89 protein-coding genes and 1 pseudogene are annotated in these 108,193 nt (G+C 63.4%); 43 read left to right on the forward strand and 47 right to left on the reverse strand.

Going from position 1 to position 108,193, the window contains the following annotated elements; all coding sequences use genetic code 11:
• The 3 genes from AC3G88_RS25915 to AC3G88_RS25925 all read left to right on the forward strand — a co-directional run.
• The coding region (locus tag AC3G88_RS25915; RefSeq protein WP_488894106.1) for a hypothetical protein at positions 1–206 on the forward strand (206 nt) is incomplete at its 5' end.
• Positions 207–404: 198 nt separating this feature from the next.
• Positions 405–2,453 (forward strand): elongation factor G, encoded by a 2,049-nt coding sequence (gene fusA / locus AC3G88_RS25920; RefSeq protein WP_488894186.1) that lies wholly within the window; start codon positions 405–407, stop codon positions 2,451–2,453.
• 278 nt (positions 2,454–2,731) lie between these two features.
• Positions 2,732–3,712 (forward strand): Bug family tripartite tricarboxylate transporter substrate binding protein, encoded by a 981-nt coding sequence (locus AC3G88_RS25925; protein ID WP_487524050.1) that lies wholly within the window; start codon positions 2,732–2,734, stop codon positions 3,710–3,712.
• 535 nt (positions 3,713–4,247) lie between these two features.
• Here the strand turns inward: AC3G88_RS25925 and AC3G88_RS25930 are convergent.
• The gene (locus AC3G88_RS25930) at positions 4,248–5,513 is read right to left on the reverse strand and encodes an MFS transporter (RefSeq protein ID WP_488894107.1); all 1,266 of its coding nucleotides are present in this window, start codon (positions 5,511–5,513) and stop codon (positions 4,248–4,250) included.
• A gap of 308 nt (positions 5,514–5,821) precedes the next feature.
• Between AC3G88_RS25930 and AC3G88_RS25935 the strand changes: the two genes are divergently transcribed.
• From AC3G88_RS25935 to AC3G88_RS25950, 4 genes are all read left to right on the forward strand, one after another.
• On the forward strand, positions 5,822–8,467 hold the full coding sequence (locus AC3G88_RS25935; RefSeq protein ID WP_488894108.1) for a bifunctional diguanylate cyclase/phosphodiesterase: 2,646 nt from the start codon (positions 5,822–5,824) through the stop codon (positions 8,465–8,467).
• Between the two features lie 233 nt (positions 8,468–8,700).
• Positions 8,701–9,072: a single-stranded DNA-binding protein gene (locus AC3G88_RS25940; RefSeq protein WP_488894109.1), complete on the forward strand. Its 372-nt coding sequence runs from the start codon at positions 8,701–8,703 to the stop codon at positions 9,070–9,072.
• A gap of 294 nt (positions 9,073–9,366) precedes the next feature.
• Complete coding sequence (locus AC3G88_RS25945) at positions 9,367–13,257, forward strand: chemotaxis protein CheB (protein WP_488894110.1); 3,891 nt, start codon at positions 9,367–9,369, stop codon at positions 13,255–13,257.
• A gap of 422 nt (positions 13,258–13,679) precedes the next feature.
• On the forward strand, positions 13,680–14,840 hold the full coding sequence (locus AC3G88_RS25950) for a right-handed parallel beta-helix repeat-containing protein (protein WP_488894111.1): 1,161 nt from the start codon (positions 13,680–13,682) through the stop codon (positions 14,838–14,840).
• A 64-nt stretch (positions 14,841–14,904) separates the two neighbouring features.
• On the opposite strand, the gene rfbA is transcribed toward AC3G88_RS25950, so the two are convergent.
• The 11 genes and pseudogenes from rfbA to AC3G88_RS26005 form a co-directional block, all read right to left on the reverse strand.
• Positions 14,905–15,792, reverse strand: coding sequence for a glucose-1-phosphate thymidylyltransferase RfbA (gene rfbA / locus AC3G88_RS25955; protein ID WP_488894112.1), 888 nt, complete (start codon positions 15,790–15,792; stop codon positions 14,905–14,907).
• The gene (locus AC3G88_RS25960) at positions 15,789–17,081 is read right to left on the reverse strand and encodes an oligosaccharide flippase family protein (RefSeq protein WP_488894113.1); all 1,293 of its coding nucleotides are present in this window, start codon (positions 17,079–17,081) and stop codon (positions 15,789–15,791) included. Before AC3G88_RS25960 ends, rfbA begins: the two co-directional genes overlap by 4 nt.
• Before the next feature lie 18 nt (positions 17,082–17,099).
• Entirely contained in the window at positions 17,100–18,401 is a 1,302-nt protein-coding gene (locus tag AC3G88_RS25965) for an oligosaccharide repeat unit polymerase (RefSeq protein WP_488894114.1), read from the reverse strand.
• A gap of 9 nt (positions 18,402–18,410) precedes the next feature.
• Complete coding sequence (locus AC3G88_RS25970) at positions 18,411–19,664, reverse strand: glycosyltransferase family 4 protein (RefSeq protein WP_488894115.1); 1,254 nt, start codon at positions 19,662–19,664, stop codon at positions 18,411–18,413.
• A complete protein-coding gene (locus AC3G88_RS25975; protein ID WP_488894116.1) occupies positions 19,646–20,755 on the reverse strand; it encodes a glycosyltransferase family 4 protein in 1,110 nt (369 codons plus the stop codon). The genes AC3G88_RS25970 and AC3G88_RS25975 overlap by 19 nt, the downstream gene beginning before the upstream one ends.
• A gap of 11 nt (positions 20,756–20,766) precedes the next feature.
• Positions 20,767–21,798: a glycosyltransferase family 2 protein gene (locus tag AC3G88_RS25980; protein WP_488894117.1), complete on the reverse strand. Its 1,032-nt coding sequence runs from the start codon at positions 21,796–21,798 to the stop codon at positions 20,767–20,769.
• Between the two features lie 22 nt (positions 21,799–21,820).
• The gene (locus tag AC3G88_RS25985) at positions 21,821–22,834 is read right to left on the reverse strand and encodes a glycosyltransferase family protein (protein ID WP_488894118.1); all 1,014 of its coding nucleotides are present in this window, start codon (positions 22,832–22,834) and stop codon (positions 21,821–21,823) included.
• A gap of 14 nt (positions 22,835–22,848) precedes the next feature.
• Positions 22,849–25,050: a polysaccharide biosynthesis tyrosine autokinase gene (locus AC3G88_RS25990; protein WP_488894119.1), complete on the reverse strand. Its 2,202-nt coding sequence runs from the start codon at positions 25,048–25,050 to the stop codon at positions 22,849–22,851.
• A gap of 28 nt (positions 25,051–25,078) precedes the next feature.
• Positions 25,079–26,278, reverse strand: a complete 1,200-nt coding sequence (locus tag AC3G88_RS25995) for a polysaccharide biosynthesis/export family protein (RefSeq protein ID WP_488894120.1) — start codon at positions 26,276–26,278, stop codon at positions 25,079–25,081.
• Positions 26,259–26,882: pseudogene (locus AC3G88_RS26000) on the reverse strand (sugar transferase); the annotation flags it as partial. The pseudogene AC3G88_RS26000 and the gene AC3G88_RS25995, both read right to left, overlap by 20 nt.
• A gap of 150 nt (positions 26,883–27,032) precedes the next feature.
• Positions 27,033–28,541: a mannose-1-phosphate guanylyltransferase/mannose-6-phosphate isomerase gene (locus tag AC3G88_RS26005; protein ID WP_488894121.1), complete on the reverse strand. Its 1,509-nt coding sequence runs from the start codon at positions 28,539–28,541 to the stop codon at positions 27,033–27,035.
• Between the two features lie 535 nt (positions 28,542–29,076).
• Here AC3G88_RS26005 and AC3G88_RS26010 point away from each other — a divergent pair.
• The 6 genes from AC3G88_RS26010 (at position 29,077) to AC3G88_RS26035 (ending at position 34,626) form a co-directional block, all read left to right on the forward strand.
• Positions 29,077–30,108 (forward strand): GlxA family transcriptional regulator, encoded by a 1,032-nt coding sequence (locus tag AC3G88_RS26010; protein WP_488894122.1) that lies wholly within the window; start codon positions 29,077–29,079, stop codon positions 30,106–30,108.
• A gap of 12 nt (positions 30,109–30,120) precedes the next feature.
• Positions 30,121–30,924, forward strand: a complete 804-nt coding sequence (locus tag AC3G88_RS26015; RefSeq protein ID WP_153949667.1) for a 2OG-Fe(II) oxygenase — start codon at positions 30,121–30,123, stop codon at positions 30,922–30,924.
• Between the two features lie 20 nt (positions 30,925–30,944).
• Positions 30,945–32,024 (forward strand): dTDP-glucose 4,6-dehydratase, encoded by a 1,080-nt coding sequence (gene rfbB, locus AC3G88_RS26020; protein WP_488894123.1) that lies wholly within the window; start codon positions 30,945–30,947, stop codon positions 32,022–32,024.
• Entirely contained in the window at positions 32,014–32,943 is a 930-nt protein-coding gene (gene rfbD, locus AC3G88_RS26025; RefSeq protein WP_488894124.1) for a dTDP-4-dehydrorhamnose reductase, read from the forward strand. The genes rfbB and rfbD overlap by 11 nt, the downstream gene beginning before the upstream one ends.
• Positions 32,944–32,952: 9 nt before the next feature.
• The gene (rfbC, locus tag AC3G88_RS26030) at positions 32,953–33,504 is read left to right on the forward strand and encodes a dTDP-4-dehydrorhamnose 3,5-epimerase (protein ID WP_488894125.1); all 552 of its coding nucleotides are present in this window, start codon (positions 32,953–32,955) and stop codon (positions 33,502–33,504) included.
• 141 nt (positions 33,505–33,645) lie between these two features.
• Positions 33,646–34,626, forward strand: a complete 981-nt coding sequence (locus AC3G88_RS26035; protein WP_488894126.1) for a Bug family tripartite tricarboxylate transporter substrate binding protein — start codon at positions 33,646–33,648, stop codon at positions 34,624–34,626.
• 56 nt (positions 34,627–34,682) lie between these two features.
• On the opposite strand, the gene glsA is transcribed toward AC3G88_RS26035, so the two are convergent.
• A complete protein-coding gene (glsA, locus tag AC3G88_RS26040; protein ID WP_488894127.1) occupies positions 34,683–35,672 on the reverse strand; it encodes a glutaminase A in 990 nt (329 codons plus the stop codon).
• A 298-nt stretch (positions 35,673–35,970) separates the two neighbouring features.
• Here glsA and AC3G88_RS26045 point away from each other — a divergent pair, with 298 nt between their 5' ends.
• Positions 35,971–36,918 (forward strand): lactate/malate family dehydrogenase, encoded by a 948-nt coding sequence (locus AC3G88_RS26045; RefSeq protein WP_488894128.1) that lies wholly within the window; start codon positions 35,971–35,973, stop codon positions 36,916–36,918.
• Positions 36,919–36,973: 55 nt separating this feature from the next.
• On the forward strand, positions 36,974–38,452 hold the full coding sequence (locus AC3G88_RS26050; RefSeq protein WP_488894129.1) for a DASS family sodium-coupled anion symporter: 1,479 nt from the start codon (positions 36,974–36,976) through the stop codon (positions 38,450–38,452).
• Positions 38,453–38,557: 105 nt separating this feature from the next.
• On the opposite strand, the gene AC3G88_RS26055 is transcribed toward AC3G88_RS26050, so the two are convergent.
• Positions 38,558–39,583, reverse strand: a complete 1,026-nt coding sequence (locus tag AC3G88_RS26055; protein ID WP_488894130.1) for a GlxA family transcriptional regulator — start codon at positions 39,581–39,583, stop codon at positions 38,558–38,560.
• 49 nt (positions 39,584–39,632) lie between these two features.
• Between AC3G88_RS26055 and AC3G88_RS26060 the strand changes: the two genes are divergently transcribed.
• From AC3G88_RS26060 to AC3G88_RS26095, 8 genes are all read left to right on the forward strand, one after another.
• Positions 39,633–40,724: a DJ-1/PfpI family protein gene (locus AC3G88_RS26060; RefSeq protein WP_488894131.1), complete on the forward strand. Its 1,092-nt coding sequence runs from the start codon at positions 39,633–39,635 to the stop codon at positions 40,722–40,724.
• A gap of 165 nt (positions 40,725–40,889) precedes the next feature.
• Positions 40,890–41,696, forward strand: coding sequence for a phosphodiesterase (locus AC3G88_RS26065; RefSeq protein ID WP_488894132.1), 807 nt, complete (start codon positions 40,890–40,892; stop codon positions 41,694–41,696).
• 525 nt (positions 41,697–42,221) lie between these two features.
• Entirely contained in the window at positions 42,222–43,430 is a 1,209-nt protein-coding gene (locus AC3G88_RS26070) for a ParA family protein (protein WP_488894133.1), read from the forward strand.
• Positions 43,427–44,401 (forward strand): ParB/RepB/Spo0J family partition protein, encoded by a 975-nt coding sequence (locus tag AC3G88_RS26075; RefSeq protein ID WP_488894134.1) that lies wholly within the window; start codon positions 43,427–43,429, stop codon positions 44,399–44,401. Before AC3G88_RS26070 ends, AC3G88_RS26075 begins: the two co-directional genes overlap by 4 nt.
• A gap of 296 nt (positions 44,402–44,697) precedes the next feature.
• On the forward strand, positions 44,698–45,684 hold the full coding sequence (locus AC3G88_RS26080) for a hypothetical protein (protein WP_488894135.1): 987 nt from the start codon (positions 44,698–44,700) through the stop codon (positions 45,682–45,684).
• Positions 45,685–47,067: 1,383 nt separating this feature from the next.
• The gene (gene aspA, locus AC3G88_RS26085) at positions 47,068–48,495 is read left to right on the forward strand and encodes an aspartate ammonia-lyase (protein WP_488894136.1); all 1,428 of its coding nucleotides are present in this window, start codon (positions 47,068–47,070) and stop codon (positions 48,493–48,495) included.
• Positions 48,496–49,121: 626 nt separating this feature from the next.
• The gene (locus AC3G88_RS26090) at positions 49,122–49,406 is read left to right on the forward strand and encodes a hypothetical protein (protein WP_488894137.1); all 285 of its coding nucleotides are present in this window, start codon (positions 49,122–49,124) and stop codon (positions 49,404–49,406) included.
• Positions 49,407–49,614: 208 nt separating this feature from the next.
• On the forward strand, positions 49,615–51,195 hold the full coding sequence (locus tag AC3G88_RS26095) for a M20/M25/M40 family metallo-hydrolase (protein ID WP_488894138.1): 1,581 nt from the start codon (positions 49,615–49,617) through the stop codon (positions 51,193–51,195).
• A 156-nt stretch (positions 51,196–51,351) separates the two neighbouring features.
• Here the strand turns inward: AC3G88_RS26095 and AC3G88_RS26100 are convergent, their stop codons facing one another.
• Positions 51,352–52,593, reverse strand: a complete 1,242-nt coding sequence (locus AC3G88_RS26100; protein ID WP_488894139.1) for a cystathionine gamma-synthase family protein — start codon at positions 52,591–52,593, stop codon at positions 51,352–51,354.
• An 877-nt stretch (positions 52,594–53,470) separates the two neighbouring features.
• Here AC3G88_RS26100 and cqsA point away from each other — a divergent pair.
• The 3 genes from cqsA to AC3G88_RS26115 all read left to right on the forward strand — a co-directional run bounded on the left by cqsA (position 53,471) and on the right by AC3G88_RS26115 (position 57,161).
• Entirely contained in the window at positions 53,471–54,982 is a 1,512-nt protein-coding gene (cqsA, locus tag AC3G88_RS26105) for an alpha-hydroxyketone-type quorum-sensing autoinducer synthase (RefSeq protein ID WP_488894140.1), read from the forward strand.
• Between the two features lie 24 nt (positions 54,983–55,006).
• Positions 55,007–56,311 (forward strand): sensor histidine kinase, encoded by a 1,305-nt coding sequence (locus AC3G88_RS26110; RefSeq protein ID WP_488894141.1) that lies wholly within the window; start codon positions 55,007–55,009, stop codon positions 56,309–56,311.
• Positions 56,312–56,648: 337 nt separating this feature from the next.
• Positions 56,649–57,161, forward strand: a complete 513-nt coding sequence (locus tag AC3G88_RS26115; protein WP_488894142.1) for a nucleoside deaminase — start codon at positions 56,649–56,651, stop codon at positions 57,159–57,161.
• A 65-nt stretch (positions 57,162–57,226) separates the two neighbouring features.
• On the opposite strand, the gene AC3G88_RS26120 is transcribed toward AC3G88_RS26115, so the two are convergent.
• From AC3G88_RS26120 to gtdA, 5 genes are all read right to left on the reverse strand, one after another.
• On the reverse strand, positions 57,227–58,573 hold the full coding sequence (locus tag AC3G88_RS26120) for an aromatic acid/H+ symport family MFS transporter (RefSeq protein ID WP_488894143.1): 1,347 nt from the start codon (positions 58,571–58,573) through the stop codon (positions 57,227–57,229).
• 88 nt (positions 58,574–58,661) lie between these two features.
• A complete protein-coding gene (locus tag AC3G88_RS26125) occupies positions 58,662–59,888 on the reverse strand; it encodes a 3-hydroxybenzoate 6-monooxygenase (RefSeq protein ID WP_488894144.1) in 1,227 nt (408 codons plus the stop codon).
• 32 nt (positions 59,889–59,920) lie between these two features.
• Positions 59,921–60,562 (reverse strand): maleylacetoacetate isomerase, encoded by a 642-nt coding sequence (gene maiA, locus AC3G88_RS26130; RefSeq protein WP_488894145.1) that lies wholly within the window; start codon positions 60,560–60,562, stop codon positions 59,921–59,923.
• A gap of 17 nt (positions 60,563–60,579) precedes the next feature.
• Positions 60,580–61,278, reverse strand: a complete 699-nt coding sequence (locus tag AC3G88_RS26135; protein ID WP_488894146.1) for a fumarylacetoacetate hydrolase family protein — start codon at positions 61,276–61,278, stop codon at positions 60,580–60,582.
• A gap of 86 nt (positions 61,279–61,364) precedes the next feature.
• On the reverse strand, positions 61,365–62,411 hold the full coding sequence (gene gtdA / locus AC3G88_RS26140; RefSeq protein ID WP_488894147.1) for a gentisate 1,2-dioxygenase: 1,047 nt from the start codon (positions 62,409–62,411) through the stop codon (positions 61,365–61,367).
• Between the two features lie 137 nt (positions 62,412–62,548).
• On the opposite strand from gtdA, the gene AC3G88_RS26145 reads away from it, so the two are divergent.
• Together AC3G88_RS26145 and AC3G88_RS26150 are read left to right on the forward strand one after the other, a co-directional pair.
• Positions 62,549–63,469, forward strand: a complete 921-nt coding sequence (locus AC3G88_RS26145) for a LysR family transcriptional regulator (protein ID WP_488894148.1) — start codon at positions 62,549–62,551, stop codon at positions 63,467–63,469.
• A gap of 186 nt (positions 63,470–63,655) precedes the next feature.
• Positions 63,656–65,689 (forward strand): lactonase family protein, encoded by a 2,034-nt coding sequence (locus AC3G88_RS26150; protein ID WP_488894149.1) that lies wholly within the window; start codon positions 63,656–63,658, stop codon positions 65,687–65,689.
• 153 nt (positions 65,690–65,842) lie between these two features.
• Here AC3G88_RS26150 and AC3G88_RS26155 read toward each other — a convergent pair whose 3' ends face one another.
• On the reverse strand, positions 65,843–66,778 hold the full coding sequence (locus AC3G88_RS26155) for a LysR family transcriptional regulator (RefSeq protein ID WP_488894150.1): 936 nt from the start codon (positions 66,776–66,778) through the stop codon (positions 65,843–65,845).
• Between the two features lie 104 nt (positions 66,779–66,882).
• On the opposite strand from AC3G88_RS26155, the gene pcp reads away from it, so the two are divergent.
• Positions 66,883–67,530: a pyroglutamyl-peptidase I gene (gene pcp, locus AC3G88_RS26160; protein WP_488894151.1), complete on the forward strand. Its 648-nt coding sequence runs from the start codon at positions 66,883–66,885 to the stop codon at positions 67,528–67,530.
• Between the two features lie 59 nt (positions 67,531–67,589).
• Here pcp and AC3G88_RS26165 read toward each other — a convergent pair whose 3' ends face one another.
• From AC3G88_RS26165 to AC3G88_RS26180, 4 genes are all read right to left on the reverse strand, one after another.
• Positions 67,590–68,528 (reverse strand): tripartite tricarboxylate transporter substrate binding protein, encoded by a 939-nt coding sequence (locus AC3G88_RS26165; RefSeq protein WP_488894187.1) that lies wholly within the window; start codon positions 68,526–68,528, stop codon positions 67,590–67,592.
• 129 nt (positions 68,529–68,657) lie between these two features.
• A complete protein-coding gene (locus AC3G88_RS26170) occupies positions 68,658–69,716 on the reverse strand; it encodes a hydroxyacid dehydrogenase (protein ID WP_488894152.1) in 1,059 nt (352 codons plus the stop codon).
• Positions 69,713–70,390 carry an RraA family protein gene (locus AC3G88_RS26175; RefSeq protein ID WP_488894188.1) on the reverse strand — a complete coding sequence of 226 codons (678 nt, stop codon included), beginning with the start codon at positions 70,388–70,390 and terminating at the stop codon, positions 69,713–69,715. Before AC3G88_RS26175 ends, AC3G88_RS26170 begins: the two co-directional genes overlap by 4 nt.
• A gap of 58 nt (positions 70,391–70,448) precedes the next feature.
• A complete protein-coding gene (locus AC3G88_RS26180) occupies positions 70,449–71,714 on the reverse strand; it encodes an alpha-hydroxy acid oxidase (protein ID WP_488894153.1) in 1,266 nt (421 codons plus the stop codon).
• 124 nt (positions 71,715–71,838) lie between these two features.
• Between AC3G88_RS26180 and AC3G88_RS26185 the strand changes: the two genes are divergently transcribed.
• Positions 71,839–72,741: a LysR family transcriptional regulator gene (locus AC3G88_RS26185; protein ID WP_488894154.1), complete on the forward strand. Its 903-nt coding sequence runs from the start codon at positions 71,839–71,841 to the stop codon at positions 72,739–72,741.
• Between the two features lie 38 nt (positions 72,742–72,779).
• On the opposite strand, the gene AC3G88_RS26190 is transcribed toward AC3G88_RS26185, so the two are convergent.
• The 3 genes from AC3G88_RS26190 to AC3G88_RS26200 form a co-directional block, all read right to left on the reverse strand.
• Entirely contained in the window at positions 72,780–73,175 is a 396-nt protein-coding gene (locus tag AC3G88_RS26190) for a hypothetical protein (protein ID WP_488894155.1), read from the reverse strand.
• A gap of 185 nt (positions 73,176–73,360) precedes the next feature.
• Complete coding sequence (locus AC3G88_RS26195) at positions 73,361–74,410, reverse strand: alpha/beta fold hydrolase (protein ID WP_488894156.1); 1,050 nt, start codon at positions 74,408–74,410, stop codon at positions 73,361–73,363.
• Between the two features lie 186 nt (positions 74,411–74,596).
• The gene (locus tag AC3G88_RS26200; RefSeq protein WP_488894157.1) at positions 74,597–75,052 is read right to left on the reverse strand and encodes a MarR family winged helix-turn-helix transcriptional regulator; all 456 of its coding nucleotides are present in this window, start codon (positions 75,050–75,052) and stop codon (positions 74,597–74,599) included.
• Between the two features lie 361 nt (positions 75,053–75,413).
• Between AC3G88_RS26200 and AC3G88_RS26205 the strand changes: the two genes are divergently transcribed.
• Entirely contained in the window at positions 75,414–76,508 is a 1,095-nt protein-coding gene (locus tag AC3G88_RS26205; protein ID WP_488894158.1) for an alpha/beta fold hydrolase, read from the forward strand.
• 53 nt (positions 76,509–76,561) lie between these two features.
• Positions 76,562–76,960: a cupin domain-containing protein gene (locus AC3G88_RS26210; protein ID WP_488894159.1), complete on the forward strand. Its 399-nt coding sequence runs from the start codon at positions 76,562–76,564 to the stop codon at positions 76,958–76,960.
• 141 nt (positions 76,961–77,101) lie between these two features.
• Here AC3G88_RS26210 and AC3G88_RS26215 read toward each other — a convergent pair whose 3' ends face one another.
• The 3 genes from AC3G88_RS26215 to AC3G88_RS26225 form a co-directional block, all read right to left on the reverse strand.
• Positions 77,102–80,203 carry an efflux RND transporter permease subunit gene (locus AC3G88_RS26215; protein WP_488894160.1) on the reverse strand — a complete coding sequence of 1,034 codons (3,102 nt, stop codon included), beginning with the start codon at positions 80,201–80,203 and terminating at the stop codon, positions 77,102–77,104.
• Positions 80,200–81,402 (reverse strand): efflux RND transporter periplasmic adaptor subunit, encoded by a 1,203-nt coding sequence (locus AC3G88_RS26220; protein WP_488894161.1) that lies wholly within the window; start codon positions 81,400–81,402, stop codon positions 80,200–80,202. The genes AC3G88_RS26215 and AC3G88_RS26220 overlap by 4 nt, the downstream gene beginning before the upstream one ends.
• 102 nt (positions 81,403–81,504) lie before the next feature.
• Positions 81,505–82,134: a TetR/AcrR family transcriptional regulator gene (locus AC3G88_RS26225; protein ID WP_488894162.1), complete on the reverse strand. Its 630-nt coding sequence runs from the start codon at positions 82,132–82,134 to the stop codon at positions 81,505–81,507.
• An 83-nt stretch (positions 82,135–82,217) separates the two neighbouring features.
• Between AC3G88_RS26225 and AC3G88_RS26230 the strand changes: the two genes are divergently transcribed.
• Positions 82,218–83,726, forward strand: coding sequence for an efflux transporter outer membrane subunit (locus AC3G88_RS26230; protein ID WP_488894163.1), 1,509 nt, complete (start codon positions 82,218–82,220; stop codon positions 83,724–83,726).
• Positions 83,727–83,907: 181 nt separating this feature from the next.
• Here AC3G88_RS26230 and AC3G88_RS26235 read toward each other — a convergent pair whose 3' ends face one another.
• The 4 genes from AC3G88_RS26235 to AC3G88_RS26250 all read right to left on the reverse strand — a co-directional run bounded on the left by AC3G88_RS26235 (position 83,908) and on the right by AC3G88_RS26250 (position 88,857).
• A complete protein-coding gene (locus tag AC3G88_RS26235) occupies positions 83,908–85,188 on the reverse strand; it encodes an LLM class flavin-dependent oxidoreductase (RefSeq protein ID WP_488894164.1) in 1,281 nt (426 codons plus the stop codon).
• A gap of 12 nt (positions 85,189–85,200) precedes the next feature.
• Entirely contained in the window at positions 85,201–86,199 is a 999-nt protein-coding gene (locus AC3G88_RS26240; RefSeq protein WP_488894165.1) for a Bug family tripartite tricarboxylate transporter substrate binding protein, read from the reverse strand.
• 153 nt (positions 86,200–86,352) lie between these two features.
• Positions 86,353–87,462, reverse strand: a complete 1,110-nt coding sequence (locus AC3G88_RS26245) for an LLM class flavin-dependent oxidoreductase (RefSeq protein WP_488894166.1) — start codon at positions 87,460–87,462, stop codon at positions 86,353–86,355.
• 24 nt (positions 87,463–87,486) lie between these two features.
• The gene (locus AC3G88_RS26250) at positions 87,487–88,857 is read right to left on the reverse strand and encodes an LLM class flavin-dependent oxidoreductase (RefSeq protein ID WP_488894167.1); all 1,371 of its coding nucleotides are present in this window, start codon (positions 88,855–88,857) and stop codon (positions 87,487–87,489) included.
• Positions 88,858–89,155: 298 nt separating this feature from the next.
• On the opposite strand from AC3G88_RS26250, the gene AC3G88_RS26255 reads away from it, so the two are divergent.
• From AC3G88_RS26255 to AC3G88_RS26270, 4 genes are all read left to right on the forward strand, one after another.
• Positions 89,156–90,136: a taurine ABC transporter substrate-binding protein gene (locus AC3G88_RS26255; RefSeq protein ID WP_488894168.1), complete on the forward strand. Its 981-nt coding sequence runs from the start codon at positions 89,156–89,158 to the stop codon at positions 90,134–90,136.
• Between the two features lie 17 nt (positions 90,137–90,153).
• Positions 90,154–90,915, forward strand: a complete 762-nt coding sequence (locus AC3G88_RS26260; protein ID WP_488894169.1) for an ABC transporter permease — start codon at positions 90,154–90,156, stop codon at positions 90,913–90,915.
• A gap of 1 nt (position 90,916) precedes the next feature.
• On the forward strand, positions 90,917–91,705 hold the full coding sequence (locus tag AC3G88_RS26265; RefSeq protein ID WP_488894170.1) for an ABC transporter ATP-binding protein: 789 nt from the start codon (positions 90,917–90,919) through the stop codon (positions 91,703–91,705).
• A gap of 192 nt (positions 91,706–91,897) precedes the next feature.
• Positions 91,898–92,182, forward strand: a complete 285-nt coding sequence (locus AC3G88_RS26270) for a hypothetical protein (protein ID WP_488894171.1) — start codon at positions 91,898–91,900, stop codon at positions 92,180–92,182.
• 44 nt (positions 92,183–92,226) lie between these two features.
• On the opposite strand, the gene AC3G88_RS26275 is transcribed toward AC3G88_RS26270, so the two are convergent.
• The 6 genes from AC3G88_RS26275 to AC3G88_RS26300 form a co-directional block, all read right to left on the reverse strand.
• Complete coding sequence (locus AC3G88_RS26275) at positions 92,227–92,505, reverse strand: translation initiation factor 1 (protein WP_488894172.1); 279 nt, start codon at positions 92,503–92,505, stop codon at positions 92,227–92,229.
• Positions 92,502–92,723, reverse strand: coding sequence for a translation initiation factor IF-1 (gene infA / locus AC3G88_RS26280; RefSeq protein ID WP_474226665.1), 222 nt, complete (start codon positions 92,721–92,723; stop codon positions 92,502–92,504). The genes AC3G88_RS26275 and infA overlap by 4 nt, the downstream gene beginning before the upstream one ends.
• A 27-nt stretch (positions 92,724–92,750) precedes the next feature.
• Positions 92,751–93,014, reverse strand: a complete 264-nt coding sequence (locus AC3G88_RS26285) for an isochorismatase (RefSeq protein WP_488894173.1) — start codon at positions 93,012–93,014, stop codon at positions 92,751–92,753.
• 537 nt (positions 93,015–93,551) lie between these two features.
• Positions 93,552–93,761, reverse strand: coding sequence for a hypothetical protein (locus AC3G88_RS26290; protein WP_488894174.1), 210 nt, complete (start codon positions 93,759–93,761; stop codon positions 93,552–93,554).
• Positions 93,749–93,997 carry a helix-turn-helix domain-containing protein gene (locus tag AC3G88_RS26295; protein ID WP_488894175.1) on the reverse strand — a complete coding sequence of 83 codons (249 nt, stop codon included), beginning with the start codon at positions 93,995–93,997 and terminating at the stop codon, positions 93,749–93,751. The genes AC3G88_RS26290 and AC3G88_RS26295 overlap by 13 nt, the downstream gene beginning before the upstream one ends.
• Positions 93,998–94,219: 222 nt before the next feature.
• On the reverse strand, positions 94,220–94,477 hold the full coding sequence (locus AC3G88_RS26300) for a hypothetical protein (RefSeq protein WP_487524063.1): 258 nt from the start codon (positions 94,475–94,477) through the stop codon (positions 94,220–94,222).
• Between the two features lie 479 nt (positions 94,478–94,956).
• On the opposite strand from AC3G88_RS26300, the gene AC3G88_RS26305 reads away from it, so the two are divergent.
• From AC3G88_RS26305 to AC3G88_RS26320, 4 genes are all read left to right on the forward strand, one after another.
• Positions 94,957–96,417, forward strand: a complete 1,461-nt coding sequence (locus AC3G88_RS26305; protein ID WP_488894176.1) for a PQQ-dependent sugar dehydrogenase — start codon at positions 94,957–94,959, stop codon at positions 96,415–96,417.
• Positions 96,418–96,623: 206 nt separating this feature from the next.
• Complete coding sequence (locus AC3G88_RS26310; protein WP_488894177.1) at positions 96,624–97,187, forward strand: histone H1; 564 nt, start codon at positions 96,624–96,626, stop codon at positions 97,185–97,187.
• Between the two features lie 342 nt (positions 97,188–97,529).
• Positions 97,530–98,822, forward strand: a complete 1,293-nt coding sequence (locus AC3G88_RS26315; RefSeq protein WP_488894178.1) for a phospholipase D-like domain-containing protein — start codon at positions 97,530–97,532, stop codon at positions 98,820–98,822.
• A gap of 135 nt (positions 98,823–98,957) precedes the next feature.
• Entirely contained in the window at positions 98,958–100,034 is a 1,077-nt protein-coding gene (locus AC3G88_RS26320) for an AraC family transcriptional regulator (RefSeq protein WP_488894179.1), read from the forward strand.
• Here the strand turns inward: AC3G88_RS26320 and AC3G88_RS26325 are convergent.
• The 4 genes from AC3G88_RS26325 to AC3G88_RS26340 form a co-directional block, all read right to left on the reverse strand.
• Entirely contained in the window at positions 100,021–100,995 is a 975-nt protein-coding gene (locus tag AC3G88_RS26325; protein ID WP_488894180.1) for a quinone oxidoreductase family protein, read from the reverse strand. The two genes, AC3G88_RS26320 and AC3G88_RS26325, sit on opposite strands and share 14 nt — an antisense overlap.
• Positions 100,996–101,011: 16 nt before the next feature.
• On the reverse strand, positions 101,012–102,007 hold the full coding sequence (locus AC3G88_RS26330; RefSeq protein ID WP_488894181.1) for a tripartite tricarboxylate transporter substrate binding protein: 996 nt from the start codon (positions 102,005–102,007) through the stop codon (positions 101,012–101,014).
• 57 nt (positions 102,008–102,064) lie between these two features.
• Positions 102,065–103,123 carry a beta-keto acid cleavage family enzyme gene (locus AC3G88_RS26335; protein WP_488894182.1) on the reverse strand — a complete coding sequence of 353 codons (1,059 nt, stop codon included), beginning with the start codon at positions 103,121–103,123 and terminating at the stop codon, positions 102,065–102,067.
• 67 nt (positions 103,124–103,190) lie between these two features.
• The gene (locus tag AC3G88_RS26340) at positions 103,191–104,036 is read right to left on the reverse strand and encodes a TauD/TfdA dioxygenase family protein (RefSeq protein WP_488894183.1); all 846 of its coding nucleotides are present in this window, start codon (positions 104,034–104,036) and stop codon (positions 103,191–103,193) included.
• Positions 104,037–104,631: 595 nt separating this feature from the next.
• On the opposite strand from AC3G88_RS26340, the gene rpoD reads away from it, so the two are divergent.
• Together rpoD and AC3G88_RS26350 are read left to right on the forward strand one after the other, a co-directional pair.
• Positions 104,632–106,491 carry an RNA polymerase sigma factor RpoD gene (gene rpoD / locus AC3G88_RS26345; protein ID WP_488894189.1) on the forward strand — a complete coding sequence of 620 codons (1,860 nt, stop codon included), beginning with the start codon at positions 104,632–104,634 and terminating at the stop codon, positions 106,489–106,491.
• 144 nt (positions 106,492–106,635) lie between these two features.
• Positions 106,636–107,040 (forward strand): hypothetical protein, encoded by a 405-nt coding sequence (locus tag AC3G88_RS26350; RefSeq protein WP_488894184.1) that lies wholly within the window; start codon positions 106,636–106,638, stop codon positions 107,038–107,040.
• 18 nt (positions 107,041–107,058) lie between these two features.
• Here AC3G88_RS26350 and AC3G88_RS26355 read toward each other — a convergent pair whose 3' ends face one another.
• Together AC3G88_RS26355 and AC3G88_RS26360 are read right to left on the reverse strand one after the other, a co-directional pair.
• Positions 107,059–107,529, reverse strand: a complete 471-nt coding sequence (locus AC3G88_RS26355; RefSeq protein WP_488894190.1) for an RES family NAD+ phosphorylase — start codon at positions 107,527–107,529, stop codon at positions 107,059–107,061.
• Positions 107,526–107,981, reverse strand: a complete 456-nt coding sequence (locus tag AC3G88_RS26360) for an Xre family toxin-antitoxin system antitoxin (RefSeq protein WP_488894185.1) — start codon at positions 107,979–107,981, stop codon at positions 107,526–107,528. Before AC3G88_RS26360 ends, AC3G88_RS26355 begins: the two co-directional genes overlap by 4 nt.
• Between the last annotated feature and the right edge of the window lie 212 nt (positions 107,982–108,193).

The following is a 108,193-nucleotide window of genomic DNA, read 5'->3' on the forward strand; positions in this document are numbered from 1 at the left end:
GAGCGACCGGCTTTGCCGTTCGCTGTCGCTGCGTCTTTCGTCGCAGCGGAGAAACGAGATTATTAAGGGTTTTCCCTAATTCGTCAAGCGTTTCGGAGAATTTCTTTTTTGCTGCCGCCGGTTGTTACTTGGCAGAAAACCTGCAGATATTCTCCCCCGCCGCCGTCAGGTTTTCACCTGCACCGGCAGCGGGGAGCGAATATTAATGCCTCCGCGCCGCGCTTGCAAGCAATTTTGAAAAGAAGCGCATGGGACACTCCGCGGACGAGAAACTGTGCCTGACAATCCACCTGCATCCGAACGTCAGACGGCGAAGAGGGATTGCGGACGTCGCGCCGTACATGGTGTTTGCGACCCATCTCGCCAATAATGGGGAAACACCGACGGCCACACGGGGGGCGCCCATGCTATATGGTCCCGACGCTATTCGTACGATCGCCCTGCTGGGGCACGCGGGAGGCGGCAAGACCTCGATAATCGAATCGCTGCTTCACAAGGGCGGCGCGCTGCACAACCCCGGCAGCGTCGAGCGCGGCACGACCGTCTGCGACTTCGATCCGCTCGAACACAAATACCGACATTCGCTTACCAGCGCGATCGCTCACCTCGATTATCGCGACACCCGCATCTATCTGGTCGACACGCCCGGTTATCCCGATTTCTCTGGCCTGTCGATGAGCGGCATGGCGGCGGTGGAGACTGCCGCCATCGTCGTCAACGCGCAGACCGGCATCGATATGACGACGCGTCGCATGATGGCGTGGGCACAGTCGCGCAACCTGTGCCGGATGATCATCGTCAACGGCATCGACAAGGAAAAAGTCGATCTTCCCGCGCTGCTGATCGACATTCAGGAAGCGTTCGGTAAGGAATGCCTGCCCATCAATCTCCCGGCCGGGCGAGCCACCCAGGTCGTCGATTGCTTCTTCAACCCGGCGGGCGACGCCGATTTCCTGTCAGTGGCATCGGCTCATGAGGCGCTGGTCGATCAGGTCGTCGAGATGGATCCGGAACTGATGGAGCTGTATCTCGAGCAAGGCCAGCAGATCGCTCCGGAGCAATTGCACGCACCATTCGAGCGGGCACTCCGCGAGGGCCACCTGGTACCGATCTGCTTCGCCTCGGCAACCAACGGTATCGGCATCGCCGAACTGCTGGAGGTATTTTTGCGGTTGCTGCCCAATCCGACCGAAGGGAACCCCCCGCTGTTTTTCCGTGAGGAGGGAGAGCACAAGGTAACGGTTCAAGCCGAGCCCGTGCCCCACAAACACGTGCTGGCGCATGTCTTCAAGATCACGATAGACCCGTACCTCGGAAAAATGGCGGTGTTTCGCATCCACCAGGGCACGGTCACGCGCGACAGTCAGCTTTATATCGGTGATGGGCGGCAGCCGTTCAAGGTGGCACATCTGTTGATGCTGCAGGGCAAGGAGCGCGTGGAAGTGCCACACGCGGGGCCCGGGGACATTTGCGCCGTGGCGAGAATCGACGAGATCGGTTTCGATGCCGTGCTGCATGATGCCACCGAGGACGGCAACATCCATCTGCTTCCGCTTGATTTTCCGACGCCTATCTATGGCTTGGCGATTGAGCCTGCGCGGCGGGGCAATGAGCAGCGCCTGTCGGAACTGTTGCAGAAGCTCACGGCGGCCGACCCGTGCCTGCGCATCGAGCATCCCGCCGGCACCAATGAAACGGTCATGCTTGGCTTGGGCGAATTCCAGCTGCGCTGTGCGCTGGAGCGCCTGACCGATCATTACAAGCTCGATGTCGTGACACGACCGCCGAAGATTGCCTATCGCGAAACCATCGACGGCAAGGCCGAGGGCCACCACCGCCACAAGAAACAAACCGGTGGCGCCGGGCAGTTCGGCGAGGTGTTTCTGCGCGTCGAGCCGCTGGCGCGTGGCAAGGGCTTCGAATTCGTCGATGCGGTCAAGGGCGGCGCCATTCCGGGCCAGTTCATTCCCGCCGTCGAAAAAGGCATCCGCCAGGTGCTCGATAGCGGCCCGCTGGCAGGCTTTCCCATGCAGGACGTACGCGTCACCGTGTTCGACGGCAAGAGTCATTCCGTCGATTCGAAGGAAGTGGCCTTTGCGGTGGCGGGGCGCAAGGCCTTCATCGACGCCGTGCTCAAGGCAAGGCCGAGCGTACTCGAACCGATCGTGGATATCGAAGTGACGACACCAGAAGCGGCAATGGGCGACATCATCAGTGACCTGTCGACCAAACGCGGACAGGTCCGCGGCACGCGAAGCGCAGCTGGCAACAACGTCACCGTGATGGGACAGGTGCCGCTATCCGAACTGAACGAATACCAATCGCGTGTGAACAGCATTACGGGCGGCCACGGCCACTACGCGATGCAATTCAGCCACTACGAGCCCGTGCCGCCCGCCCAGCAGGAACAGATGGCAGCCCAGCATCAGTCACGGGAGGACAACACCCCCTGACCGAATACATTTCAGGCCAAACAGGCGGGCACCTCGGCCGCAGGCCCTTCCCCCCGCTGCGCGTTTGGGAGACCGGGGCCGCGCCGCCGGTATAATTCCGGCCGCATCTATTTATCCGAATTCCTGTTGTCTGAAGTGATGTCTCGAACCTTCGCGCCTGTGCCACCCGCAGCGTGAAATGAACGCGTGAGCAGCGGCGTCATCACCTACACCCCATCAGCCCGCGCCAGAAGACGGCGAACGTTCGGCTCAGGATTCGCTTCACAAGGATCCTTGCAATGCTGAAGGCAATGCTGGCCGCCATGCTGGTGGCCTGTGGTCTCACCACCACGCCCGTACACGCTCAATCCGCCCAGGCCCAATGGCCCACCAAGCCCATCCGCCTGGTGATTCCGTTCCCGCCGGGCGGCGGTACCGATATCCTCGCCCGCCTGGTGGCCAACCAGGTGTCCCAGGATACGAAATGGACCTTTGTCCCCGATAACAAGCCTGGGGCCGGCGGCACGCTCGGCATCGCCGAAATCGTCCGTGCCGCGCCGACCGGCTACGAACTCGTCATGGGCCAGAAGGACAACCTGGTGGTGGCGCCGTGGCTCTATAAGTCGGTGTCCTATGTGCCGGGCCGCGACCTGATTGCGATTAGCCACGTCGCCTACACGCCCATCGCCATCGTCACGTCGGCCAACTCGCGCTTCAAGACGCTGGCCGACGTGGTAGCCGCAGCGAAGGCGCATCCGGAATCCATCAAGTATGGATCGCCCGGCAACGGGACGACCATCCATCTGGCTGCCGAGATCTTCAGCCAGGCGGCCGGCATCAAGTTGCTGCATGTTCCCTACAAGGGGTCCAACGCGGCAATGATGGACGCCATGGCAGGCAATGTCGACCTGATGGTGGCCTCCGTGCCGTCCGCGCTGGCCCAGGTCAAGGCTGGAAAGCTGCGCGCGTTGGCGGTAACGTCGGCCACCCGCAGCACATCGCTGCCCAATGTTCCGACTGTTGCGGAAAGCGGCTACAAGAACGTGGACGTCAGCACCTGGTACGGCATCTTTGCCCCGGCCAAAACGCCCGCCGATGTCGTCGAGCGCATTGGGACAGAGGTCAACAAGGTGCTCGCCAAGCCCGACGTCATCCGTGCCATCCACGAGCAAGGTGCCGAGCCCAAGCTAATGACCGCCCAGCAGTTTTCCGATCTCGTGACGTCAGAATACAAGGCGTGGAAACCCATCGTGGAGCGGTCGGGCGCCAAGCTCGAGTAAGCGCGCGGCTTGTCGTATCCGCAGGGCGGCTTGCATTCGGACGCAGGACAAGCAGGTTGGACTGGTTGCTGAACCAGTCCAAGCCACATTCCAGCGGTCAAGGCGTGAGAGCGGCGCGACTGGCACGCTGCGAAGGCGGTCGCCTCAGCTAGCTTGCATGCTCTTCGACAGCGATGGGTTGCACGTTGCCAACCGACACGCCCGCTGACCCACCCGCGGCACCGCGGTAGCTCCGCGGTTCCAACGCTCGCGTGGGAACATGGGTGCGCGCCCCGGCCCCTTCGAATTCCACAATGACGGCGGTGGGGCTGGCAATGCGGGTGATGGTCACCGGTGCCCCCCGAAACGTCCACGTCGTCTCGATCTGAAAGGGACTATTTCGGTATGCCTTGCGGCGCTGCTTGCTGTTCATATCGGAAACCGCTTGGTCAATTGCCACCGCCCGGTGCGCGGGCGGCTGGGGTAAAGGTGACGTTGCCTGAGAGTTCGTTCGGCTCGGAAGGTTCCTGCCGGACTCGCCGCGCCGACGGGAGGTTCACGAGACCGCCTCCCCCGCTCCTGCCTCCGAGATGGCATGCGCCAGCTCCTCGGTGACACGGATTTCCGCCCCAATGGGGGTCATCTGCGCCGTTGCCGCGAATGGTGCCGCCGATGTCGGTGAAGGATGACGATTGCGTCGCCAGAGGAAGAAGGAGGCCAGGCCCGCGTGCAGGACGAGAAACGCCCAGAAGAGCCCGCTCGCGCCTAGCGCATTCATCAGCGGCGAGATAATCATAGGACTGATGGCCGCGCCTACCGAGTTGATCAGGAGCATGCCCTGGATGACCCGTACGAGTTCGCTCGCCTCTGCACGGTCGGCCGAGTGACTCACCGCCACCGGATAGATCGCGAAAATTCCGCCGCCGATGAGGAACATCAGCACCATGAGCAGCGGTGGATAACTCGGCAGTAGCAGGACGGCCAGCGAGACGGCCGCGCATCCCGCACTAAGCGCAAGCAGCACAGTCTGCCTGTCCTGCCTGTCGGACCACCGGCCCACCGGGTATTGCAGTGCCATGGCGCCGCAAATGGCACAGGCCATCAATTGGCCGACCTGGGCCACGCTCATGCCCTCTCGTTGCAGGTAAATCGGCAACAACGTGTAGACCGCCGCGATGCCTACGCCAGATCCAAAGCTGCCGATCGCGCCTGCGGGCGTCATGCGAACGAGATGCTGCGGCATCAGGGGTTCGGCATGCGCCACGTCTGGCGCAGTCTTCGGTAGCACGGCCATGGGCAGCACCGCCATCGAGCCCAGTACGCCGGCCACCATGAACGGTACGCTCTCGGCCACCGATCCAATGGCGCCCAGACTCATCTGCGCGAGCATGATCGATCCGTAGAGGGCGATCATATAGATCGCCAGCAGCCGCCCCCTGGACTTCGTATCCCCCACCAGCAACAGCCAGCTCTCCACGACGAGGTAGATGCCCACCATGGCCCAGCCGTTCACGAGCCGCAGAACGAGCCAAATCCATGGATCGACAATCAAGCCCTGTAGCAGATAGGTAATCGCGACCAGGGAGGCGAAGCTGCTGTACGAGCGAATGTGGCCGATCCGCGAAATCAGGCGGTCGCTGGTCACCGCGCCCAGCGTCAGCCCAACGAAATACGCCGACGAAATGGCGCCGATCATCGTGGCGGAAACACTGGCGGCATCGAGCCGGAGAGACGTCAGGGAAGCCATGAACCCACTTCCCAAGCTAACTATGAACAACCCTAAAAGTGGCCCAACCGCCACCGTCCAACCGCTGCGCGACACAACTTCCTCACAAAGCAACAAAATGCACCGCGGAGAATACCCGATGTCGGACAGGGCCCGCCTTTTGGGTGGCATCCGCTTGAACGGGTCGCTTCAGTCGCCACCACAATTGCCGTTATTGTCGGCACCGTGATCGCATCTGACCCAGGCGCAGCGCGTACGATAAATAAAACGTGATGCATTGGGCGCATCAATCGTCAAATCCCGAAGGCAAGTACAGGACCAGGAGCGTGCTGCTTGTGGGGTTCGCTGACCTCGATTAGCCTGCTATCGATGCCGATTCCTCGCTGCGCAGCGATATTCTTTTGATGCCAGAACGCTCGACCATTCGATATGGCAAGGCGCTGCAGCACTTGCGCCAAGTTCTTTCCCCATTGAACTTGGGGGCGGCAGCATGGCTGGTCGCAACATGGTCGTTCGCCACGTTTCAGCTCGTGACCGAGCGGGACCGGCTGCTCCATGACGCCGCAGAGCGCACCCAGGCGGAGGCCCGCGCGTTCGGTGCGTACTCCAAATCCAGCATCCTGCGGCTGTCCGAATTTCTTCTCGACCTGCGCGCCAGCTGGCTGGTCGGCCAGTCGGGATTCAACGAGTTGGTACGCGAGCGCGAAAACCTGGTGGTAGACCTGTCGTTCCAGGTGGCGGTGATCGACAAGAAGGGGTTGCTCGTCTACTCGTCCATCGGTTCGCCCCAAGCCGGCGAGAAGGTCGATCTGAGCAAGCGCGAGCATTTTCAGGTCCATCAGAACGCCGGCGGTCGCGACATGCTCTTCATCAGCGATCCAGTTAAGGGCAAGGTCTCGGGTAAATGGTCAATCCAGTTCACCCGCCCTATCCTCCGCGCAGGCAACTTCGATGGCGTCATCGTGGTCTCGGTCAGCCCGGAGCAGTTCGCCAGCTTTGCGCAGACCTTTACCTCTGTCGATGGCGAAGTGGCGTCGGTCATCAAGAATTCCGGCCAGGTCCTGGCGCGCGTGCCATCGCTGGAAGGCTCGCTGGCAAGGGCCGTCGCCAACCGACCCTACCTCGCCGGCGACGCGCCGCTGGCTGGCAGCTTTCGAGCGGTGTCGGGCTCCGAAGGCGTGGAGCGGATCTTCGGCTACTCCCGAATGCCGGAGTTTGGGCTGAACTTCGTGGTGGGTGAATCGGTGGATCTGGTGCTGGTGCCCTACGAGCGTTATCGCCGCGTTGCCTTGGCGAGTGCCATCGCTTCCACGCTGCTGCTGGGCTTGTTGTACTACAGCCTGCGCCGCTCCATGGCGGAGCGACGGCGTCATATCGAAGAAATGCGGCTGGCCTCGCTGGTCTATTCGTCCAGCAGCGAGGCGATGGTGGTGACGTCTCTCGACGGCACCATCATCGACGTCAATCCGGCTTTCTCCGCCGCCACCGGCTATACCATCGCGGACATCAAGGGCCGCTCCGGCTATAGCATCGGTGGGACAGACCATACGGCCGGGCTGGTGGCCGAACGATTGCGGCTCAGCGTGGATGCCACGGGCAAATGGAGCGGAGAAATCTCGATCCGTCGCAAGGACGGCAGCGAGTTTCCCGCCTACCTCACCGTGGATACCTACCTTGCCCACGCGCATGGCGAGCGCCGGCGCGTCGCGCTGATCCATGACATGACAGAGAAGCGGCGGGCGGAGGAAGTCATCCGGCACCAGGCCAATTTCGACGCGCTCACGGATCTGCCCAACCGCCGACTCTTCTTCGACCGGCTGGGGCAGGAGATCGAGCACGCAAGCGGCACCCGGGATGAGCTGGCGCTGTTGTTCATCGATCTGGATCGATTCAAGGAGGTCAACGATACCCTCGGCCACGATCAGGGCGACCTATTGCTGCTGGAGGTCGTGCGTCGCATCGCGGCATCGGTGCGCGCTTCGGATACCGTGGCACGGCTGGCCGGCGACGAATTCACGGTGATCCTTCCTGCGGTGGGCGATACCGACGTGGCCGCGGGCATTGCCGAGGCGATCCTGGAGCGGATCGCAGCCCCTTACACGCTGGCGGGCGAGCTGGTGGCAGTGTCGGCCAGCATCGGCGTGGCCATTTACCCCAGGGACGCGGACAACGCCGAGGCGCTGCTGGTGTGCGCCGACCAGGCGATGTTTGCGGCCAAGAAGGAGGGCCGCAATCGCTCGAAGGTCTTTACCAAGGCGCTGCTACAAGCGGAGAGAGAGCGCCTGCGCATCACGCAGGACTTGCGCACAGCGCTGGCGGCCGGCCAGTTTGCGCTGCACTACCAGCCCATTGTCGATCTGCGCACGGGCAAGGTTTGCAAGGCAGAGGCCCTGATTCGCTGGAACCATCCGGTACGCGGACCGATCCATCCGGCCGATTTCATTGCCGTTGCGGAGGAATCCGGCCTCATCATCGACATTGGTCGCTGGGTTCTCGCGGAAGCGCTGGAGCAGCTTGTACGCTGGCAGGCGCTAATGGGCAAGGGCTTCCAGATTTCGGTGAACAAATCCCCCATGGAATTTTGCGCGCCCGCGAGCGGGCCGGAATCCTGGTCCGGTATGATCGAGCGCATGAACGTGCCGGTTGGCAGCCTGGTCATCGAGATCACCGAAGGCTCGGTGATGGAGCAGAGCGCCGGCGTCATAGACCAGTTGTTCCGCTTCCAGGCGGCGGGCATCGAAATCGCACTCGATGACTTTGGGACTGGCTACTCCTCGTTGTCGTACCTGCGGCGCCTCGACATTGACTACATCAAGATCGACCGGTCCTTTATCCGATCGCTGACGCGGGGTCCCGACGACGTCGCCTTGTGCCGCGCCATCATCAGCATGGCGCATGCTCTGCGCATCAGTGTGATTGCAGAGGGTGTCGAGACCGAGTTGCAGCGCGACATCCTGCTGGCTGCCGGCTGTGACTACGGGCAAGGCTACTATTTCTGTCCGCCGGTGGACCCCAGCGCGTTCGAGGCCTTCGTGAGCGCCGTAACTTGAGGCGGCCGTTGCTTCTAACGCCGGCCGGCCGCGAAATTCCAGTGCGAAGGCGAGCCTGACCCGCACGGGATGGCGCTTGACCCGACATCGTTTGGGCGTGGTAGTCTGCCGCGGCATTCAGATGCAGCACCCTTGGGGCAGGCGGGGCGGTCGACAACTGCCACATGCCCAGGGGAGTGGTGAAGGTTCAACGGAAGTCTGGGCGGCAGTCGCCCGGGATAGAGAGGTCAAGAATGATTGATGGTCTGATCGGCGGCAGGATCTATGGAAAGTCCGCGGAGCGCCAAGGGCAAGGCGGCAAGGCCTATGTCACAACGAAGGTGCTCGCCCCCGCTGGCGACGGCGAATCGCTGTTCGTCAACGTCATCGCGTTTGGCGACAATGCGCGGGCGGCACTGCTGGCGCTGGATGACGGCGATTCCGTTGCCCTGTCTGGCACGCTGACACCGAAGGTATGGACCGACAAGAACGGCGATACGCGCCCCGCCCTCGACATGGTGGCCCATGCAGTGCTGACGCCCTATCACATCAACCGAAAGCGGCAAGCTGTCCAGCCGCCGTCAACACCGACTGGCGCGGAAGGCCTGGAGGACGGGTCTGAATAGAGCAGGATTCACGGCACGCGCCTGCCGCGCCTTTCCGCTGTAAGGCGTTCATCGCACCGCACATTTTCAGCGCCCAGTAAGGCACAGCACTCGTCTCGTGTCCTTCGTGTCTGGTGCGATCCCCATTCCTTTGCGTGGGAAGGCCGTTCAGCCGTATCGCGCCGACCGGCTTCCACAGCCGCGCCGTCCCCTCCGAAGATTGCCCGGTTTCTCCATTGGTGAGAGGCAAATCTGGACACGGCGCGTGCGTAGGCGCACCATTTCAGATGGTCACGTCACAGGGAGCCACCGCCCATGAACGCCGAGCACCCATCGACCTTCGATGTCCTTTGCCTCGTGGCATCGGCCGGCGGCCTTCCCGCAATCTCTACCGTCGTCGGCGACCTCGCACCCGACTTTCCGGTTGCTGTTGTGGTCGGGCAGCATCTGGGGAGTGCAAGCGACCTCGCCCGAATCCTGTCAAGGCGCACGGCATTGCAGGTGGTCTGGGCCACCGACGGCATGCTGCTTCAGCCCGGGCGTATCCACGTCGCGCCGCCAAGAACGGCCCTCGAGGTGAATCCCGATCGGACCTGCGCGCTGCGACGCACCAACGTCTCTCCACTCGATCACGCGCTAGACGCGCTTCTGCATTCGCTTGCCGAGAGTTTTGGCGAGCGAGGCATGGCAGTGGTCCTGACCGGCATGGGCAACGACGGTGCCGCCGGTGCAGCGGCAGTGCGGGCCGCAGGTGGCGCCGTGATCGCACAGAGCGAAGACACCGCCGACCATCCTGACATGCCGCGCGCGGCCGTCCAGGCCGGCGCAGTGGATCTTGTGCTGCCGCTGTACGACATCGGCCCGACAATCGCCCGCATCGTGGCCGGCGGACGGTTTCCGCACCCTCGCAATGAGCAGGAGGCGCGCGACGTTCTCTTTGCCGGACCCGGGCCCGCGCGCGCGGTCCTGCGTAGTATCAACTGGGATGAAAGCGTGTTGGGGCGCGTGATGTCCTGGCCCACTGCGCTGAAGGCAGCCTTGTCCAGCATGCTCGGCAGCGGGTTCGCGACCTGCATTGCCTGGGGTCCATCATTTGTCCAGTTCTACAACGACGCCTGGATCGGCGTGCTGGGCAGCAAGCACCCGGACGCAGCCGGGGCGCCGTCGCACGTCACCTGGCAGGAACACTGGCCCGGCCTCGCAAGCGTCTATCGGGAGGTGTGCGACACATCTCACACGAGCTTCACGCAGGACAGGCAGCTCGAACTGGCGCGCAACGGCCATCCCGAGGAAGCCTACTTCACCTGGTCGTGTAGCCCTCTCACGGACGAAGCCGGGATCGTGCGCGGGGTGATGACCATCGCGGCCGAGACGACGGAGCGGGTGCTGCTGGAGCGCAGACTCGTTGCGTTGCGGGCATTGACCTCGGCAACGTCGGGCGCCGCGACCGTGACCGATGCCTGCCGGCTCGCCGAGCAGGCACTCGCGGAGCAGGCGAAGGACTTGCCGTTCGTGCTGATCTACCGCGTAGATGAAACACGGCAGCGATGTAGCCTTTGTGCTGCCGCGGGCGTTCTCGCCGGCTCGCCTGCGGCGCCATACTCGGTCGAGCTGCATTCGGCGTCCACAGTCTGGCCACTCGGGCACGTGGCCAGACATTGCGAAGCCCTCAGCGTGATCGATCTCGCTTCCCGCCTGCGCGCCTTCCATGCAGGCCCGTGGCCCGAGCCGCCGACCAGCGCCCTTCTGCTTCCGGTACGCCTGGAAAACGACCCCGTAGGCGCCGTTCTGGTATTGGGTCTGAGTCCGCGACTCGAATTCGATCGCCTATACCAGGAATTCACAGAGCAATTGGCGCAACAGCTGGGTGCCAGCTTGACCGATGCGCGGCTGCGGGAGTCTGCACGGGATCGGCTGGAGCAACTCGCCGAACTCGATCGAACCAAAACCGAGTTCTTCTCCAACGTGAGCCACGAGTTTCGAACGCCGCTGACGCTGATTCTTGCCCCGCTCGAAGACATGCAGCTACGCGCGAACGTTGAAACCGACCTGCAAGGCGAGCTCGAAGTCGCTGCGCGCAACGCAAAGCGGCTGTTGAACCTGGTGGATACGCTGCTTGATTTCTCGAAAATCGAAGCGGGGCGGCTACGCGCACAGTTCGAACTCCTCGATCTGGCGGCATTGACGCGTGATGTGGCCAGCCTCTTCCGCAGCGCGGCAGAACGTGTAGGGCTCTCGCTTCACGTCGATTGCCCTCCCTTGCCCGCGTTCGTTTCTGTCGATCGCCAGATGTGGGAGCAGATTGTTTCAAACCTGCTGTCCAACGCCTTGAAGCATACCTTCGAAGGCAGCATCTCGGTGCGCCTGGCCGCCATCGATCAGCACGTGGAGCTCACCGTGTCAGACACCGGGGTCGGCATCCCCGAGGAAGAGCTTTCCAATATCTTCCTGAGATTTCATCGGGTGCGCGACGTGCGCTCCAGAACCGACGAAGGCGCCGGCATCGGCCTGGCAATGGTCTACGAGTTGGTTCGCCTGCATCATGGACGGGTACGGGCGCGCAGCGCCCCGGGGCAAGGCAGCACATTTACCCTCTGGATCCATCGGCACTATCGGCCGGAGTGGCCCCAAGCGTCTGGAACACGATCGCTTGCGCGGAGTATCGCGAAACAGCTTGCCGCCGAGGCGGACCAGTGGACGCAAGGCGGTCCAACGATAACGCCGGCGCCGACAGATGTCGTCGAGGGCGTCCTGGGACCTGCGCGCCCCAGCCAGCCGGGACGCGCACCCGATTCCTGCGTTCTGGTGGTCGATGACAACGCCGACATGCGTGATTACCTGACCCGCATGCTCGGCATGCACTGGAAAGTGTTGGCGACGAACGATGGAGAAGCCGCTTTGGCGCTTGCTCGACGTCATCGACCGGATCTCGTGCTCACCGACGTCATGATGCCGGGTCTGGACGGTTTCGGACTGCTGCGACTGCTGCGCGCGGACAACGAGCTCAAAGCCACGCCGGTGATCCCGGTCACTGCGCGCGCCCACGAGGAAGCAGCGATCGAAGGCCTGCTGGCCGGCGCCGACGACTATATTGCCAAGCCATTCGCATCCCGCGAGCTTGTCGCGCGTGTCGGCGCCCAACTGGAGTTGGCACGCATCCGTCGTCATGGCGAGGAGCGCGTGCGAGAACTGCTGACGCTGATGCCGGTGGCAGTCTATGCATGCGACCAGGACGGCCGCTTCGAGGTTGTCAACCGGAGGGCTATCGAGTTATGGGGTGCCGAGCCTCCGGTACAGGACCGCGAATGGGCGCTGCGCGGCGGACCTCATGTTCTGCATCCGGACGGGAGCATTGTCGAGCCGGAGGCCGCGCCGATGGCCAGAGTGCTGCGAAGCGGCAAAGTTGTGATGGATGAGGAGCTGGTCATCGTCCGACCAGATGGGAGCAGCCGACGCGACATCCTCGTCAACATCCGCCCACTGCACGACGCGGATGGACGACTGATGGGAGCCGTGAGCGCGTTTCTCGACGTCACAGACCGTAAGCGCGCCGAACGAGCGCTTCAGACCATGAACGAGGAGCTGGAACGTCGCGTTGCCGAACGGACTGCTGCGCTCGCCGCAAGCGAGGCCGCCCTGGCCGCCGACCTGCGCGACACGCTGCTGCTGCATCGCGTGAGCAGCCAACCCGATGGCGAAAGCGAGATGCACTCGCTTTACCTGGACATCCTCGACACGGCCATCGCCTTGATGCAGGCAGACGCGGGTACGGTCCAGATACTGGACGAAAGCACCGGCGAACTCGTGATCCTGGCGCAGCGCAATCTGGAAGGGGTGGCGCACCACTTCATGCGCGTGCCCGCCGGGTCCAGCACCCCCTGCGGCATTGCGTTGGCGCGCGGCAAGCGGGTCTTCCTTGATTTCGATAATCCCGATGGACCGGATGTCCACGATTCCAACGGCATTCACCTACGGGGCGGGCTGCTCTCCGCGCAATCCACGCCATTGGTCACGCGACGCGGACGTCCGATCGGCATGTTCTCCACGCACTGGCGACGTCACTATCGCCCCGGAGATCGCGAACTGCGATACCTTGACCTCCTTGCGCGACAAGCCGCCGACCTGATCGAGCGACAACAGGCAATGGAAGAGCTACGTGAGCGCGACACCGCTATCACGCGATTGCAAGGCGCGGCCGCAGAATAATGCGTTCACCTTCTCGCCGGCGGTTTGCTGGCAGATCACCGCTCCGTTCATCGACCCGGCCCTGAGCCCTATCCGCGCCAGGGGGCGATCGTCTCTGACGGGTCAGGTGCCGCCTTGCGTTTCCGCCAACCTATCGCCCTTTTCCGACAACATGCCTTCGGGCGCCTGTCGCACCACCTGCGCCCCTCGGCAGGCCGGTATGCTGCGGTGAACTCCGGCAGCACAACGCCCCGGGGCACGCAAAAGGTAGCAACGATGAAACATCATTGCGAAGCGGTCACCCATGCGGTAGCGGCCACGCCAGGTGGCCACGGATGAAGCCCGGCAGCCGCCCCAGGCGCCGCCGGCTCGGCATTGCGGCGGCAATCGTTGCCGGAGTCGCCGGCGGGATCGCGCTCCTGGCGCAATGGCCGCAAATGTCGATGCCGGTATCCCCCGCGACTGGCGCCCCAGCCGACGTGTTCGTGCAGCCAGGCGCCAGCGGCGTCGACCAGGCCGATGTCCTGCAGGCCGCGCTCGACAACCTCCAACCGGGACAACGGCTGGTGCTCGCCCCCGGCAGCTATCTGGTGGGCCGCGTGCTGGCGGTACGCCGCGAACAGGTCGCGGTATCGGGCTACGACGCCACGCTGGTTGCGTCCAATCCGGACCAGCAGGCCATCCAGATCACCGGGGCGAACTCGACGCTGGTGGGCGTGACGCTCAAGGGCACAGGCTCGCAGCGGCTTGAGTCCGCCACGTCGGCCAAGGTAATTGTCGATGGTACAGGCATACAGGTGCTGGACGTGACCATCGAAGGCGGCGCCAGTGCCGGCATCTTCGTGTCGCGCGGTGTGGGGATCGCCCTTGTTGGCGACAAGGTCAGTGGCACGCTGGCCGATGGCATCCACATCACAGGCGGCTCGCAGGACGTGCTCGTGCAGGATTCGTCCGTCACGGCCACCGGCGACGACATGGTGGGCATCGTCAGCTACCAGCGCGACAACGCGCAGACCCGGAACATCTACGTCACCAGCAACTACCTGGCTGGCAATGCCTGGGGGCGCGGCGTGGCTGTCGTCGGGGGTGCCGATGTCACCGTCGCCGGCAACTGGATCGAGGGCGTGCAGAAGGCGGCCGCCGTGATGGTCGCACAGGAAGACGGCTATCGCACCGCAGACGTCAGCAATGTGCTGATCGCCAGCAACACGATAGCCGATGACCAGAACGCCACGGCGCCCGGCAACAACCGCATGGCAACGGGGCATGCCGCCATCGATATCAATACCGGCAGCGGCAGCGTGACGCGCGTGCAGGTGACGGGCAACCAGGTCACGCGCACGCGCTTTGACGGCTATCGCGCACAGGGCAATATCTGCCAGGCCGACATCACCAACAACCGCTTCGCGGCCATCGGCGGCGCGGCCATTGCGCTGCAGTATCGCAATTGCACGGCGGATCAGTTCACCTGCGGCACCAATACGCTCGATGGCGCACCGCTGCCCCCACCGTCAGGATGCTCCGGCGCGGTATCGATCCAGGCCGCCGGCGCGGACGCGAGCCGCCTCCCTCAGGTGCGAACTTATCTGCGGCGCGCTCGGTAATACCTGCCAGACCCCTGCGGGCCTGGCAGCGCACTCCGTTTCGACACAGGCTGCCCATGCCGGCTCACCTGACGCGCGGCGATTCCGCCAGCAGCCGCTGCAGATACTTGCCGTAATGGCTCTTGCCCAGCGGCGCGGCCAGCCGCGCGACCTGCTCCGCGTCGATCCAGCGACGCCGGTAGGCAATTTCCTCGGGGCACGCCACCATCAGGCCCTGGCGCTTCTGCAGGGTCGCCACCATCTGCGCGGCATCGATCAGCGAGTCGTGCGTGCCGGTATCGAACCACGCGAAGCCACGCCCCATGATGTCGACGGCCAGCTTGCCGGCCTCCAGGTAACGGGCGTTGACCTCGGTGATTTCCAGTTCGCCACGGGCCGACGGTCGGATGTCGGCGGCAATATCGCAAACACGGTTGTCATAGAAGTAAAGCCCCGTCACCGCATAGTTCGATCGCGGCTGCGCCGGCTTCTCCTCGATGGACAGCGCACGAAAGTCTTCGTCGAATTCCACCACGCCATAGCGTTCGGGGTCGTGCACGTGATACGCGAACACGGTGGCGCCGTCCTCGCGACGGCTGGAGCGGGCCAGCATGCGCGCCAGGTCATGCCCATAGTAGATGTTGTCGCCCAGGATCAGCGCCGAGGGATCGCGCCCCACAAAGTCGCGGCCGATGAGGAACGCCTGCGCCAGGCCGTCTGGCGACGGCTGCTCCGCATACTGCAGGTTCAGCCCCCACTGGCGGCCGTCGCCGAGCAAGGCTGCAAAGCGCGAAGTGTCCTGCGGCGTGGAGATGACCAGCACGTCGCGGATGCCGGCCACCATCAGCGTGGAGAGCGGATAGTAGATCATCGGCTTGTCATAGACCGGCAGCAGCTGCTTGGAGACACAGTGCGTGACCGGATAGAGCCGCGTGCCGGAGCCTCCGGCGAGAATGATGCCTTTGCGCGTCATGCCTGCATCTCCTTGGCAGTGGGGGATTCCTGTGCGGCCAGCGGGGGCGCCGGCGCGCCGCGAGTGGACGCGCGCCGGTAGCAGAGATAGAAGGCGATGGCGCCGGCGGCCTCGGTGATCAGCACCGATATCACCGTGCCCCGGGCGCCCATGTGCATCACGAAGGGCACCGCGTAGATCAGGTGCATGACTGTCACGGCAGCATAGATGTTTCGCACGGCGCGGTGCCGCCCCGACGCCATCAGGCCGAGATTGCCGAAGATGAATGCCACGCTGGTCAGCGGCAGCAGCATGCCCTCCAGCCGCAGCAGCAGAATGGTGTCGTGGAACGGATCGCCCAGCCACAGGCGGATGCCGACGCCGGCAAACAGCTCCACGGCCACGAACATCGCGCCCGAACAGCCAAAGACAACCATCATCGCGCGACGCATCAGCGCACGCGCGGCCGGCGGATCCGTGACGTTGTACTGGCTGATGCGCGGATAGAACGCCGTGCCGATCACCGTAAAGATCGTTTGCCCGGCAATGCGGATCTTGTCGGCCATCGAAAACTGTCCCACCGCTACGGGACCATGGAAATGGTTCAGCAGGATCGCGTTGAAGTTGACGTAGAAGCTGACCAGCACCAGCGACAGGAACATCGGGAAGCCTTCGCGCAACGATGCCATCGCCGCACCCGCCGGCACCCCGACCAGCGTCGCCAGTCGCCTGCGCCATACGCCCCAAAGCGCCGCGACGGCCAGGATCAGCGTGCCGACACTGATGCCCAGCGCGGCCAGCGCAGCGTCGCCGGGCGATCTTACCCATGCCACCACGCATGCCAGGCTGATGGCCTTGGACGCGAAGTTCGGCAGTACCAGCACCTTCATCCGTTCCAGGCCCTGGTAGAGCCAGATCGGCGTCACCGCGTTGGCCACCACGCCCACGAAGGCCGCGGCCAGGATGGCCCGATGTTCGCGCAGGTCCGGCGCCCACCACAACGCGCCGGCCAGCAGCAACGCCGCGCCCAGCGTGAGCGGCAGCTTGGCCGCTATCGTGGCCGAGAACACCGCCGCGACCGCGGCCGGATCATCGCGTCTGAGCGATACCAGCCGTGTCGCGGACAAGTTGTGGCCGTAGTCCGTCAGCAGGATCAGGTACTGCGCCAACGCCTGGCAGTAGGCCAGCACGCCGAACTCGCGCACGCCGAGCTTATGACCGAGGAAAGGCAACAGCACCAGCGGGAACAGGTAGTTACTGCCCTGGATCAGCAGCAGATAGGTGGCGGTGGAGCGTATGGATGGCGGCATCGGGCGCGGGCCTCGGGTTTAGCGTGGCCCGGCGGCCGGCAGGTTCGGGCGGCCGTAGAGCGAGCGCACGCCCGCAGGCGGCGCGCTGGCGGCCGGCTTCCCCAGGCACCGGAACACCAGCCACAGCAGCGCCAGCGGCACGAAGTTGCGGCCGCTGAACAGGTTCGGCACGCGCAGGATTTCCATCAGCGACACCAGCAGTACAGCATGGGCGCAGCACCAGAAGCCGTGGCCGGCACGCCATCCCGCGTAGCTGCGGCCTAGCAGCCACCCCATCAGCGCGGCTTCCAGCAGGGCGAATCCGCCCCACTCGTAGAAATGCACGAAGATGCCCGACGGGTTGTTGAACTCCGGATCGCCGAAAGTGTTGAGGAACAGGCTGTACCCATCGTCCGCGCCGACCAGCGGACGGAAGCTTTCGCCGACGATCGGAAACCGGATCAGCCAGTCGAACGTAAACGTCGGTGCGCCGGTGCCCCATCCCATGATCGTCAGCAGGCCGGAACCGTTGTTGATCGCCGTCGAGTAGTACAGGCCCAACCGTTCCAGCGCGAAGTCGAAGATGTTGTCGTAGATGTTGACGTAGTACGTCTCCCACGACCGGTTGTACTCGTTTGCGATGAAGAACCCGATCAGCGGCGGGATGGCGGCAAATGGCCCGAGTACCAGCAGCGCCGCGCGCAGCGACCCGCGCGGCGGCCGCAGGCGGAAGCGCGCCATCATCAGCGCCCAGGGCAACACCACTTCCACCAACGCCAGCCGCTCGGCAAAGATGAAGCTGCGCAATAACGTCAGCACGAACAGCACGCCCAGGTAGACCTGGTAACGGTTCAGGCCGCGCGGCCCCGTGCGGAAGATGACGAAGTAAAGCGGCACGTAGGCCACCGAAGCCTGGGTCAGCGTGCTGATGCCTACCACACGCCCTTTCAGCTCCAGCACGTCGTAGGTACTGGCGGCCCCATTCAAATAGGAAAGCAGCATCGCCGGCCGGGCGATTACGCCGCCCATCATCACCACGTAGCCGATGCAGGCCAGCCAGAACAGCGCATCGAGCACCCGCACAGACAGCACCACCGGCGCGTCGGCCGCGCGCGGGGCCAGCACACGCTCCCCCAGCGCACCCGCCGCCACCGCGAGCAGGAACAGCGCGCCGGCCATCGCATAGGTGCCGCTGAAGTAGATATGGTCGATGGACTTCTGGTCACCGAGCAGTTCCACCGACACAAGCCCATACAGCGGCAGGATGAAGCCCAGGAGCAGCCGTGCAGGATCGTCCCACCAGTAGCCGTCGTACGCATTGCAGGCGCCAGGCATCGTCATCGTCGCGACTCAGTTCGACGCCACCACCATCGGTTCGGCCACCGGCAGGCCCGGTACCGAAGATGCCGAAGCTACCGCAGGCGACGCGGGTACCGCATCCCGAATCATGGCCGCATGCACCAGCGCCCGGAATTCCCGCCGAAACCGCTCGGGCGAGAATTGCAGCGCGTTGCGGCGGCACGCCGCCGGCTGGAAAGGTCCGCTTTCCTCGAACCGGCAAACCGCGCGAACGATATCCTCGACGGTCTGGCGCGGAAAGAACAAGCCGGTGCGCAAATCGCGATCGCGGCTGTCGATCACCGTCTCGCGCGCTCCGCCCTGCCCCAGCGCAATGACAGGCGTCCCGCAGGCCTGGGCCTCCACGGCGACGATCCCGAAATCCTCCTCCGCCGCAAACACAAAGGCCTTGGCGCGCTGCATGTGCGCCACCAGCACGTCGGCAGGCTGGTATCCCAGGATGCGCACGTTAGGGGTCGCCATCTCGCGGATACGGTCCAGGTCCGGGCCATCGCCGATCACCACCAGTTGCTTGTCCGGCATCGCCGCGAACGCCTCGACGATCAGGCTCACCCGCTTGTAGGGCACCAGCCGCGATGCGGTCAGGAAGAAGTCCTCGCGCTGCTCGCAGAGGCTGAACTGGTCGATATCGACGGGCGGATAGACCACCGCCGCATCGCGCCCATAGACCTTGCGGATACGCCGCGCCACATAGGCCGAGTTGGCGACAAATACGTCCACGCCATGCGCGGTGCGATGGTCCCACATCCGCATGTAGTGCAGGATGGCCCGGGCCACCCAGCTTTTCAGGCCCTGCGTCAGCTTCGACTCGCTCAGGTATTGATGCTGAAGGTCCCATGCATAGCGGATCGGGGAATGAACATAGCTGACATGCAGCTGCCCGGGGCCGGTAATCACTCCTTTGGCCACAGCATGGCTCGACGAAATCACGAGGTCGTAGGCGGACAGGTCCAGTTGCTCCACGGCCAGCGGCATCAGCGGCAGGTACGACCGGAACGACTTGCGGGCGCGGGGCAGCTTCTGGATAAAGGTCGTCGTCGCATGCTTGCCCTGCAGCGCCCCGCGCTGTGCATCGGGAAAGAAGTCCACCACGCTGAACAGGTCGGCCTGGGGCCATATCTTCAGGATCTGCTCGAGTACCCGCTCTGAACCGGCGTACGTGGCAAGCCATTCGTGGACGACCGCGACCTTGCCGTAGGCGGCGTCATCGGTGTCGTGTCGTGGGCTCATCGTTGTGGAAGGCATGGAGATATCTCGCCAAGTAGCCGCGCGGCGGTGTCGCGCCAGGAATACCGCTGCACATGCGCGTAGCCGCGCTGCCGCATCGCGTCACGCAACGTGCCGTCCTGCATCACGTACGTCAGCAGTTCGCCGAACTCGGCCGGGCTGGTCGGCCGGAAATAGAGCGCCGCAGTGCCACACGCCTCGCGCACCGAGGGCAGGTTCGACGCCAGCACCGGGCAGCCCAGCGTCATGGCCTCCACAGGCGGCAGGCCATAGCCTTCATACAACGACGGAAACACGAAACAGGCAGCGTCGCGGAATAGTGCCTTCAGGTCGGCATCGTCGACATAGCCAAGCCGCGTGACCGGCGCCGCGTCCTCGTCGTTCTGTGGCCGGAACACGCTTGCCGAGCCACCCACGATTACCACGTCGTAGTCGGCCCCGTGCAGCATGGCCACGGCCTCCACGACCAGCCGAAAGTTCTTGTGATAGCTGGCGCTGCTGACCGCCAGCACGTACGGCCGATCCGACAGTCCATACTTGCGCCGGATGCCGCTCACCTCCGGCAAGCGCAGCATATGGTCGCCACTGAGCGGCAGCACGCCGATCTTCCGGCCCGGGATGCGATAGGCGTCCGCAATTTCCCGCCGCGAAAACTCCGATACCGTCAGCACCCTGCGTGCCACACGCCCGACCCACGGCGCCATGATCCGATACCACGAGCGGAACGCGCGCGAATACGCCTGCGGCACGCGCACCGGCGCCGCATCGTGCATGACCGTCACCTGGTTCCGGTACAGCAGCGGCGCCGCATTGCACAGATTGAGCAACAGCGCCCCGCGCGCCGCCAGCGGCAGGCTGACCTGCTCCCAAAGCTGGCCGCTACGGCGCCCGATGACAGGCCCCACCGTACGCACCTGCAGGTGCGGGAACTCGCCCGGATCGACTTCCACGCCTGGCGGCACGAGCAGTTCGAACGACAGGCCTGCCGTAGTGCGATCGTTGTCGGCCACCAATCGGTCAATCGCGCGCACTACCTCGTGCGCAAAGCGGTCGACACCGGTGGCACGCCGCCCCAGGAAGCGCCCATTGATGGCGATGGTCTTTGGCATCGCGTGCGCGCCTAGTGGCCGGCCCGCGCGAGCGGGTTGGCGATGAATCGCACCACACGGTTGCTGAACGACGCCACCGGCAACAGGCAAAGCGTCGTCAGGCATCCCACCGCCACCTTCTTGCGCAGGCTCCAGAATGGATTGGCGGCGATAGTGTGGAAATACCGCCCCGATTCATGCTGGAACCAGTGCCACCGACGCGCCAGCGTCGCGCCATACACGTGCTGCGCGAAGCGGGCCTTCTCCAGCGAGAAATCGAGCACGCCCGGCGGCAGATCGATACCGAGGCGGTCCTTGGCGACGCCGCGCAGGATCTGCCAGCGCCGTGCCGACTGCCGGGCACCGGCCGTCGCGTCCTCGGCATTGGCAAGCGACAGGTCGCTGCCCTGTGCGTCGCCGCGCGTGTTCCGATGCACCCGGTAACCGCCCAGCGCCGTCTCCACCGCGCCAACGTCGCCGAGCAGCGCCACGCCATAGATGGCGTAGAAATCCGCGCCATGCATGTTGTCGGCGCCCACCGGCACCGGAAAGATGCGCCGCAGCGCATCCACGCGATACGCATTGCCCGAGCCGGGTGGGGACGGATACAGCCATCCGGCTCGCAGCATCCGTCCGCAACCGTCCACGCGGATCGACTGCGGGACCTGGACGCCGGTGGGCACGCCATCGGCCGTCATGACATCGAGCCGGTACTGCACTTTCACCGGGTCGCCCTTGGCGAAGGCCGCCAGGACCGTGGCAGCGGCTTCGGGATACAGCGTGTCGTCGGCATCCAGAAAGAGCACATACGGCGTGCGGACGCGTTCGAGCGCATGGTTGTACGCGGCTACCTGCCCGCCGTTGCGCTGGAACACGGCTTCCACGCGCGTGCCATAGCCCTCGATGATCGCGCGAGAGCCATCGGTGGAGCCGTCGTCGATCACCATGACATGCACCGGTGTGAACTGGCTTAGCGCCGATTCAATGGCGCCCGCCACGTACCGTGCATAGTTGTAGTTGGCAATCACAACGGTGAGCGCGGGCGATGCGACAGGGTCCGGCATGGTGGTCTCCGTGAGCGTGGCGCTACAGCGAGTAGTCAGCGTGGAAGCCGAGCCGGCTGGCCTCGCCATCCGCAATGGCGCGCTCCAGCAGCCGCAGCCGCGCCCCGGCGTTGCGGCGCTTGCCATACAGGCGCAGCAGTTGCAGGAACACGAAGCGGTTGAGTCGGTACATCAGTCCGGACGTGGACCAGTGGTTGCGGTCGAACCACGCCTGGTTGCGGCTGCTGTAGTAGGCGCGGAAATCCGAGCCGCTCAGCAGCATGCATTCGAAGTGGTTCTTCCAGTTGCGCTTGACGTTCCAGGAGCCTTCCAGATCTTCGAGCCGCGCAGCCGTTACCAGCGCGATACATCCGCCCCGCGCCGTCAGCCGCCACGTGTACTCGGTATCGTCGGCGTACAACACAAGCTCGGGCACCGGCAACCCCAGGTCCACGTACATCTCGCGATGTCCCAGCAGGCCCCCGTACGGCGCAAACGGCAGATGCACCACATCGGGAATCGCATCGGGCCGTGGCGCGCCCCACGGCGTACGCCGCCAGATCTTGTACGGGATGCGACCCACGTGAAAGCCGAAGTAACTGGAGCGCGGCGGCATCGCCAGACCCACCGGCACGCCCGCCGCGATGTCGCCCTGGTGATCGGGACGGAACCCCAGCACCGCCGCGCGACGACGTCCCAGCTTGCGCGTGAGCAGGTCCAGTTGATGGCAAAGCACGTCCATCGCGCCCTCGCATGGCGCGTTGTCGTCGTCCATCAGCCAGATGTAGTCGGTGGTATCGCGCTCCAGCGCCCGGGCGATGCCCACCGCATAGCCGTTGGCCGATCCCGTGTTGGCGGCGAGCCGCACGACGGTGACGCGCTTGCCCCAGGCAGCCTCCAGCGGCGACAGATCGGCGGTGGCGTTGTTGCTGACGACGATGGCATGCGACACGCCTTCGTGCTCGAAGCTGCGCCGCAGCAGTTCGGCGCAGTAGCGCAGGCGGTCACCGTAGGTGACGGTTACCAGCGTGATGCGCTTGTGGTGCAGATGCGCCATGACGGTTCTCCGTATCAGGCTGGCGTGCCAGGATGGCTTTCGGCAGCGCCGTAGGCGTAGCTGTAGCGATGCAGCGCGCCGGTGAAGTCGTTGAAGATCACACCGCGCACTGCAACACTGGCCTGAGCCAGCCGCCGCGTGCTTTCATCGATCTGTTCGACCGTGGTCACCCGGTGGCGCGCCACCATGAAGACCGTGCCGGCAAGGCGCCCCAGGACCAGCGCATCGGCCACCGGCAGCAGCGGCGGGCCGTCCAGCACCACCATGTCATATTGCGCGGCCACCCGCTGGACCAGTGCCGACAACTCGGGCTGCAGCAGCAATTCGCTTGGGCCGGCCGTGAGCGCGCCAGTTGACAGGAAGTCCAGGCCATGCGCCACGTCACGCCGGATCGCGTCGCCGGCGTCGCAGGTGCCGGCCAGCACTTCGGCCAGCCCGGGTCCGCGATCGACCCGGAAACGCTTGTGCAGCACGCCATTACGCAGGTCGGCATCGATCAGCAGCACACGCCGCTTCGACGCGCCGGCCAGTGTCGCCAGGTTAGCCGCCACGAACGACTTGCCCACGCCCGCTGTGGGCCCTGTGATCAGCACCACGCGATTTGGCGCATCGCTGAGCGCAAAATGCAGGGTCGTTCGCACCGCGCGCAGGCTTTCGATGGCTGCGTCGGGCAGTTGCGCGTGCCCGCCGCGCAGATGGGTCCGCGCCGTGCCCAGCGGCCCGGTCAGGCGGCTGCGCGGCACCGTCGCATAGACCGGAATGCCCGTGGCAATCTCGATCTCGTCGCGATCCTGCACGGTGCCCACGATACGGCGACGTGCCATCGCCAGCACGATGCCCGCGAACAGTCCCGTCAACAGCGACCCCGCCACGGCCACGCCGCGCCGGGGCTTGATCGGTGTCTCGGGCGGGGTGGCCGGATCGATAAGCCGCACGTTCGCCACCTTGCCGGCCCGGACCAGCGTCAGTTGCTGACGCGCGTTCAGCCGGTTGGTGTACAGCTCGGTATCCACCTGCATGTCGCGCTGCAGTTGCAGCACCTTCTGCTCGATCAGCGGCAACTGGCGCGTTCGCCCCTGCACGACGGAAAACGCGGCCTGCGCCTCGCGCAACTGGCCGTCAATGGCCAGCAATGCCGGATGCTTCTCGGTGTACTGGGTCAGCAGTTCCTGGCGCTTCTGGCGCAGGTCCACGAGCCGGGTCTCGGTCTCCACGCTTTGCTGCAGCAGCGCCCGGGCCTCCTGGCTGGTATCGACGGTGCCCTGCTGGGCGCGAAAGGCGTTGTAGCGGCTTTCGGATTCCCCCAGCTGCTTCTTCAGTTGCGGCAATTGCTCGTCCAGGAAGCGGATCGACTTGTCCGCTTCCTCGGACCGACGGCGCACGTTCTGATCGACATACTCGCGGCCGATCTCGTTGAGGATGCGCGACGCCTGGACGGGATCGACGCTGTCCAGCGATACGCCAATAATGTCCGACTGCTTGCCGCGTTCGCCAATCGCCAGGGTCTTCTGCAGCCACTCCGTCGTGGCGGTCTCGGAGTAACGCTTCAGCGTAAAGCTGGCGCCGGGTCGCCCGGCCGCCGTGCGTACGAGCAGCGCCAGCGGCCCGCGCGGCGTGGCGGCTCGCAGCAGTATGCCGACGCGGCCTTGCAGCGACACCACCGGGGCGCCGAACGTCGAGGACAACTCCAGGGTAAAGGCGCCATGCTCGCCCAGCGTAAGCGTGAATGGCTGGCCCTGATAGGCCGCAGGCACGTCGAAGGTCGTGACGTCGATACGTTCCTTGCCATAGACGTGTCCGCCGATCGGGCGCGAATAGCCTTCGGCGCGCTCGGCCAGCCACCAGCCGATCACCGGCAGGTAGCGCGGCGTGACGTCGAGATGGAGCCGGAGCGCATCTACCGCGCGGGATACCACCATGCGCGAACTGATCACCTGGATCTCGGACGTCGTGTCGGGCTTGATCTCGGGCGTAAGCTTCGGGTCCCCTGACGTGGAACGATTCTCGATGGTGCTCGGCTCTACCTGGATCAGCATGTCCGAGCGGTAGACCGGACGCGTGAACACCGCATAGGCAACCCCGGCCAGCAGGCAGGCCGATGTCGTGCCAACGATCAGCCATCGGCTTGCCGCCAACGTCGTCAGCGGGTTCATGGCACGCACCGTCGGGCGGGGCGCAGGCCCATACGCGGGATTTGCCAGGTACGAAGTGTTCATGACGGGTGTCTCCTGGAATTCGCAAGGCCTACGGCGCCAGCGCACGGCTTGCCGTCGCGGTCTGCGCGGTGGGCAGTAGCAGGCTGACCACCCGGCTCCAGCGCACGAGTGAAGAGGTGTCGACGAACACCACGTCGTTCGCCTGGAGCGCGAACCCGTCGGCCAGCGCCATCGCCGAAGGCGTGCTGGCATCCAGATGGAAGACCCGGGGCTGCGTGCCGCCGTTGCCGCGCACCACATACACCTGCTGCGCATCGCCCGAATACTGGCTCACTCCGCCGGCATCGCCGAGCGCCTGGTTCAGGCTCAACTTGCCATTGTTCATCGTCAGCGCGGCGTTGCGTGCCACCTCGCCAATCACATAGACCTTGCTGTCGTTCGCGGCATAGACACGCACGAGATCCCCATCGCGCAGCAGGATGTCGGACGGATTCGCGCCTTTCGCGATCAGGTCGGGCAGGTTCACGCGCGCCGTTTGCTCGCCGCGCGTGACGGCGATCCAGGAGCGGTCGGCCGCCGCGCTGAACCCGCCGGCGCGATTGATGGCCTCGGGCAGCGTCATCGGCACGTCGTTGATGATCTGCAGGCCGGCCTGTTGCACGGCGCCGTCCATGTACACGCGCTTGCTGCGATACGCCTGGATGCGTAGCGTCACCTGTGGATTACGCACGTATTCAGCCAGCCGCTGCGTGAGCCGGTCGCGCGCTTCGGCCTCGGTCAGACCCGCAACCGGCACCATGCCGACAAAGGCGTACTGAACATTGCCGCGTGCGTCGACGGTGTATCCCGTGACCACGGCATTCGATCCCGACGTATCGACGCCGCTGGTGACCTGCAGCGCGGGCAGGTTCAGCTCGGGATGCCCCCAGACCACGATGCTGAGCACATCGCCGGGGCCCAGCACGTAGGGCCGCGGCTTGTCGAACAGCGCGCGCACCTCCGGCGCCACGCCTTCGGGCTGCGCCGCACGCTGCGACGCAAGCAGCGCGCTGTCGATCTCCACCAGGCTGTCGCGCGACACGGACTGCACGCCCGGCATCGGCGGCAGACTGGTTGCCGGCGCGGCTGGCTGCGCCGATTCCCTGCCCGGCTGCGGCGCCGGCGTAGTGGCCTTGTAGGTCATGCCAGGCGCCATGGCGCAGCCGCCCAGGAAGTGCAGTACCACGCCCCACAGCAGGACGGCCGCCAGGCGCTTGCGCCAGGGCAGGTCAGTATGCGCCACGACCATGGATCACCACACCGATTGTCTTGAACAGGATCACGATATCGCCGGCAAAGGTCCAGTTGCGGACGTAGGCGACATCCAGCGTCACGCGCTTGTCGTAGTCGGCATCGTTTCGTCCGCTGACCTGCCAGAGGCCGGTGATGCCAGGCAGCACGCGCAGGTAGTACGACACCGATTCGCCGTAGCGTTCCAGCTCCTTTTCCACGACCGGACGCGGCCCCACCAGGCTCATGTCGCCGCGCACCACGTTCCATAGCTGGGGCAGTTCGTCGATACTGGTCTTGCGGATGAAGCGCCCCAACGCCGTGACGCGGACATCGTTGCGCAGCTTGAAGTCCTTTTCCCACTCGGCGCGTGCCACCGGATCGCTGGCGAGCAGCTCCTTGAGCACCGCATCGGCATTGCGCACCATCGAGCGAAACTTCAGGCAACGGAACTTCCGGCCATTCATCCCGACCCGGGTATGGCCAAACACGCACGGGCCGCCGTCGCGCATCACGAGCAGGGCCACCGTCAGCATCAGCGGCGACAGCAGCAGCAACAGCACCAGCGCCGCGCCAACATCGAACGCGCGCTTGGCGGCGTGGCCGTAAGCGCCGGCGTAACGCCGGCCGGCGTCGTGCGACGGTGTGTAGACATCGGCCACGGCCGGCGACATGGCCGGCGCTGCCGCAGTAAAGCGCGCCGGCAGGATGCCGGATCTGGCAAGCAGTGATTTGATGAATCGCATGGCCTTCTCCCGTAACCTGCGCGATGTTCAGGTGCAGCGCCCGTAGGTATCGGCGATGCGGACGATGTCGTCTTCGCCAAGGTAGGCGCCCGATTGCACCTCGATGACTTCGAGCGGCAGCTTCCCGGGGTTTTCCAGGCGGTGCGTGACGCCAATCGGGATATAGGTCGACTCGTTCTCGCTCAGCAGGAACTGCTCTTCGCCACGCGTGACGCGTGCCGTGCCCCGCACCACGGTCCAGTGTTCGGCGCGGTGGTGGTGTAGCTGCAGCGATAGCGATGCCCCGGGGTGCACGACGATGTGCTTGACCTGAAAGCGCTCGCCCTGATCGAGCGAGTCGTAGCAACCCCACGGCCGCTGCACCTTGCGATGGTTCTCGGCCTCGCTGCCGTGCTGCCTGGCAAGCCGTTCCACCAGCCCCTTGACGCCCTGCACCTGGGAACGGTCCACGACCAGCACGGCATCTGGCGTTTCCACGACGATCAGGTTCGTGGTGCCTACGCACGCCACCAGCCTGCCGTCGGCGTGGACATAGCACGAGGTAGCGCCTTCGTACATCACCCGGCCCCGCGCGGCATTGCCGTCGCCGTCCTTGTCGATGGCATCCCATACGGCGTCCCACGAGCCCAGGTCCGACCAGCCCGCCACCAGCGGCACCACCACGCCCTGCACGCCGTCGGTGCGCGCCAGGTGCTCCATGACGGCGTAGTCGATCGAGTCGGACGGGATTGCCGCGAACGCGGTGGCATCGGGGTGGAAGTACGGGCCGTCCTGACGACCCTGCGCGAAGGCACTGGCGCAAGCTGCGTGCATGTCTGGCTGCAGGCGCTGCAGCGTCGCCAGCCACGTGCTGGCGCGTACGACGAAGATGCCGCTGTTCCACCAGTACTCGCCAGACGCCACGTACTGCTGCGCAAGCTCGGCGGCAGGCTTTTCGACAAAGCTGTCGATGGCGCGCGCCACGCCGCCCAGCGCGGCGCCGATGCGGATATAGCCGTAGCCGGTATCGGGGCGGGTAGGCGGCACGCCAAGCGTCACGATGGCGCCCTGCTCCGCGTACCGGGCGGCATGCGCGATGGCGTAGCCGAATGCCTCCGTATCGGCGATGACATGATCGGCTGGCATGACGACGAGGATGCCGTCTTCACCCTGCGCCATCGCCAGCAGCGCAGCCAGTGTCAGCGCCGGCGCCGTGTTGCGCCCAGCCGGCTCCACCACGATCTGTGCCGCTGTGCCGGACGCGGCAAGCTGCTGCGCCGTCATGAACCGATGCGGCTCGCCACACACAATGATCGCAGCGGCATCGCCGTGACGACCATCGCGCAGCACCGCCATGCGCCGCACCGTGGACTGCAGCAGCGAGTCACGCCCGATCACATCGATCAGCTGCTTCGGATAGTGCTTGCGGGACAGCGGCCAAAGCCGTGTACCCGCCCCCCCGGCCAGTACCACGGGGCGGATCCGCAGCGCGCTCTGGACGCCGTTGGGCGTGACGGCGGCATGGGAAGGGAGATCGGCGGGGGCAGTGATAGGCATGCTGGGCTCCTGTTCGGGCAGCGCTTGCGGCATGAAACCGCTTTGCTGCACCGAAGCATAGATGCGCAGGAATGCACCATTTGTCCAATGGCCGATAATGCAGAGGATTTGACCGATGCAACTTGAAAACCGGCAATAAAACGTATTTTCGGTGATACAAGACCATTATGTCATCACGCGGTCTTACTGATATGCGTGCACGATTCCCGTCTGCGGTGCGCGAATGCACCGCAACGCATCCAAGCAGAATCCGCATTGCACAATGGCAGTGAAGTCTCTGATTTGGTTAATGTTATTCGCATATCCACATGCAGGGACGGCTGGACGTGGCGTAACAATTACTAAAATTGATTCATTTCTGATAATCGTGTTGCGGCGTATCGCGCATTTTCTTATTGATTTTCTATGGCGCCCGCACCAATCGGCCAACATCACGGAAAAATCGGCCACGGACCATTGTGCATTGCGGCAAGTTGGATATGATGCAATGCAATAGATTCGCCTTTGAATCGCCTTCGCAAAGGGTGGACACGCCATGGATCACCTTGCCGAGATGCCTGCGCCGACCCGGCCCCCGGGGCCTTATCCCGTCGTCGGACATGCCCACACGCAACGCATTGGCCTGCTGTTGTTCGACGGATGCTCGCTCCTGACGGCAGGCATCATTGCCGAGGCCTTCCGCGTGGCGAACGAGCTGGAACTGCAACGCAACGGCCGGCCGTTCTACCAGTTGTCATTGCTGTCGTATCGCGGCGGCAACATCGCGTGTTCGTCGTCGGTGCGCATCTGGACCCAGGGTCTCGATGCGGCGGGTCAGCGGGGCTTTGGGGCCGTGTTCATCGCCTGCAGCGAGCGCGAGCCAGCCAGCGAGCGTGATGCCCGTGTGACCAGCGCCATCATGGAAGTCAGTGCATCGGCGCTGGAGCGCAGCACGTGGGGCCGCGGGCTGCTGGCGCCACGGGTGTCGCGCGCCGAGGCGGCAAGCGGCCAGGACGGGAATGCCGCGGCGGCCGCGTCGGTCTTCTGGTGCCGGGGCGGCGCGGACCATGCGCCCGAAATCATGCCGTCGGCCATCGACATGGCGCTCGCCCAGATCGAGGCGGACCTGGGCCCCGAGGTGGCCGACGAAGTGGCCAGGCAGCTCGACCCGCGCCGCGAGACGATGGCCGAGATCGAGCCCTACGACACGGACGAGACGCCAGACCTCTCCACCGCCACGGCAAACAAGATCCTGGCCTCGGCGCGCTGGATCGCCGAGCACTACATGGAGCCCATCTCGGTTGCCGACGCCGCGCGCTTTGCCGCGATGAGCGAGCGCAATTACCTGCGCCGCTTCAAGTTCACGATGGGCATGACGCCGTCGGAATACCTGTTGCAGACGCGGCTCGACATGATCTGCCAGTTGCTGGTCAAGACAACGCTGCCGGTGGACAAGGTTGCCCGGCGCTGCGGCATGGGCAACGGCGACCGGCTCGGCAAGATCTTCCGCAAGCGGTTTGCATTGTCGCCCACCGAGTATCGGAACCAGGGGCCGGCGAGCCCAGGGTCGGACCCCACCGCAACCTGAGGAGTGCTGAGCATGCGTAACGAATTGCTTGACCTGGCCAAACTCGACTGGATGGCGCGCGAACTCGCCGAGCCGTACAAGACCGCCCCGCCCTTCCCGCATGCCTGTATCGACGACTTCCTTGACCCGGACATCTACCGCGAAGCCAGCGACGCGTTCCCCAGCCGGAAGGAAGGCAGCTGGTTCAAGTATCAGTCGGCTGCCGAAAACCTCAAGCTCCAGATCCAGGACTTCTACGCCATTCCGCCGGCGCTGCGCGCCTTGATCGTCGAACTGAACGGCCCCGGCTTCATCCGGTTCCTGGAGACGCTGACCGGCGTGCGCGGGCTGGTGCCGGACCCTCACCTGCATGGCGGCGGGCTACACCAGACCCTGCCCGGCGGCCACCTGGGCCTGCATATCGACTACAACTACCACCTGGAATGGAAGCTCGACCGACGGGTGAACGTACTGCTTTACCTGAACGACACCTGGGACGATAGCTGGGGCGGCCACCTGCAACTGTGGGACGAGGGCGTGCAGCATTGCGTGCAGAAGATCGCGCCCATCGGCAACCGGCTGGTCGTGTTCAATACGAACGAATGTTCCTGGCACGGGCACCCCGTGCCGCTGGCATGCCCGCAAGGTGTCTCGCGGCGGTCGATCGCGCTCTACTACTATTCAAACGGTCGCCCCGAGGACGAGGTGGCAGACGTCCACACGACGCGCTTCCAGGCGGCGCCCGGCGCCCGCTTTCCGCTGACGGCACGCGACATCCTGACCGGCATTACCCCGCCTTACGCCAAGGCCCTGGCGCGACGCATCGTAGGCCGCTGAACCGGCGCGAGGGGGGTCACATGTCATCCATACTCGTCACCGGCGGGGCCGGCTTCATCGGCGCAAACTTCGTGCTCGACTGGCTCCGAGGTCCGCCCGCGCGTCCGCCCGAGGCCGACCGCGTCATCAACGTCGACAAGCTCACCTACGCCGGAAACCGGCACAGCCTGGACGAACTCGATGGCGACGCGCGCCACATCTTCGTCCAGGCCGACATCGGCGATCGGGCAGCGATGGACAACCTGCTTGCCCGGTACCGCCCGCGCGCGGTCATCCACTTTGCGGCGGAGAGCCACGTCGACCGGTCCATCCGCGGGCCGGCGGCCTTCATCGATACCAATATCGGCGGCACCTATACGCTGCTGGAAGCCGTGCGCGGCTATTGGAGCGCATTGCCCGACGCCGAACAGGCGGGCTTTCGCTTCCTGCACGTCTCCACCGACGAAGTGTTCGGCTCCCTGGGGCCCGCTGACGACCCGTTTTCGGAGACCACCCGCTACGCGCCAAACAGCCCCTACTCGGCGTCGAAGGCGGCTTCCGACCATCTTGTGCGCGCCTGGCACCACACCTATGGCTTGCCCGTCCTGACGACAAACTGCTCGAACAACTACGGCCCGTACCAGTTTCCGGAAAAACTGGTACCGCTGATGATTGCCAGCGCGCTGGCGGGACAGCCGCTGCCGGTGTATGGCGACGGCGCTAACGTGCGCGACTGGCTCTATGTCGGCGACCACTGCGCGGCGATCCGCGAAGTGCTTGCGCGCGGGCGGGTCGGCGAGACCTATAACGTGGGCGGCTGGAACGAGAAAACGAATCTCGAAGTCGTCCACGCGCTGTGCGACCACCTCGACGCGCTGCAACCGCGCACCGCGGGCTCCTATCGCGACCTGATCCGCTTCGTGAAGGATCGCCCCGGCCACGACCGCCGCTACGCCATCGATGCCCGCAAGCTCGAACGCGAACTGGGCTGGCGCCCCGCCGAAACCTTCGAGACCGGCCTGGCCAGGACAGTCGCCTGGTACCTCGACAACCAGCCATGGGTACGTGACGTCATGTCGGGCGAGTACCGTAAGTGGGTGGAGACCCAATATGCCGCGTGACAACCTCGGCGTGCGCACGCTGCTCGTGACGGGCTGCAACGGCCAGATTGGCTTTGAACTGTGCCGCAGCCTTGCCCCGCTCGGTCGCGTGATCGCGCTGGACCACGCTGCATGCGACCTCGCCCATACCGCCCGGTTGCGCGACCTTGTGCGGGACATTGCGCCCAGCGTCATCGTCAATGCGGCAGCCTATACGGCCGTCGACAAGGCCGAACATGACGCCGATCTTGCATTTGCCATCAATGGCGATGCACCCGGCATCCTAGCCGAGGAGGCGAGCGTGCTTGGCGCGCTGCTCGTGCACTATTCCACCGACTACGTGTTCGATGGCACAGCGGATGGCCCGTATTCCGAAACGGATGTCCCCAATCCCTTATCGGTCTACGGAGAAAGCAAGCTGGCCGGCGAAGAAGCGGTGCTCGCAACCCAGGCGACATCGCTGGTCTTGCGCACCAGCTGGGTCTTCGGCGCGTATGGCCGCAACTTCGCGAAAACCATGCTGAAACTCGGTCGTGACCGCGACACGCTGCGCATCGTGTCGGACCAGTTTGGCGCGCCCACGCCTGCCAGCCTTGTGGCCGACGTCACGGCGCACATCGTGGCCCGACACTGGCTCTTCGGCGACCGTGCGGACTTCCCGGCGGGTCTCTATCACCTTGCCGCTGGCGGATACACGAACTGGCATGCTTATGCAGTGGAAGTGCTGAGGCAGGCCACCGCGCTCGGGGCACTGCTCAAAGCCGACCCCAGCAAGGTTCAGCCGATTGGCACGGCAGACTATCCATTGCCGGCCCATCGCCCCGCGAACTCCCGGCTTGCCACGGGAAAGCTGCGGGAGACGTTCGGCCTGCAGCTGCCGCACTGGCGAGACGGACTCAGCCTCGTCATGAGGCAAATGTTCTCCGAGACATCCTCCTAGAGGTGCGCCATGACCATGAACCTTGTTCCTACCCGGATCCCCGATGTGCTGATCGTCGAACCGAAGGTGTTTGGCGACGAGCGAGGATTCTTCTTCGAGAGCTTCAACGGCATCGAATTTGAAGCCGCTACCGGGTTGAAGCGCAATTTCGTCCAGGACAATCACTCCCGGTCGGCCCGCAACGTGCTGCGCGGACTGCACTACCAGATTCGACATCCGCAGGGCAAGCTCGTGCGCGTCGTGTCGGGCGCAGTGTTTGACGTGGCCGTGGACCTGCGCAGCAGTTCGCCAACATTCGGCGAGTGGGTCGGCGAGGTGTTGTCCGCCGAAAACAAGCGCCAGTTGTGGATTCCGGAAGGATTTGCGCACGGGTTCCTCGTGCTGTCGGACTCTGCGGAATTCCTCTACAAGACCACGGATACCTGGCACCCGGAACACGAACGCTCTTTGCGATGGAACGACGGGCGTGTCGCCATCGAATGGCCGCTGTCCGGCATGCCGATGGTGGCTGCCAAGGACGCCGCCGGGCGTACCCTTGACGAGGCCGAGGTGTTCGCCTGACCGCGCCGCGGCGGCGCCTGCCGTCGTTTTCGATAGGAACCTGTAGCCCGGCGCACGAAGCTGGCACGGACGTTGCTCCCTGATCCGCCACTGCATGTTGAACACAGACTCATTGGCATCGGGACATTCGGGGAGCGTTTGATGAAGAAAAAGATTGCGCACTGGGCAGCCTTGGCGCTGTCCTTTGGCGTGCTGGCTGTCGGTGCCGGCTGCGCACTGGCGCAGACATATCCGTCCAGGACGATCAGACTGGTGGTACCTTTTCCGCCGGCCGGTGCCACTGACGTCCTGGGCAGGGCCATTGCGCAGAAGCTATCCGAAGGCCTTGGACAGCCTGTGGTGGTCGAGAACCGGCCTGGTGCAGGCAGCACCATCGGATCGGACATCGTTGCGAAAGCGGCCCCGGATGGCTACACGCTATTGTTGGCGTCAGGCTCGCTTGCCATCGCATCGAACCTGTACCCCAGGCTGGGCTTCGATATTCTGAAAAGCTTCACGCCAATCTCACTGGTGGGCCATGTCCCCCATATGCTGGTCGTGAACCCCTCGATCCCGGCAAATTCGGTCAAGGAACTGATCGCATTGGCCAAGGCAAAGCCCGGACAAATCAGCGCCGCTTCGCAAGGAAACGGCACGCTGTCTCACCTTGAACTGGAAATGTTCAAGTTGTCCACTGGCGCCGACATGCTTCATGTCCCGTATAAAGGCAGCAATAACGTCATGCCCGATTTGCTTGCCGGCAATGTCTCGGTGTTCTTTGATAGCGTGCCGTCTTCCATGCCGCTGGTGAAGAGCGGCAAGCTAAAAGCACTTGGCGTCGTAGGGGCCAAGCGCCTGCCAATGAGCCCGGACATTCCGACACTGGCCGAAGCCGGACTTCCCGGGTTCGACGTGAAGAACTGGTTCGCGCTACTGGCACCTGCCGGCATATCGCCGGAGATCGTCGCGTTGCTCAACACCCAGGTCCAGAAGGCAGTGGCCGCGCCGGATCTTGCTGCGCGGCTGGCCGACCAGGGTGTGATCCTGGAAGCCAGCACGCCAAAGCAGTTGTCCATGCTGATGCAATCGGACGTCGCAAAGTGGGGCAAGATCGTCAAAAGTGCAAACGTGCACCTGAACTGAGCGTAGCGGCGCGGGGGATGTGCTACCGGGCGTGGCTCGCACCTGGCCGGACAGGGCTATCCGGACCTACGCGCCGCAGGCTCGGAAATGAACAGGTTCAGACCCAGGTGCTCGGACAGGAACCGCATGACTAGCTGACCCCGCACGCTGTTGCCGGCGGCATCCAGTGTGGGCGAATATGTCGCCACTGCGCCTTTGCCGGGTGCGATCGTCAGGATGCCCCCGCTGACGCCGCTCTTGCCTGGCAGGCCCACATCGTACAGCCAGCTCCCCGAGCGCTCGTACAGACCCGCTGTCGCCATGACCGCCAGTACACGCTGACATGTCGAGGCCCTGACGACCTGCTCGCCCGTCACTGGATGGACGCCCCCACTGGCCAAGGTAGCACCCATCAGCGCAAGGTCGCGCGCACTGACCAGCAGCGCACATTGCCGCGTGTAGACGTCCACGGCTTCATCCGGATCGCAATAAAGCCGGCCATGCCCGCGCAGGAGGTGCGCTAAGCCCGCGTTGCGTTGGTTGGTGGCCGCTTCTGAGGCGTAGACGCGCGCATCGCATTCCAGTTCCCGCCCAGCAAAGCGAGACAACCCATGGCGAACCCGATCCCAGCGGTCCGCGGCGTCAGTGCCTGGCACCAGGCTTGTCGCGGCAATCGCCCCGGCGTTGACAAGGGGATTACTGGTGCCATCGGCGCGCAGTTCCATTGCCATGATGGAGTTGAAGGGCAGGCCGGTAGCGTCTACGCCAAGCCGCGCCGCGGCCTCGTCGCATACCAGCGCGAATACGAAAGGCTTGGACACGCTCTGGATCGAAAACGGCTGTGTCGCGTCGCCGACCATGAACGTGTCCCCCTGCGTGTTGGCAACGCAAATGCCGAAGGCGGAGGCATCCGCTTCGGCCAGCGCCGGGATGTAGTCGGCCAGCTTGCCACCGGCTTCATCGCGGAAGCGCTCGTAAGCCGCTTCGACCAGCGACCGGACCGCGTCGTGCCCGGGCAGATTGCCAGTGGAAACAAAGGGGGATGTCAGCGCGGTCGACGAGGCCATCTTTGCGTTCCTCCTTCCGGTTCAAACCAACAGGCAGATCCAGAGCGCACGAATCGCTCTGGAGAGCCCGTCCGAATTGTCGGTCCGGTCATATCTCGGATACGCCCCTTTCCGGGCGGCCCTGCGTCTCATTATCGAGGCCCGAAAAGCAAACAGTGAGTACTTTCGACGGGATTAGCCCAAGGTCCAATGGCGAAAGCGGCATAGTCCGCCAAATTAGACGCAGATGTCGCGTCGTACGCTGCCTGGCCCCGACATGGAGCCGTGGGCGCGACGCTGGCCAGGAAGGAGAGCGGGCATGCGGCAACCCAAGATCGCTATCGTCGGGGCAGGCCTGGTTGGTGACTCGGCGGCCCTGTTTGCTGCCCTGGCGATCCCGAGCGCGGAGATCGTCCTGGTCGACATCGAGAGAGTTCGCGCCGAGGGACAGACGCTCGATCTCGTCCACGCCGCCGCATTCTGGGGTCACAACCGCTTCACTGCCGGTGATCTCGACGATGCACAAGACGCCGACATCATCGTGATTACCGCCGGCGCCGGGGTGAAGCCCGGTCAGACCCGCCTGGACCTGGCGAAAACCAATGCGGATGTGGCCCTCGAAATTGTCGGACGCACCGCGCCGCTTGCCCCGAATGCGATCTACCTGGTCGCTTCCAATCCTTGCGACGTCATAGCCGGGGTCGTACTTGACCGACTGCAATGCGCGCCGGAACGCGTCATCAGCACCGGTACCACGCTGGACACCGGCCGGCTGCGCGCATTGCTTTCAGAACGACTTGGGGTGGTCGCGCCTGCGATTCACGCCTATGTCATTGGCGAGCATGGCGAATCGGCGGTGATCGATTGGTCCGGGGCGACCGTATCCGGCATGCCTCTTGAAACCTTCCTGACCAGGACGGGCAAGGAGCTTGGCCCCGCCAGTCGCGACCTGGTGTTGCGCTCTGTACATGAGTCCGCCAAGCTCATCAAGGAAGGCAAGGGCGCCACGCACTACGGCATCGCCAGTTCGATTGGCCGAATCTGCGAGGCCATCGTTCACAACACCGATCAAGTTCTCACCGTCGCCATCGTGCACCCCGAGGTCGAGGGCGTCGCAACGGTATGTCTGTCGTTGCCGACCGTGGTCAACGGCAGCGGCGCACGGTTGCTGGCATATCCGGAACTCGGCCCCGACGAACGTGCGGCCCTGCAACGCAGTGCGCGCATCGTCAAAGAGGCGACTGACAGCGTGCTACGGGGCCGGTAGCCATTTTTTCAGTGCACCGGACCGGCCGCATCAGCAGCGAACCAGGAGGTTCATCATGGCCATCTCTCCCCCCAAGGACTCCCCGGCCGGAAGTTCCCCGACCAGCAAGGCATCGCCCCCGGCGGGACATTTGAGCAAGGCTTGGCGTTTGCTTGTGCCGGTGGGACTTGGCATCGTCCTGTGGTACCTGCCGTCACCGGATGGCCTCCAGCTCAAAGCCTGGCACATGTTCGCCGTGTTCGTGGCAACCATCGCCGGCATCATGACTGCGCCCTTGCCGATGTCGGCGGTGGCCCTTATTGGTTCCACGGTGGGCGTGCTCGTCGGCGTACTCGCCTTTTCCGACGTTACCAAATCGACGGGGACGGACCTGGTCTGGCTGGTGATGCTCGCCTTCTTCATCTCACGGGGCGTGATCAAGACCGGCCTCGGCCGCCGCATCGCGCTGATGTTCATGCGTCTATTGGGCAAGCGGACACTGGGACTCGGTTATGGCCTTGCGCTGACCGAGTTGATTATCTCGCCGGCAATGCCAAGTATCACCGCCCGCGCAGGCGGCGTGATGTTGCCGATTACGCGGGCCATTTCGGAAATCCTCGGCAGCCATGCGAATGATCCGGAATCCCGCGGCAAGGTCGGCACCTATCTGATCCTATGTGCCTTTCATGCCAACATCATCACAGCAGGCATGTTCATCACGGCCATGGCGGGTAACCCGCTTGCCGTCAAGCTTGCCGCCGATCAGGGTGTTTCCATCAGTTGGCTCGAATGGGCGGTGGCGGCTTCCGTCCCAGGCTTGCTGTGCCTGGCCATTATTCCCGTCGCCATGCTATGGATTGCGCAGCCGCGAATCCGCGAGACGCCGGACGCGACTAGCCTCGCTCAGCGGGAGCTCTCTGCCATGGGGCCGATCTCCATCAAGGAGATCATCATGGCCGTCATCTTTATCGGTCTGCTCATTCTCTGGATATTCGGAGAGGACATGAAGATCAGCGCGACACTTGCGGCGGCACTGGGTGTCTCGTTGCTCTTTCTCACCGGCGTGCTGACGTGGCAGGACGCCCTGGACGAGAAGGCGGCATGGGACACCATGATATGGATCGGCCTCCTGATCATGCTGGCTTCCAAGCTCAATGAATACGGCATGGTGAGCTGGTTCGGCAAGGAGTTCGGTGCCCATCTGGAGGGGTATCACAGGCTTGCCGTCTACATGCTTGTGGCTGCGATCTACTGCTACGTTCACTACTTCTTTGCCAGTGCAACGGCGCACATCAGCGCATTGTTTCCACTGTCGATGGCGCTGATGGTTGCCGCCGGCATTCCGCCGTTCACTGCGGCGGTCGCACTCGGCATTCTGAGCAACATCAACGGTTGCCTGACGCAATACGGCATTGGCTCCGGTCCGGTCATGTTCGGCGCCGGGTATGTGTCCCAGGGGCAATGGTGGAAAGCCGGCTTCCTGATGAGCCTGATCTACATGTTCGTCTGGCTCGTCGTCGGCCCGCTGTGGTGGAAGATGCTGGGCCATGTTTGATACGGAACCAGCGTTTTTTGCCGCCTGAAGTACGGGCGCGGACAGTAGTCAGGTAACAGGGGACAGTTGCTAACGTCACTGATCAAGAGGGCTGCCAGGAAGACCTCATGCAACCGACTTTCCGCCATTCGAGCGGTACAGGTCAGGCGTGCAGCCCTTCTCTCGACCGAAACTGCGCTGAAAGGCGTCCACTGACCGGAATCCACTCGCCGAGGCGATCTTCTCCTGCGGCCAATCCGTTTGCAGGAGTAGCGTCGTGGCCCGGTCCAATCGCTCGCGCATGACAAAGGCTGCAGGGGTGCTGCCGGTCTCCGCCACAAACGCCCTGGCCAGATTGCGGGGGCTCATGAGGACCCTACGCGCCATCGCTTCGACCGAAAGATCGCCTGACAGGTTGTTCATGACCCAGGTCACCAACCCTCGCACGCGCGGCGTTGCGCCGGCCTGTGCCGCCAACGTGCGACTGTCCTGCGATTCGGTGCTGCCGCGCAGCATGTAGACGGCCAGATTGCGGGCGATCTCTATCGCCACGGACTGACCCAGATCGGCCGCGATCATCGCGAGGGTCATGTCGAGTCCCGTGGTAACGCCAGCGGAAGTCCAGAGACCATCGTCACACACATAGATGGGGTCGTTCAGTACGTGGGCCTTCGGAAACATCGATTGCAGCATCGCGCACGCATTCCTGTGCGTCGTGCATTGCCTGCCGTCGAGGAGGCCGGCTGCCGCCAGCGCAAACGCACCTGTACAAACACTGGCCACGCGTCGAACCTCGGGGGCCATGCGCGCCACCCATTCGCCCACCCCTTGCTCGACAATGGCAGCACGCAAGGCAGGCTCATCGCCGCCTGCCACGACAAGGGTGTCGATGGGCGCCGCTACTGCGCTCAGGGCGTCGGTCGCGGCAATGGTCAGGCCAGCGTTGGTTCTGACATCCCCCCCGCTCGGCGAGGCAATCGTCAGTCGATACGCGCCTGGAACGTACTCGGCTGCCTTGCTCAGTGCACTGGCGGGCCCGGCGACATCGATGGCTTCGACCCCGTCGAATGCCACCAAAACAACGTGGCGGGTCGGCACCGCGCCTGTGCCAACGCTGGCAGAAAGTGCGGCAATGTTGTCCTTGCTCGCCATCAGCGTGCTCCGTACCCTGCGGGCATGTTCAGGATTTCGAGAAAATAGCGTGGCATTCCCGTTCAGGTTCGTCTCGATCGTTGTGATGGCCAGTCTGCAGATGGCCAGCGGGTCAGCACACGGCGGGGATTCTATCTCCGCCGGGGACATGCCGATCCCTTCCCCACGCCAGAAACAGCCCGTCATTGCCGTGCTTGCGCTTAACGAAGGTACGGAAACCACTGATTTTCTGGTGCCCTACGCCGTATTGCGCCGGGCAAACGTTGCCACAGTAGAGGCCGTGGCGTCAAAACCGGGACGCGTGAATCTGATGCCCGCCCTCGCCGTCCACCTGCCCAATGACGTGGCGGCTTTTGACAGCCGATATCCAAAGGGCGCGGACTACGTCATCGTGCCGGCGATGCATGCCGACAATGACCCCGTCATCATCGGCTGGATTCGCGCCCAAGCTGCCAAGGGTGCCGTAATCGTAGCGATATGCTCGGGCGCACTGGTGGTGGGCAACGCGGGGCTTCTCGATCATCGTCGGTTCGCCGGGCACTGGTATGACAGGGCCACACTGCTTGGCAGACATCCAGGGGCCATCCACGTGCCCGATCGCCGCTACGTTGCCGACCGCGGCATCATCTCGACAACGGGCGTCAGCGCATCCGTGCCGATCAGTGTGGCCATTGTCCACGCCATCGCCGGCCGGGCGCAGGCGAGATCGGTGGCCGCCTCGATTGGCGTGAGCGATTGGGGGACCACCCATGATGCCGCCCCATTCCGCATCGATGCGCGCAGCCTGCAGACGCTCGTCACCAATACCCTCACGTTCTGGCGACACGAAACCATAGCGATTCCCGTGATGGATGGCATCGATGACATTCAGCTCGCCCTGGCAGCGGACGCCTGGTCGCGGACCTACAGATCAACGGCCGTCGCCGTAGCGTCAGGTTCCGTACGGATGCGCAGCGGCTTGACGCTTGAGCCGGCAGCGCCCGCTTCCCACGGTAACGCCTATCGGGTTCGTTTGGAATCCGACACGTTGCCGGCCAGGCAACTGCGCAGCACGTTGATCGACATCGCGCATCGCTATGGTCACGCCACGCGCAGGCTGGTCGAACTGACTATGGAGTACGATGACCGCGGCGGCTTCTGACAACGTACCTGACCGACTCAGCCCGCTGACCAGTCATACCCTACGCAGGTGGGCGCCAGCCGGGATCACCATGAGCGCACGGTAACCGTCACTACGGCGGTTCGCGAGGCAATGAAAGCCGTCGGCTTCGTCTAGGACGCAGGGCAACAACAAGAGGGAAATCTCATGACCGTCGTTGCGCAACTCTCGGATGTCCATGTACGACCCAAAGGCTTGCTGTATCAAAGCCTCGTGGATTCCAATGCAATGCTGGTGTCGGCCGTAGAAGCCGTCAATCGCCTGCGGCCTGCCCCGGATGCCGTCCTGATTACCGGCGACTTGACTGACGACGGCTCGTCTGAGGCCTATGCCATGCTGAGAGAAATTCTTGGCAGGCTGGAACCCCGATACTTGCTGATGCCAGGCAACCACGACGACCGACGACATTTGCGAGAGGCATTTCACGATCAGCCTTGGCCATCGGCATCGGGAGACGGCCCTCTCAACTTCGCCTTTGACATCGGCGCCGTTCGCTTCCTTGCCCTCGACACCACCGTTCCAGGATTCCACCATGGCGAGCTGGATCGTTCGACGCTGGCGTGGCTTGGTCACGAACTTGGTTCGAACAAAGGCCGACGGTGTGTCGTTGCCATGCATCATCCGCCGTTCAGCACCGGCATCCCCTATCTCGACAAGTACGGATTGCGCGATCTGGCTCCCTTCCGCGATCTGATCTCTCGACACGACAATATCGACCGCATCATCGCTGGACATGTTCACCGTACGATGCAGACGCGCATCGGTGCAGTGCCAGTGTCAACGTGTCCGAGCACCACAACGCAGATTGCTTTGCGTGTCCATGAGGACGCCCTGCCGGCCTCTTATTTGGAACCCGCCGCCTTCCTGCTGCACCGTTGGGCGCCGGACACGGGCGAGGGTGTCACTCACCTCAGCTACGTGGGCCAGTTCGAAGGGCCCTTCCCGTTTGCTTGAGCGATCTGGCCGGCGCGACGCCCCCATCGAGCTTGAAGCGGGTCGTGTCGCTGCTGCAGTCGCCCTTGCTAGGCGGTGCGGCGCGCGATTAACGAGATCGCGAACCCAATCCATGTGGACTTGTGCCAGTCGCAGGTAGTGGCCCGATTTTGGCGCCGACGAGCGGCCGACCGCCCTCTTTCACGTTATATGTGAGCAGTCACTCTCGGTTTGCTACCGGCTTTATATTGGCCGCGGGTCCAGATCCGCGGCGCCCGAGCCGCCGGGCCCGCTGACCCCGATTGGGCGGGTCGCTACTTCTGGAAAACGCCATTCGCGCTTGCAGCCCCCCGCACGCGACATCTGCATCCATCACGGCTGACAAGTAATTGACGTGTATACGCCTCGGTGTGACGTAAACTTCTTGCGGTTTACGTATACGGTCGCTATTCTACGGCCAACCATTTAATTGACGGAAAGCGTCTAAGTTTTAGGTTCAGCGCCGTTCAGGCGCTTATGGGCCTTTCCTACGGATTCACGACTGTTATGGCACGCACGAGCTTACTCAAGGCAGAACTCCCGCGCCCAGACTTTTTAGACGACCACGGCCTGTCCATCGACGGGCTTGCGGCCGTTGCGGCGCAGGCTAACGACGTCTTTGGGCAAATTCGGGATGCCATGCTGGAACCTTATCCCCGTAAGATTCCGCCCTCGTTCACGAGCAGCCAGATTGCCACGCTTTGCGGGGTCGACAAGGCGCGCTTCCACTATCTTGCCACCAAAGGTGGGTTGCCGACGGGTACCTCACAGGGCAATGGCCGGGCGAAGGTCTTCAGCCTGGAAGATGCCATTACCTGGGTACGGCACGCTAACGGCAGAATGAAGCGGCCCGACGGCCAGCGCGGGCGGATCGTCACGGTCGGTAACTTCAAGGGCGGCGTCGCCAAGACCACGACCGCGGTCTGCCTCGCGCAAGCTTTGACGCTGCTCGGCAGACGGGTCCTGATCGTCGACTGCGATCCGCAGGGCACGACAACGCAGCTTTGCGGCTGGGCCCCGGATGCCGAGATTGCCGAAGAGCAGACGCTGCTGCCGCTGATCTATGGCGACCAGACGACGCTGGACTATGCCGTCCAGACGACCTATTGGCACAACCTGGATCTGATCCCGGCCTCGTCGGCACTGTTCGATGCGGAATTCGAGATTCCGTCGAAGGTGCTGTCCGAGTCGGGCTTCGAGTTCTGGGACATCCTGCGCAAGGCTCTGGTGCCGCTGTCCGAGCAGTACGACGTGATTGTCATCGACACGCCGCCTGCACTGAGCTACATCACGATCAATGCGCTGATTGCCTCGGACGGCATTCTGATGCCCTGCCCGCCTGACGGTCTGGACTTTGCCAGCTCGACGCAGTTCTGGCACCTGTTCTCGGATATCGCGAAGAAGCTGCCTGGGGTACTGGAATCCAAACGCTATGACTTCATCAACATCGTGCTCACCAAGGTGAAGCAGGATGCAGTGTCGCGGGTCGTGCGCGAGTGGATGGTCAAGGCCTACGGCAATCGTGTACTGAGCATCGAAATTCCCGAGTCATCGGTCCCCAAGGGCGCCTCGGCACAGCTGGCGACCGTCTATGACCTATCCAAGCCCGACGGCAGCGTCGAAGCGTATCAGCGTTTCCGCGATCCGCTGGACAAGCTCGCCCTGCATATCGACGACCAGTTCGTCAGGGCGTGGACAGAAAGGAAGGAAGTATGAGAATCGGCGACAAATTGTTGGCGAAGACCGCCAACATCGCAGTCAAATCCAATACGCCTAAATCCGAAGCCAACGAGCCCAAGACGTCGCCAGGCCGCATGTTGGCAGTGCAGTCTGCCGTCGCGGCGGCCGAACGCCGGGTTGCCGAGCTCGAAGCGAGCATCGGCAAGGCCGTCGAAGTCGCGCTCGACGAGATTACCGAAGTCCCCGGACGTCGGCGAAAGCTTACGCCTGAACAGTATGCCGAGCTACGGGAGAACCTGCGTAATAACAAGCTGGTTCACCCGATCACGCTCGTCGTGCGCGGGGACGGCAAGAAGGAACTCGTAGCCGGTCACAACCGGTTTTACGTCTTCAAGGAACTCGGCCGGGACGCGATCCCAGCGGTATTTGCCGATCTCGCGGATGTCGAGCAGATCGAGGAAGCGGCGTTCTATTCGAACCTGCTGTCCCCGTCGCTGCCCGACTTCGAAAAGTACCTTGGGTTTCGAAAGCACCTCGATCGTACGGGCCAGTCGCAACAGGATATTGCGGCGGCTGCGGGCATTTCCGCAGGGCACCTGAGCAAGCTCTTCTCGTATGCACGTTTGCCCGAACCCGCCATCGCGGCGCTGGACGCGGCAGAGGATCGTGGCCGCTTGGGCGTAAACGCGGCTTACGAGATGGCAACGTTTCTGGGCGAGCACCCGGACCAGGAAGCCGCGGTAACGGAGGTCGTAACGAAGCTTCTGAGCGACGAGAAAGTCACGCAGAAGCAAGCGATCGCCCTTCTCCATGCGCGCGTGCGGCAAAGAACTATCGCCCCGGCGGCGGGTGAAACGCATCGGATCAAGGTGGGAACGCGTGAACTGTGTGCAGTGACGACCCGTAACGGGACGGTCACGCTGAAGTTCAAGAAGGCCGAAGACGCCCAAGCCTGGGAAAAGCGGGTGCGGGAGTTTATCGAGGCCAACGCCCAGACGGACAACTAAAAAGCAGAACTTCTGCCTTTTACAAGTCATTGAGAGAGTGAAACGAATGAAGTAAACCGCGTTTTTGACACATCCCTCACCACAAAGACAAAGGCCTGGGCGGGAACCCAGGCCTCTGCTGAGATTCGGACGGGAATCCGAAACTCGGTTTGGTGGAGTTTGATAGCTCAAAACTCAACCTACACGTATCTACGGCGGGAACCGTGAACACGAGTCGCAACGAGTGTTCAGTGTAGCGAGTCATTTTGCCTAGTCAAGCTCCGGAGGGCCTTCGTCCTTGGAAAATCGGAGTCAGTATGACTATTGCGCAACGCTACGCGCCGGGCGAGGATATTGCTCGCCCTTCTACCCTACCCCTCGCGCTCATCGAAGCCCGAGCCGCCGTATTCGATCCGCTTAATTGCCTGGACCTCGGGACTACCGCCCGCCGGGTCCTTTTTGGCATTCTGCGATTCTTCAATTTGTCTCGCCCCTCCTCGTCCATCTGGCCGCGCCGGGATTTGCTGCGCGCCGAGTCTCTACTCAACAGCGAGTCGTCCCTCTATCGTGGCCTTGCCGATTTGGAGCGCCATGGTTACGTCGTTCGCGAGCAGATCCGCATTGCGCGCTCCGGGCGGTTCCACGTCTCGCCGGTTCGCCTTACAGAGAAGGCACGGATTCTTCTTGGCCTCGTCGGCAGGTCATCAAAAGAAGATAGGCGCCGAAAAGTTATCCACAAGGAACCGTCTCTCACAATGGAAGACGGCCAATATAAGGAACATACCAACAAGCAGAAGTCTTTACAGAATTCATTCGCAAGCGAGCCGCCGGTGGGAATTGATTCAGTTTCCAAGGTACCGCTTTCGTTGGCTTGGCTTCTCAAGCTCGGATTGACTGCGCGAGCCGTGTTTTCGCTCATGAGCATTGCCAAGCGTCATGGCAAGCGACTTGAGGCCATTGCCACGGCATTCCGCGAACGCCTGTCGACGCTTTCTGGCCGGGAGGCATACGCCTACATCCGGTCGCTTGCGGGGAAGGATCTGGACTTCGCTGCGATTGCCTCGGGCAAGGAAGCGACGATCCGTGCTGCCACTGAGGCGCAAAGCGCGAAGAACCTTTTGAATTCGATTCTCGCCAAGTCGCACGGGTTGACGGTCGTGAGACGCGACGGGACCAGCTTGGGACGGATCGATGCGCATGCCCAGGTCGTCATGGGGCAGGGTGGTTCGTTGCCGCTGAACCTGCGCTTCGCGCTGGCGGTGCAAAAGGGGCAGGTGAGCATCCGACGGTCATCGCTCGGCTAGCATGGGTATCGGGTATGGCTATCAATGGGTGTGGGCTTCTGCCGCCGTGTTTTCAATTACTTCGCTGTGAGACGAACCTGGCGTTTGCTCTTGCATTCGATTTTTTGGATCGGTATCTGTGGTCGCGACGGCAAGTGACTGTCCAATTTGGCGGACGGATGACAGCACTGAGAGGCTCTTGTTGGCTTTCTAGTAGAAAGTCAATTAAATCAACGAGTTACCGAGATCTACTTTCCCTGATGGGTGGTGTATATGTTCGAGACACGTCCGACGGGCGGTTGTAACAGCTTGATTTTCAAGGGTTTCTATTGGAAAGATGCCGCGCAGGTAGTGGGGAGCGCCGTTCCGGACCGGGGCCGCTGAGCAGAGCGCGGGGAAGAAGTATTGCGCCGCCCTCGGCTCGTTTCTGGCGATCCGGGCATTTTTGCTGGTATAGCAGACCGCGTTGGAAAGATGGCCGGGGCCGTGAAAGATGAGAGTGGCTCCCAGCCTAAACAGCCTCGGGTCGGCGGCAAAGCAGCTATGGTTGAATCTGCGCCGCGATTTGTGGAGCCCAGTGTAATCCTTGCACCATTCTGCGGTGAGCGCAGAGCTAGCCGGGTAACGGTCATCCCGCTCGGGATTCAGTACCACTTGGCGCCAACAGCGACAATCAACATATTCAAGTCGCACAACCCATACGCTGTCACTGAACGGCGGGGCTACAAATTGACCGGTGCAAAGCAACGCGCCGGAACCGCAGGGCAGGGCGCATGCTTCGTGTCCATACCGCAACACTGGCAAGAGCGGCGCTAACCTGTAGTTGCGCGTTGGGGATAAGACGTCGCCAGCCGCCCGCCGTCGCGCGCGATTTCGGAGAGTTCAACACCGGGGCCCCGAAAAACGGTGCGCAGAGCAGCGACACCATGGTCGATGCCCAGCCTGGCCGCATGCTGCTGTGCCGGTGTTGAGGACAATAGCCGTGCCAAGTTGGTGCCAGGTGATTTGCCGCGAAATCTTTGCCTTCGCCCAGCGCAAGGCGATAGCGACTATGCGGGGAAGCAAACTAGGGGATTTGCCCAACGCCATACAGCGATAATCGACGTAACCCATTGTTTTCATTCCGAAAAATGACATTCCCGAAATGCGCCGCCCCGTTTTGCGAGCTAAATAGCAATGTAAATTATTTTGGACCGATGCCGGCACTGCTGGCGCCGGCCATGACAGGCTTTCTTTGCATACTGCCTTCCGCTACTTCGGCCCACGGGCAACGTCTGACAACAGATGTTCCTGGCGCATAACCGTCACCATCGCGGTCGGCCTAATACTCTCTTTGCATAAGACCCACTCGGGCGGTGTAACTTCATACACTTCACGATACGCATGCTGCTGAGGGATCGAGCCATGGCCGCCACATCGTTTCGTACCGAACACGACCTCATCGGGGACAAAGACGTCCCTTCGGATGCCTACTATGGCGTACACACCCTGCGCGCCGTTGAGAATTTTCCGATCACCGGGACACCCATCTCCATCTACCCCGAGTTAATCAAGGCGCTTGCGGCAATCAAGCAGGCGGCCGCCCTTGCCAACCATGAGTTGGGGCTCCTTGACGAGCCGCGATGCAACGCGATCGTGGACGCTTGCAAGGAAATCATCGGTGGTCATCTGCATGACCAATTCGTCGTGGACGTCATTCAAGGCGGAGCGGGTACCTCGACAAACATGAATGCCAACGAGGTCATCGCCAACCGTGCGCTGGAACTGCTTGGCCACCACAAAGGCGAATACGGGCATCTTCATCCCAACGAGCACGTCAACATCGGGCAAAGCACCAACGATGTTTATCCGAGTTCGCTAAAAGTGGCGACGTGGTTTGGTATCGCTGGACTCATTGAGGCGATGGCCACGCTGCGCAGCGCATTCGAAGCCAAGGCGGCGGAGTTCGCGCACATTATCAAGATGGGACGTACCCAACTGCAGGACGCCGTGCCGATGACGCTGGGCCAGGAGTTCAGTACCTACGCGGTGATGTTAGGTGAGGATGAGCAGCGCCTGCGTGAAGCATCAATGCTGATCTGCGAAATCAATCTGGGTGCCACCGCGATCGGTACGGGCATCACCGCGCACCCTTCCTACGCGCCCTTGGTATTGCAGCGGCTTCGTGACATTACTGGCATCCCGCTGCAGACGGCTCCGAATCTGATCGAGGCAACGCAAGACTGTGGCGCCTTCGTGCAACTCTCGGGGGTGCTAAAGCGTGTAGCGGTAAAGCTTTCGAAGACTTGCAATGACCTGCGCCTCCTGTCGAGCGGCCCACGGGCAGGTCTCAATGAGATTAACCTGCCACCGATGCAGGCAGGTTCCAGCATCATGCCTGGAAAAGTAAATCCCGTTATTCCGGAGGTGGTCAATCAGATCGCCTTTGAAGTTATTGGTAATGACGTCACCGTGACCTTCGCGGCAGAGGCAGGGCAGCTCCAACTCAATGCGTTCGAGCCGATCATTGCCCACAGCCTCTTCAAAAGCGTAAGTCACCTGCGCAATGGTTGTTTGACGCTGGCAGAACGATGCGTCAAGGGCATTACCGCGAATGAGGAAAGGCTTCGCGCGATCGTGGAGAATTCCATCGGTATTGTCACGGCGTTGAACCCATATATTGGATACGCTAACGCGACTGCCGTCGCGCAGGAAGCGCATGCCACCGGTGGTAGCGTCTATGAGATCGTGCTGCAAAAGGGCTTGCTATCGAAAGAGGAGCTGGACCGGATTCTTCGACCTGAAACGCTGACGCAGCCCGTACCTCTGGGGGCCAAGGATCCATCGCGCTGAGCGGTTTCTTTTATGCACGCCTGCCGAAGACACCTATGCTTCAGATATGTCTTCGGGGAACCCGTCTATGTCCGACACACTGAGATCTTGCACTGGTACAACGTGGTGTCGCCGTATGGCGACCGCGCTAGCGATTGCCCTGCTTGCCACGACGATGGGTGGATGCGAGGGCGTTCCCAGGGATACCACCGCGACGCCGCCGCCGCCGCGTGAGTCATTCACCCGCAGCGATGAAGTCTATCCTGCGCCCAATACGGCTCAAGATCAGCGGCCAGCCGCGCGCACACCCTGATCAGGTGTGGCAGTCGCCGTGGGCAGTTGCGTAACGCCGAAGCGTCCCGCATCGCCCTGATGGCCGGCGCAGCCGTGGCCTCGGCAAGTCGGCGGCCCTTCACTTGACCGCCGCGTGGCGGAACATCGAGTGCGCTCCTTTTTTGCCATCGGTTGTAGAAAGCAGCCGGTGCGTCAAGCGTTCCAAACACGTGATAGCCGGCGCCCGTCCCGCATTGGCCAGTATTGTCTATTTCCGATGGCCGAGGTGATGACGGCGGCTCGGTGGTATCCCGACTATCTGCGGGTGGCATGCTCCATGCTGATGAGGGTATGCCGCAGTTCTGCAGCTTTCCATGCTGCCGATCCCTGGAACAATGCAGGAGCCGATCATGTTCAACGGGAAACTCGTTCATCTGGCGTTGCCACTCATCGCGTATATCGCAGCAGCAGGTGCCGGAGTGGGCTTCGCTGCTTACCAGGAGACGCGAAAACGAAAGCAACACCAGGCTGCGGACGCATTTCGGTCAGGTGAAGATCCCGGCGGAGACCACTCCGTTGCCGCGAACAACCTGCCCGCGGACGATCGCAGTGAACCGGCGCCGCAGTCGCGTACCTATCCCTTCAATGCTGTCGGTTGAATAGCGCCGCCCTCGACGAAAGACATACCAGGTAAGTAAGCCGTGACAGCGAAGCGTCGGTAGGCAAAAGCCACGGGGGCGCGAAGGACTCCGAGGGGAGGGGGGCGCGATGGGTTCTACTGCCGCTGATTGCGGCGCATAGCCCCTTTTTGTTCGTGGAGGCTGCCGTCATAATGCATGTCGTCATACAACCAACAGAGAGAAAGACATGCGCACCCCCTCGCGAATTCACCATCGTTTCCGCAGACTGGCGCTTGTCGCGTCGATGATCCTGGCGTATGGGACGGCGGTGAGCGCCACCACGTTGGACCGCGCCCAGCTTGAGCAATCGGCTGGCCGTGCGGCAGCAGCAAGCTATCGCGAATGGGTCGAGCTGCTGGCGATTCCCAACGATGCAACCGTGCCGGCCGATATTCAAAAGAACGTGGACTGGCTTACCAAGGCCTTTTCCCGACGCGGATTCCAGGCGCAGGCGCTCCCAAATGGCGACAAGCCGATGATGTACGCCGAGTACACGGCGCCCGGAGCAAGCGCGACCGCACCGCGCAAGACTGTCCTGTTCTATATGCACCTGGATGGCCAGTCGGTGACACCGTCGCAGTGGGCGCAGAAGAGTCCATGGGAAGCCACGCTCAAGGCGCGCGCTGCCGACGACAAATGGGAAACCCTGCCTCTCGACAAACTGTACGGTGGCCAGGTGGACCCAGAGTGGCGCCTGTTCGCACGGTCCTCATCGGACGACAAGGGACCGATCGTGATGTTCCTGGCGGCCTTCGATGCGCTCAAGGCGGCGGGCGTGGAGCCGGGCGTTAACATCAAGGTGCTGCTCGATTCCGAGGAAGAAAAGGGCTCACCCTCGCTTGGACAGGTCATTTCCCAGAATCTTGCGCTGTTGCGAAATGACGGCATGGTCATCTTCGATGGCCCGATGCACCAGAGCAACCAGCCGACGCTGGTATTCGGGAACCGGGGCATCCAGCTCGTGCAGCTGAAAGTCTTCGGTGCAAGCCAGGGACTGCACAGCGGACACTACGGCAACTACTCGGCCAATCCGGTGCAACGCATGGCGAGCTTGCTGGCGTCGATGAAGGACGAGAATGGACGCGTGACCATCCCCGGCTACTACACACCCGTAAAGTTCGATGAGCGGGCCCGGAAGATCATGGCGGCGGTGCCAGACGACGAGGCGGCGCTCAAGCGCCGGTTGGGCATTGCCAGCGCGGAAAAGGTCGGCGCCAATTACCAGGAGGCGATGCAGTATCCCAGCCTGAACGTACGCGGCATTGTGGCGGGTGACGTCGGCCCCAAGGCGCGGACCATTATTCCCGAAGTGGCCATCGCAGATATCGATCTGCGCACGGTACCGGAGACGCCGCCCGAGTCGCTGGTGGCGCTGCTGCGCAAGCACATCGAGAAGCAGGGCTACCACCTGGTGAACGGCGAGCCGACGGCAGAAGAGCGTGCGCGCTATCCGAAACTGGCATCGCTCACGGCCGGTGAAGTGTCTGCGTCGAGTTCGGCGGCGCGTACCGATCTGGACGCGCCGATCAGCAAATGGCTACAGGGCGTGATGCACGATGCCTACGGCAAGTCGCCCGTGCAGATCCGGATGATGGGCGGAACCGTCCCCACCGGTGCTGCGGTGCAGGCGCTCAAGTCCCCGTTCGTGATCGTGCCGCTGGTCAATGCCGACAATAATCAGCACAGCTTTGACGAGAACATGCGGCTTGGCAACTACCGCGATGGCATCCAGACCATCATGGGCATCTTGCAGACGCCCTTCAAGTAAGTCGTACAGCGGTTCGGCCGATGAGGTCAGGAGGGAAAGCCGAACCGCAGGCTCGGGCACCTTGATGACACTGGGCTCACCGTCTGGTGAGCCCGAACCCATCACGCAATGCTGGTCATGCAGACAGCGGTGCCACTTTTTCCTGGCGCTGCAGTGCTACGCGGCCAGTTTCAGCGCCTGTGAGAAGTCCGCGATCAGATCGTCGATATCCTCGATGCCGGCCGACAGGCGCAGCATGCCATCGGAAATTCCCATTGCCTTGCGTGTCTCGGGGCCAGCTTCGAAGAAGATCGTAGGAGCTACGGGAATGATCAGCGTTCGCGTGTCGCCAAGGCCGGTTGCCTTGATCGGCAGCGCAAGCGCGTTGACGATGTCAATCATGCGGTCTGCGTTCTTCAGTTCGAACGACAGGAGCCACGATGCGCCGGAAAAAAGCGATTGCGCGATGTCATACTGCGGATGGCTCGGCAGGCCAGGGTAGTACACCCTCCCGACAGCCGGATGCCGCTCCAGAAACTGCGCGAGGGCAAGCGCGTTGTCGCTGCTTTGCTTCACGCGCAGCGCGAGCGTTTCGGCCCCAATGGCGATCGCATGCGCCTGCTCGGACGACAATGCCGCGCCCATGTCGCGCAAGCCCTTCTTGCGGATTTGCAGCAGCCCCTGCTCCTTGCCCATGGCACGCCGATAATCCTCGGCAATGTTGGGATATGTGCTCCAGTCGAACAAGCCGGTATCGGTCACTGCGCCCCCAAGTGCGGTGCCATGACCGGCAATCGTCTTCGTCAGCGAGCTAATGACGAGGCTGGCCCCGACTGCCTTCGGCCGGAACAAGGCCGGCGAGGTGATCGTGTTATCGACGATATACGCGATACCGCGCTCGCGGCACACGTTGCCGATGCCTCGCAGATCCGGAATTTGTGTGCCCGGGTTCGCGATGGTTTCGACGAACACCATCCGGGTATTCGGACGGATGGCCTGCTTGACCTCTTCGACATTGCACGCATCGACCGTCGTCACCTCTATGCCGAGCGTACGCAGCGTTCCGAACAGGCTGTTGGTGTTGCCGAACACATAACGGCTGGCAACGAGATGATCGCCTGCACGCAACAGCGTGAGAAACGTTGCCGTGATCGCGGCCATGCCGGTGCTGAAGCAGATCGTGCCGATGCCGTCTTCCAGGCTCGTGATCTTGCGCTCAAGCGCCGCGGTCGTAGGCGTGCCCTGGCGCGCGTAGTTGAAGCCACCCTTCTTCGTGCCCTGGAATACGCCGATCAGGTCCTCGACGCGATCGAAACCATACTGCACAGAGGTATGGATGGGCTGGTGAACGCCACCATGCTCGGTACCTGTGATTCTGTCGCCGTGAACAATGGCGGTGGTGAAGCCCTGCTTGTCCATTCCTTGTGCCTCTTGAGCCAATCAGTTGTGCCTCATTATCGCTGCTAACCCTTGCGCTGCGAAAGCCTTTGCATGGGGCGTAAGCGTCAGAACCAGTCGCTCCCGCGAAGTCGTGCATAGGCGTGCTGTGCGCCCGTGTCGTCCAGAGCAGGGCAGGAGTTGTGCCGGTGCAGAAAGCCGCGCGAGTGTCGCCGCGGCCCGGCAAGCGAACTGGGTCGAAGCAGAGCGATTCCCCGCTCGCGAACGCTGAAGTCTCGACAGTGGGAAGCGCCGCGGGAGAGCGGGGCAGGGCAATCAGCCGTCACCCGAAGGGTCGGCGAGTTGCTGGAATGCGGCATGTCATCGTAACGATAAAGTGCTTATTAAGGCTCTTAACGCCTATTTGGTGATTATCTTTCCAATAGAAACCCCGCAAAAACAAGGACTTGTTGCCAAGCGATTCCGTCCTAATGGTGCGTGTTTTTTTATATTCGTCGAACTCAAGCGACGCACGTGAACGACGTTCTCTTCGGGCTATACATATAAAGCAATTAACCGCCATACGCCCGGACTCCACACACCTGCCTGCAAAGCAATGGCCGAATATGGGCGCCACCGCTTCTGAGTGCCGATCCGCCTATCGGATGGCATCCGAGTTCGCACGTTGGTGCGTTTAGGACAGTAGGGCCTCAATATTATTTAGCGAGGCCCAATCGGTGCTTCAGCGAAGCAGGCCAGCAGATTGCTTCATCGTCGGAAGATATCTGCTGCTTTTCCTCCCAACCGGGCAGGGTGCCGCGTTGTCACGGATAGACGCTGGCATGCCTTTCTCATGCCACAAGCAGTCGATTTTGGGTATCCGGCAATAGCGCGCGCGTGCCCAATGGGCGTCGAATAGATGACGCAAACTGTGATGCTGTGCCATACCGTTCTTCGAACAAAACCACGGGGGGACGCCGGTGTCGTCACGGCCGACGCATGGCGCGAGCTTTTGGGGCTCGCGACAGGCTTTGGCTTAGCCTACGGTTGCCGTGTTCTCCAATCCAATGAGGGCAGGCCTCCGGCTGCAGACCTCAAGTTTTCAAGTCATTCGTCTTTTGATTTTGGCGCTCATTTCTTTGGAGGAAAACCGATGTCGCCCGCCAATCTTCATTCACAACCGACAAAATCTGTCAGTCGCATACAGTCCGCGCCATTACCGGCCTGGATCTCGGATCGGATGGCTACCCATTTCGTCGACAGAATGGAAAAACTCTGGGGAGGCGATCACCTGCTGCACGGACGCGTCCCGGGGCCAGATGCCTTGCACCTGAGCAGCAACGACTATCTTTGCCTGCTGAGCGAAACTGCGCTGGTCCAGGCGCAAGCGCGGGCGCTACTCGACGAGGCGCCTGAATTGTTGATGTCTTCGGTGTTTCGGCACGGCGACACGCCACAACAGCAGGTCGAACGGAAGCTCGCCACGCTCATGCACGCCGAGGATGGCCTGATCGCCCAATCAGGATGGGCGGCTAACGTCGGGCTGGTGCAGTGTATTGCGGGGCCGGGGGTGCCCGTCTACATCGACATGAACGGCCATGCCTCGCTGTGGGAAGGCATCAGCGCGGCGGGGGCCCAGGCCGTGCCAGTGCGTCACAACGACTTTGCCCACGCCGCACGCCAGATCGAGCGCATGGGTCCGGGCGTCATTCTGGTGGATGCGGTCTATAGCACCACGGGCAGCGTGGCGCCGTTGGAAGCGTACGTGCAGATGGCGGAAGCGACAGGCAGCGTCCTGGTGGTGGATGAATCACATTCGCTAGGTACGCATGGCCCGGCGGGCGGCGGGCTGGTCCCGGCGCTGGGGCTTTCCGAACGGGTCCATTTCCGGACGGCGTCGCTGGCCAAGGCGTTTGCCGGGCGCGCAGGGTTCGTCGCCTGTTCGACCCGATTCAAGGATTTCTTCGCGGTGGAGGCACGTCCGGCGATTTTCAGTTCCGGCCTGTTGCGCCATGAAATTGCCTGGTTCGATGCCGCGGCGGATTTCATTGCGCGCGCGGACGATCGCAGGGCGCGCCTGCATGCCATCACCCGGTCTACACGCGCAGCCATTACCGAGCTTGGCTACAACATCAGCGACGGAAGCGAGCAAATCATCGGGCTGGAGGCCGGCACGGAACCCCAGGTCATGGTTCTGCGCAACGCACTGCAGCGGCACGGCATCTTCGGCGCCGTCTTTTGCTCCCCTGCTACCCCCAAGAATAGGGCATTGATGCGCCTTACGCTGCATGCGAAACTCACTCCTTCCGACATGGGCCGGCTGATCGACGTTCTCGCGAAGATTCGGGACGAGGTCAGGCTGGCGGAGTGGTCATCGACGCGCCGCGCGCATCGCGGCCGCACCTGTTCACCAGGCAGCACAGCGCCATAATCTTGCAGGGGTCAGACGCTCGAGATGGAAGCCACGCAAGCGCAATCAGGGGACGAATCGTTGTGGATTCGGCTCGTCAAGGATGCCCGGCGTGCCGTATTTGAGACGGCCTCCCGGACCACCCTGCTCGACGAGGAAAGCGTCGTGCGCCTGCGTCGCATCCAGATGGTGGGCGCGCTCGGGGTCATTGGCCATCCGCTTTACTTCGTCATCTGGTCCTATGTCTTTCCCCAGGCTTACGAAAACCTGTGGCTGCGACTGATTTGCACGGCGCTATTCGTGCCGCTGTTGTTCGCTTCTGCACTGTCGCACAAGCGATGGCTGCCGACCTATGCGCTATTTGCCATCACCGTCGGAATGCCCTTCGCTTTTATCTTCTTCTACCTGGAGAACCACGGCTCGCTGGTATGGGCGGAGTCGGTCATCATCGCCGTGGTGGTCCTATACCACTTCAGTTCGGCGTTTGCGACGATGGCCCTGCTCTCGGGAGCAGCCGGCGCATTTGCATTGTTCGTGGTGGCCGGCCACTCCATTGCAGGCATTCCGCGGCAACCGCTGCTGTTGCAGCTGCCGATCATTGCGTTCGTCATCGCCGTGCTCGTCGTGATCAAATTGGATCGCCAGTTGCTGGTCGAAGAAAAGCGACGGGGGATGGCCGTCGCCCTGGCAACGGTCGCGCATGAATTGCGCACGCCACTGACGAGTCTGACGATGACCGCTGCGGGGCTCAAGAGCAGGTTGCCCGCGGCGCTTGACCCGCAGGCGGCGCATCGAGAGGGGCTTCTGCAGGCGATTGCCCGTTTACAGGCCGACCTCGCGCATGTCAGCAGCAGCATCGATTTGCTGGTGGCAAACTCCAAGGACCCGAAGGCGGCCAGGCAAGAAGTGTTCGACCTGGTGCATGCCGTGCGCCAGAGTATTGATCGGTTTCCGTTCGAGCCTACGCATCAGGATATCGTCACGATCGATGCGTCGGCACCCCTGCACGTGCTGGGCAACGCGCAACTGTTCGAATTGGTCATTACCAATCTGACCAAGAATGCGCTCGAGGCGATCAAGCGGGCAGGGAAGGGCAAGATTCTGATCCGCTGTGAGACGAGAGGCAGCGACGTCTATGTCCTGTTCCGGGATACAGGGCCGGGAGTTCCGGCCCACGTCCTTGCCCGGATGTTCCAGCCGTTTTTCTCCTATCCCGCACATCGGGGCACGGGTATCGGACTGGCGTTTTGCAGGGATGTCTTGCGCAGTTGGGGTGCTTCGATCTCCTGCCAGTCGGTGGAGCACGAGTTCACCGAATTCGCGCTTCAGTTCCCAAGGCACAAGGCTTGATCCCTCACCAACGGCAACCACGCGCGGACTGGCTTGCGTTCGGCGATCTGGTCGCGATAACAATCAGGATTTCTCCGTCATTCTTGTTGAGGTTATGGCGAAAACCACTTAGGTCGGCATTCTTGGAATGCGGTTTTCGTATTCATCGACACCATTGTGATAAGAAGGCTTATCTCCATGGCGCACGCCGATGCACCTGGAGCAATAGAGCGGCGTCGCGTAATGCCGGGCCCGTGATGCGATGGTTGTGGCGGTTCGGTCAGCGTTGGGATCCTGCCGATGCCATCTCCAGCGCTGGTGAACAAAGTCCTATCGTCCTATTCTCCTGGAGAACTACATGGCAACCCTGAACATTGAAGAAACTTCCGAAGACGTGTCAATGCTCGATATGGACCTGCTGCGCCAGTCGATTGCCGCGTCATATGAGGCCAGGCAGCGCGGCCGGCATCCTTTCGCTGCGCTGGTTGCCGACGAAAACGGCAACATCATCGCGGCCGCAGGCAACAACTCGATGCCACCGGAAGGTGATCCGACCCAGCACGCCGAACTGGCCGCCGCTGCCGCAGCAGCACGCGTGCTGACGCCGGAACAGCTCGCCCGCTGCACGCTGTACACGAGCGCGGAGCCGTGCTGCATGTGTGCGGGTGCGATCTACTGGACCGGAATCGGTCGCGTTGTCTATGCACTGTCGGAGCATTCCCTGCTCGGTCTCACGGGAGACCACCCCGAGAACCCCACGTTCTCGCTGCCCTGCCGGGAAGTGTTCGAACGCGGCCAGCGCAAGGTGAAGGTGGCGGGTCCGATGCTGGAGGAAGAAGCCGCCCGCCCGCACGCCGGCTTCTGGAAGTAGTCGTTCATCTCCAACCGGCCGCCATGGCGCGGGCCGCGGCGGATAGGGCCATGGCGCATGGCCAGTCAGCCGACCGCCAGTTCGTGCGCTCTGCTTCCGCGCCGCACCAGGCCGAGCGACAGCATCGTCGCGCCAGCTACGACGGCAGGGATGCCGACCAGCACGAACAGTGCCGGCATCGTCAGTCCCATGGACAGCATCGTCGCACCGCCTACCGATCCCACTACCGAGCCGAAGCGTCCTACGCCGTTGGCCCAGCTGACGCCGGTGGCGCGGCAATCTGTGGGGTAGTAGCTGGCTGACAACGCATTGGCGCCCACCTGCGATCCGGAGATGCAGAAGCCGGCCAGGAACACCGCGCTGCCTGCCGCCACGGGGGTGCCGGCCAGGCTGCCGATGGCGGCCACGAACACGCCGGCCAGCGCGTAGCTGATGGCCAGCACATAGTGCGGATTGACACGGTCCATCAGCCAGCCCAGCACGATGGCGCCCACGGTGCCGCCCACCTGGAACATCGTGGTGACCAGCGCGGCGGTGGTCAGCGACATGCCCGTGCCACGCAGCAGCGTCGGCAGCCAGCTCGACAGCAGGTAGATCACCAGCAGGCTCATGAAGAACGTCAGCCACAGCAGCAGCGTTCCGCGCAGCAGTTCCGGCTTGAACAGGTGCCTCACCGGCGAGACGTGCGTGCCAGCCTTTTCGGTCACCACAAAGGTCGTGTACTGCAGGTCCGCGTCGGGTGCGATGCGGCGCAGCGTGGCGCGCACGCGGTTATTGTCCCGGCCCTTGACCACCAGGTAGCGCACCGATTCCGGCAGCATGCGGATCAGCATCACGCTCAGCGCCAGTGGCAGCACGCCGCCGATCAGCAACACCGATCGCCAGCCAAAGGCCTCGATCAGTGCGGCCGACGCCAGCCCGCCCAGTGCCGAGCCGACCGTGAAACCGCAGAACATCGTCGTTACCAGGAACGAGCGGCGCTTGTCGGGGCAAAACTCCGACGTCAGCGTGATGGCGTTGGGCATGGCACCGCCCAGGCCCAGCCCGGTCACGAAGCGCAGCGCAATCAGTTCCCACAATCCCGGCGACCAGGCCGATGCCAGGCTGGCCGCGCCGAAGCACAGCACCGATACCACCAGCACCGTCTTGCGACCGAAGCGGTCTGCTAGCGGGCCGAACAGGAATGCGCCGGCCATCAGGCCGCCCAGGCCCGCGCCAAACAGTGGCGCCAGATGCGCCGGGGTCAGTTGCCACTCCGCGCGGATGGCCGGGGCGATAAAGCCGATGGCAGCGGTGTCGAAGCCGTCAATGGCAACGATCAGAAAACACAGCACGACGATCGTCACCTGGAATGCGGACAGCGGCTGGCGATCGATGAACGTGGTCACGTTCAGCGTGGATTTGGCGGACATGTTGTCTCCTCCGGAAAGCCGGGGGTGGGGGGGGATGTACAAGGCGGCTCTTGTGGCCGCTACTCGTGCAGATAGGAAGCGGATCGGCTTACAGCCAGGGCGTGGGGCTTAGAGCCCGCTCTGCGCGCCAGCCATGGAGCCATTGCAGCGCGTCATAGAACTGCGTTTGCGAGCGTCCGACCCAGAGCGTGTTGCGCACGAAGCGGTCCACGCCCCTGGCGTGATAGACGCGGCCCATGTCGCGCGCGCCGTACAGCACGCGAGCCGTGCGCGGGATGCGGGCCTGCTCGTACAGCTTGAACGCGGCCTCGAAATCGCCATCGGCGGCATCCACCGCGGCGCCCAGTGCCACAGCGTCTTCCAGCGCCTGGCAGGCGCCCTGGGCGATGTACTGCGTCATCGGGTGCGCGGCGTCGCCCAGCAGCGTGGCGCGTCCGAAGCTCCATCGGTCCACCGGGTCGCGGTCGGCGGTGGCCCAGCGCTTCCAGGAATCGGGCCGGTCCAGCATCTGGTGCGGCAAGGCGTGGATGCCTTCGAAGTACGACAGCACTTCTTCCTTGCTGCCGTCGCGCACGCCCCAGGTTTCGGTCTCGCGGCTGTGGAAGGTCACCACGAGGTTGTATTGCTGGCCGCCACGCAGCGGATAGTGAACCAGATGGCAGTGCGGGCCGGCCCAGACCACGGGCGCGTTGACCTGCAGGTCCTTCGGCATGTTGTCCACGTCCACCACGGCACGGTAGACCACATGGCCCGTGACGCGCGGCGCGTCGCCAATCAGCGCCTGGCGGACGGCCGATTTCACGCCGTCGCATCCCACCACGGCATCGCCACGGTGGCGTTCGCCATGCTGGTCGATCACGGTCACGCCGCGTTCGTCCTGTTCCAGCCGTTCCACGCGGGCCGCGGTGCGGAACTCGATCAGGGGATGCTGCTGCACGGCTTCGAGGATCGACAGGTGGATGTCGGCGCGATGGATCACCGCATACGGGTTGCCGAAACGTTCGCGGTAAGCCTGGCCCACGTCGACACGTGCGATGCTGCTGCAGTCGATGGCATCGCGCAGTTCGATGTAGTCGGTGAACACCGCCCGGTTGCGCGCCGCTTCGCCCACGCCCAGCGCGTCCAGCGCAGCAAACGCGTTGGCTGCCAGCTGGATGCCCGCGCCGATCTCGCCGATTTTCTCGGCCTGCTCCAGCAATTCGATACGAACGCCCTGGCGTGCCAGCGCGAGCGCAGCGGCCAGGCCGCCAATGCCGCCACCGATGATCAGCACCTTGCGGTCGGCGCGTGCGGTTGTCTTCGTGAGGATTGTCATGATGTTGTCTCCTGGCCTGCTGGCGTGCTGCGTCAGGCGGTGTAGTCTGGCTGGCGCGCCGGGGCGGCGGCCTGGAAGGCGGGATGTGCCGACGCGTGGTCGTAGACCGCCATGGCACGTGCATACGCGGACAGGTCGCAGCCCATGCGCAGCGCATTGGCCATCTGTGGCACCAGCGTCACGTCCGCCAGCGTCGGGTCATCGCCAAAGCAGTAGCGGCCGTGGCCGTAGCGCGCCAGCAGCCGTTCCACGCCGGCCATGCCGTCGTCGATCCAGTGCCGGTACCAGGCATCCTTCTGTGCCGGCGTGACCTCGAGCACGCCTTCCAGATAGCGCAGCACACGCATGTTGTTGACCGGATGGATGTCGCATCCGATCAGGTTGGCCAGCTCCAGCACGCGTGCACGCTGCACGGGGTCTTGCGGGATCAGGCGCGGTGCCGGGTGGCGGGCGTCCAGGTAATCCATGATGGCTAGCGACTGGCTCAGCTGGAAGTCGCCGTCCACCAGCGCGGGGACGCTGGCCGACGGGTTGATGCCATCCACGTACTCGGCTTCTCGATGCTGGCCGGTGCGGATGTTCACAGGCAGGTAGTCGTACGGCAGGCCCTTGAGGGCCAGCGCGATCCGCACCCGGTAAGACGTGGAACTGTTGAAGAAACTATAGAGCTGCATGGTGGGTGTCCCAAGCGTCAGATCACACGCGCCTTCAGTTCACCGAGGCCTTCCACGGCGGTGACCATCAGGTCGCCGGCCTCGACCGCGCCGACGCCTTCGGGTGTGCCCGTGTAGATCACATCGCCCGGTTCCAGGCGGAAGAATTGCGACAGGTAGGCCACCGTCTCGGCCACCGACCAGATCAAGTGCGTGACGTTGCTGCGCTGCTTGGTTGTGCCGTTGACGGTCAGTGTGATCTCGGCCTGCTGCGGATGGCCGATCTCGCTGGCGCGGTGGATCGGGCCGATTGGCGCGGAGGCATCGAAGGCCTTGCCGATCTCCCACGGGCGGCCCATTTCGCGCATCTTCATCTGCAGGTCGCGGCGTGTCATGTCCAGACCCACGGCGTAGCCGTACACGTGTTCCAGCGCGCTTTCCACGGGGATGTCCGAGCCGCCCTTGCCGATCACGGCCACCAGCTCGGCCTCGTAGTGGTAGTTCTGCGTCTGCGACGGGTAGGGCAGGTCCAGCGTCTGACCTTCCTGCACGGGGATCACGGCGTCGGCGGGCTTGCAGAAGAAAAAGGGCGGCTCGCGGTCGGGATCGAAACCCATCTCACGGGCGTGGGCGGCGTAGTTGCGGCCTACGCAGTAGACGCGGCGCACGGCAAACACATCGTCGGTGCCGGCAACGGGAACGGCGACGGCGGCGGGGGGCGTGAAAACGAAGTTCATGGTCTGGTGTCCAGTGAAAGCAGGGTGAGCGGGGCCGCAGCCCGCGTCGGGGCGCGGGCCGGTGGCATACGGAGGAAGAAAGCGGTTCAGGTGCGCGATTCGCGCAGCAGGTTCAGGGCGGACAACACCGGGCGGTCGGAGTAGCTGAACAGCACCGCGTCATTGATGGCGGCCAGTTGCACCGGCGCCCAGGACGGGGCCACGAACACGTCGCGCGGCTCGAACTGGAACTGTGCGTCGCCGATGCGCACGGTGCCGCTGCCTTCCACCACGCTGTAGACCGTGGCGTCGGTACTGCGGTAGGTCTTGCCCTGGAAGCCCGCCGGCAGGTACTGCATGAACGTGGCGATGGTGGGCATCGGCCAGCCGCCGGTGGCGGGGTTCACGTAGCGCAGCTTCACGCCGTCCCAGGCATCGAGTTCGCCATGGCGGTAGAGCTGGTCCAGCGCTTCGCGCGAACGGGCGTAGGGGTAGCTGAAGATCGGTGAAGTCGGGTCTGTCACGCGGTGGCGCACCGGCACCATGTTGTGGCCGAAGCGCGCAAAGCTGTCGCCTTCGGGGCGCAGTACCGGCTGCTGGGTTTCCGGGTAGTTCTCGGCAAAGCCGGCGTCGAACTGCTGCACCAGCGGGATATCGAGGCCATCGAGCCAGACCACGGGCTCGCCGCCTTCGTCGGCCGACGGATTGCCGTGGTCATGCCATGTCCACGACGGCGTGATGATGAAATCGCCCGGATGCATCGTGGTGCGTTCGCCGTTGACGGCCGTCCACGCGCCCTTGCCTTCGACGATAAAGCGCAGCGCCGACTGGGTATGCCGATGGCTGGGCGCCACTTCGCCGGGCAGGATCAGTTGCAGCCCTGCGTACAGCGTGGAGGTGATGCTCGACTTGCCCGGCAGGCCCGGATTTTCCAGCACCAGCACGCGGCGCACCGCTTCCTCGGCGCTGATCACACTGCCGGCCAGCATGACCAGCGGGCGCACCTGCTCGTATTTCCAGAGGGCGGGAACGATCTGCGGGCGGGGCTCGCGCGGCACCAGCGCATGCAGCGACTCCCAGAGCGGGGTCATGTGGCTGCGGCCGATGCGCTCGTAATAGGCGGCGCGGGCGGGGTCCAGGGTGTGCTCGGACATGCGTGTCTCCGTTGGCTTGTTGTCGGATGCCGGCTGCTGTGGCATTGCCTTGTTGCTTGGAGTTATACGCCGCGCCCTATAAGATCTGAAATGAAGTTTTGCTTGGATCTATACCAACAAAGATATAGGTGGACGGAATGGACTGGACCCAGCGCCTTCGGCTGCGCAATCTGCAGATGCTGTTGAGCCTGGCAGAGACCGGCAACATGAGCCAATCGGCCGCCATGCTCAATACGACGCAGCCAGGGCTTTCCAAGTGGCTCAAGGATCTCGAGGACGACATCGGACTGCCGTTGTTCGAACGGCAGGCGCGCGGCCTGCGGCCGACGCCCTACGGCGAATCACTGATCGAGCATGCGCGCCGGATCGAGGCGCAACTGGATGTGGCACGTGACGACCTCCAGGCCATGCGCGATGGCGGCAGCGGTCTGGTGGTGGTGGGTACCTCTGGAGCGTCGGCCGCCGATACCGTGCCGCTGGCCGTGCTGGGCCTGCTGCAACGGCTGCCGCGCGCCCAGGTGCGGTTGGTGGAGACCACGATGGACCGGCTGATGAGCCAGCTGGCGCGCAGCGAACTCGATATCGTGGTGGGCCGGTCGGCTCCCGAATTGCAGGATGCGCAGGTGCGCACCGAATCGCTGTACATGGAGCCCATCCACTTCGTGGCGCGGCCGCGCCATCCGCTGGTGCTGGGCGATGAGGTGGCGTGGAGCGACCTGCAGGCGCATCGCTGGGTAGTATGGCCGCGCGGCACGCCGATCCGCAATGCGCTGGAAGCCGCGCTGGCGAGTGCCGGCTTTCCGCTGCCGCCGGATGCGGTGGAAAGCAACTCTACCGTGCTCAATCTCACGCTGCTCAACAACAGCGACATGATCGGGCTGGCGTCCCATCGCACGGCGCGCCGGCTGGAAGAGTTGGGCGCCCTGCGGATCGTGCCGTTGCGGCTTGCCGGCTTCGGGTCGGTGTCGATGTACTGGCGCGACGACGGTCTCAAACGATCCGCCGTGGCCGCCATGCTGGAAAGCCTGCGGAATGCAGCGAACCGGTCGGTGGTTTAGAACAAGTGCCGCAGAGAGCATAAAAGGCAAATATGGCGCCGGGTTGACTGTTCACCCCCTCTGGGGGATGTGGGTGAGCGCCGCTCGCTGGTAGAGTCGCGCGCAAGACGCTCCGACGAGGGCGCCACTGGCCGCGCGCCCGGAAAGGGAAGAGCGGCCCTTTCTATATCGATACGGGTTGGGTCCATGTTTCCACACGCTCTTGCCGGCGCGCGCGCTGCCGGCCTCGCCTTGCTCACCGCGGCGCTGCTCGCCGCCTGCGGTTCCGACGACAGTCCCCCGACACCGGCCGCCACGCCGGCGGCCTCGCGCCTCGTGGTCGACACGGGCAGCGCCGCGCCGGTCGCCGGCGGCACGCTAACTCTGAAGGCGAGCTTACTGGCGGCCGACGGCAGCGAGCTGAAAGGCGCCAGCTTTGCGTGGACGTCCTCCGACCTAACCGTGGCTACCGTGGTGTCTGCCTCGGACAAGGCGCCGGCTGCGGTGTCGGCGTCGGTGATGGCGGCCGCTCCGACGCCGGTCGGCACCTATGCAACGGTCCAGACCCTGGCCGCCGGCGCAGCCGACATCACGGCCACGGCGACGCTCGCCGACGGCAGCCGCATCACCAGCGTCACGCACCTGGTGGTCCAGGCGGCGCCTGCCAAGTCGTATACCCTCGTGCTGAGTCCAGCCACCGTTGCCGTGAGCGCGGGCGGCGCGGCACAGACTGTGACGGTGGCCGTGCGCCGGTCGGACGGCGTGGACGGGGTAGCGGATCTCACCCACTGGTCGTGGACCAGCGATGACGCGAGCTTCGTGGCGACGCCAGCCGCCGACGGCCGCAGTGCCCAGGTCGCTAGTCCCAACTCGGCCACCGCGGCCGGCGCTGCAACACTGACCGCCTGCGCCGACGCCCCGGCCGGCGGGCGACTCTGCGCAAACGCTGCGCTGACGCGCAATGCCGCGCTGCCACCGACCTATACGGTAGGCGGCACGGTGTCGGGCCTTGCCACCGGTAAGAGCCTGCAGCTCGCGGACACCAATGGCGACACCCAGGTGATCAGCGCCAATGGCGGATTCACCCTACCCACGCCGCGGCAGTCTGGCTCCACCTATGCACTCACTGTGGCCGCGCAGCCGGCGGGGCAGACCTGCACGGTGGCGAATGGCGCCGGAGCGGTGGCCGCGGCCAACGTAGCGAACATCGCAATCACCTGCGTGCAAGCGCAATTCTTGGTGGTGGCCAATCGTGATGATCGGACGATCTCTTCCTACCGCATTGACCCATCGAGCGGGGCGCCCATAGCTGTCCCTGGCTCTCCGTTCGCTTTCAACGGTAAGGTGACTGCCCTGGACTTTGAGAAATCAGGTCTGTTTGGCTACGCCGTCACGGAAGATACCCTTACAGTCATCGCCTTCACGCTAGATCCAACGACCGGAGCACTCGCCCTCATTCCGGGCGGCGCTACACCGCTGATCGCCCCTGGGACACCGCAATCCATTGTGGTGCACCCGTCGGGGCAATGGCTGCATATTGGTCGCGCGGGCAGCGTTGTCGGCATCGACAATCACCAGATCGACGGCATAACCCATAAGTCCATACCAATCTTTGCCTCGGGTCTGGCAGGCGGCGTCACTACCATCGAATTGGCCATCTCCGCGGACGGTGCGCACTTGTATGTCAGCGATACCTTGCAAAACGGCATTGGGAAAATTGATTTCGTTGCTGGACTCGGCTTTGATTGGTACTCGCGTGTCAATATCCCGGCCGCTGGCCCCAATCCAAGTGCAACCGTGTTGTCGCCAGATGGGTCCCGCGTCTACGTGCCGGACAGCTTGGCGAATTCGGTGGGTGTGGCCGCCGTCGACCCATCGACGGGTCAACTCTCGGCAATGACGGTTTTTTATGCCGGGGTTGTCGGCGCCGCAGACATCGCGCTGACGCCCTCCGGCCAGGTTGCCTATGTACTGGGAACCGCAGGATCTATCGCGCGACATCTACTCGATCCGGCGACCGGAACCTCCACGGCCGCAGCGGATGTCGTGCCGGTGGGAATTAACGGGCGGCGTTTGCGAATTGAGTCGAGCGGCCGCTTCTTGTATACCCCCTCACTCAACCGTTCCCTCTACGCGTTCTCGATCAATAGTTCGACTGGAGCCTTGACGGCGCTAGTCGGTAGCCCCTTCGCGACGGGCAACGGCAACGTGGCAATCGCCATTGTCGAACCGAAGCCTTGAGAATGGGCGCCGCGCGAGGCGTCCCTTAGGAGCGACGGTGCACCAAACGCGATAGCAAAGAGGAAATCATTCGTTCCCGGCCCGGCGGGGGGGGGCGCTGCCACCTGGCCTGACACGTGCTGCGGGGGCACCCCGCTTGCCGCAGCATGCGCATCAGCGCATTGCCACGACCGCGGCCCGGATCTCCTGCCTGAGCCACACGGCCGCTGCATCGGCCTGCGTCCGCCGGTTGTGAATCAACTCGATGTCGAAGGCAGTATCGGCAAGCGCTTCGGGTACCTCGCAGATCTGCACGTCGGGGGAGGCGAGCCGGTGTGCCACCCGCCTTGCAACGGTCGCCACCAGGTCGCTGTGCGCGACGGCCAGCGGCAATGCCACGATGTGCGAAAACGTCGCCGCGACACGCCGTTGCAGACCCAGCTTGTCGAGCCGGGCATCGATGACCCCACGACGCGATCCGGTATCGCCGGGAGCAAACAGCGCATGGGGCAGCTGCAGATAGGTCGCCAGGTCGATACTCCTCCGCTGGCCGTGCGCGGCCAACTGCGGATGCGAGCGGCTGGCAATGCAGACGAAGTCCTCTTCGTACAGCCTGGTTCGCACCATGCGTTTCGGTGCGGTGAGATGGCCGCCAATGGCAACGTCGACCACGCCCTGATCGAGCTGCTCGTAAATGGCCGCCCGGTCGAGCGCCATGATTCGCAGGTCGATGTCCGGTGCTTGCCGCCTGAGCCGTCCAATCAAATGGGGCAGCAGGACGATGTCGGCGTAGTCCGTGGCCGCGATGGTAAAGCTGCGTCCGGCGGGCATGGCCGGATCAAACGCCACCGACTGGCCCACGGCCTGGCGCACGTGATCGAGGGCGGAGGAAATTCCGGGCATCAGCGTGTGCGCCAGTTCAGTCGGCTGCATCCCCGCGTGGGTTCGTACAAACAGGTCATCGCCAAACAGCGCCCGCAGCCGCGTCAGCGCATTGCTCACCGACGGCTGGGCGCGGTTCAGGCGCTTGCCCGCCAGGGTGACACTGCGCGTCTGATACAGCGCCTCGAATGCCACGAGCAGGTTCAGGTCGATCCGGGACAGATTCATGCTGTGAATTTAACGGATATTGGATATCCATTTCAAGAATCGTCATTGCGTGGGTACGATGGGTGGTCTCCTTCTTCCTTTGATCATCCTTCGGACAGCGCCAAATGCAGACCGTACTTGTCACCGGCATCGAGCCATTCGACGGCGAAACCCTGAACCCCTCCTGGGAAGCGGCCCGCGCCGTCGATGAACGCGTAATTGGCGGCGCGCGCGTGGTGGCGCGCCGGCTTCCGTGTGTGATTGCCGAGGTCAGGCAGGCGCTGCTGGGCGCCATTGCCGAGGTCGATCCCGTTCTCGTGCTGTGCCTGGGGCAGGCAGGCGGCCGCAGCGACATATCGGTCGAACGGGTGGCGATCAACGTGGTGGATGCGCGTATCCCGGATAACGCCGGCCGGCAGCCCATCGACGAACCGGTGATCGCCGGTGGCCCTGCCGCCTACTTTTCCGCGCTGCCGATCAAGGCACTGGTCCGGCGTCTGCGCGAATCGGGCATCCCGGCATCGGTTTCGCAGACCGCAGGCACCTACAACTGCAACGCCATTTTCTACTCGCTGCTGCATTGCATAGCGACCGAGCGTCCAGCCCTGCGGGGCGGCTTCATTCATGTACCTTACTTGCCGCAGATGGCCGCCGCCCACCCGGGCGCGCCGAGCATGGACGCCCGCACGTTGATCGCGGCCATCGAGATCATGGTCGCCACGGCGCTCGAGGTATCCACCGATCTCAAGGAAGGCGGCGGCGCCACGCACTAGCCGCATACGGGCATGCAGAAGAGGTCCTTACCGGCAGCAAGGATCGCTGCGCGATGTCTTCACTTTTCCTGCCATGGCATTTCTTTCCACAGTTGGCGGAAGCCAGCTTCGCCACGTTCGAGTTCGGCGGCGTAGGCGGCTGGGGCCAGGTAGCGCAGCGGCGCAAACATGGCATCCGCCTGCTGCTTGAACTGCGGGTCCGCGGCAACCTTGGCCATCGCATCGACAAGCTTCTTCCTGACCGGCTCGGGCAGGCCCTTCGGGGCGGCCAGGCCGCGCAAGGATGCGAGCTCGATGTTGTAGCCCTGCTCACGGAACGTCGGGACGTTCGGCGCGAGTACCGCGCGCGACAGTCCCATCTGCCCCAGGAACTTAAGCGACGTGCCGCCCTTCTGGTAAGCCAGCGCTTCGCCAACATTGATGGCGCCAATCGTAATCTGCTGACCCGCCAGCGCACCACGGACTTCGCCGGCCCCCTTGTAGCCCACGTGCGTCAACTTGACGCCGGCCGCCTTCTCGAACAGCAGCATCGCGAGATGGTCGTCCGAGCCGACACCCGTGGTGCCGACGGTGACAGCGCCGGGATTTGCCTTGGCATACTTCACGAGCGTCGCCAGCGAATCGATGTTGCTGGATTGATTGACGGTGAATGCGCCCGGGTCGTCTACCAGATTGCCGATGAGGTCGTAGCTCTTCCAGGTGAACGTCGTCTTGCGCTCGATTGGAATGGTCAGCAGGTTCGGTGTGTTGATGAAGCCGATGGTGTAGCCGTCCGGCGTGGCGCGTGCCAGTTCGGCGAAACCGATGGCGCCGCCGGCTCCCGGCTTGTTCTGAACGACGATGGTTGCACCCAGTTCCTTCTCCAGATGCCGTGCGAGCAGGCGGGCTACGAGGTCGGTGCCGCCGCCCGGTGCGTACGCCACAATCATCTCGATGGGGCGATTCGGCCACTGTGCGGCTTGTGCCTGGGCCGGTGCTGGCAACAGCGTGCCAACCATGCCGACGAGCGAAGACGCGGCAAGGGAAAGGGATAGACGCCGACGACGGAAGTCGGGATTGCTGTGCATGGTGTTGTCTCCTCGCCGACCCTCATGTGGCCGGCGTATTGTTGTGATGACGGCTTGTGGTCAGCTCGCGGCAAGGAGCAAGGCTGCCTCCATGCGCTGGCGTACCCTGGGCCATGCGGCGGGGTTCACAAGGCGTTCGGGCTTCTCTCCTGTAGAGAGCAGCGCCAGAATTTGCGTCGCGGCCAAGGTAGCGTTCCTGCGACGGGCGTCATGCGTCACGCCGGCCGTGTGGAAAGTCGCGACGACGTTGTCGAGGGTCAGAAGTGGATGTCCAGGCGGAGGCGGTTCCTGATCCCAGACGTCCAGGCCGGCGCCCGCCAGGTGTCCGCCGGACAGCGCTTCGTACAGGGCGGCCTCATCGTGGATGCCGCCCCGGGCCGTGCTGACCAAGATGCTGCCCTGGCGCATGGCCGCGAAGGCTGCAGCGTCCATCATCCCGAGCGTGCTGGCATCGCGCGGGCAGTGCAGCGACACAATATCGGATGTGCGCAGCAACTCGTCGAACGAGACGTGTTCGGCACCACGCTTTGCCATCTCTGCATTGTCGAGATACGGGTCATAGCCAATCACGCGCATGCCGAAGGCACGGCCAAGCGCCGCAGCGCGGCTCCCGGCATGTCCGACACCGACCAGACCCAGCGTACGTCCACGGAGTTCGTGGCCCATCAGGTCTTCTCGGCTGCCGGTGGTATGCGTTTTCATGCGGCGGTCCGACTCCGGGATGCGCCGCATCACAGAGAGCATCAACCCGATCGCCATTTCCGCCACGGAATCGGCGTTCCCGCCGCCCTGGTTCATCACGGCCACACCCGCGGCCGTGCAGGCATCGATGTCGATGGTGTCGCAACCGGAGCCGCTCGATGACACGGCAAGAAGGTTCGGACAACGCGCGAGAAGATCTGCCGTCACGAACCAACGTCGGGGCAGCTCGTCCTTGGCGGCCGAAATCTGATACACGTGGGCTTCGGAGAGGCGCGCCCATGCCTCTTCGTCCGCGCCTTCGCGCTGGCACGTGTGCAGCGCGACATCTGACGCTTCGCCCACTATGCGGTTGAAGGCTGGGTCCAGCCAATGGTCGAAGCGCACGACCTGGCGCTTTGTCGGAAGGGTCTGGCTCACAGGATCCCCTTGTCAGCCAGCGAGCGGTCCACCCAGGTACGGTCAGCACGGCCTTGCGCAATCGATTCCAGCACGCCAGCTTCCATGCGCTGGACTTCTTCCACGCGTACCGCAATCGCTTCGGCTTCTTCGGCGGGAACGACCAGCAGGCCATCACCATCGCCAATAATCAGGTCGCCCGGCCGAACCACCATGCCATCGATGGACACCGGTACGTGGAGTTCTCCAGGGCCATCCTTATAGGGTCCGCGGTGCGAAACGCCACGCGCATAGACTGGTAGCGGCTCCCTGCCAATCGTGTCGCTGTCGCGGATCAGGCCATCGATGACAAAGCCTGCCGCGCCGCGCGAAATGGCGAGCGCCAACATGATTTCGCCGATGATGGCATTGGGACCCACGCCACCGGCATCGACCACGATGACATCGCCGGGGCCGGAGAGGTCGATGGCTTTGTGCACCATGAGGTTATCGCCCGGACGCGTGCGAACGGTCAGTGCTCGTCCGACCAGATTGCCGTCGCGGCGATGGAATGCGCGCAACTGACTGGTTCCCGTCGTACGGCTCATGGCATCGCTGACATTGGCGACCGGGAAATTGCGATACCGCTCCATCAGCGACGCGCTGACAAGGTGCGCGGGACGCGGATGAATGCGAAAGCCGTGCGGCGAAGTCATTGTTTTGTCTCCTGTATCGACCGTAAGGGTTCTGTTGGGATGCGGTGAAGGTTGGTATTCAATGCGGAGGCGGGTGGTAGATGCACTGCGCATCCACATCCTTCGCGCGGGGGATCCCCAGCATGGCCAGGTCTCGGGAAATCTCGGTTTGCATCAGGTTGATGCCGTGGGCAACACCCTGGCGGGACCCCACTGCCGCCGCGTAGGCGAACGGCCGCCCGATGAAGACACAGCGGGCACCCAGGGCAAGCGCCTTGATGACGTCCGTCCCGCGGCGTACCCCGCTGTCGAGCATCACCGGCAGCTGCGGGACGGCCTCGACGACCTCCGGCAGCGCGCGCATTGCGGCAATGACGCCGTCCAACTGACGGCCGCCGTGGTTCGAGACCACGATGCCGTCCACGCCATGCTGTTGCGCCAGGCGCGCGTCCTCCGCCGTCAGGATGCCCTTGACCACGAGCTGCCCCTTCCAGCGGCGACGGATAGTGGCCAGGTGATCCCAGGTGAAATGCGCGCGGTCCGAGAAGTCGCGTTCCACGTTTCGCGAGACGATAGGCGTGCCCCGGTGGGCATACGCGTTCTCGAAGTGCGGGATTCCGTGGCGTACCACGGTGCGAATGAAGGTGCCAAGCAGCCAGCGTGGATGTGTGATGCCTTGCCAGGCGAGGGCAGCGCTCGGGCGCAGCGGCGTGGAGAATCCGGCCCGGATGTTGTTCTCGCGATTTCCGGCGACGGGCGTGTCGACGGTGATGACGAGCGTTTCGACCTTGGCTGCTTCGACGCGTGCCAGCAGACCTTCGATTTGCCGCATGTCACCGGGCAGGTAGGCCTGGAACCAGGTACCTGGTGCCGCTTCCATGACGTCTTCGAGCCGAATCAGCGACGAGCCGCTCATGATGGCCGGTATGCGCGCTTGGCTGGCTGCCTCTGCCATGATGACGTCCCCGCGATAGGCGAACAGGGCCGAGATGCCCATCGGAGCCAGGCCAAATGGCGCAGCGTACTGGCGGCCGAACAGACTGAAGCTCAGGTCGCGCGTCGACACGCCAACCAGCACGCGAGGCCGCAGTGCCAGGTCTTCGAAAGACTGTCGGTTCTGCGCCAAGGTTATGTTGTCCTCGACCGCTCCGCTTACATAGGCGTAGAGCGGCTTGGGCAGACGTTTGCGTGCCAGTGGCTCGAAGTCTTTCAGCGACAGCACGCGCCGTTTTAGCCAGGTCGCCTGCCGCTCGCCTTGTGCCGCGACGGACGCGTTCTCCGTCTTCTTGTCACCGGATTGCAATGCAGCGGTCTGAGCGGTTTCGTCGATAGGAGCGGCTGACATGGGTGCAGTGGCCAGAATGTGAAGCCAATCTAGCAATTCGAATCCAACGCTAAAAGCGAAAAATAACGAAGATATAATTTCGCTTTTGTGAAACTATCGGGGATATCACCGGTTTGGATCCGCCATGACTCTCAAGCAACTCGAGGCCTTCTACTGGGCGGCAACCTGCGTCAACTTCACCGTGGCGGCGGAGCGCGTTCACCTGTCGGTGTCGTCGTTGTCCAAGCGGATTGCCGAGCTGGAAGCGTCATTGGGCGTGGCCCTGTTCGACCGTAGCGGCCGAAGCGCCGAGTTGACGGCCCAGGGCGAGCAGATGCTGCCCCAGATTCATGCGATGTTGCACGCCGCCGCGGAACTGCAGCAGTCGGCAGGGCAACGCCATGGGTTGATTGGGCGGTGCCGTATCGGCCTGGGGGAACTGAGTGGACTGACCTGGCTGCCAAAGCTGGTGCGCGAGGTGTCGTCACGCCATCCCGGCCTGCTGCTGGAGCCTTATGTCGATATCGGGCAGGTCCTGGAGCAGCGCCTGCATGATGGGGAGCTCGATATTGGTGTCCTGGCCGGACCCTCCACTCGCAGCAGCCTGGCAGCCGAGCGGATAGGTCAGGTGGATTTCGCGTGGGTGGCCAGCCAGTCTTTCCTCGACATGGCCGGTACCGATGACCCGCGGGTGCTTATGGGCGAACAGACGTTGCTCACGCTGCCCGTGGGTGCCGGCGGGACGCGGGTTCTCGACCAGTGGCTGGCTCGCAGGGAACTGATGGTCAGCCGGCGCCTGATGTGCAACAGCTGGGGGGCCGTTGTCGGCATGGTAGTGGAGGGGCTGGGCTTCGGATTCGTCCCCCGACTGTGGGCCGACGCGCTAGTGGAACGGGATGCGCTGCGTATCCTGCCGGATAGCGATGCTCTGGAGCCTCTGCACTACGCTGTGCAATGGCGTCGCGATGACACACGACCGCTGATTCGAGCCATGCGCGACATCGTTCGCGGCGTTATCGACTTCCAGGCGCCGCGTTGTTTTGTGTGAGAGCGGCCACAGCCCACCGCTTTGGGAATCGGGGACTATTAGGGTGTGGCATCGACCAGCAGGTTGCTGGCGAGCCGACGAATGCGAGGGTCGACAAAGTAACCGCCGCCTTCCACGTAACGAAGATAGGCACGCGCGCAGGTTGCGCATTGATGCACTTCGCAACGGTTGTAAGGGTAGAACCGCGGCGCGATCGGGGCGTCAACCGCCCAAAAACCAGTCCCGTCGGGATGGAATTCCTCAAATGTCGGCTCGTCATAGCTTTCACGCCTGAGTGTGCCGACCCTGCGGAGCTGGTGCTCTGGAAACGAAACTGGCAAGCTGGTCCAGCCGGCCAACGCTGGCGAATCGCACGCGCAGGGCACCGTCACGTTGTCAGTGAGTTGCGCAATCTCCTGTAGAGATTCGAATTCAAAAAAGGGCACGTTTTCCACGATGGAGACTCGGAGGCGGCAATCATCATTGCCCGATGACGTAGCATCATAGTGCCTGTCCAGGCAGAGCGTAAAGTTCGCGGCATCCCATGCCCCTACCAGTCGATTCCGTATCTCGATACCTCGCCGGCAAGCCAAAGCGGCGATACTGGCTTGCGCGGATTTCGGTCAGCATCAAGTGAATGCTACCGGCGGTCGGGCTCGAGGAAATCGGCGATCGTTTTCGCGACGAGTTCGGGGCGCTCTTCCTGAACGAAATGGCCGGTACCCTCCAGGTTCAGGGTAGTCAGATTGGATGCCCTGGGTGGCAGGACCTTGCTCATCCAGCGGTAGGCGGGCCCGCCCATCGCCAGCACCGGCATATCGAGCTTCCCGTATGTCTTGCTGTCGGCAATGTCCTGCGTGAAGGCCCGGTACCAGCCGTTGCTGGCGCGAATGGCATCCGCGCTGTTGTAGGCGCGTTCGTACACCGCGCGGTCGCGGGCATCGATGGCGGTCTCGTCAACGAGGAAGTATTTGAACAGCCAGTCCTGCTCGATCCGGACGCGCCCGGCAAGCAGCTTCTCGGGCAATCCCTGGACCTGATTGAATGCGAACCACCACAGGTACGGGTGTGCGAGATCGAGCTTGTCGTCGGGGTTGCCTTGGGCCGGCAACAACTGGAATGTCAGCAGGCTTTCATCTGGATGGGGAAACTCCAGCATGACCAGCCGGTCGGTGGCCTGCGGGAAGTTCGCGGCATATGAAAAAGCCACGGCCGAGCCGATATCATGGCCCGCGATGCTGGCCTTCTCGTAGCCGAGCGATGTCACCAGCGCGTGGATATCGCGCGCCATGGTCTTCTTGTCGTAGCCGTCGGCAGGCTTGGACGAACCCCCCATCCCGCGCAGGTCCACGGCGATAACGGTGTGATGGGCGGCAAGCGCCGGCATGATCTTGTGGAACGTCCACCAGGTCTCCGGCCAGCCAGGCAGCAGCACTAGGGGGTCGCCTTGGCCACCGACGACGTAGTGCAACCGCACGCCATTGACGTCGGCGGTGGCGTTGCGGAAGCCCGGCAGCGATTTTACGAGCGCGGTGTCGCTGAGATCGGCTGCGCGTAGCGCGCCGGACCGGGACGCTGCGTGCCATGCACGCGCGGGCGCGCTGGACGGCTCGGCCATTGCAGGCAGCGCCGTCGCCATCAGGATGGCCAGCGTGGCGCCGGCGAATGCGAGTTTGGTGGAAGTTTTCAAGGGATGTCTCCTGGAGATCGGCAGATCGGGAAATTGGGGAAGGTCAGGCCACCGGCTCTAGTGGCTGGCGGTGTCCATCCGTGTCTTGCGGCGCGCAATCTGCGAGACATAGAGGTCGGCGATTACCTCACTTTCTCCCGAGCGCAACGGCTCGCTCATCAGCGCAGGACGCGCGCGCGACGGAGGTCAGGGCAGCCGGCGGCTGATATCCATGATGGCTGCGGCGCTCGATTCGCCCAGCATCGCAGTGGCCTTCGTCTGTGCGGCACACCAGGCGGGCGCGGCGTTGCGCAGCAGCGCGCGGCCCAGGGCCGTGACGCCTAGCGGCCGCGTCCGGCCATCCTCGTCCGGGGGGGCCTCGCTGACCCATCCCTGTGCCATCAGTGGCTGCAAGTTCCGGGTTAGGGTGGAGCGGTCGTGATGATTCCGGCGCCCAAGCGCTGCGCGGCCGATCGGGCCAAGCTCATGGATCATCACAAGCAGCGTAAGTTGGGATGCGTTGACCCCGAACGGCCGCAGGGCATCGTCGTACAGTGCGGTGAGCACACGGGAAATCTGGCGGGTACGGGTCACCAGGCAATGTCGCAGGATGTCGGTGGCCACGCTGGTGTTGGCGGTGATGGGGGCGTCCAATGTCTTCATGGTGGGATCGATGACCGTGTTGCATATGCAGCGATGGTGGTGGCCGCGATCCCGGAGGAATCGCGTCAGTCCGCATTCAAGGCGCCGCTTGTATCTCCGTCGTATCGAAGCATCCGCCGATTTGTCGCAAAGCATGTCAGCGACGGACGCCGATACAAACCGGTACAAAAGCGCTCAAAGCAGGTGGATCTGGAAGACGGTGCGGTGCGCGAGCCGCAGTCCCGATGGCGAGGGAATGCATGGCGGTAAACGACATGTCGTCCTGCGCGACTTACGCCGAGGCGCCGGCACGTCTGCCGCGCACTGTCGCGATTTTTGTATGCCAATGTAGCGGCCTGCGCCGCCGATACGGATCAATACATTGGCGGCCTTCACCGGTTACAGGCGGGATACATGGCTGATCTTCAATGCTGCATATGCAACAGACCCGCCGTTTCGGCCGGGAGGCTTGCAAACCACCGAGCAAGAGGAAGATGACATGACAACGAAATCGACTGTTCGCCGCGCACTCCGGTTCACGGCTGTGGCCGCTGCGGCGCTGGCCGCCACGCTGCTGATGGGCAGCGCGAACGCGGCGGCAACGCAACCCACAACACCGGAGATCGGGTTCGTGCAGATCAACCCCGATATCAAGTTGAGGCACCTCGTTGTCCACAATCGGGCCGCCAAGGGCACCGTGCTGTTCCTGCATGGATTCCCCGAAACACTCTATGCGTGGAAAGACGTCGCGACGACGCTGGGACAGCACTACGAAGTCCATGCGTTTGACTGGCCCGGCTATGGCGAGTCGTCGCGTCCCGCTGCGGACCGGTTTGCCTACGCGCCCAGCGATTACGCGAAGGTGCTCCAGGACTACATCTCCACCGCCCGTATCGACAAGAAGCGCCTGGTGATCTACGCGACCGACATCGGCGCGTTACCGGCGTTGTTGGCTGCCATCGACGACCCGGCCATCGCCCGGCGCATTGTCGTGGGGGATTTTGCGCCGTTCAATCGCCCGCAGTTCATGCAGGAACGGCTGCAGGCCCTCAAGGATCCGGCAACTGCCGAGACCGTCCGCGCCGCGTTCAACCGCACGCGTGACGAAATCCTGCGGAACGCCTTTACCCGTGGACTTCCGGAGTCCTCGCACTATGACATTTCGCCCGAGCTCAAGGCCGACATTGCCAACGGATGGCAGTACGGCACGCTGACGTCCGCCGATGCGTTCTACCACTACTACTCGCATTTCATGCGTGACCAGGACACCTTCGAAGCCAACCTGGCGAAGCTGAAGACCCCGGTCAGCGTGATCTGGGGCGAGAAGGACATCTATATCCGCAAGGAGATGGGCGAGGAACTGGCCGGTCGTGCGGGTCTCGACCTTAAGGTGTTGCCCGGAATTGGGCACTATCCGCATCTCCAGGACAAGGCCGCGACGGTCTCCGAGGTACAGGCCGCGTTTGACGCGCAATAGGCAGCGCTGCGCACCCACGTCCCACCGCACTCAAGGAAGCAAAGGAATCCGACATGAAGATCGCCCACATCGTGACAGCCGCCATGACCGCCGCCTGCCTTGCCGCAGCGCTTTCCGCCCACGCACAGACCCCGGCCGTCCACCGCACCGACCTGGTCAGCCATGACCTCGGTGTCCCGGGCAAGGAGGGCATCCAGGTACGCGTGGATTTCGATCCGGGCGCATTCGCGCCGAAGCACACGCATCCGGGCGAAGAGATCGCGCATGTGTTGCAGGGAACGCTCGAATATCAACTTGGCGACCAACCGCCGGTTCGGCTGAAGACCGGGGAATCGCTCTTCATCCCCGCCGGCACGCCGCATTCGGCACGGAATGTCGGCGGCGGGCAGGCGTCGGAACTCGCAACCTATGTGGTCACGAAGGGCGTGCCGCTGGTGACTCCAGCGAAGTAGTCGGTGCTGCGCCGATCCGGCGCACGCCGTCACGCAGAACCGCATACCGGAAGGCGCCGTTGGCGTGCGGTTCGGCCCCTCGACCGAACTCGCCGGCGAGGGCGTGCGCGCCAAGGCGGCGTCCCGCGGCGCCCCGATGTTTCACGACACCTGTGCCACCTCGTCAGCACGCGCTTGTGGCACCATCTGCTGCGCCGGCGGACGGATCCTGAACCAGATGGCATACATCGCCGGCAGGAACACCAGTGTCAGCAGCGTGCCGGCGAGCGTTCCGCCGATCAGCGTATAAGCCAGCGTGCCCCAGAACACCGAGTGGGTCAGCGGGATGAAGGCGAAGACGGCTGCCGCCGCCGTCAGCAGCACCGGACGGGCCCGCTGCACGGTGGCTTCCACCACCGCGTCATACGGCGAGAGGCCTTCCTTCAGATTGCCCTGGATCTGCCCGATCAGGATCAGCGTGTTGCGCATCAGGATGCCGGACAACGCCACGAGCCCCACCAGTGCATTGATGCCGAATGGCTGATGGAACAGCAGGAGCGTCGGCACCACGCCGATCAGGCCCAGCGGACTTGTCAGGATGACCATCACCATGCCAGCCATCGACCGCACCTGGAACATGATGATCAGCAGCGTGATTGCCAGCATGATGGGGAATAGCGGTGCCAGCGCCTTGTTCGCCTTGCCCGCCTCCTCGATGGAACCTGCCATCTCGATTCGATAGCCGGAGGGCAGCTTCTGGATGACCGGCTGCAGTTGCGCCAGGATGGCTTGGGATACGTCTGGCGGCTGTTGGCCGTCGGCGATGTCGCCCCGCACGGTGATGGTTGGCGTGCGGTCGCGGCGGCGCAGGATGGGGTCCTCCATGCGCACGTCCACGGTGCCGACCTGCGAGAGCGGTACGCGTTCGCCGCTGGCGCCGACCAGCGTGAAGCCGGCGATGCGCTCCGGATCGAGCCGGATGTCGCCCCCGGCGCGCGCCAGCACCTGCACCGAACGGATGTCCTCGCGCACCTCGGTCACCGGTACGCCGGTGAGCAGGAATTCGAGCTGCTGCGCCACATCGTGCGAGGTCAGCCCAACGGACTGCAGCCGGTCCTGCTGCAGCGAGAAGTGCAGCGCCGGGACACGCGGGCCCCAGTCGGTGTTGACCGTGCGCATCAGCGGGCTGGCGCCCATCACATCTTCCACCTGCTTCGCGATGGCGCGCAGCTGGTCCGGGTCCGGGCCCATGACACGAAACGCGACGGGGAAGGGCGAGTACGGGCCGAACACCAATTGCGTCACGCGCACGCGCCCGCCCGGCGCCAGCCCCTCGGCGATGGCCTGGCGGAGCCGGGCCTTGAGTGCGTCGCGTTCTTCCTGGCTGTCCGTTCGCACCACGATCTTGGCGAAGGACGGATCAGGCAGTTCCGGCGACATTGCCAGGTAGAAGCGCGGTGCCCCCTGGCCGATATAGGCCGTCACGATCTTCGATTCCGGCTGCTTGTCCAGCCATGCCTCCACCTTCGCGGTTACGGCGCTGGTCTGTTCGATGGAGGTGCCGTAGGGCATCTGTACCTCCACCAGCACCTCGGGTCGGTCGGAAGTGGGGAAGAACTGCTTGCGCACGGCGCCCATGCCGACGATGCTCGCGGCGAAAAGACCGACCACGATTGCCGCTACCAGCCATTTCCGCCTGATCACCCGCGCCAGCACCCCGCGAAAGCGCTGGTAGTTTGGCGTGGCGTAGATGGCGCCATGGCCACCTTCCACCGGCTTCATCTCGGGCAGCAGCTTCACACCGAGATAGGGCGTGAAGGCGACCGCGACAATCCACGAGGCGATCAGCGCGATCCCGACGATCCAGAACTGGTTGCCGGTGTATTCGCCCGCGGAGGACTTCGCAAAGCCATTCGGCATGAAGCCGACGGCAGTGATGAGCGTGCCTGACAGCATAGGCGCGGCCGTATGGCTCCAGGCGTAGGCCGACGCCGCGATGCGCCCATACCCTTCCTCCATCTTTACGACCATCATTTCGATGGCGATGATGGCGTCGTCCACCAGAAGGCCCAGGGCGAGTATCAGCGACCCCAACGTAATGCGGTCGAAGTTCTTGCCGGTCGCGGCCATCACCACGAAGACGGCGGCCAGCGTCAGCGGCACCGCCGCAGCGACCACCACGCCCACCCGCCATCCCATGCTGACAAGGCTCACCACCAGCACCACGACCAGGGCGGCAAAGAACTTCACCATGAACTCGTCCACGGCCGACCTGATGTTGACGGCCTGGTCGGTCACCTTGCTCAGTTCCATGCCCAGCGGCAGTTCGGCGCTGATGTTCGCCACTTCCGCGTCGAGCGACTTGCCGAGGTCAAGGCCGTTCCAGCCGTCGCGCATCACGATGCCGAGCAGCAGCGCCGGCTCGCCCTTGTTGCGCACCACGAAGCTGGCCGGGTCCTGGTAGCCGCGCTCGACGGTGGCGATGTCGGACAGCTTCAGCGTGCGGCCGTGCGCCGCCACGGGGGTGTCCCGAATGCGCTCAAGCTTGTCGAACGCGCCGTCAAGCCGCACGAAAACCTGCGGCCCGTCTGTGTCGATCGAGCCGGCAGGGGTGAGCACATTCTGGCTGTTGAGCGCAGCGAAGATGTCCTGCGGGGTCACACCAAGGGTTGCCAGCCGGTCGTGCGAGAACGACACGTAGATGCGCTCGGCCTGTTCGCCGATGATGTTGACTTTCTTCACGCCCGCCACATGCAGCAGGCGCTGGCGGATGGTTTCGGCCTCGCGCACCAGCAGCCGCTGCGGCTCGCCCCTGGCTTTCAGCGCGAAGAGGCCGAAAGTCACGTCGGAGTATTCGTCGTTGACAAGGGGGCCGACGACGCCCGCTGGCAGGGACCGCGCCTCGTCGCCAAGCTTCTTGCGGGCCTGGTAGAACTCCTCAGGAACCTCCTTGGGCGGCGTGCTGTCGAGCAGCGTGACGGTAGTGAAAGCCAGCCCGGGACGTGTATAGGTTTCGGTGCGGTCGTAGTAGCGTAGCTCCTGCATGCGCTTTTCCAGCTTCTCCGCGACCTGGTCCTGCATTTCCTGCGCCGTCGCGCCGGGCCATGCCGTGATGAAGATCATCGACTTGACGGTGAAGGGCGGGTCCTCGGCCCGGCCTAGCTGGAAGAAGGCGACGACGCCTGCGATGGAGACGAGGATGATCAGGAAAAGCGTGACGGCGCGCTCGCGCACGGCGAGTGCCGAAAGATTGAAGCCACTCATTGCTGTACCCCTGCGCCGTTTCCGGTATGAGGCGTACTGCCGGGCTGGGCGGTGTTGGCAGCTTGCGCGGTTGCCGCCACCTTCACGTCAGAGGCCAACCTGACCTGCTGGCCTTCGTTCAGCAGGTGGGCGCCCAGCGCCACCACACGGTCGCCGGGGTGGATCGGGCCCTCCACGCGCGCGGTATCGTCACTGATGGCGCGCACGGTTACCGGTCTCCACGTTACGTGTGCCGGATTGCCTGCCAGCACCCAGACGCCGGGGCGCTTGCCGGGATCGTGGAGGGCGCCGATGGGAACCTGCAGGCCGGAGGGCGATGCTTCATGCGGATCGGTCACCTGCAGCGTGACGGTGGCGCCCAGCGGTGCATCGGTCAGCGCGCCGCCAAGCACGTAGCGCGCTTCATAGGTGCGGGTCTGCCTGTCGGCGGCGTCGGAAAGCTGCCGCAGGGTTGCGGTGACTGCCTCGTCTTTGCCGTAGAGCGTGGCCCGCGCCGACGAACCCGTCGGCGGACGCAGGGTTTCGGGCAGGTGGATGATCGCCTCGCGCTGGCCGGCGCGAGCCAGCCGCACGACCACCTGGCCGGCATTCACGACCTGCCCGGGTTCGGCGACGGTCTCGACCACGACGCCGTCGGCATCGGCCAGCAGCACGGCATAGTCGGAGGCGTTTCGTGCCACATCGGCCTGCGCCTCTTCCGCCCTGAGCTGTGCGCGCGCCGAGTCGGCGGAGGCCTTGATCTGGTCATAAGCGGACGCCGATACCGCTCCGGCTGCCACCAGGTCGCGGTAGCGCTCCTCGTCGGCCGCCAGTTGCGTGGCACGCGCCTTGGCAGCGGCCACGGCTTCCTGCCGCGCGCGTGCCGCGAGCTTCAGGTCGACGGGATCGAGGCGCATCAGTGGCTGGCCACGCTTCACGGATTGGCCGGTGTCGACCAGGCGCTCCAGCACCTTGCCCGATACCCGAAAGCCCAGGTCGCTCTGTACCCGGGCTGCGACGACGCCAGTGAAGGCGCGCCGCACGGCGGCTGCGTCCTGGACGCTTTCCACTCTAACCAGCGGCGCGAGCACGCGGGGATCGGCCTCTGCTTTGCCGCCGCATGCCGCCAATACAAGCGGCAAGAGGCAGATGGCCGCGAAGGCGGAAGCCTGGCTGGCGGTGTGGGTGACGGCGGATACGAAAAAGCGGCGCTGAAGCATGAAGGCCTCCATACGAATGGCCTTCACTGTATAAACAGTGACCAAAATAGTCAATGGTCACTGTGCGTTTTCTGGATGTGGTGCTTGCAGATACCCCACGGGTCAGGGCGCCAGGCTCCGCAAGATCAGGTTGCTGAGCTGCGCCGGCGCCACTTCGACGAAGTCGAGGTTGTGCTGGAGTTGTAGCGGGTCGAGGTAAGGCTTCATCACCAGGTAGATGGCGTGAGCGGTTTCGTCGAGCGGTGTCTTGCGCTCGAATTCGCCAGCTTCGCGCCCTTCGCGCACGATCTGAAGGATCAGCTGCTGCATGTGGGCGTCATACGCGCGGGCCGAGCCCCACTGTTCCTCGCAGGCCACGACGGCAATCGCATAGAGCTTGCGGTCCTGGAAGAAGAGCCGGCTGCCGGCCTCGGCCAGCGTGGCAAAGAGGCGTCGCAGCCGCTCGGTGGCGGAATCCGCGCCGGCCACGGCTTCGTCCACTGCCTGGCGCATCTGGGCCAGGCAGTTGCCGCAAATCACTTCGCCGATAGCCTGCTTGGAATCGAAGAACTTGTAGACGTAGGCCTTCGAGAATCCGATGGCCTTCGCCAGATCGGACACCGTGGTCTTTTCGTATCCGTAAAGGCTGAAATGCTCCGTGGCGGCGTCGACGATCTGGTTGCGCACGCTGTGATCCACAGGACCACGAGGCAGAGGGGGAAGGGCGGAGGTATCGATGGGGGTATCGGTCATGGCATGAGCTTACACGTTGAATTGGCATTGACAAAGAGTGACCAGTTTGTATTATGGTCACAAGTCACGCACAGCAACCTCCCATGCCATTCCGCCCGCCTATGCATTCCCCGTCCCTTCATTCGCGTTCCCGAAGCCATCTCTACGGGGCGGTTGTCACCGCCTTCGCCCTGTCGGCACTCGCCGGCTGTGCCGTCGGCCCGGATTATCGCAAGCCAGATGTGCCTCACGCTGAACGTTTTCTTGGCCAGCGCGACGTGGAGCAGCGCCAGGCGTCCGCTCGGGCGGATCTCGAAGTCTGGTGGGAAGGCTTTGGCGATCCGCAACTGACACGATTCGTGCGGCTGGCGCTGGACCAGAACCTGGATCTCGCGGCAGCCTCCGCGCGCGTCACGCAGGCGGGGGCAGGGCTGCGCTACGCCACGGCGGCGCTGTTGCCATCGGGCGCAGTGAGTGCCCAGGCCGCGAAGCAGTACCAATCCGTCGAAACGCCGCTGGGCCGGGTGCTGAACGCGGCGCCGAATTTCGACCGGCATGGCAGCCTGTACGAGGCCGACCTTTCCGCAAGTTGGGAGATCGATATCTTCGGAGGCCTGCGGCGCGAGCGCGAGGCTTCGCAGGCGGAGTACCGGGCGTCGGAGGCCGGGCTGGCGGCCACCCGGGTAGAAGTGGCGGCGCAGGCGGCGGACACCTACGTGACCGTCCGCGGCCTCCAGACCCGGCTGTCGATCGCGCGGCAGCAGGTGGAGACACAGCAGAAACTTGTGTCCACCGTCAGGCTTCTCTACGCCAAGGGACTTGCCGCCGCGCTCGAAGTGCAGCAGGCAGAAGGCGCGCTCGCGCAGGTGGAGGCCACCATTCCCGAACTGGAATCGGGACTCGATGCCGCGCTGAATGCGATGGACGTGCTGCTTGGCAGCCCACCTGGAACCTATCGCGCCGAACTTGCCGACATCAAGGCGATCCCGGCCGCTCCACGGATAGAGGCCACGGGCACGCCCGCCGACTTGCTGCGGCGGCGCCCCGACCTCATCGTGGCGGAGCGCCGGCTGGCGGCATCGAATGCCCGCATCGGCGCCGCCATCGCCGAGTACTATCCGAAGGTCACACTCAGCGGGCTGCTGGGCAGCGCGACGACCGTGGCCAGCGGCAATCTGTTCTCGGCCGGCGCAAACCAGGCCGGCGGCGTGGCCGGACTGCGCTGGCGGCTGTTCGATTTCGGACGCATCGGCGCGCAAATCCAGCAGGCCAAGGGGCAGGAGGCCGAGGCGCTGGCTGGCTATCGACTCGCCGTACTGCGCGCATCCGAAGATGTGGAGAACGCCTTCACGGCGCTGGTCAAGCGCGAGGAACAAACCAATACCCTCGAACGTGGCGAACTGGCGCTGCGCCAGGCCCGGAATTCGTCGTTCGCGGCATACCAGAAGGGCGTCGTTCGCCTGATCGAGGTCCTGCTCGCGGACGAGAACCTGCTGAAGACGTCCGACGCAAAAGCGCGAGCGGAAGCGCAATCGGCCCGTGCGGCCATCGCTGCTTTCAAGGCGCTGGGTGGAGGATGGCAGGCCGGCGCGGCGGAAGGCGCGAAATCGTAGGCAATGAGCCAGGCGGCATGCCCGCAGCGCAACGTACCGTACGATAGCGCGAGGCGATGTATGGTCGACGTTCCCTGGTGAATCGAGTTTCCGGCACCCCCGTCAGGGCCGATCGTTTCGATGGCTCTGGACGCCCACCGGCTGTGCCATGGTCAGCTGGTCAGAACGCTCGTGAGTCGCGTTATCTCGGCAGCGGCGGCGGCAGTCCCAGGTGATCCCGCAATGTGTACCCTTCATAGTCGCGCCGGAACGCGCTGCGCTCTTGCAGGATGGGCACCACTTCGCGGGTGAAGTCATCGAAGCCGCCGGGAAAGTAGGCGGGCATGATATTGAAGCCATCGGCAGCGCCGGCCCGTACCCATTCGATCATGTGGTCGGCCACCTGGACGGCCGTGCCGACCACGATCTGGTGCCCTCGCGCACTAGCCACAAGGTGATAGAGCTGACGCAGCGTCAGCCCGCGCTCGCGCGCCAGCCTGATCAGCAGTGCACTGCGACTATGCACGACCACATCGGTGGGCAAGGGCGGCAACGGCGCATCGAGCGCGAAGCCGGACACATCGATCGCCAGTTGCTCGGACAGGATGGCCAGGGCATTGGACTGGTCGGTGAACGATTGCAGTTGGGCCAGCTTTTCGTGTGCCTCGGCCTCGGTGCGACCGATGATCGGCATCAGGCCCGGCATGATCAGGCAGTGCCGCGGATCGCGTCCCGCTGCGGCCACCTGCCTGCGCAGGCCAGTGGCGAACTCGATGGCGGACGCGATGTCCTGCTGTGCGGTGAAGACGACTTCGGCATGGCGCGCGGCCAATGCCTGGCCGGCGCCCGACGAGCCGGCCTGGATCAGCACGGGCTGGCCCTGCTCGCTGTTCGTGACGTTGAGCGGACCGGCGACGGAAAAGTGCCGGCCCTCGTGGTTCAGCGCGTGCATCTTGCCGACGTCGATATAGATGCCGCGTTCCTTGTCCTGAATATATGGGTTGGGGTCCCACGAACGCCAGAGTCCCTTCACAACCGAAACGAATTCCTCGGCAATGGCATAGCGTTCCGCGTGATCGGGATGACGGCTGCGGCTGAAGTTCACCGAACCGTCCGCGAACGTGGTAACGATGTTCCAGGCGGCGCGGCCGCGCGACAGCTTGTCGACCGTGGCCAGCGTTCTTGCAAGGTTGAATGGCTCGCTGTACGTGGTCGACGCGGTGGCTGCCAGCCCGATGCGGGTGGTCACCATCGACAGCGCGGCAAGCATGGCCAACGGGTCGGGGCGCGTAATCATCGACGGGTGAGCGTCGGCGGAAGTCAGCAGCCGGTCGCCGAAGAACACCATGTCGAACCTGGCCCGCTCGGCGGCCTGCGTCATACGCACGACGAGATCGATGTTCTCGGTGCCGGATTCGGCGCCCGGGTAGCGCCAGCCGGCGGCATGGTGGCCCGCTGCGAGCAGGAACAATCCAAGTTTCATGATCGCGTCGGCTCAGTTGCCCTGGGCGGTGCTGTCCTTGACGACACGCGCGGCAATCTCGTGCACCTGGCGGATACGCTGCGCCGTCTGCTCGGGTGTCAGTGTCTGCACGTCCACCTGCACGCGGCTCAGGGCTGCCACCGTGTCAGGCTCGGCCAGGATCTCGCTGATCCACTGGCGCAGTTTCGCCAGCACCTCCGGTGGCACATTGCGTGGCGCCGTGATGAAGAAAGCCCCGGCCAGCGAGTCTTCCCAGCCCTTGACGCCGGCGTCGCGGATGCTCGGTACGTTGGGTAGATCCGGCGAACGTGCGCCGCCAAAATACGCCAGCGCCCGCAGCTTGCCTTGCTTGATGAACTGCGTGCTGAGCGGATCGAACACCATGTCCACGTGTCCGGCCACCACGTCGGCCACGGCGGGGGCACTGCCTTTGTATGGCACGTGGCGAATGTCGATATTGGCCAGCCGCTTGAGCAATTCCCCGGCCAGGTGCCCCGGCGTGCCGTTCCCCGAGCTGGCGAACGTGATCTTGCCCGGGTTGGCGCGCGCGTAGGCAATCAGCTCCGGCAGCGTGCGGATCGGCAGTGAAGGGTTGATCGCCACCGTTGCCAGCGAGTTGCCGATGTAGGCTACCGGCACGAGATCGTGGAACGGATCGAACTTCACGGTCATCAACTGCGGCGCGATGGCGAGGTTGCCGATGGACGTATTGAGCAGCGTATAGCCGTCGGCCGGTGACGACGCCACGTAACCCGCACCGAGCGTGCCGCCTGCGCCGGCCTTGTATTCGACCACCACCGGTTGCCCGGCCTTTTCGGCGAGCCGCTTGGCGATGATCCGCGCGACGTTGTCATTGGTGCCGCCGGGCGTATAGGGCACCACGTAGTTGATCGGTTTCGACGGAAACGGTTGTTGGGCCGCCGCGGTCACAGTGGCGACATGGAGTACGGCGGGTATCGCCAGGACGGACAGCGCGACGCGCAGGGCGGCGGGGAAGGCGGGGAAACGCATGACGATCGGGAGGGGACGCAGGAAGGTTTGGAAGCCGGACGGAATGCGTGCAGCAGACCGGTCATCGTAGGGCGATAGGCCTTGGGCCGGAACTGCCGATTTGTCATGTCGTTAGCCGCTCTGGTGATAAGCGGCCGGTGGCTCGGAACGATGTCAGGCCGCGTGGTGGTGCTGCTGTGCGTCGATCTGCCGTGCACCGTCGCGCAGCAACGGAATCAGCGCACGGCCGAACTCGACAGCATCGGTACGCGGATCGAATCCCCGAAACAAGAAGCCGCTGATGCCTGCGCGGTAGTACTCCAGAATCGATTCCGCCACCTGTGTGGCCGTGCCGACGATCGCGGTGGTGTTGCCGGGGGCGTTGGTGGCCTTTGCCACGCCCATGAACAGCCGCTTATCGAGCACGTCGCCCTGCGCGGCCTGTCGCAGCAGGCGGCGCGAGCCTTCGTTCTCCGCACTGGCGGACGGCGTATGGCCGCCAAACACACGGGAAGCCGGGCTCCATAGTCCGACATCCCGGGTCGCTTGCTCGATCTCGCGCGCGCGTTGCCACGCTTCATGCTCCGTCGCCCCGAGAATCACCCGGATGGAGATGCTGAACCGGGGACTGCGCCCGAGCGGCCGCGCCGCATCGCGCACGGATGCTGTCAGCTCCCTGGCGCCGTCGAGTGACTCGCCCCACAGCGCGAAAATATCGGCGCGTCGGGCCGCAACGGCGATGGCAGGTTCCGATGCGCCACCGAACGAGATGGGGATGGCTGCCTGCAAGGGCTTGAGTTCCGAGAAGGCATTCTCAAAGCGGTAATGCGTGCCTTCGTGGCTGAACGGTTCACGGCGGGTCCAGACGTTGTGAAGGATTTCGAGGTATTCGTCCGTGCGGGCATAGCGGTCGTCATGCTCAAGATAGTCACCATCGCGGCGCTGTTCGGCGTTACGCCCGCCTGTGATCATATGGATCAGCAGGCGCCCGCCCGTGTAATGATCCAGTGTGGCGAGTTTGCGAGCCGCCAGGGTGGGCGAGAGGAAGCCGGGCCGATGTGCCAGCAGGAACTTCAACCGCTTGGTGACGCCTGCCGCCCGGGCGGTCGTCAGGAAGTTGTCGGCCCAGCCGGAGTTGTGCGGCAGCAGTACCCCGTCGAAATCCGCCGCTTCATGCTCGCGGGCGCGCTGCTCGATGTGAGCGATATCGAAGGCTGGCCCTTCCGCCGGGATGACTTCTGAAAACAGACGCGGGTAGAGCGTCCCATACAGTTCTACAGGCATTGTGCGTCTCCGGTGAGAATGGCGTCAGATCGAGGCCGTTCGCGGCACCTTCGGAGCCAGGGTCGCCGGATGTGGCGGCCGCTTCAGCCCAAGGTGATCGCGCAGGGTGGTGCCCGTGTACTCGGTGCGGAACAGGCCCCGACGGCGCAGTTCAGGCAGCACCAGGCGGATGAAGTCATGCAGGCCGCCCGGCAGAAACGGCGCCATGATGTTGTATCCGTCCGCGCCATATCGTTGGAACCGCTCCTCGAGCTGGTCGGCGATTTGCGTGGCGGTGCCCACCAGCTGCCAGTGACCGCGCGCACCGGCCACCCGCTGGTATAGCTGGCGGATGGTGAGGTTTTCGCGGCGCGCGAGGTCCACCACCAGCCGCTGGCGGCTTTTGGTGCCGTTGGTTTCGGGCAGATCCGGAATCGGGCCGTCGAGCGGATATGAGGACAGGTCAAAGCCGCCGGTCAGGTTCGACACCAGCGTCAATCCCACCACCGGATCGATCAGCGCCTGCAGTTGTTCAAATTTCTCCTGTGCTTCGGCTTCCGAATCCGCGACCACCGGGAACACCCCCGGCATGATCTTCAGATCGTCGGGCGTCCGGCCGTGACGGGCCAACCGCGACTTGAGGTCGGCATAGAACGCCACGGCCTCGTCAAGCGTCTGCTGCGCGGTGAACACGACCTCACCGCAGCGCGCGGCCAGTTCCTTGCCGGCTTCCGACGATCCGGCCTGGACGACGACAGGGTGTCCCTGTGGCGGCCGCGAAACATTGAGCGGCCCCCGTACCTGGAAATGCTCGCCCTTGTGGTGCAGGACGTGGCGCTTGTCGCGTTCGAAGTAGATGCCGGCAGCCTTGTCGCGCACGAAGGCGTCGTCTTCCCAGCTATCCCATAGCCCTGCCACGACGTCCACGAATTCGGTGGCGCGCGCGTAGCGATCGGCGTGCAGCAGGTTGTCGTCACGGTTGAAGTTGCGGGCTTCGTGATCGTTGCCCGTGGTGACCACGTTCCAGCCGGCGCGGCCGCCGGACAAGTGGTCGAGCGACGCGAACTTTCGGGCGACGTGATACGGCTCGTTGAACGACGTCGACGCTGTCGCCACCAGGCCGATGCGGTCGGTCACGACCGACAGCGCCGACAGCAACGTGATGGGTTCGAACTGCGCCTGATAGTTGTGGGCCACCCGGCTCAGGAATTCGACGTTGTCCCCGCGCGTGCCGACGCCGTCGGCCAGGAAGACCAGATCGAACTTGGCGGCTTCCGCTGCACGGGCAAGGTCTGCATAGAAGCGAAGATCCGTGCCACCATCGGCCTGCGCCTGGGGATGCCGCCACGCGGCGATGTGATGGCCCGAGGGGTACAGGAAGGCCCCCAGGCTCAATTGACCGGTACGTTGCGACATGTCTGGAGAGGTCTGGCACGAAAGAGTCTCTCAGCGTAACCAATCTCGGTCGCATGACTAAGCTCGAATACCGCATTTCGATACCGCTGTCAGCCTTTGATGGATATTCGAATTTAAACCGGAGGCTCAGGAGCGGCGATCTGCATTGCATATGCGTCAGGGTGGCTTTTCCATATCCGTAATCGGTCGTTTGTGCGGGAGGCGTTGCCGCCTAACATGGCCGTCCTGTCTATGGAACCCTTCCACCGCGATGCGCAAATCCCTACAAATACTCCTGTTTTCGGGTCTGGCCCTGGCCATGTCCACTGGCAACGCGGCAGAGCCTCTGCCAAAGGAAGTGCGCATCGCCTACAGTGGCGGCGCGCAGCTTATCGTCAACGCCAAGGTCGATGGGTCGCTGGAAAAAGCGTTGGGCGCGCCGGTCAAGTGGGTGCAATTCGGTACGGGTGCCGATGTGCTGAACCTGTTTGCGAGCAACAGCGTCGACATTGCCAACTTCGGGTCGAGCCCAACCGTCTCGGCCATCGTCCGCAAGCTACCGATCGAGCTTGCCGGCATTTCTGCGGACATCGCCACGTATGAGCGCCTGGTAGGCCGCAAGGCCAAGAACATTCATGCGTTGCAGGACCTGGCTGGCCACACGGTGGGCTATCCGCCGAACTCCACGGCGCAATATGCGCTGGATACGGCTATCCAGCTCAACAAGATCGATCGGTCGAAAATCCGGTTCGTGCCGCTCAAGCCGGATGAGCTGGTGGCCGCATGGCGACGCGGCGACATCGATGCCGGCTACGTATGGGCGCCATTCAACTCTACGCTGGAAGCCAATGGCGGGCAGCCGGTGTTCTATACCAAGGACCTGAAGAAAGACGGCTACCTGATCTTCAACGGCATTTCAGTGAGCAAGGCGTTTGGCGAAAAGCACCCGGAGCTCGTGGCCAAGCTATTGCTGGTGCTGGAGCAGCAGGTAGCCAACTATCGCCGCAACCCGGACGCCGTGGCCGAAGCCATTGCCAAGGAACTGGGCGCCACGCCGGCGGCGGTGAAGGAATCGATCAACGGTAACAACTATCCATCCATCGAGGAGCAACTGAAGCCTCAGTGGCTGGGTGACGGCAGCAACACCGACCAGACAGTGCTGGCGGGTGCCGTGCGAAAGACGGCGGAGTTCCTGGGCAGTATCGACCAGATTCGCCGCACCGACATCCCGGCGTCTTTCTCGGCGTCAATCAATCCCCGCTATCTGAAGCTGGCCGAACAACTGAAGGCGGCGAAGTAGCCGTGGCGTCGTGTCGTATGCGTCAGGGTGCGGTCAGTGCCCTGGCGGTGATTGCCGTGCTGGGACTTTGGCAGATTGCGGGTGGATCGGGCTGGGTCGATACGCTGTTCCTTCCACCGCCGAGCGAATTGCTTGGGACGCTGGCTGACCTGTGGCAACACGGGTATGGGCAGATGCCGCTGGCGCGCCATATCGGCATCAGTCTGGCACGCGCAATGTCGGCGTTTGTGATGGCCGTGGTGATTGGTGTGCCGCTTGGACTGGCGATGGGGCTACATAGCGGACTCAACGCAGCGCTGAATCCGTTTGTCCAGTTCCTGCGCCCGCTGCCCAAGATCGCACTGATTCCGCTGACGATCGTCTGGCTCGGCATCGACGAGGCCTCGAAGTTCTTCCTGATCTTCATCGCCACGTTTCTAAACGTACTGGTGGGGGCTGCCGCGGCTGTGCAAGGGGTGCCGCAGGGCTATGTCCGCGTGGCGCAAACACTGGGGCTGGGCCGCCGGCAGATTTTCTGGCGCGTGGTATTTCCCCATTGCGCGGCGGACCTGTTCACGACGGTCCGGTTGTCGGTAGGCATCGGATGGACGGCGCTGGTGGCCGCGGAGCTGGTGGCTTCCACGTCCGGCGTGGGCTGGATGATCATTAATGCGGGGTCCTACCTGCGTACCGATGTCGTGATGATCGGCATCGTCATTCTCGGACTTATCGGATACGCCCTGGACGTGGCGCTGGTGGCGTTGCAACGGGCCATCGTTCCCTGGACGGGCAAGACTTGACATGGCAGACATTGCTCTAGAACGCGTGACGTTCGCTTTTGGTTCGTCTCGAGCGGCACAGCTCCCGGTGTTGCAGGACGTGAGCCTGCAGGTGGAGCGCGGCGAATTCGTGGTTCTGCTGGGCCCGTCAGGCTGCGGAAAGTCGACGATTCTGAACCTGATGGCTGGTTTCGAGACGCCACAGCAGGGACGAATCCTGAGCCAGGATCGGCTCGTGACCGGACCGTCGCCATCGCGTGGCATGGTGTTCCAGCAGCCGCTGCTGTACCCGTGGCTTTCTGTCTTTGACAACGTAACGTTTGGGCCGCGCATGCAGGGGTTGCCGGAATCGGATTGGCGCCCGCGCGCGACCGAACTGCTGCAGCAAATGGGGTTGCAGCGCCATCACGACGCAAGCCCATGGGAACTTTCTGGCGGCATGAAGCAGCGCGTCGCGCTGGCCCGGGCGTGGATCATGCGCCCGGAAGTGTTATTGATGGATGAACCATTCGGGGCACTGGACGCGCAGACACGGTCGCTGATGCAGGAACTGCTGTTGGAAACCTGGCGCCGCCTACGCACGACCGTGGTCTTCGTCACGCACGATGTTGACGAGGCCATCCTGCTTGGTACTCGAATCGTGGTCATGTCGGCACGGCCCGGACGTATCCGGGAGCAAATCAACGTCCCCGTCGCGGCTGGCCCCCGGGATGCCGAGGTATTGGCGTCAGACCCGGTATGCCGCAACATCAAGGCGCACGCGCTCCATCTCGTACGTGATGAAGCGCGGCGCCATCTGGCAGTCCAGTAGCCGGGATAGAAGACGGCCGTGGGCTCTCCAAGAACCCTGACCGTTGCAGAGCGACCCAAATCGGCAGCTCTTCCCTGCTGAAATGCATCACATAGCGCCACTGCCAGAGCGGATGTGGAACTGGCATGCAAATAACTGACTATTGAGTGTCCAACAAGCGTAGAGTGGGAAGCTAACTCGTGGGAGCAGCAAGTGGACAACAATCCGGCGGCAAGCAGTAGGGGCTTCGACATTTATCCCTTGGTCTACAACGTGCAGCACCCTCGCGTGTGGCATCAACGTCGACCCGATCGCGCCTACAGCGCTTCCGTAGTGATTTGTCGAGAAGGGGAGAAGCCGACTGACCTCGTTAGCAGGGTGTTCCGTGTGCCCGACGAGAACTGGACAGAAATGGGGGCCGCCAAGCGCGCTGCCGTGCGCCGCGGCGAAGACATCATCGCGGGCCTCGTGCCTGACGCATCGCTTGCCGGTATCTGACCTCGTCGAACGTTCGCCGAAGTGGATACGATGGCTGCGCCCGGTCAGATCCCGAAATGCGGATCGCCGTACTTGATCAGTAGCGCTTCGATTTGCGATATGTCCGCCGCGAGTGGATTGCGCTCTTCCACAACTCGCGAAGGGCCTCCGTACGTCGCATTGACATGTCGTCGCACGGTCATGACGACAACATCAGGCAATGGCACGTCGACTGCAGGCCAGGGCGTATGGCGGTAGCTGCCTGTAGCCCAACCGGCAGGCGTGAGATGCATTTTTTCCCACTCGTCGTTGATGGAGATCTTAGTGTCTCCCTTGATAATCAAGACTTGTGGCGATAGTTGATGCGACCCTTCGTCAGGTCATACGGCGACATTTCCAATGTGACACGATCTCCTGCGAGTACGCGTATGCGGTTCTTTTTTAGCCGGCCTGAGGAATAGGCCCAGACCGTGAAGCCGTTTTCCAGTATGACGCGAAAGCGGTTGTCCGGAAGCACTTCCGAGACCCTGCCACCAAACTCCACCAGTTCTTCTTTAGCCATGTACGCCTCGATAAATGCTACGTTTTTTCACGCGAGTGGTGTAGAGAGGTACGCGCGGCGCAGCCCATAAGATTGCGGTTGCAAATGCGCGACCGCGCGGTTGCCGGCGTAGCGAGCCGCCTGCTTGGCCTTTGACTCCGAGCCATAGGTCCTATGGCGCATCGAAACGTTTGCGACGACGCGTTCAGCGCCGTCTCGATACTCGGAAATCATGTAGTTCGCGAACCACAGACCAGGTTCTTGCTGAATCGGGAAGACGGAAACGGTGAAGGGGGTGTATTCGTAACTCAAATTGTTCTCGGTTATGCAACACGGCGAACGTGTACTAAAAAGTGTCGAGTCATGTTGACTGCCACCGGTGCCGTGGTGCTGGTAGTGAAAAAACGGATGGCGCCGCCGAAGCTTCGTTTTCGTGGAAGCAAAGAGGGGCGAAGACGCAATCGAGACCGTACTTTCGCAAGTCAGCGCTTTCTGTACATACGCTGGCTGCGGTGCGGCTCTGCCGCTGGTCGAATAGGTTAGGGCAAGAGGCTACCCATAGAATCCGGTGTACACCGGAGTGGCCGATAACGCTCTTCTAGTCATGATGTCGCTTCGGCGCGCGGCTATCGAACTTTGTCGACAGCGGTGACATCGTAACACCTTTGATCGAAATCCGCTGCGGCGGCGATCAATGCCTTCCGATGTGAACTTCCTTTTTCAGCGCGTTAGCGGAATTCTGGACGCACCATCCCGTTCTCAATGGCGCCCGGAACGACACATGGGGCAAGAATCTTTAATTGACCGCGTACGAAGGGTCCCGCAGCAACGAAGATCGAGCCAGTCTAATCAGGTTCCTAGTTGATGAAAAAATCCCACGCCACCGCAGAAGAGACCATGCGGGCCGTGCGGGACGGCGGCACTATCGTGGCCATTGGCGCGGCGTCCGGCAGCCCCCTCGAAGTTCCGGCAGAACTGGCGGTCCGAGGCATCCAGATCAAAAGCGGCGGAACACCTCAGTTCGTCAAGGGCACCACCATCGGCGATCAGACCGCGCATGCGGGATTCCAGGCCGGGAGGAAGCTGTCGATTGCTGCTGCGCCCACGCTTGCGAGAACCCACCCACAAGGCCCGTCCTCGCGATATCGGAGCGCCAGCCGTTCGATCTGTCGTCGCGACAGGCCAAGCTTCTCGGCCGAACGCCAGATCGGCAGGCCTTGTTCGACCACGGCCTGAATCACCTTGAATCGGTCGAGTTCGCGCATCGTCATCGTGATGGACTCGGGCATTGGCATGGCGGCCTCCGGTCTCGGATAGACGGAAAGCCGCCAGCATGCCAGTCCTGGCAAGGGGGTACGACATTTCTATTTGGCCTAAGTACGACAAATCTAATTGGCCCTGACATCAACTTTGGCAAGAATAAAGATTATGTTCAATCATATCTATCGGTTCGTGCCAGGTCAGCACTCTGCAGTGCCCACTCGCCAACGGCGTCGTCGATCTGTGCCAGCCGAGTGCTAGATCAGCTCTCGGTAAAGCGCCGATAGCGATTCGCTGCCCCCAACGCCGTCGCGCCACATACGCGCGGCAAAGGCGTCTTCGAATTCCTCGCTGCCCTCTTCGAACATTTCATAGACGCTGTCGTGTGACAGCCCTTCTTCGAGCACCTTTAGCGCCGCGGCGACTGCCTGCTGCGCGCGCTGCGGAAGCCGTGGCTGGAGCGATTTCAGGGCCTCGATCTCGGCGTGTACCTGTTCGTCTGTTTTCCTGGGCATGTCCATCTCCTTGAGTCGCCCTCATCTATTTCAGGGCTGGCGTCGCCCAACGGCTTGTGCCGGTTCTGTCGATACAGACTACCACTTTCAAAGTGCCTCACTACCGACACAGGCTGTACGCGGCGGATGGTAGAAGGCGCGATCGCCGTTGTAAAAGTCACCGATCCGGCGCGGCTCGCCGTCGATACCTGGTCGCCAGCATCGTGAGCCGCTACCGTTTCAACCAAGCGGACGAACTGCCATGCTTGACGGTGCCGTAAGCCAGAACATGCCAAAGATGGCTTGGGTGCGTGCTAACGCCGGCTCACGGAGCATTGGCACAGTGGCATCCAGCCCAGGGTTGACGCAGGTGCCATCCTTATCTCTCCGGCTTGGCGCCTGGCAGGTTCCTTGCTCAATCCCATCGCCGCGAACGCGGCGAGCTTCGACGGCAGGGTGGCCGGCGTAGCGTGCTGCCACAAGCATCCAGGGAGCGAGTCATGGCTGACCGATTTCAGTGGGTAGCGTCTATTCTTCTGGCCGGATGCCTGGTCGCCCTTTCGGCGTGCGGCGGCGACGGCTCGGGCAGCGGCAGTACAGACGGATCTGGCACGGGCGCCAGTCCAGGCAGTGGCACGGCGTCGCTCGCCCTGACAGTCTCAGGGTTGCCCTCGGGCACCGACGCCAACGTGTCGGTCACCGGGCCGGCGGACTTTAGACGGACAGTGAGCCGGGCCACTACCCTCGCGAACCTCGCCGCCGGCACCTACACGATCACGGCAGGCAATGTGTTGAATGGCAATGCCGTCTTCAAGCCGGCACAGTCCACGCAGCTGGTCACTGTCAGCGCAGACAAGGCCTCGTCAGTCAATGTGACATACACCGCCCCGGAAACGCTGCGCTTGTCCTTGGCCACGGTAGCGAACGGACTCGACGCCCCCATCTATCTGACAGCACCCACAAACGATACGCGATTGTTTGTCGTCGAACGTGCCGGCCGGATCCGGGTGATTCGCAACGGCGTGCTTCTGGGCACGCCGTTTCTTGACATCTCGTCGCTGACGTCGACCGACGGCGAACGGGGGCTGCTCTCCATGGCCTTCGACCCCGGCTACGGATCCAATGGCCGGTTTTTTGTCTACTACACGGCAAGCGATGGGGCCATCACGGTGGCCCGCTATCAGGTGTCGACGACTGATGCCGATATCGCCGACACGAATGGGACCGTACTCCTCTCCATTCCGCATCCGGGCCAGTCAAATCACAATGGGGGACAGTTGTCGTTTGGACCCGATGGCATGTTGTACCTGGCCACCGGCGACGGAGGCGGCGCCAATGACCCCGCTGGCAATGCCCAGAACACAGGCTCTTTGTTGGGCAAGATGCTGCGCATCGACGTGAGCGGAAGCGGTTATCGCGTGCCCCCGGAAAATCCCTTTGCCTCCGGATCGGGTGGCCGCCCGGAAATCTGGGCGCGCGGTCTGCGTAACCCGTGGCGCTTTTCGTTTGACACGAGCGGATTGATCTATATCGCTGACGTCGGACAGGATGCTCGGGAAGAAGTCAATATCATCCCGGCTACGACACCCGGGCTGAACTTCGGCTGGGCGCGTGTGGAAGGGTCGGTATGCGTGGGCGCTTCAATGTGCGACAAGACCGGGCTGACACCGCCCGCGTTCGAGTACGACCACGCCGACGGGCGGTGCGCCATCCTGGGCGGCTTTGTCTACCGTGGAAATGCCGTCCCGGAGATCAATGGCCGCTATTTCTACACGGATCTTTGCGCGGGCCGGCTGAAGAGCCTTGTGTATCGAGACGGCACCGTGAATGAATCGATTGACTGGTCTTTGCCGCTGCCTGGGACGGTGTACTCGTTCGGCAAGGATGCCGCGGGCGAGCTCTATGTGCTGGCGGAAACCAGCACCGGAGGACAGGTATTGCGCGTGCAGCGTGGTCAATGACTGCGAGACGTTCAGCTCGAATTGCGTTCGCACGACTCCCACGTGACACCGCCTCCGGGAATCTCGCGCGTCTTCGCCGATCCGCCTGCTGATGCGAAAACCGTTGTTGTCTTTTGACGAGTAAATCTGCCGCGTGCATGGCCTCCGCAACTTTTCGCTGATACACTCCGCCCCCGTCGAAAACCAATTTTACGGAGTTTGCCAACATGGCCATCAAGAAAGTCGCAGCAACTGCAGTGAAACGCGTAACCAGGAAAGCTGTTGCAACGCCCGCGAAGAAGGCAAGCGTCATCGCCCGCGAAGTGAAGGCTGCCGAAAAGCAGCTGGCGAAGTTCCGCGCAGATCTGGCCAAGCAAGTTGCGGCTGGCAAGAAGGCCATCGTCCAGGCAGCTGCCGACCTGAAGAAGCTGAAGGAATCGGCACGCGCCGCGATCGCAGCGGAAAAGGCCGCCGCCAAGGAAAAGCTTGCCGCCACGAAGGAAAAGGCTGCAGCCGCCAAGGCCAAAGCGAAGGCCAAGGCCAAGCCCGCAGTGAAGGCTTCCCCGGCAAAGAAGGCCGCCAAGCCGCAAGCTGTGAAGGCGGTCAAGACGGCAAAGGCTGCGAAGCCGGCCAAGGAAGTGAAGTCCGCTAAGGCAGTAAAGGCGCCCAAGGCCGCCGCACGCAAGCCCGCGGCGAAGCCGGTTGCGAAAGTCGTTCGTGCCAAGGCCGCCAGCGTGAAGTCGTCGGCAGCGCCCGCGCCGGCACAAGTTGCTACCCCTGCATCGGCCTAAGCGCGCGATGCCCTGCGCATTGCGCAGGGCAAGAGGTTAGCCCTCGCACTTCTCGCACGAGATGCGAGCCGGACCGAAACAGCCCGATCGGCTTTAAGTGGATCGGGCTGTTTTCTTTTGCTTGGCCGATCCCTGTGCGTACTGAAGCGGAACGAGCAATGGCGGGCGCCGACATGGAAGTTGAGCACCTTGCATGGCGGCTAATTGCATTTTTTGGGCGTAACAAGACAGGCCAATCACGCGATACCCCCCTCGCCCCTTGTGTCAGACAGTGTCCGGTGCCGGAGCGAGCCATGCCCCTCTAAGCTATTCCCAAAACACGAACAGAGGCCGGGAGGTGGTATGTCCTTCATTCGCATCAGGCGTAGCACGGCCTGGGTCGCTGTCGTCGTCTGCCTGCTGACGGCGCTGGGCGCCGTCGTGGCCTATAACTTCGTTGGCAGCGAGAAACGCATCGAGCACCGGCTCACCCGCGAATATTCCCTCGATGACCCGCGCTTTGCGCGCGAACTCGGCGTACTGCTCGGCCCTCCTATTCTCGAAGGCAATCGTTACCGCGTTCTGCTCAATGGCGACGAGATCTTCCCCTCGATGCTGGCTGCCATTCGCAGCGCCAAAGAGACCATTAACTTCGAGTCGTATATCTATTGGTCTGGCCCGATCGGCGAGGAGTTTGCGCGCGCCCTGTCCGAACGGGCTGAACAAGGCGTGGCTGTAAAGGTTCTGCTCGACTGGGTAGGCAGCTCGAAAATCGACCCTACTATTCTCGACCAGATGAAGCGGGCCGGTGTCCAGGTCGAGCGATACCACCCGATCCACTGGTATACGATCGGCAAGCTCAACAACCGTACCCATCGCAAGCTCCTGATCGTAGATGGCATGGTGGGTTTTACTGGCGGGGTTGGCATCGCCCCGGAGTGGACCGGACACGCCGAGGACCCGCAGCACTGGCGCGACACGCATTTCCGCGTCGAGGGACCGGTCGTCGGGCAAATGCAGTCCGTCTTCCTGGACAACTGGATCAAGGTGACCGGGGACGTGCCACATGGCGAGCGATATTTTCCGGCCCTGGCCCCGGTCGGTGACGGTCGCGCCCAGATGTTCAGCAGTTCGCCTACTGGCGGCAGTGAAAGCATGGCGCTCATGTATCTGCTCGCCATCACTGCGGCAAGCCACACCATCGACCTGTCGGCGGCGTATTTCGTACCCGATGACCTGACCCGCAAGGCCTTGCTCGCCGCCCTGAAGCGCGGCGTCCGACTGAGAATCATCGTCCCGGGCGCGCACATCGATGCCGAGACGTCCAAGTCGGCGTCCCGCGGTATGTGGGGCCCGCTTCTGGCAGCCGGCGCAACCATTGCCGAGTACGGCCCCACCATGTATCACTGCAAGGTGCTCATCGTGGACGGATTGCTGGTGTCCGTGGGCTCGACGAACTTCGACAATCGCTCGTTCCGCCTCAATGACGAAGCCACCCTCAATATTCTGGACCGGGAGTTTGCCGCCCAGCAGACCAGGATTTTCGAAGACGATCTTGCCCGTTCGCGTCCGGTCTCATTCGAATCGTGGAAAAACCGCCCATGGCGCGAGAAGTTGTCGGACCGCCTGACCGCGTTGCTGAGATCCCAGCTATGACGACGACTCGGGGTGGTGGCCAACAGAGGCTTGTCTTCGTCTGGCCGCGTCCAGTCGATGGCCTGCACCGCGCGTGTGAGCCGGACACCGAGTTGATGCATACTCGTTTCCGTCCGACCACGTGGAGTTCACGCCATGTCAAATGTAGGGCGGCTCGTCCGCAGTGCCACGCTCAACGGCTACATCGAGCTGGTGGAGTCGCTTGGCCAGGATCCCGTGGCCTTGCTGCGCGCGGCTGGCCTGTCGGCACGGCTCCTGAAGAATCCCGAGACCCTCATTCCGAGCAGCGCCCTGCGTGAACTGCTGGAAGCCACCGTCAACGCCACCGGCAGGGAAGATTTTGCGTTGCAGATGGCCGCCCGCCGCACGTTCTCCAACCTGGGGCCGATCAGCCTGGTGTTGAAGGAAGCGCCCTCTCCAAGGCAGGGGCTCGACACGCTATGCCGTTACCTGAAGCTGCTGAGCACGTCCCTCGTCACGCATGTGGAAGATGTCGGCCAGACGGTGATCATTCGGGAAGATTTGCTGCCAAGTCCCGGTTACGCGACCCGCCAGGCCATGGAATTGGCCGTCGGCATGATGTTTCGCATCCTGCGCGAGCTGATCGGTCCGCAGTGGCGTCCGCTGCAGGTCTGCTTTACCCATCGCCCCCCGGCCAGCCTGACTGCCCACCAGACATTCTTTGGCCGCAAGCCAATGTTTAATCAGCCGTTCAATGGCCTGGTGTGCGCAAGCGCCGATCTGCAGAAGCCCCGCACGCCGGACCATTCGGGGGCCACACAACTTGCGCGAGACTACCTGGAAGCCGCCCTCAGGAACCGTGGCGAAGGGACGCGCGAATCTTGCCGGGAGCTCATCATGGCGCTGCTGCCCGGCGGGCGTTGCACGGCACAGCAGGTCGCGCGCCATCTGCGGGTGGATCGGCGCACGCTGCATCGGTATCTGAGCGCCGATGGCCAGACGACGTTCTCCGGCCTGCTGGACGAGGTCCGTTCGGAACTGGTGATCCGGCATCTGGCCGAGAGCGACCAGCCGATTGGCGAAATCGCCAGCCTGCTGGGTTTTTCGAACCAAAGTAGCTTCAGCCATTGGTTTCGGGCGGAGTTTGGCTGCAGCGTCACGCAATGGCGGCGGCAGCAGCCCCCGGGCCCGGGATCTCCCATCGCCACGACTGGCCGCCGCCGCCCCGCTCCCGCCCTCAGTCGGCCGTAAGGACAACCTTTCCCATATGCTCGCTGCGTGCGAGATATGCATACGCGTCTGCGATGGCGTCCAGGGAAAACGTCCTGTCGATGGGCAAGCGGAGGCCCCCCGCGCGGAAATGCGACAGAAGATCCCGCGCGCACGCCTGGATGCAGGCGAGGCGTTCGGACTCCGTGCGTGTGCGAAACGTGGCACCGATCAGCTTGAGTCGATTCAGCCAAAGCCGGTTGATGTCGGTTCGCCCGAACTGGCCGCCTCCCAGCCGCGCGAGGTTCACCAGTCGTCCCTTCACGGCAAGGCAGCTGACGTTGTCTTCGAAAACCGTGCCGCCGATGGTGTCAATGATGACATCCACACCCCGGCGGTCCGTAGCCGCCATGATGGCCTCGTGCTGATCTTCGCGCGACGCGTCGATACCCACGTCGGCACCGAACGCCGCCAGGCGCTCCAGCTTGTGCGCGGACCGCGACGAGACGATGACGCGTCCCGCACCCAAGGCTTTCGCTGTCATCGTGGCCGCCATGCCGACGCCGCCCGACGCACCGTTGATCAACACGGTTTCGCCCGGTTTCAGCTCCCCATTACTCACCAGCGCATCGTGGGCCGTGATGAACACGTTGGGAAACGCCGCCGCTTCGACCCATGACACGTCGTCGGGCACTGGCATCAGCGCGAAGGGGGATGCCACCACGTACTGGGCATGGCAGCCCCGGCCATGCCCCATCACCCTGTCGCCTGGCCGCCACCCCTCGACCTTGTCGCCGACTTCCACCACTTCGCCGGCAAACTCCACGCCAGCGGTCATCGGGTCGCCCGTCTGATGCTCACGCATATACTTGATCTCGCCCAGATTGATGCCCGACGCGCGAACGCGAATCAGCACCTCCTGGCTGCCCGGAGTGGGCACGTCGATGTCCTCGATGACCAGCAGGCCACCTTCGGCACCCGGCCATACACGTGCTGCTCTCATTGTCTGTGCTCCCGCATCATTGCGCCGTGAAATGCATGGCGCGGAGTAACTTGCCCTGGCGCTCATAAGACGCGCGAACATCCGCGGCCAATTCTTCCGGGGTGGCTGCCGTGCCGGCCTCCATGCCAAGATCCTGGATCCTGCGTCGCAGTTCGGGGGACTGCAGGGCGGTGTGAATCGCGTCGCGCAGCTTCGCGGCGACGGCCGGCGGCACGCCGGACGCGGACCATAGCCCCATCCAGCCCACCTCATTGAGTTCGGGGTAGCCGAGTTCGGCGAACGTCGGCACGTTGGGGAGCGCCGATATCCGGTTCGGAAAGGCGACCGCGTAGGCGCGCAACTTTCCCGACTGGATGAACGGCAACGACGTAGCAGGACCATCGAACATCAGTGGCACCTGCCCGCCCATGACGTCCTGCAGCGCCGGGGGCGACCCCTTGTAGCTCACGGCACCGGTCTCAAGACCTGCCAGCTGGTTGAACTGCACGCCAATCGTCTGGCCACGCAGACCAATGCCAAAGTTCGCATAGTCCAGTTTGCCCGGATTGGCCTTGATATGGCGGACCAACTCCGCCAGGTTTTTTGCAGGCAGCGCCGGGTTGCCGACCAGTATCAGTCCCTGCCGCGTCAGCTGCGCAAGGGGCACGATGTCGCGAAACGGGTCGTAGGACACCTTGATGGCCAGCGGCACTTCCGACGCAATACCCTTCTGGATCAGCAGGAAGGTGTAGCCATCGCGCGGTGCCGACAGCATGGACTGGACCGCGATCGTGCCGGCGGCGCCCGACTTGTAGTCGACGATCACCGGTTGCCCGAGCGGGCGCTGCAAGGCGTGTGCGAGCAGGCGCGCGATGATGTCTGCCGTGCCGCCCGGTGGCGCGCCCACCAGAATCCGCACCGGCTTCGTTGGCCAGTCGGCCGCATGGACGGCAGTTGCGGCGGCGAGCAGCGCCGCACCAAGCGCGGCCGCCCGCCTGAGGGCGCGGCGCGCCCGGATGGTTCTGTGTTGCATGACGGTCTCCTGATCATCGGCTTCGTCTTCTCACTGTGTCCAGTCATTGCGTTCTAGTCATTGCGTTTTGCGCAGGAAACCCTGGCTACCCCCGTTGCGGTTCGGCGCGAAGCCATTGGCTTGCAGGGACGTCTCGACGGAATCGTGGAACACACCGATCTGGCAGATCTCGCGCGCCTGCCTGGCGGTTGCGATCTCGCGGCCCATCTCGCGCGCAATGCGAACCAATTGCTCGATTTGACTGACGGTGCCTTGCTTGGCCGTACGCTGTGGGTTCCAGAGGACGTCCTCGGTGCCACAGCGCACGTGCAGTCCCATCGCAATACCCATCACGTTGACCGGCAGCACGTTCCGCACGTTGCTTTCGACCGTGACCACCGCGCCGTCCGGCACGGCACGCATGAAGTTCGCCAGGCTATAGATGCTGGGTGTGTCCATGCCGCCGCCGATGGCAACCCAGTTCAGGACGAGCGGGCCCTTGTAGAACCCCCGGCGCATCAGGCGCTCGACCGACTCGAAGCTGTTGATGTTGTAGCACTGGAACTGGCTCTGAATCCCGGCCGCCGTCAGACGCCGCACATGTTCCTCGACCCACCCTGGATTGGCAGGGACGGTCATATTCTTGTATGCATTGAACAGCGCCGTGTCCTCGCGCGAGGTGCCGCGGAAGTCGGCATCTTCGGCATGGTCGGTGACGTTCATCTGCGCCGTGTTGACCGTCACTGTGACTTGATCTGGCCGGGGATCCAGGTCCGCCAGCATGTGGCGGGTATCATCGGACAGCCATTTGGCGGCCTGCCCTTCATCTTCGGGGGCGAACGAGATGGATCCCCCTACCTGAATGATCATCTCTGGCACCGCCTCGCGGACACCGGCGATCAGTTCGTTGAACTTGGACAGCCGCTTGCTACCCTTGCCGTCGAGCTCGCGCACGTGCAAGTGCAGCACCGTCGCGCCGGCTCGATAGCAATCCACGGCTTTCTGAATCTGTTCGTCCATGGTGAGCGGGATATCTTCGGGAAAGTCCGAAGGCAGCCAGCCTGGTGCGTAAGGTGCGGCGGTAATGATCAGAGGCGGCTGGTTTTCGGGAAACAGGTGACCGTCGAGAAAATGCATGTCGATGCTCCAGGTAATGGCTTCCGGGACGCCAGGATGCGTCAGGGCACTTGAGCGCGCCGTCGGTTCAATAGGGGATGTCGCCCACGATGCCGGCGCGTTCCATCTTGCGCGGCGCAGGCCAGTAGTCGTTCAGCGCGTAGTGCTGCGTGCACCGGTTGTCCCAGACGGCGACATCGCCTTGTTGCCAGGACCAACGCACCTGGTACTCGGGAATGGTGGCGCGACTGATCAGGTAGTTGAGCAGCAAGGCAGCGCCCGGTGCCTTGTCGATGCCGTGACGCACATTGGCCGGCGTGCTGTAGTTGGTGAAGTGCGTGGTGAAGCCCGCTCCAACGAACAGGATCTTCTCGCCCGTTTCGGGATGGGTGCGCACCACCGGATGTTCGACGGAAGGATGTTCTTCGACCAGCTTTGCCCGCGCCTCCGCGGTCATGACGGCACCGAAGCTGTGCTCGATGCTCGCCCTCGCGCGCAGGCCGATGATCTTCTGCCGGATATCTTCGGAGAGTTCCTCGTAGGCCTTGACCATGTTGACCCAGATGGTGTCGCCGCCAATCTCGGGGCATTCGATGCAGCGCAGTACCGCACCCATGGCGGGATTGGGACGCCACAGGCCATCACAGTGGTAATTGTTCTCGTAGCTGTGTGGGTTGTCGCTCCGGTAGATGCGCACGAGTCCCGGATGCTCCGGGTCGCTGCCCGCTACCGGGTGGTCTTCCAGCTGGCCGAAGCGGCCGGCGAACGCCACATGCTCGGCGCGGGTGATCGCCTGGCGGCGGAAGAACAGCACCTTGTGCGCAAGGAGCGCGCGCTTGATTGCCGCAAAAAGCGCCGGATCGCGCGACGCGTCGCCCAGATGTACGCCAGAAATCTCGGCGCCGATAGCCGGAGTGATTTGCCTGATCTTCATTGTCCTGTCTCCTGCAGTCCGCGAATCCGCGGGTGGTTTCACGGTGTTCCGTGCAACCAGTATCTGCAGCGCCCGGCGATCCGACTTGCCTGAGTGGGACATTCATTTGCTTTTTTGGGACAGCATGGAGTTGGCGTCTCCTGCGCGCCAAAAGTAGTTGTAGGCGGTGGCGCTATCCCGTCGTGTGGTGTCGAAGTATCTACAGGTAGCGCGCATCGTGCGCATCTGGCCGGCGCGACAACGCCTCGGCACATATTGCACCGCAACACCGCGACCAGTATCATGCGCGATTCAAATTTTTTGCGCACACTGGTGGCTGCGGGAAGCATGCTAGTCTCGACAGTCCGGCTGCCGGTCTGCAATGCCCTCCACGATGGGTCAGCAGGCCCAACGCCAGTGTCATCGCCGCGGCAATCGTCGGCCATCTGCCCAGGAGCACGTATTGACTCATCCGGATCGCGACCTTGAACCGTCCAGCTTGAACCCGGCCGGTGCGAAGCCCTCCCGCCGCCGGCCCGCAGGCAAGAGCCAGGCCGCTGGCCCGCTGTCGGACAAGGCGTCCATCGCCCGACAGGACGCAGAGCGTCAGGGCCAGATGCGCGCGCTGATCGCGCTCGGCCGTGAACGCGGGTATCTCACGCATGCGGATATCAACGACCATCTGCCGGACAATGTGACGCCGGCGGCGATGGACACCATCGTCAGCACGTTCAGCGACATGGGCGTAGCCGTGTACGAACAGGCGCCGGATGCCGAGACGCTCCTGTTGAACGACGCCGCCACGACGACGCCTGACGACCAGGCCGATGAGGAAGCGGAAGCGACACTCTCGACCGTCGATTCGGAATTTGGTCGCACCACGGATCCCGTCCGGCTGTATATGCGCGAGATGGGTGGCAGCGAATTGCTGACCCGCGCCGGCGAGATCGCCGTTGCCAAGCGCATCGAGAGCGGCCTGCAGGACATGATCCAGGCTATCGCCGCGTGTCCTTCCGTCGTCTCCATGATCCTGGCCGATGTGGACCGCATCATCGCTGGCGAACTGCGCATCGACGAACTGGTCGACGGCATCAGCGAACCCACCGATGGCGACGCCACGGGCGATGGCGACATCTCCGATGACGCCGCGGCCGTTGCCGACGATGCGGACACCGACGCCTCGGACGACGCCGAGGAGGCGTCCGACGATGAAGACGAGGACGCGGGTGGCGGCGATTCTGAAAAAGCGAACACTGCCCGTCTTGAACAGCTGACGACCGACAGCTTGGCCATTTTTGCACGCGTCCGTGCGCTGTTCGAACAGCTCCCCGAGGGCCCCGTCACAGGCGAGGCCCGCGCCGCCGCCATTGCGCGCGTGCGCGAGGACATCCAGCGCGAACTGGCGCCGATCCGCTTCACGGCCAAAATGATCGACAGCCTGTGCGCCAGCGTGCACAACAAGGTAGCCGAGGTGCGGACCATCGAGCGCAGCATTCTGGATATCGCCGTCGAACGGTGCGGAATGCCGCGTGAGGCCTTTATCCAGTCCTTTCCGGGCAACGAAACCGACCTGGAATGGACACATCGCGCCGCGGCGACGTCGCAACAGTTTGGCCCGGCGCTCGAACGGCATCTACCTGCCATTCAGGCCGGCCAGCAGAAACTGATCGACATCGAAGCCACGGTCGCGCTGCCGCTGCAGCAACTCAAGCAGATCAACCGCCAGATGAGCGCCGCCGAGCTGAAAATGCGGCAGGCCAAGCGGGAAATGATCGAAGCCAACCTGCGGCTCGTCATTTCCATCGCCAAGAAGTACGTGAACCGGGGGATGATGTTCCTGGACTTGATTCAGGAGGGCAACATCGGCCTGATGAAGGCGGTGGACAAGTTCGAATACCGGCGCGGCTGGAAATTCTCCACGTACGCCACCTGGTGGGTCCGTCAGGCCGTGACGCGGGCGCTCGCCGACCAGGCGCGTACGATTCGGGTACCGGTCCACATGATCGAATCCATCAACAAACTCAACCGCATCTCGCGCGAGATCCTGCAGCAGACCGGGAAGGAACCCGACCCGGCGGTCCTCGCGGAACGCATGGAGTTGTCCGAGGAAAAGGTACGGGGGATGCTCAAGATTGCGCGGCAGCCCATTTCACTTGAAACTCCGGTGGGTGAAGAGGGCGACACGACGCTCGGCGACATGATCGAGGATGACGCGGTGAGCTCACCGGCTGACGCCGCCATCATGGCCGGGCTGCGCGCACAGATCGACTCGGCCCTCAATGAGCTGTCGCCGCGCGAGGCGAAGGTCCTTCGGATGCGGTTTGGCCTCGACACGAGCATGGAGCACACGCTGGAAGAAGTCGGCAAGCAATTCGACGTGACCCGCGAGCGCATCCGTCAGATTGAAGCCAAGGCCATGCGCAAGCTCAAGCATCCCAGCCGGGCTGACAAGCTCAGGGCATTTCTCGACCGTTGAGCGAAGGCGGCGCCTCCGCCGTTGGGGCCCCGAGCACGGAACGTCCCGCACAAGCATCCAGGAGCCGGGCCCGAATTTCGGGCCCGCATTTTTTTGGTACCATCCTGCCGCAAAACCAGCACGCATACTCGGGCACGCGGCACTATGGACAAGAAAAACGGTTGGACGGTGAGATTTCTAACGATTCCGGCGGCAACAGCCTGCTTGCTGTCGGTGGCCTGCACGACAACAGCGCCGTCCCATACCGGTCCCAATACTGGTCGCCAACTATCGACCTACGATATGTCGACGGAATATGCGACCGAGTACTCGCCGGACGGGTTCACATTGCTGGTCTACCACAGATATCAGCAATTCACGATGCTACGCAGCACCGCGGCGGCCGAGTGCAAGGCGGCGGCCGGCAATGTGGCGACGAGCGTTGCCGATCGTTGGAACCGGAAGCTCGCGCCCGTGGACGACAGTCGCGTGGAGCTGACCACCAGTCGGAATTGGCTGGGCAAGATCACCGCATGTTCCGCGAAAGTACCGGTTGTCTGGGAACGCTGAGCCGGACCCATACCGACTTCAAGACCGCGGTTCCGACAGTAACGACAGAATGCGCGGATCATGCTCGACCCGCTGCGCTTCAACGATCCGCGCCTTCGTCACGTCAGGGTGAGCCGGATTGAAGAGATAGTTCGACGCGTAGGGCACCAGGACACTCGGCACCTTCAGGAGCAGACTGGATCGGACGGAGAGCCATTCGGTCCCGGCGTTTTTCGACCAACTCGCGTCTTCCTTCCAGTTTTGTGGCAGGTCCGGGATGTTGGCCACCGCCACTGCGTCATCAATCTCGACTTTCAAGAGTTGATAGTTCGTGGGAAGGTCCTCGATCCGCGACACTTCGTGGTGAACCAGCACCTCGAGGAACGCTAGTGCCGGATGCTCGGCCAGGTACACAACGGGCTGGCCCGGGAAATGCCAGCGCCCTCCCGCCCGCAATCCGCCAACACCTTTGAGATCGGCATAGTTACTGATTCGCCAAAGGATCATCAGGCAAAGTACCCCTCGTCGATCTGCACCAATTGCTCCTCGACAAGGTGGGCACCCTGCTCGGTTCCGGCCAACGACAACGGGGCGATGCCGCCGAGCCGCTGCTGCCTGGACCGCAGCCAACGCAGACCGCGCTCCATGTCGCCAAAGGTGTTGGCAGCCTGAGCCAGGATCCGGGCGAGGCGAATAGCCTTGTCCGATTCTTCGACGGTAAGGGATTGGCCTTTTTCACGGCGATGACTGAGCGTCCGGCGGGGAATGATGAACGTGATCTCTTCCCACGACAGACCGGCCTCCAGCAGACGCTCCAGAATATCGACCGGGAGCCGATCGTTGGCCAGGGTGGCAAGGTCCGCCCCCGTGCGCACTTTTGTGCTCAAAAAAACACTTAATCGATCGAGGTAACGCTCGTAAGGCGCTTGCGCGCCCGTAGGGCGGAAGGCAATGGTCTGCATGGCGGGCTCCGGCATTTGCCACCATGATAGTGGCAAATTGCCAAAGAGACAATCGCTTAGCAAGAGCGGGCCGCGATATCTCTCCGGGCGACGCCAGTTCCGCTAGGGCTGCGTTTCACGCCCGCCAAAGCAAAACCCCCAAGCTTTAAGGGCTTGGGGGTTCTGGGTATAAGAGCCTGGCGATGACCTACTTTCACACGGGTAGTCCGCAC

Source organism: Cupriavidus sp. 86D6 (assembly GCF_057815095.1).

Excerpts from the sequence above, each read along its gene's own strand:
- fusA (WP_488894186.1), top strand. The coding sequence starts at position 405 with ATGCTATATGGTCCCGACGCTATTCGTACGATCGCCCTGCTGGGGCAC.
- AC3G88_RS25925 (WP_487524050.1), top strand. The coding sequence starts at position 2,732 with ATGCTGAAGGCAATGCTGGCCGCCATGCTGGTGGCCTGTGGTCTCACC.
- AC3G88_RS25935 (WP_488894108.1), top strand. The coding sequence starts at position 5,822 with ATGCCAGAACGCTCGACCATTCGATATGGCAAGGCGCTGCAGCACTTG.
- AC3G88_RS25940 (WP_488894109.1), top strand. The coding sequence starts at position 8,701 with ATGATTGATGGTCTGATCGGCGGCAGGATCTATGGAAAGTCCGCGGAG.
- AC3G88_RS25945 (WP_488894110.1), top strand. The coding sequence starts at position 9,367 with ATGAACGCCGAGCACCCATCGACCTTCGATGTCCTTTGCCTCGTGGCA.
- AC3G88_RS25950 (WP_488894111.1), top strand. The coding sequence starts at position 13,680 with ATGCCGGTATCCCCCGCGACTGGCGCCCCAGCCGACGTGTTCGTGCAG.
- rfbA (WP_488894112.1), bottom strand. The coding sequence starts at position 15,792 with ATGACGCGCAAAGGCATCATTCTCGCCGGAGGCTCCGGCACGCGGCTC.
- AC3G88_RS25960 (WP_488894113.1), bottom strand. The coding sequence starts at position 17,081 with ATGCCGCCATCCATACGCTCCACCGCCACCTATCTGCTGCTGATCCAG.
- AC3G88_RS25965 (WP_488894114.1), bottom strand. The coding sequence starts at position 18,401 with ATGACGATGCCTGGCGCCTGCAATGCGTACGACGGCTACTGGTGGGAC.
- AC3G88_RS25970 (WP_488894115.1), bottom strand. The coding sequence starts at position 19,664 with ATGCCTTCCACAACGATGAGCCCACGACACGACACCGATGACGCCGCC.
- AC3G88_RS25975 (WP_488894116.1), bottom strand. The coding sequence starts at position 20,755 with ATGCCAAAGACCATCGCCATCAATGGGCGCTTCCTGGGGCGGCGTGCC.
- AC3G88_RS25980 (WP_488894117.1), bottom strand. The coding sequence starts at position 21,798 with ATGCCGGACCCTGTCGCATCGCCCGCGCTCACCGTTGTGATTGCCAAC.
- AC3G88_RS25985 (WP_488894118.1), bottom strand. The coding sequence starts at position 22,834 with ATGGCGCATCTGCACCACAAGCGCATCACGCTGGTAACCGTCACCTAC.
- AC3G88_RS25990 (WP_488894119.1), bottom strand. The coding sequence starts at position 25,050 with ATGAACACTTCGTACCTGGCAAATCCCGCGTATGGGCCTGCGCCCCGC.
- AC3G88_RS25995 (WP_488894120.1), bottom strand. The coding sequence starts at position 26,278 with ATGGTCGTGGCGCATACTGACCTGCCCTGGCGCAAGCGCCTGGCGGCC.
- AC3G88_RS26005 (WP_488894121.1), bottom strand. The coding sequence starts at position 28,541 with ATGCCTATCACTGCCCCCGCCGATCTCCCTTCCCATGCCGCCGTCACG.
- AC3G88_RS26010 (WP_488894122.1), top strand. The coding sequence starts at position 29,077 with ATGGATCACCTTGCCGAGATGCCTGCGCCGACCCGGCCCCCGGGGCCT.
- AC3G88_RS26015 (WP_153949667.1), top strand. The coding sequence starts at position 30,121 with ATGCGTAACGAATTGCTTGACCTGGCCAAACTCGACTGGATGGCGCGC.
- rfbB (WP_488894123.1), top strand. The coding sequence starts at position 30,945 with ATGTCATCCATACTCGTCACCGGCGGGGCCGGCTTCATCGGCGCAAAC.
- rfbD (WP_488894124.1), top strand. The coding sequence starts at position 32,014 with ATGCCGCGTGACAACCTCGGCGTGCGCACGCTGCTCGTGACGGGCTGC.
- rfbC (WP_488894125.1), top strand. The coding sequence starts at position 32,953 with ATGACCATGAACCTTGTTCCTACCCGGATCCCCGATGTGCTGATCGTC.
- AC3G88_RS26035 (WP_488894126.1), top strand. The coding sequence starts at position 33,646 with ATGAAGAAAAAGATTGCGCACTGGGCAGCCTTGGCGCTGTCCTTTGGC.
- glsA (WP_488894127.1), bottom strand. The coding sequence starts at position 35,672 with ATGGCCTCGTCGACCGCGCTGACATCCCCCTTTGTTTCCACTGGCAAT.
- AC3G88_RS26045 (WP_488894128.1), top strand. The coding sequence starts at position 35,971 with ATGCGGCAACCCAAGATCGCTATCGTCGGGGCAGGCCTGGTTGGTGAC.
- AC3G88_RS26050 (WP_488894129.1), top strand. The coding sequence starts at position 36,974 with ATGGCCATCTCTCCCCCCAAGGACTCCCCGGCCGGAAGTTCCCCGACC.
- AC3G88_RS26055 (WP_488894130.1), bottom strand. The coding sequence starts at position 39,583 with ATGGCGAGCAAGGACAACATTGCCGCACTTTCTGCCAGCGTTGGCACA.
- AC3G88_RS26065 (WP_488894132.1), top strand. The coding sequence starts at position 40,890 with ATGACCGTCGTTGCGCAACTCTCGGATGTCCATGTACGACCCAAAGGC.
- AC3G88_RS26070 (WP_488894133.1), top strand. The coding sequence starts at position 42,222 with ATGGCACGCACGAGCTTACTCAAGGCAGAACTCCCGCGCCCAGACTTT.
- AC3G88_RS26075 (WP_488894134.1), top strand. The coding sequence starts at position 43,427 with ATGAGAATCGGCGACAAATTGTTGGCGAAGACCGCCAACATCGCAGTC.
- AC3G88_RS26080 (WP_488894135.1), top strand. The coding sequence starts at position 44,698 with ATGACTATTGCGCAACGCTACGCGCCGGGCGAGGATATTGCTCGCCCT.
- aspA (WP_488894136.1), top strand. The coding sequence starts at position 47,068 with ATGGCCGCCACATCGTTTCGTACCGAACACGACCTCATCGGGGACAAA.
- AC3G88_RS26090 (WP_488894137.1), top strand. The coding sequence starts at position 49,122 with ATGCTGCCGATCCCTGGAACAATGCAGGAGCCGATCATGTTCAACGGG.
- AC3G88_RS26095 (WP_488894138.1), top strand. The coding sequence starts at position 49,615 with ATGCGCACCCCCTCGCGAATTCACCATCGTTTCCGCAGACTGGCGCTT.
- AC3G88_RS26100 (WP_488894139.1), bottom strand. The coding sequence starts at position 52,593 with ATGGACAAGCAGGGCTTCACCACCGCCATTGTTCACGGCGACAGAATC.
- cqsA (WP_488894140.1), top strand. The coding sequence starts at position 53,471 with ATGACGCAAACTGTGATGCTGTGCCATACCGTTCTTCGAACAAAACCA.
- AC3G88_RS26110 (WP_488894141.1), top strand. The coding sequence starts at position 55,007 with ATGGAAGCCACGCAAGCGCAATCAGGGGACGAATCGTTGTGGATTCGG.
- AC3G88_RS26115 (WP_488894142.1), top strand. The coding sequence starts at position 56,649 with ATGGCAACCCTGAACATTGAAGAAACTTCCGAAGACGTGTCAATGCTC.
- AC3G88_RS26120 (WP_488894143.1), bottom strand. The coding sequence starts at position 58,573 with ATGTCCGCCAAATCCACGCTGAACGTGACCACGTTCATCGATCGCCAG.
- AC3G88_RS26125 (WP_488894144.1), bottom strand. The coding sequence starts at position 59,888 with ATGACAATCCTCACGAAGACAACCGCACGCGCCGACCGCAAGGTGCTG.
- maiA (WP_488894145.1), bottom strand. The coding sequence starts at position 60,562 with ATGCAGCTCTATAGTTTCTTCAACAGTTCCACGTCTTACCGGGTGCGG.
- AC3G88_RS26135 (WP_488894146.1), bottom strand. The coding sequence starts at position 61,278 with ATGAACTTCGTTTTCACGCCCCCCGCCGCCGTCGCCGTTCCCGTTGCC.
- gtdA (WP_488894147.1), bottom strand. The coding sequence starts at position 62,411 with ATGTCCGAGCACACCCTGGACCCCGCCCGCGCCGCCTATTACGAGCGC.
- AC3G88_RS26145 (WP_488894148.1), top strand. The coding sequence starts at position 62,549 with ATGGACTGGACCCAGCGCCTTCGGCTGCGCAATCTGCAGATGCTGTTG.
- AC3G88_RS26150 (WP_488894149.1), top strand. The coding sequence starts at position 63,656 with ATGTTTCCACACGCTCTTGCCGGCGCGCGCGCTGCCGGCCTCGCCTTG.
- AC3G88_RS26155 (WP_488894150.1), bottom strand. The coding sequence starts at position 66,778 with ATGAATCTGTCCCGGATCGACCTGAACCTGCTCGTGGCATTCGAGGCG.
- pcp (WP_488894151.1), top strand. The coding sequence starts at position 66,883 with ATGCAGACCGTACTTGTCACCGGCATCGAGCCATTCGACGGCGAAACC.
- AC3G88_RS26165 (WP_488894187.1), bottom strand. The coding sequence starts at position 68,528 with ATGGTTGGCACGCTGTTGCCAGCACCGGCCCAGGCACAAGCCGCACAG.
- AC3G88_RS26175 (WP_488894188.1), bottom strand. The coding sequence starts at position 70,390 with ATGACTTCGCCGCACGGCTTTCGCATTCATCCGCGTCCCGCGCACCTT.
- AC3G88_RS26180 (WP_488894153.1), bottom strand. The coding sequence starts at position 71,714 with ATGTCAGCCGCTCCTATCGACGAAACCGCTCAGACCGCTGCATTGCAA.
- AC3G88_RS26185 (WP_488894154.1), top strand. The coding sequence starts at position 71,839 with ATGACTCTCAAGCAACTCGAGGCCTTCTACTGGGCGGCAACCTGCGTC.
- AC3G88_RS26200 (WP_488894157.1), bottom strand. The coding sequence starts at position 75,052 with ATGAAGACATTGGACGCCCCCATCACCGCCAACACCAGCGTGGCCACC.
- AC3G88_RS26210 (WP_488894159.1), top strand. The coding sequence starts at position 76,562 with ATGAAGATCGCCCACATCGTGACAGCCGCCATGACCGCCGCCTGCCTT.
- AC3G88_RS26215 (WP_488894160.1), bottom strand. The coding sequence starts at position 80,203 with ATGAGTGGCTTCAATCTTTCGGCACTCGCCGTGCGCGAGCGCGCCGTC.
- AC3G88_RS26220 (WP_488894161.1), bottom strand. The coding sequence starts at position 81,402 with ATGCTTCAGCGCCGCTTTTTCGTATCCGCCGTCACCCACACCGCCAGC.
- AC3G88_RS26225 (WP_488894162.1), bottom strand. The coding sequence starts at position 82,134 with ATGACCGATACCCCCATCGATACCTCCGCCCTTCCCCCTCTGCCTCGT.
- AC3G88_RS26230 (WP_488894163.1), top strand. The coding sequence starts at position 82,218 with ATGCCATTCCGCCCGCCTATGCATTCCCCGTCCCTTCATTCGCGTTCC.
- AC3G88_RS26235 (WP_488894164.1), bottom strand. The coding sequence starts at position 85,188 with ATGAAACTTGGATTGTTCCTGCTCGCAGCGGGCCACCATGCCGCCGGC.
- AC3G88_RS26240 (WP_488894165.1), bottom strand. The coding sequence starts at position 86,199 with ATGCGTTTCCCCGCCTTCCCCGCCGCCCTGCGCGTCGCGCTGTCCGTC.
- AC3G88_RS26245 (WP_488894166.1), bottom strand. The coding sequence starts at position 87,462 with ATGCCTGTAGAACTGTATGGGACGCTCTACCCGCGTCTGTTTTCAGAA.
- AC3G88_RS26250 (WP_488894167.1), bottom strand. The coding sequence starts at position 88,857 with ATGTCGCAACGTACCGGTCAATTGAGCCTGGGGGCCTTCCTGTACCCC.
- AC3G88_RS26255 (WP_488894168.1), top strand. The coding sequence starts at position 89,156 with ATGTCCACTGGCAACGCGGCAGAGCCTCTGCCAAAGGAAGTGCGCATC.
- AC3G88_RS26260 (WP_488894169.1), top strand. The coding sequence starts at position 90,154 with ATGCGTCAGGGTGCGGTCAGTGCCCTGGCGGTGATTGCCGTGCTGGGA.
- AC3G88_RS26265 (WP_488894170.1), top strand. The coding sequence starts at position 90,917 with ATGGCAGACATTGCTCTAGAACGCGTGACGTTCGCTTTTGGTTCGTCT.
- infA (WP_474226665.1), bottom strand. The coding sequence starts at position 92,723 with ATGGCTAAAGAAGAACTGGTGGAGTTTGGTGGCAGGGTCTCGGAAGTG.
- AC3G88_RS26290 (WP_488894174.1), bottom strand. The coding sequence starts at position 93,761 with ATGCGCGGTCTGATCGCCGATGGTGGTGCCCTTGACGAACTGAGGTGT.
- AC3G88_RS26295 (WP_488894175.1), bottom strand. The coding sequence starts at position 93,997 with ATGCCAATGCCCGAGTCCATCACGATGACGATGCGCGAACTCGACCGA.
- AC3G88_RS26300 (WP_487524063.1), bottom strand. The coding sequence starts at position 94,477 with ATGCCCAGGAAAACAGACGAACAGGTACACGCCGAGATCGAGGCCCTG.
- AC3G88_RS26305 (WP_488894176.1), top strand. The coding sequence starts at position 94,957 with ATGGCTGACCGATTTCAGTGGGTAGCGTCTATTCTTCTGGCCGGATGC.
- AC3G88_RS26310 (WP_488894177.1), top strand. The coding sequence starts at position 96,624 with ATGGCCATCAAGAAAGTCGCAGCAACTGCAGTGAAACGCGTAACCAGG.
- AC3G88_RS26315 (WP_488894178.1), top strand. The coding sequence starts at position 97,530 with ATGTCCTTCATTCGCATCAGGCGTAGCACGGCCTGGGTCGCTGTCGTC.
- AC3G88_RS26320 (WP_488894179.1), top strand. The coding sequence starts at position 98,958 with ATGTCAAATGTAGGGCGGCTCGTCCGCAGTGCCACGCTCAACGGCTAC.
- AC3G88_RS26325 (WP_488894180.1), bottom strand. The coding sequence starts at position 100,995 with ATGAGAGCAGCACGTGTATGGCCGGGTGCCGAAGGTGGCCTGCTGGTC.
- AC3G88_RS26330 (WP_488894181.1), bottom strand. The coding sequence starts at position 102,007 with ATGCAACACAGAACCATCCGGGCGCGCCGCGCCCTCAGGCGGGCGGCC.
- AC3G88_RS26335 (WP_488894182.1), bottom strand. The coding sequence starts at position 103,123 with ATGCATTTTCTCGACGGTCACCTGTTTCCCGAAAACCAGCCGCCTCTG.
- AC3G88_RS26340 (WP_488894183.1), bottom strand. The coding sequence starts at position 104,036 with ATGAAGATCAGGCAAATCACTCCGGCTATCGGCGCCGAGATTTCTGGC.
- rpoD (WP_488894189.1), top strand. The coding sequence starts at position 104,632 with ATGCGCGCGCTGATCGCGCTCGGCCGTGAACGCGGGTATCTCACGCAT.
- AC3G88_RS26350 (WP_488894184.1), top strand. The coding sequence starts at position 106,636 with ATGGACAAGAAAAACGGTTGGACGGTGAGATTTCTAACGATTCCGGCG.
- AC3G88_RS26360 (WP_488894185.1), bottom strand. The coding sequence starts at position 107,981 with ATGCAGACCATTGCCTTCCGCCCTACGGGCGCGCAAGCGCCTTACGAG.